At 72.7% G+C, this 112,506-nt stretch carries 114 protein-coding genes, 1 tRNA gene and 1 pseudogene (2 of these 116 cut by a window edge); 81 read left to right on the top strand and 35 right to left on the bottom strand.

From position 1 onward, the window contains the following. Positions 1–1,312, top strand: the 3' portion of a protein-coding gene (locus tag GA0070621_RS22640) for an ATP-binding protein (protein ID WP_167667170.1). It extends 707 nt beyond the left edge of the window; only the last 1,312 of its 2,019 coding nucleotides appear in the window; the start codon falls outside the window, past its left edge; the stop codon is at positions 1,310–1,312. 73 nt (positions 1,313–1,385) lie between these two features. Here GA0070621_RS22640 and GA0070621_RS22645 read toward each other — a convergent pair whose 3' ends face one another. Together GA0070621_RS22645 and GA0070621_RS22650 are read right to left on the bottom strand one after the other, a co-directional pair. Then, on the bottom strand, positions 1,386–2,081 hold the full coding sequence (locus tag GA0070621_RS22645; protein ID WP_091199274.1) for an HAD family hydrolase: 696 nt from the start codon (positions 2,079–2,081) through the stop codon (positions 1,386–1,388). Then, positions 2,078–2,944: a GntR family transcriptional regulator gene (locus tag GA0070621_RS22650; protein WP_091199277.1), complete on the bottom strand. Its 867-nt coding sequence runs from the start codon at positions 2,942–2,944 to the stop codon at positions 2,078–2,080. The genes GA0070621_RS22645 and GA0070621_RS22650 overlap by 4 nt, the downstream gene beginning before the upstream one ends. Before the next feature lie 408 nt (positions 2,945–3,352). On the opposite strand from GA0070621_RS22650, the gene GA0070621_RS22655 reads away from it, so the two are divergent. The 13 genes from GA0070621_RS22655 to GA0070621_RS22705 all read left to right on the top strand — a co-directional run bounded on the left by GA0070621_RS22655 (position 3,353) and on the right by GA0070621_RS22705 (position 12,862). Continuing rightward, complete coding sequence (locus GA0070621_RS22655; RefSeq protein WP_091199279.1) at positions 3,353–3,598, top strand: DUF6284 family protein; 246 nt, start codon at positions 3,353–3,355, stop codon at positions 3,596–3,598. Next, the gene (locus tag GA0070621_RS22660) at positions 3,598–3,972 is read left to right on the top strand and encodes an RRQRL motif-containing zinc-binding protein (protein ID WP_091199281.1); all 375 of its coding nucleotides are present in this window, start codon (positions 3,598–3,600) and stop codon (positions 3,970–3,972) included. Before GA0070621_RS22655 ends, GA0070621_RS22660 begins: the two co-directional genes overlap by 1 nt. Further along, complete coding sequence (locus GA0070621_RS22665; RefSeq protein WP_091199284.1) at positions 3,969–4,769, top strand: ABC transporter permease; 801 nt, start codon at positions 3,969–3,971, stop codon at positions 4,767–4,769. The genes GA0070621_RS22660 and GA0070621_RS22665 overlap by 4 nt, the downstream gene beginning before the upstream one ends. A 16-nt stretch (positions 4,770–4,785) precedes the next feature. Further along, positions 4,786–4,947, top strand: coding sequence for a hypothetical protein (locus GA0070621_RS30135; protein ID WP_167667171.1), 162 nt, complete (start codon positions 4,786–4,788; stop codon positions 4,945–4,947). A gap of 91 nt (positions 4,948–5,038) precedes the next feature. Further along, positions 5,039–7,261 carry a P-loop NTPase family protein gene (locus GA0070621_RS22670; protein ID WP_091199286.1) on the top strand — a complete coding sequence of 741 codons (2,223 nt, stop codon included), beginning with the start codon at positions 5,039–5,041 and terminating at the stop codon, positions 7,259–7,261. Between the two features lie 142 nt (positions 7,262–7,403). Further along, positions 7,404–7,652, top strand: a complete 249-nt coding sequence (locus tag GA0070621_RS22675; protein WP_091199289.1) for a hypothetical protein — start codon at positions 7,404–7,406, stop codon at positions 7,650–7,652. Then, the gene (locus tag GA0070621_RS22680) at positions 7,649–7,942 is read left to right on the top strand and encodes a hypothetical protein (RefSeq protein ID WP_091199318.1); all 294 of its coding nucleotides are present in this window, start codon (positions 7,649–7,651) and stop codon (positions 7,940–7,942) included. Before GA0070621_RS22675 ends, GA0070621_RS22680 begins: the two co-directional genes overlap by 4 nt. Then, positions 7,939–8,238, top strand: coding sequence for a hypothetical protein (locus GA0070621_RS22685; RefSeq protein ID WP_091199477.1), 300 nt, complete (start codon positions 7,939–7,941; stop codon positions 8,236–8,238). The genes GA0070621_RS22680 and GA0070621_RS22685 overlap by 4 nt, the downstream gene beginning before the upstream one ends. 10 nt (positions 8,239–8,248) lie before the next feature. Beyond that, positions 8,249–9,145 (top strand): bifunctional DNA primase/polymerase, encoded by an 897-nt coding sequence (locus GA0070621_RS22690; RefSeq protein WP_091199479.1) that lies wholly within the window; start codon positions 8,249–8,251, stop codon positions 9,143–9,145. After that, positions 9,142–10,740 (top strand): YfjI family protein, encoded by a 1,599-nt coding sequence (locus tag GA0070621_RS22695; RefSeq protein ID WP_091199480.1) that lies wholly within the window; start codon positions 9,142–9,144, stop codon positions 10,738–10,740. The genes GA0070621_RS22690 and GA0070621_RS22695 overlap by 4 nt, the downstream gene beginning before the upstream one ends. Positions 10,741–11,097: 357 nt before the next feature. Further along, complete coding sequence (locus GA0070621_RS30140) at positions 11,098–11,265, top strand: hypothetical protein (RefSeq protein ID WP_167667172.1); 168 nt, start codon at positions 11,098–11,100, stop codon at positions 11,263–11,265. Then, positions 11,262–11,462, top strand: coding sequence for a helix-turn-helix transcriptional regulator (locus tag GA0070621_RS22700; RefSeq protein WP_091199482.1), 201 nt, complete (start codon positions 11,262–11,264; stop codon positions 11,460–11,462). Before GA0070621_RS30140 ends, GA0070621_RS22700 begins: the two co-directional genes overlap by 4 nt. After that, complete coding sequence (locus GA0070621_RS22705; protein WP_091199484.1) at positions 11,459–12,862, top strand: tyrosine-type recombinase/integrase; 1,404 nt, start codon at positions 11,459–11,461, stop codon at positions 12,860–12,862. The genes GA0070621_RS22700 and GA0070621_RS22705 overlap by 4 nt, the downstream gene beginning before the upstream one ends. A gap of 124 nt (positions 12,863–12,986) precedes the next feature. Here GA0070621_RS22705 and GA0070621_RS22710 read toward each other — a convergent pair. After that, a tRNA-Ser gene (locus GA0070621_RS22710) sits at positions 12,987–13,073 on the bottom strand. Positions 13,074–13,168: 95 nt separating this feature from the next. Between GA0070621_RS22710 and GA0070621_RS22715 the strand changes: the two genes are divergently transcribed. Together GA0070621_RS22715 and GA0070621_RS22720 are read left to right on the top strand one after the other, a co-directional pair. After that, entirely contained in the window at positions 13,169–13,708 is a 540-nt protein-coding gene (locus GA0070621_RS22715; RefSeq protein ID WP_091199486.1) for an AAA family ATPase, read from the top strand. Positions 13,709–13,717: 9 nt separating this feature from the next. Further along, positions 13,718–14,692, top strand: coding sequence for an NAD(P)H-quinone oxidoreductase (locus tag GA0070621_RS22720; RefSeq protein WP_091199487.1), 975 nt, complete (start codon positions 13,718–13,720; stop codon positions 14,690–14,692). Positions 14,693–14,696: 4 nt separating this feature from the next. Here GA0070621_RS22720 and soxR read toward each other — a convergent pair whose 3' ends face one another. After that, the gene (gene soxR, locus GA0070621_RS22725; RefSeq protein WP_091199489.1) at positions 14,697–15,158 is read right to left on the bottom strand and encodes a redox-sensitive transcriptional activator SoxR; all 462 of its coding nucleotides are present in this window, start codon (positions 15,156–15,158) and stop codon (positions 14,697–14,699) included. A gap of 63 nt (positions 15,159–15,221) precedes the next feature. Here soxR and GA0070621_RS22730 point away from each other — a divergent pair, with 63 nt between their 5' ends. Together GA0070621_RS22730 and GA0070621_RS22735 are read left to right on the top strand one after the other, a co-directional pair. Continuing rightward, positions 15,222–15,914, top strand: coding sequence for a transketolase (locus GA0070621_RS22730; protein WP_091199491.1), 693 nt, complete (start codon positions 15,222–15,224; stop codon positions 15,912–15,914). A 2-nt stretch (positions 15,915–15,916) separates the two neighbouring features. Continuing rightward, positions 15,917–16,810, top strand: coding sequence for a transketolase family protein (locus GA0070621_RS22735; RefSeq protein WP_091199494.1), 894 nt, complete (start codon positions 15,917–15,919; stop codon positions 16,808–16,810). A 75-nt stretch (positions 16,811–16,885) separates the two neighbouring features. On the opposite strand, the gene GA0070621_RS22740 is transcribed toward GA0070621_RS22735, so the two are convergent. Beyond that, positions 16,886–17,593 (bottom strand): glycosyltransferase family 2 protein, encoded by a 708-nt coding sequence (locus GA0070621_RS22740; RefSeq protein WP_091199497.1) that lies wholly within the window; start codon positions 17,591–17,593, stop codon positions 16,886–16,888. Positions 17,594–17,857: 264 nt separating this feature from the next. On the opposite strand from GA0070621_RS22740, the gene GA0070621_RS22745 reads away from it, so the two are divergent. Further along, positions 17,858–19,456, top strand: coding sequence for a ricin-type beta-trefoil lectin domain protein (locus GA0070621_RS22745; protein WP_091199498.1), 1,599 nt, complete (start codon positions 17,858–17,860; stop codon positions 19,454–19,456). 48 nt (positions 19,457–19,504) lie between these two features. On the opposite strand, the gene GA0070621_RS22750 is transcribed toward GA0070621_RS22745, so the two are convergent. From GA0070621_RS22750 to GA0070621_RS22770, 5 genes are all read right to left on the bottom strand, one after another. Further along, positions 19,505–20,104, bottom strand: coding sequence for a hypothetical protein (locus tag GA0070621_RS22750; RefSeq protein WP_091199500.1), 600 nt, complete (start codon positions 20,102–20,104; stop codon positions 19,505–19,507). A 58-nt stretch (positions 20,105–20,162) separates the two neighbouring features. Next, a complete protein-coding gene (locus GA0070621_RS22755) occupies positions 20,163–21,608 on the bottom strand; it encodes a sensor histidine kinase (RefSeq protein WP_091202744.1) in 1,446 nt (481 codons plus the stop codon). Beyond that, a complete protein-coding gene (locus tag GA0070621_RS22760; protein WP_091199502.1) occupies positions 21,601–22,293 on the bottom strand; it encodes a response regulator transcription factor in 693 nt (230 codons plus the stop codon). Before GA0070621_RS22760 ends, GA0070621_RS22755 begins: the two co-directional genes overlap by 8 nt. Positions 22,294–22,389: 96 nt before the next feature. After that, entirely contained in the window at positions 22,390–22,902 is a 513-nt protein-coding gene (locus GA0070621_RS22765) for a hypothetical protein (protein ID WP_091199504.1), read from the bottom strand. 121 nt (positions 22,903–23,023) lie between these two features. Further along, positions 23,024–24,196, bottom strand: a complete 1,173-nt coding sequence (locus GA0070621_RS22770) for a thiolase family protein (protein WP_091199505.1) — start codon at positions 24,194–24,196, stop codon at positions 23,024–23,026. Positions 24,197–24,311: 115 nt separating this feature from the next. On the opposite strand from GA0070621_RS22770, the gene GA0070621_RS22775 reads away from it, so the two are divergent. Beyond that, entirely contained in the window at positions 24,312–24,746 is a 435-nt protein-coding gene (locus GA0070621_RS22775) for a PH domain-containing protein (protein ID WP_167667174.1), read from the top strand. A gap of 45 nt (positions 24,747–24,791) precedes the next feature. Here the strand turns inward: GA0070621_RS22775 and GA0070621_RS22780 are convergent, their stop codons facing one another. Further along, positions 24,792–25,736: a rhomboid family intramembrane serine protease gene (locus GA0070621_RS22780; RefSeq protein WP_091199509.1), complete on the bottom strand. Its 945-nt coding sequence runs from the start codon at positions 25,734–25,736 to the stop codon at positions 24,792–24,794. Positions 25,737–25,832: 96 nt separating this feature from the next. Beyond that, positions 25,833–26,363: a peptidylprolyl isomerase gene (locus GA0070621_RS22785; RefSeq protein WP_091199511.1), complete on the bottom strand. Its 531-nt coding sequence runs from the start codon at positions 26,361–26,363 to the stop codon at positions 25,833–25,835. Positions 26,364–26,447: 84 nt separating this feature from the next. Between GA0070621_RS22785 and GA0070621_RS22790 the strand changes: the two are divergent. Next, positions 26,448–27,246: pseudogene (locus tag GA0070621_RS22790) on the top strand (hypothetical protein). 86 nt (positions 27,247–27,332) lie between these two features. On the opposite strand, the gene corA reads toward GA0070621_RS22790, so the two are convergent. Together corA and GA0070621_RS22800 are read right to left on the bottom strand one after the other, a co-directional pair. Continuing rightward, positions 27,333–28,481 carry a magnesium/cobalt transporter CorA gene (gene corA, locus GA0070621_RS22795; RefSeq protein WP_091202745.1) on the bottom strand — a complete coding sequence of 383 codons (1,149 nt, stop codon included), beginning with the start codon at positions 28,479–28,481 and terminating at the stop codon, positions 27,333–27,335. Positions 28,482–28,870: 389 nt separating this feature from the next. Then, entirely contained in the window at positions 28,871–29,965 is a 1,095-nt protein-coding gene (locus tag GA0070621_RS22800; protein ID WP_091199514.1) for an aminotransferase-like domain-containing protein, read from the bottom strand. A gap of 220 nt (positions 29,966–30,185) precedes the next feature. On the opposite strand from GA0070621_RS22800, the gene GA0070621_RS22805 reads away from it, so the two are divergent. Further along, on the top strand, positions 30,186–31,064 hold the full coding sequence (locus GA0070621_RS22805) for a 3'(2'),5'-bisphosphate nucleotidase CysQ (protein ID WP_231921094.1): 879 nt from the start codon (positions 30,186–30,188) through the stop codon (positions 31,062–31,064). Between the two features lie 96 nt (positions 31,065–31,160). Continuing rightward, the gene (locus GA0070621_RS22810) at positions 31,161–32,543 is read left to right on the top strand and encodes a hypothetical protein (protein WP_091199517.1); all 1,383 of its coding nucleotides are present in this window, start codon (positions 31,161–31,163) and stop codon (positions 32,541–32,543) included. A gap of 61 nt (positions 32,544–32,604) precedes the next feature. On the opposite strand, the gene GA0070621_RS22815 is transcribed toward GA0070621_RS22810, so the two are convergent. From GA0070621_RS22815 to GA0070621_RS22830, 4 genes are read right to left on the bottom strand one after another with little or no spacing between them, the layout of a single operon-like run. Continuing rightward, on the bottom strand, positions 32,605–33,519 hold the full coding sequence (locus tag GA0070621_RS22815; protein WP_091199518.1) for a glycosyltransferase family 2 protein: 915 nt from the start codon (positions 33,517–33,519) through the stop codon (positions 32,605–32,607). Then, positions 33,516–34,484, bottom strand: a complete 969-nt coding sequence (locus GA0070621_RS22820; protein WP_091199521.1) for a sulfotransferase family protein — start codon at positions 34,482–34,484, stop codon at positions 33,516–33,518. The genes GA0070621_RS22815 and GA0070621_RS22820 overlap by 4 nt, the downstream gene beginning before the upstream one ends. Next, the gene (locus GA0070621_RS22825; protein WP_167667178.1) at positions 34,481–35,065 is read right to left on the bottom strand and encodes a glycosyltransferase; all 585 of its coding nucleotides are present in this window, start codon (positions 35,063–35,065) and stop codon (positions 34,481–34,483) included. Before GA0070621_RS22825 ends, GA0070621_RS22820 begins: the two co-directional genes overlap by 4 nt. 55 nt (positions 35,066–35,120) lie before the next feature. Further along, entirely contained in the window at positions 35,121–35,597 is a 477-nt protein-coding gene (locus GA0070621_RS22830; protein ID WP_091199525.1) for a glycosyltransferase family 28 protein, read from the bottom strand. A gap of 497 nt (positions 35,598–36,094) precedes the next feature. Between GA0070621_RS22830 and GA0070621_RS22835 the strand changes: the two genes are divergently transcribed. From GA0070621_RS22835 to GA0070621_RS22900, 14 genes are all read left to right on the top strand, one after another. After that, positions 36,095–37,891 carry a Wzz/FepE/Etk N-terminal domain-containing protein gene (locus tag GA0070621_RS22835; protein WP_091199527.1) on the top strand — a complete coding sequence of 599 codons (1,797 nt, stop codon included), beginning with the start codon at positions 36,095–36,097 and terminating at the stop codon, positions 37,889–37,891. Beyond that, complete coding sequence (locus GA0070621_RS22840) at positions 37,888–38,886, top strand: DUF3048 domain-containing protein (RefSeq protein WP_091199529.1); 999 nt, start codon at positions 37,888–37,890, stop codon at positions 38,884–38,886. Before GA0070621_RS22835 ends, GA0070621_RS22840 begins: the two co-directional genes overlap by 4 nt. Further along, complete coding sequence (locus GA0070621_RS22845) at positions 38,883–40,373, top strand: O-antigen ligase family protein (RefSeq protein WP_091199531.1); 1,491 nt, start codon at positions 38,883–38,885, stop codon at positions 40,371–40,373. Before GA0070621_RS22840 ends, GA0070621_RS22845 begins: the two co-directional genes overlap by 4 nt. Beyond that, a complete protein-coding gene (locus tag GA0070621_RS22850; RefSeq protein WP_091199533.1) occupies positions 40,373–41,578 on the top strand; it encodes a hypothetical protein in 1,206 nt (401 codons plus the stop codon). Before GA0070621_RS22845 ends, GA0070621_RS22850 begins: the two co-directional genes overlap by 1 nt. A 17-nt stretch (positions 41,579–41,595) precedes the next feature. After that, the gene (locus GA0070621_RS22855; RefSeq protein WP_091199535.1) at positions 41,596–42,459 is read left to right on the top strand and encodes a sulfotransferase family protein; all 864 of its coding nucleotides are present in this window, start codon (positions 41,596–41,598) and stop codon (positions 42,457–42,459) included. Next, positions 42,426–44,036, top strand: a complete 1,611-nt coding sequence (locus GA0070621_RS22860) for an MATE family efflux transporter (RefSeq protein ID WP_091199537.1) — start codon at positions 42,426–42,428, stop codon at positions 44,034–44,036. Before GA0070621_RS22855 ends, GA0070621_RS22860 begins: the two co-directional genes overlap by 34 nt. 28 nt (positions 44,037–44,064) lie before the next feature. After that, on the top strand, positions 44,065–44,997 hold the full coding sequence (locus GA0070621_RS22865; RefSeq protein ID WP_091199539.1) for a sulfotransferase family protein: 933 nt from the start codon (positions 44,065–44,067) through the stop codon (positions 44,995–44,997). A 117-nt stretch (positions 44,998–45,114) separates the two neighbouring features. After that, positions 45,115–46,185, top strand: a complete 1,071-nt coding sequence (locus GA0070621_RS22870; protein WP_167667180.1) for a glycoside hydrolase family 26 protein — start codon at positions 45,115–45,117, stop codon at positions 46,183–46,185. Positions 46,186–46,399: 214 nt separating this feature from the next. Next, positions 46,400–49,459, top strand: a complete 3,060-nt coding sequence (locus tag GA0070621_RS22875) for a malectin domain-containing carbohydrate-binding protein (RefSeq protein ID WP_167667181.1) — start codon at positions 46,400–46,402, stop codon at positions 49,457–49,459. Between the two features lie 132 nt (positions 49,460–49,591). Next, positions 49,592–50,041, top strand: coding sequence for an NUDIX hydrolase (locus GA0070621_RS22880; protein ID WP_091199544.1), 450 nt, complete (start codon positions 49,592–49,594; stop codon positions 50,039–50,041). Next, positions 50,038–50,850: a hypothetical protein gene (locus GA0070621_RS22885; RefSeq protein WP_091199546.1), complete on the top strand. Its 813-nt coding sequence runs from the start codon at positions 50,038–50,040 to the stop codon at positions 50,848–50,850. Before GA0070621_RS22880 ends, GA0070621_RS22885 begins: the two co-directional genes overlap by 4 nt. An 82-nt stretch (positions 50,851–50,932) precedes the next feature. Further along, the gene (locus GA0070621_RS22890; protein ID WP_091199548.1) at positions 50,933–51,664 is read left to right on the top strand and encodes a phosphocholine cytidylyltransferase family protein; all 732 of its coding nucleotides are present in this window, start codon (positions 50,933–50,935) and stop codon (positions 51,662–51,664) included. Next, positions 51,652–52,719, top strand: a complete 1,068-nt coding sequence (locus tag GA0070621_RS22895; protein ID WP_091199550.1) for an iron-containing alcohol dehydrogenase family protein — start codon at positions 51,652–51,654, stop codon at positions 52,717–52,719. The genes GA0070621_RS22890 and GA0070621_RS22895 overlap by 13 nt, the downstream gene beginning before the upstream one ends. Further along, positions 52,694–53,419 (top strand): CDP-alcohol phosphatidyltransferase family protein, encoded by a 726-nt coding sequence (locus GA0070621_RS22900; RefSeq protein WP_091199552.1) that lies wholly within the window; start codon positions 52,694–52,696, stop codon positions 53,417–53,419. Before GA0070621_RS22895 ends, GA0070621_RS22900 begins: the two co-directional genes overlap by 26 nt. Before the next feature lie 32 nt (positions 53,420–53,451). On the opposite strand, the gene GA0070621_RS22905 is transcribed toward GA0070621_RS22900, so the two are convergent. Next, positions 53,452–54,720, bottom strand: a complete 1,269-nt coding sequence (locus tag GA0070621_RS22905) for a glycosyltransferase (protein WP_091199554.1) — start codon at positions 54,718–54,720, stop codon at positions 53,452–53,454. Positions 54,721–54,744: 24 nt separating this feature from the next. Between GA0070621_RS22905 and GA0070621_RS22910 the strand changes: the two genes are divergently transcribed. The 8 genes from GA0070621_RS22910 to GA0070621_RS22945 all read left to right on the top strand — a co-directional run bounded on the left by GA0070621_RS22910 (position 54,745) and on the right by GA0070621_RS22945 (position 64,225). Then, positions 54,745–55,605 (top strand): Fpg/Nei family DNA glycosylase, encoded by an 861-nt coding sequence (locus GA0070621_RS22910; protein WP_091199556.1) that lies wholly within the window; start codon positions 54,745–54,747, stop codon positions 55,603–55,605. Between the two features lie 325 nt (positions 55,606–55,930). Further along, positions 55,931–57,433 carry a sugar transferase gene (locus GA0070621_RS22915; RefSeq protein ID WP_091199558.1) on the top strand — a complete coding sequence of 501 codons (1,503 nt, stop codon included), beginning with the start codon at positions 55,931–55,933 and terminating at the stop codon, positions 57,431–57,433. Between the two features lie 40 nt (positions 57,434–57,473). Continuing rightward, complete coding sequence (locus tag GA0070621_RS22920; protein WP_091199560.1) at positions 57,474–58,691, top strand: sensor histidine kinase; 1,218 nt, start codon at positions 57,474–57,476, stop codon at positions 58,689–58,691. Beyond that, a complete protein-coding gene (locus GA0070621_RS22925) occupies positions 58,688–59,449 on the top strand; it encodes a LytR/AlgR family response regulator transcription factor (protein ID WP_091199562.1) in 762 nt (253 codons plus the stop codon). Before GA0070621_RS22920 ends, GA0070621_RS22925 begins: the two co-directional genes overlap by 4 nt. A gap of 153 nt (positions 59,450–59,602) precedes the next feature. Beyond that, positions 59,603–60,049: a hypothetical protein gene (locus GA0070621_RS22930; RefSeq protein WP_167667182.1), complete on the top strand. Its 447-nt coding sequence runs from the start codon at positions 59,603–59,605 to the stop codon at positions 60,047–60,049. A 1-nt stretch (position 60,050) separates the two neighbouring features. Continuing rightward, on the top strand, positions 60,051–61,691 hold the full coding sequence (locus tag GA0070621_RS22935) for a sodium/solute symporter (protein ID WP_091199564.1): 1,641 nt from the start codon (positions 60,051–60,053) through the stop codon (positions 61,689–61,691). A 93-nt stretch (positions 61,692–61,784) separates the two neighbouring features. After that, complete coding sequence (locus GA0070621_RS22940) at positions 61,785–62,549, top strand: ABC transporter ATP-binding protein (RefSeq protein ID WP_091199566.1); 765 nt, start codon at positions 61,785–61,787, stop codon at positions 62,547–62,549. Beyond that, positions 62,534–64,225 (top strand): ABC transporter permease, encoded by a 1,692-nt coding sequence (locus tag GA0070621_RS22945; protein WP_091199568.1) that lies wholly within the window; start codon positions 62,534–62,536, stop codon positions 64,223–64,225. Before GA0070621_RS22940 ends, GA0070621_RS22945 begins: the two co-directional genes overlap by 16 nt. A gap of 30 nt (positions 64,226–64,255) precedes the next feature. On the opposite strand, the gene GA0070621_RS22950 is transcribed toward GA0070621_RS22945, so the two are convergent. Further along, complete coding sequence (locus tag GA0070621_RS22950; protein WP_091199571.1) at positions 64,256–64,450, bottom strand: DUF397 domain-containing protein; 195 nt, start codon at positions 64,448–64,450, stop codon at positions 64,256–64,258. After that, positions 64,447–65,232, bottom strand: a complete 786-nt coding sequence (locus GA0070621_RS22955) for a helix-turn-helix domain-containing protein (RefSeq protein WP_091199573.1) — start codon at positions 65,230–65,232, stop codon at positions 64,447–64,449. Before GA0070621_RS22955 ends, GA0070621_RS22950 begins: the two co-directional genes overlap by 4 nt. 194 nt (positions 65,233–65,426) lie before the next feature. Here GA0070621_RS22955 and GA0070621_RS22960 point away from each other — a divergent pair, with 194 nt between their 5' ends. The 13 genes from GA0070621_RS22960 (at position 65,427) to GA0070621_RS23020 (ending at position 77,838) form a co-directional block, all read left to right on the top strand. Then, complete coding sequence (locus GA0070621_RS22960) at positions 65,427–65,633, top strand: hypothetical protein (RefSeq protein WP_091199575.1); 207 nt, start codon at positions 65,427–65,429, stop codon at positions 65,631–65,633. Between the two features lie 35 nt (positions 65,634–65,668). Beyond that, entirely contained in the window at positions 65,669–66,406 is a 738-nt protein-coding gene (locus GA0070621_RS22965) for a flavin reductase family protein (RefSeq protein ID WP_091199578.1), read from the top strand. A 244-nt stretch (positions 66,407–66,650) separates the two neighbouring features. Continuing rightward, a complete protein-coding gene (locus GA0070621_RS22970; protein ID WP_091199580.1) occupies positions 66,651–67,019 on the top strand; it encodes a DUF485 domain-containing protein in 369 nt (122 codons plus the stop codon). After that, complete coding sequence (locus tag GA0070621_RS22975) at positions 66,997–68,670, top strand: solute symporter family protein (RefSeq protein WP_091199582.1); 1,674 nt, start codon at positions 66,997–66,999, stop codon at positions 68,668–68,670. The genes GA0070621_RS22970 and GA0070621_RS22975 overlap by 23 nt, the downstream gene beginning before the upstream one ends. Positions 68,671–68,739: 69 nt before the next feature. After that, positions 68,740–69,720: a UDP-glucuronic acid decarboxylase family protein gene (locus GA0070621_RS22980; protein WP_091199584.1), complete on the top strand. Its 981-nt coding sequence runs from the start codon at positions 68,740–68,742 to the stop codon at positions 69,718–69,720. 74 nt (positions 69,721–69,794) lie between these two features. Continuing rightward, positions 69,795–71,051, top strand: a complete 1,257-nt coding sequence (locus tag GA0070621_RS22985) for an LCP family protein (protein ID WP_091199586.1) — start codon at positions 69,795–69,797, stop codon at positions 71,049–71,051. 202 nt (positions 71,052–71,253) lie between these two features. Continuing rightward, on the top strand, positions 71,254–72,471 hold the full coding sequence (locus GA0070621_RS22990; RefSeq protein ID WP_091199588.1) for an LCP family protein: 1,218 nt from the start codon (positions 71,254–71,256) through the stop codon (positions 72,469–72,471). A gap of 243 nt (positions 72,472–72,714) precedes the next feature. Next, the gene (locus GA0070621_RS22995; RefSeq protein WP_091199590.1) at positions 72,715–73,590 is read left to right on the top strand and encodes an LCP family glycopolymer transferase; all 876 of its coding nucleotides are present in this window, start codon (positions 72,715–72,717) and stop codon (positions 73,588–73,590) included. Between the two features lie 28 nt (positions 73,591–73,618). Further along, positions 73,619–73,954, top strand: a complete 336-nt coding sequence (locus tag GA0070621_RS23000) for a rhodanese-like domain-containing protein (protein ID WP_091199591.1) — start codon at positions 73,619–73,621, stop codon at positions 73,952–73,954. A 15-nt stretch (positions 73,955–73,969) separates the two neighbouring features. Continuing rightward, positions 73,970–74,761, top strand: a complete 792-nt coding sequence (locus GA0070621_RS23005; protein WP_091199593.1) for a glycerophosphodiester phosphodiesterase — start codon at positions 73,970–73,972, stop codon at positions 74,759–74,761. Positions 74,762–74,840: 79 nt separating this feature from the next. Next, the gene (locus GA0070621_RS23010; protein WP_091199595.1) at positions 74,841–76,292 is read left to right on the top strand and encodes a PAS domain-containing sensor histidine kinase; all 1,452 of its coding nucleotides are present in this window, start codon (positions 74,841–74,843) and stop codon (positions 76,290–76,292) included. 27 nt (positions 76,293–76,319) lie between these two features. Continuing rightward, entirely contained in the window at positions 76,320–76,772 is a 453-nt protein-coding gene (locus GA0070621_RS23015) for an ATP-binding protein (RefSeq protein WP_167667184.1), read from the top strand. A 178-nt stretch (positions 76,773–76,950) separates the two neighbouring features. Further along, positions 76,951–77,838 carry a DUF5926 family protein gene (locus tag GA0070621_RS23020; RefSeq protein ID WP_091199597.1) on the top strand — a complete coding sequence of 296 codons (888 nt, stop codon included), beginning with the start codon at positions 76,951–76,953 and terminating at the stop codon, positions 77,836–77,838. Positions 77,839–77,885: 47 nt separating this feature from the next. Here the strand turns inward: GA0070621_RS23020 and GA0070621_RS23025 are convergent, their stop codons facing one another. After that, complete coding sequence (locus GA0070621_RS23025) at positions 77,886–79,097, bottom strand: arginine deiminase (RefSeq protein WP_091199599.1); 1,212 nt, start codon at positions 79,095–79,097, stop codon at positions 77,886–77,888. A gap of 163 nt (positions 79,098–79,260) precedes the next feature. Here GA0070621_RS23025 and GA0070621_RS23030 point away from each other — a divergent pair, with 163 nt between their 5' ends. The 5 genes from GA0070621_RS23030 to pheA all read left to right on the top strand — a co-directional run bounded on the left by GA0070621_RS23030 (position 79,261) and on the right by pheA (position 82,750). Then, on the top strand, positions 79,261–79,998 hold the full coding sequence (locus tag GA0070621_RS23030; RefSeq protein WP_091199601.1) for a hypothetical protein: 738 nt from the start codon (positions 79,261–79,263) through the stop codon (positions 79,996–79,998). Between the two features lie 235 nt (positions 79,999–80,233). After that, positions 80,234–80,689 carry a hypothetical protein gene (locus GA0070621_RS23035; RefSeq protein ID WP_091199604.1) on the top strand — a complete coding sequence of 152 codons (456 nt, stop codon included), beginning with the start codon at positions 80,234–80,236 and terminating at the stop codon, positions 80,687–80,689. Positions 80,690–80,764: 75 nt separating this feature from the next. Continuing rightward, complete coding sequence (locus GA0070621_RS23040; RefSeq protein WP_091199606.1) at positions 80,765–81,154, top strand: ACT domain-containing protein; 390 nt, start codon at positions 80,765–80,767, stop codon at positions 81,152–81,154. Between the two features lie 161 nt (positions 81,155–81,315). Further along, a complete protein-coding gene (locus GA0070621_RS23045) occupies positions 81,316–81,783 on the top strand; it encodes a hypothetical protein (RefSeq protein ID WP_091199609.1) in 468 nt (155 codons plus the stop codon). A 10-nt stretch (positions 81,784–81,793) separates the two neighbouring features. Continuing rightward, positions 81,794–82,750 carry a prephenate dehydratase gene (gene pheA / locus GA0070621_RS23050; RefSeq protein WP_091199611.1) on the top strand — a complete coding sequence of 319 codons (957 nt, stop codon included), beginning with the start codon at positions 81,794–81,796 and terminating at the stop codon, positions 82,748–82,750. A gap of 43 nt (positions 82,751–82,793) precedes the next feature. On the opposite strand, the gene GA0070621_RS23055 is transcribed toward pheA, so the two are convergent. The 3 genes from GA0070621_RS23055 to GA0070621_RS23065 form a co-directional block, all read right to left on the bottom strand. After that, entirely contained in the window at positions 82,794–83,516 is a 723-nt protein-coding gene (locus tag GA0070621_RS23055; RefSeq protein ID WP_091199613.1) for an AIM24 family protein, read from the bottom strand. Between the two features lie 95 nt (positions 83,517–83,611). Next, positions 83,612–83,956, bottom strand: coding sequence for a metallopeptidase family protein (locus GA0070621_RS23060; RefSeq protein ID WP_197674101.1), 345 nt, complete (start codon positions 83,954–83,956; stop codon positions 83,612–83,614). Between the two features lie 114 nt (positions 83,957–84,070). Further along, positions 84,071–84,499, bottom strand: coding sequence for an OsmC family protein (locus GA0070621_RS23065; protein WP_091199615.1), 429 nt, complete (start codon positions 84,497–84,499; stop codon positions 84,071–84,073). Positions 84,500–84,640: 141 nt separating this feature from the next. Here GA0070621_RS23065 and GA0070621_RS23070 point away from each other — a divergent pair, with 141 nt between their 5' ends. The 3 genes from GA0070621_RS23070 (at position 84,641) to GA0070621_RS23080 (ending at position 87,180) form a co-directional block, all read left to right on the top strand. Beyond that, positions 84,641–85,378 carry a hypothetical protein gene (locus GA0070621_RS23070; protein ID WP_091199617.1) on the top strand — a complete coding sequence of 246 codons (738 nt, stop codon included), beginning with the start codon at positions 84,641–84,643 and terminating at the stop codon, positions 85,376–85,378. A gap of 168 nt (positions 85,379–85,546) precedes the next feature. Next, positions 85,547–86,368: an HAD family hydrolase gene (locus GA0070621_RS23075; RefSeq protein ID WP_091199619.1), complete on the top strand. Its 822-nt coding sequence runs from the start codon at positions 85,547–85,549 to the stop codon at positions 86,366–86,368. Further along, positions 86,368–87,180, top strand: coding sequence for an HAD family hydrolase (locus GA0070621_RS23080; protein WP_091199621.1), 813 nt, complete (start codon positions 86,368–86,370; stop codon positions 87,178–87,180). Before GA0070621_RS23075 ends, GA0070621_RS23080 begins: the two co-directional genes overlap by 1 nt. Positions 87,181–87,202: 22 nt before the next feature. Here GA0070621_RS23080 and GA0070621_RS23085 read toward each other — a convergent pair whose 3' ends face one another. Further along, positions 87,203–87,793, bottom strand: coding sequence for a bacterial proteasome activator family protein (locus GA0070621_RS23085; RefSeq protein WP_091199623.1), 591 nt, complete (start codon positions 87,791–87,793; stop codon positions 87,203–87,205). Between the two features lie 84 nt (positions 87,794–87,877). On the opposite strand from GA0070621_RS23085, the gene GA0070621_RS23090 reads away from it, so the two are divergent. Next, positions 87,878–88,705 (top strand): alpha/beta hydrolase family protein, encoded by an 828-nt coding sequence (locus GA0070621_RS23090; RefSeq protein ID WP_091199625.1) that lies wholly within the window; start codon positions 87,878–87,880, stop codon positions 88,703–88,705. Between the two features lie 48 nt (positions 88,706–88,753). After that, on the top strand, positions 88,754–89,974 hold the full coding sequence (locus GA0070621_RS23095) for an ABC transporter substrate-binding protein (RefSeq protein WP_091199627.1): 1,221 nt from the start codon (positions 88,754–88,756) through the stop codon (positions 89,972–89,974). A gap of 72 nt (positions 89,975–90,046) precedes the next feature. Here the strand turns inward: GA0070621_RS23095 and ddaH are convergent, their stop codons facing one another. Further along, a complete protein-coding gene (gene ddaH, locus GA0070621_RS23100; protein WP_407940307.1) occupies positions 90,047–90,880 on the bottom strand; it encodes a dimethylargininase in 834 nt (277 codons plus the stop codon). 59 nt (positions 90,881–90,939) lie between these two features. On the opposite strand from ddaH, the gene GA0070621_RS23105 reads away from it, so the two are divergent. The 3 genes from GA0070621_RS23105 (at position 90,940) to GA0070621_RS23115 (ending at position 94,503) form a co-directional block, all read left to right on the top strand. Beyond that, on the top strand, positions 90,940–91,398 hold the full coding sequence (locus tag GA0070621_RS23105) for an Lrp/AsnC family transcriptional regulator (protein ID WP_091126566.1): 459 nt from the start codon (positions 90,940–90,942) through the stop codon (positions 91,396–91,398). Positions 91,399–91,582: 184 nt separating this feature from the next. Then, entirely contained in the window at positions 91,583–93,442 is a 1,860-nt protein-coding gene (locus tag GA0070621_RS23110; protein WP_091199631.1) for a beta-propeller domain-containing protein, read from the top strand. 104 nt (positions 93,443–93,546) lie between these two features. Further along, entirely contained in the window at positions 93,547–94,503 is a 957-nt protein-coding gene (locus GA0070621_RS23115) for a zinc-binding dehydrogenase (RefSeq protein WP_091199633.1), read from the top strand. Between the two features lie 52 nt (positions 94,504–94,555). On the opposite strand, the gene GA0070621_RS23120 is transcribed toward GA0070621_RS23115, so the two are convergent. From GA0070621_RS23120 to GA0070621_RS23135, 4 genes are all read right to left on the bottom strand, one after another. After that, entirely contained in the window at positions 94,556–95,662 is a 1,107-nt protein-coding gene (locus tag GA0070621_RS23120) for a T3SS (YopN, CesT) and YbjN peptide-binding chaperone 1 (RefSeq protein ID WP_091199635.1), read from the bottom strand. 90 nt (positions 95,663–95,752) lie between these two features. Continuing rightward, positions 95,753–96,010, bottom strand: a complete 258-nt coding sequence (locus tag GA0070621_RS23125) for a DUF6457 domain-containing protein (protein WP_091202753.1) — start codon at positions 96,008–96,010, stop codon at positions 95,753–95,755. Further along, positions 96,007–96,627 carry a molybdenum cofactor guanylyltransferase gene (gene mobA / locus GA0070621_RS23130; protein ID WP_091202752.1) on the bottom strand — a complete coding sequence of 207 codons (621 nt, stop codon included), beginning with the start codon at positions 96,625–96,627 and terminating at the stop codon, positions 96,007–96,009. The genes GA0070621_RS23125 and mobA overlap by 4 nt, the downstream gene beginning before the upstream one ends. A 216-nt stretch (positions 96,628–96,843) precedes the next feature. Next, positions 96,844–97,518 carry a maleylpyruvate isomerase family mycothiol-dependent enzyme gene (locus GA0070621_RS23135; protein ID WP_091199637.1) on the bottom strand — a complete coding sequence of 225 codons (675 nt, stop codon included), beginning with the start codon at positions 97,516–97,518 and terminating at the stop codon, positions 96,844–96,846. A gap of 78 nt (positions 97,519–97,596) precedes the next feature. Between GA0070621_RS23135 and fdhD the strand changes: the two genes are divergently transcribed. From fdhD to GA0070621_RS23150, 3 genes are all read left to right on the top strand, one after another. Then, on the top strand, positions 97,597–98,451 hold the full coding sequence (fdhD, locus tag GA0070621_RS23140; protein WP_091199639.1) for a formate dehydrogenase accessory sulfurtransferase FdhD: 855 nt from the start codon (positions 97,597–97,599) through the stop codon (positions 98,449–98,451). A 74-nt stretch (positions 98,452–98,525) separates the two neighbouring features. After that, positions 98,526–99,071 carry an RNA polymerase sigma factor gene (locus GA0070621_RS23145; protein WP_197673924.1) on the top strand — a complete coding sequence of 182 codons (546 nt, stop codon included), beginning with the start codon at positions 98,526–98,528 and terminating at the stop codon, positions 99,069–99,071. After that, positions 99,068–100,252 (top strand): CU044_5270 family protein, encoded by a 1,185-nt coding sequence (locus tag GA0070621_RS23150; RefSeq protein WP_157740032.1) that lies wholly within the window; start codon positions 99,068–99,070, stop codon positions 100,250–100,252. The genes GA0070621_RS23145 and GA0070621_RS23150 overlap by 4 nt, the downstream gene beginning before the upstream one ends. 76 nt (positions 100,253–100,328) lie before the next feature. Here GA0070621_RS23150 and GA0070621_RS23155 read toward each other — a convergent pair whose 3' ends face one another. Further along, the gene (locus GA0070621_RS23155) at positions 100,329–101,369 is read right to left on the bottom strand and encodes a DUF4192 domain-containing protein (RefSeq protein ID WP_091199645.1); all 1,041 of its coding nucleotides are present in this window, start codon (positions 101,367–101,369) and stop codon (positions 100,329–100,331) included. Between the two features lie 163 nt (positions 101,370–101,532). Between GA0070621_RS23155 and GA0070621_RS23160 the strand changes: the two genes are divergently transcribed. From GA0070621_RS23160 to GA0070621_RS23180, 5 genes are all read left to right on the top strand, one after another. Then, a complete protein-coding gene (locus tag GA0070621_RS23160) occupies positions 101,533–102,447 on the top strand; it encodes a fructosamine kinase family protein (protein ID WP_091199647.1) in 915 nt (304 codons plus the stop codon). Further along, positions 102,444–103,460: a GTP 3',8-cyclase MoaA gene (moaA, locus tag GA0070621_RS23165; protein WP_091199650.1), complete on the top strand. Its 1,017-nt coding sequence runs from the start codon at positions 102,444–102,446 to the stop codon at positions 103,458–103,460. The genes GA0070621_RS23160 and moaA overlap by 4 nt, the downstream gene beginning before the upstream one ends. A gap of 3 nt (positions 103,461–103,463) precedes the next feature. Next, the gene (locus tag GA0070621_RS23170; RefSeq protein WP_091199652.1) at positions 103,464–103,709 is read left to right on the top strand and encodes a MoaD/ThiS family protein; all 246 of its coding nucleotides are present in this window, start codon (positions 103,464–103,466) and stop codon (positions 103,707–103,709) included. 21 nt (positions 103,710–103,730) lie between these two features. Further along, positions 103,731–104,990, top strand: a complete 1,260-nt coding sequence (locus tag GA0070621_RS23175) for a metallophosphoesterase (RefSeq protein ID WP_167667196.1) — start codon at positions 103,731–103,733, stop codon at positions 104,988–104,990. A gap of 94 nt (positions 104,991–105,084) precedes the next feature. After that, a complete protein-coding gene (locus tag GA0070621_RS23180; RefSeq protein ID WP_091199656.1) occupies positions 105,085–108,273 on the top strand; it encodes a UvrD-helicase domain-containing protein in 3,189 nt (1,062 codons plus the stop codon). Here the strand turns inward: GA0070621_RS23180 and GA0070621_RS23185 are convergent, their stop codons facing one another. After that, positions 108,274–108,915, bottom strand: coding sequence for a prepilin peptidase (locus GA0070621_RS23185; RefSeq protein WP_091202755.1), 642 nt, complete (start codon positions 108,913–108,915; stop codon positions 108,274–108,276). Positions 108,916–108,926: 11 nt separating this feature from the next. Then, positions 108,927–109,934 carry an EamA family transporter gene (locus tag GA0070621_RS23190; RefSeq protein ID WP_091199658.1) on the bottom strand — a complete coding sequence of 336 codons (1,008 nt, stop codon included), beginning with the start codon at positions 109,932–109,934 and terminating at the stop codon, positions 108,927–108,929. A 335-nt stretch (positions 109,935–110,269) separates the two neighbouring features. On the opposite strand from GA0070621_RS23190, the gene GA0070621_RS23195 reads away from it, so the two are divergent. Both GA0070621_RS23195 and GA0070621_RS23200 read left to right on the top strand, forming a co-directional pair. Beyond that, the gene (locus tag GA0070621_RS23195; protein ID WP_197674102.1) at positions 110,270–110,770 is read left to right on the top strand and encodes an LppU/SCO3897 family protein; all 501 of its coding nucleotides are present in this window, start codon (positions 110,270–110,272) and stop codon (positions 110,768–110,770) included. A 168-nt stretch (positions 110,771–110,938) separates the two neighbouring features. Continuing rightward, entirely contained in the window at positions 110,939–112,174 is a 1,236-nt protein-coding gene (locus GA0070621_RS23200; protein WP_091199662.1) for an ATP-binding protein, read from the top strand. A gap of 58 nt (positions 112,175–112,232) precedes the next feature. Here GA0070621_RS23200 and GA0070621_RS23205 read toward each other — a convergent pair whose 3' ends face one another. Beyond that, on the bottom strand, positions 112,233–112,506 hold the 3' portion of the coding sequence (locus tag GA0070621_RS23205) for a GNAT family N-acetyltransferase (RefSeq protein WP_091199664.1). It continues 272 nt past the right edge of the window; only the last 274 of its 546 coding nucleotides appear in the window; the start codon falls outside the window, past its right edge; its stop codon occupies positions 112,233–112,235.

Here is a 112,506-nt window from a genome sequence, read left to right on the forward strand (position 1 = left end):
GAGAGTTGCTGACCAAAAGCTGCTGATTTGCAACGGCCGAGGCGAGGGCCTTCTTGACTACGGCTCTCCCTATTCGTATTCAATCCTCTCGTTCACGCCATACCTTATTGCTGAGCGATTCAACGAACTCAGTCCAAGGGAAGTCCACATGATCCCAATGGCGGACGCTTCCTTGCTTCATTCGGCCATTCTCGCAGTGCGGCGTCACGTCACCCAGCGGCAGCGCGAGATATCAAGCAACGTGGTTAGCCAGCTGCAAGACGAAGGAATTTATCCGTACGACGGAAAGGATCTTAGCGAGACAGAGGAAGCCGAGAGGCAGACATTCGACCTCGTGGTGACGGTCGCGAGATCCGCTCTAGCAAACAAGCTTGTTCCGCGCAAGTTCCAAGTCGAGCTAATCCGCGCAGCGCTCGAAAACGACCCCTCGGACCTTCACGCGATTCTTGACAACGTACTCGCGCTTTCTGACGAAGAGCGGGCTGACCTCACGCAACTAATTAAGGACACACATCTAGCCCACGTCATCTCCTCGGCCAAGACGGTGGTTGATCGACTCAACTTTATATCAGCTCTGCGTAACGTTCTGGCAGACACCGAGAAGCGTAATGCGCTGAGGGAAATCGATCAACTGCACCCGATGATCGCTAGCAACCTGTGGCTTTTCGGGGAAGAGTGGCACTTCTCTCAGACCGAACAGGGACTGACCTCGGTTCTGGCGCAGCATCTCTCCCGGCTAGGCCAGGACGTAGCGCTTGAGAACCGTCTTCAGAGCGTTAAGCGCGATGACGGCCGCAGCGGGCGGGTAGACATTGTCATGTTCCGGGGCATCGGAGACGAACACCACACGCAGCGTCTAGTGGTCGAACTAAAGCGGCCAAGTTTGCGGGTAGGTTCCGAAGAACTCGAACAGGTCAAATCCTACGCTCGGGCAATTGTGCGAGATCCGCAATATAAGCATGGCAAGGGCAAATGGAAGTTTGTCCTCGTCACATACGACATCGCCCCGGAGATCGAATACGATATTAGGCAGGAAGATCGAGAGCCTGGGCACGCGGACAAGCAGCGGGATTACGACCTATGGGTTCTCACTTGGGGGCAAATATTCGATGACGCCGAACGGAAGCTGCGCTTTTTCCAGAAGCGCCTTAACTATGAAGCGACAGAAGAACGTGCCCACGGCAGCCTAGCCAAGCTGACAGAGGAATACGGCATTGGCCTCTCACGGAAGCGGAATGAACAGGCAGCTAGCGGAAACACGAATGGAGTTGTGCCAGGTCAGGCTCGCAGGATTGGCACAGCGATCGACTGAGCCGTGAGTAGCAGTGCTACTAGGGCGATTTCAGCCTGAACATAACAATGGAGATGCGCACTGATCTAGGCTCTCAGGCCTCCGCACGGTCGATCAGAACGCCGGCTATCTCACCCATGCTGGTGACTACCGCGGTCGCCCCGGCGAGCCGGAACGCGTCGACCTTCGCCGGCCGATTGGCGTAGCCGATCACCGCAACCCCGGCGGCCCGCGCTCCCTCGATGTCCGAGAGCGAGTCGCCGACCAGCACACACCGGCCCGGCGTCACGCCGAGGTCGCGCACGGCTTTCAGGATCGGTGCCGGGTTGGGCTTCATGCGGTCCGGCTCGGCGTACGCCCTGCCGACCACCGGAGAGACGTGTCCGGCCAACCGGTGCGCCACGAGGTAGGCGCTAACCGCACCGGCTGAGTTGTTGCTGACCGCCGCAACCGGCACGCCGGCTTGCCGTGCCGCCACGATTACTTCGCGGCCGTACGGTGTTGGTTCGGCCGTCTCGACGGCCCGCCGCTCGGCCACGCAGAGCGCATCCTCTACGGCTCGCGTGATGCCGTGGTCACCGGCCGCGCCAGTTCGGCGCAGCACTTCGAGCGGGTCTGCCTCGCTGGCGAGATCAGTCGGTACGTCGACACCGTGCCGCCGCAGTACGCCGACCAGTTCCGCCGCGACTTGCGGCGCCGGGTAACCGGCGAAGACGCTGCACACCGGCCCGTCGAAGTCGAGCAGCACCGCGCCGACCTGGCCGAGCAGCTGGCCGAGGTCGGCGTTCATCCGTCGTACCGGTAGGCGATGGTCGACCACATCGAGTCGAACCACTGGCGGGACGCCTCTACGAACTGCGTCCCGTGCGAGGTGTCGTCGTCGGTCACGGCGTAGTGGAAGAGCGGCACGTCCTTGCCCATCAGGTCGTAGATCGCCATGGGCTCACCCTTGATCGAGACCGTGCGCTCCACGACTGGATAGAAGCCGTAGAAGACCTCTTCGTCGTTCAGGATGTAGAGCTTGAACAGCGGGGAGGCTCGGTGCATCCGCACTTCAACGGTGGTTGACCGGATGAGCCCGAGGTCGCCCAGCTCGGTGACCTGATCGATGATGCCGTCTGCTGCCCGCCGGGTGATGCGTTCCGCGCGCTCGCGTACCGCTGGATCATCGGCCTGTGTCTCGGCCCGCGACGGCAGCGCCATCGGGACCGTCATGTCGGAGATCAGGATCCGCACGGCGATCGTCTCCGGCGCGAGCCGGCCGACCCGTACCTTGTCGAGCGCTTCGGCGAGCGCATCGCGCAGCGTCTCCCCGGAAAACCCAGCGAAGTCGATGGTGACGTGGGGTCGCTCGAACGCCGCTTCGATGTGTGGACGCAGCTCAACGGCTCGCTGCGTCTGCGCTCGCACGAACGCGCCGCTGCCCTGCCGGGAGACGATCAGCCGCTCTGCCCGAAGCAGCTCCAACGCTCGCTTGACTGTTTCCCGCGCGACGCCGTAGCGGGCGGCTAGCTCGGGCTGTGAAGGCAGCTTGTCACCCGGGGCGAGCCGGCGCGTGAGGATGGCCGCCCGCAGCTTGTTCGCGATCTGCTGCGAGGCCTGTTTGGGGTCGTCGGGGTCTAGCTGACCGAGGAAGTCGAGGTTCTCGCTCACCCGCCCACGGTAGCGCTGACTAGCCAAGTAAGGAAAGTTCGCCGCAATCTCTTGACCTGGCTAGCCAGGCCGACCTACCTTCAGAGCGTCATACCTGGCTAGCCAGGCATGACAAGCCGAGCGGAAGCCGGGGAAGGCGGCGCATGCGCTGCGCGCTCACGGGCCGATCGTGTGGTCGTTCATTCAGAACTTCACAGCAGAAGCGCCGCGTAGATCCGTCTGCGGCATCCCCGCCTTGAGCCACACGGTGGCCGACCTCGGTGTCTTCCCGGGCGAGCGGGGCGAGCGGGCCGGATCCGGCGCGCGGCATGGACTTCTGCCTCTTCATCTCTGTTCGTCCCGGGGTGCGGCCGGTCTGGTCGCACCCCGGGCTTTCCCGACTTCATCGACTCTCCCCGGAGGTTTCCCGTGAGGAAGCACCTTGCCCCCGTGGCCGCCGAGCCGACCGCCGCCGACCTGGCCGCGATCGACGCGGAGTGGCCGCTGATCGCCGCTGAGCTGGACGTGCTCGACGCCGAGATCACGATGCTCTACGCCGAGGATCACGGCGGACCCTCGCCGCTGGACTGGCGGCGGTTGCGCCGGGCCGAGGCCCGCGTCACCCGCGCCGCCGCCGACCTGACCACCCGCACCGACCCGCGCCGCGCGGCCTGATGTCCCGCATCCGCGCCGCCTTCCACGATCCGGACGGAGCGCGGTACGGCATCCCCACCTACTGGTGGCGGGGTGCCCCGTCCGGCTACGCCACCCGCCGCCAACTGACCGCCGCCGGGCTGCGCCCCGGTGGTCAGCCGATCGCCGCTCAGGTGCTCTGGCACGGCGTCGGCGGCACCCGCGCCGCCTACCTGTACCGGGTCGACCTGGCCCGCCCGAAGCGCACTGCCACCCCCGCCCAACGGCGCGCCATCGCTGCCGCGCTGCTCGCCCGCCGCACCTGCCCGACCTGCCGGCAGGTGCGCGGCTACTACATCCCGCGCTCGCTGGGTGAATGCCTCGCGTGCGCCTACCCGTTGGAGGACGCAGCATGACCGCCCCCACGATCAACGGCACCCGCTACCCGCAGCCCATCGAAGACCTGTTGCCCGCCGCCCGAGGGCTGGACCTGCCCGAGGGGCAGCGGTTCCCGTCCCGGAACCGGCTGATGCGCGAGTTCCGCATCGGCGCGCCGAAGGCCGGGGAACTCCTGGCCCTGCTCAAGGCCGAGCCCACCACCTTGCCGGTCGACAGCACCGCCCCGGACGCCCCGGACCCGGACGACGCACCGACCGTGCCCGAGCCCGCGCCGCCGGTCGAGCCGGACCCGACGCCCGTCCCGGAGATCACGCCGCCGGAGCGGGACGCCGAGGCCACGCCGGTCAGTCGCCCGGACACGCCCACCCCGCCCTCCCCGGCCGCGTCGGGCCGTTCGGCGGTGGTGTGGCCGGTGGTGCTGCTGGCGCTGCCGGCGTTCGTGGCGATCTGGTCCGGGTGGGTCGGACTCGGCGGGCTCACCGGCTTCGGGGTGGTGCACCCGCTGCCGGGGATCTGGGACAGCTTCTCCATCAACTCGGCGATCACCCTGCCGATCGGGGTGGAGACGTACGGCGCGTACGCGCTGTACGTGTGGCTGTCCGGCCGGGTGCCGCAGCGGGCACGCCGCTTCGCGAAGTGGTCCGCCATCGCCTCACTCCTGGTCGGCGCGCTCGGCCAGGTCGCCTACCACCTGTTGGAAGCCGCCGGTGTCACCGCCGCCCCGTGGTGGATCACCACCGCCGTGGCCTGCCTGCCGGTCGCGGTGCTCGGCATGGGCGCCGCACTCGCCCACCTCGTCCGCACCCACGACTGACCCGAAAGGACCACCTGTGCGTATCTGGCATGTCTTCAACGCTCTGACCCTGGCCAACGTGGTGCTGATGTTCGCCGCTGACGACACCACGAGCCGCTTCCTGCACGCGGTCAGCGCCGTCGCGTTCGCCATCACCACGATCGCCACCCGCCCGCCCCGGCCCGGCCGCCGTCCGTGACCTCGCCCGGCGGCACGGCCCCTGGCTACCAACCCGTGCCGTGCCGCCGGTCCCCCTTTGCGATCCGTGAACCGTTGGAGGAACCCCCATCATGACTGCCCCTGATGACGACCGTTTCGACTGGCAGGCCGCCGAAGCGGACCTGACCGACCCGACCACCACCGGCGGCCCGGATGCGGAGGTGGTCGATCTGGACGACGCCCGCGCCCGCCGTGCCCCTCGCCCGCGTCCCCCGGCCGACGACGACGCCCCGGACGACGCCGACGCCGATGACGCGGAGAGCGTGGATGACGGGCCGGACCGCGACGGCGGCCCGGTCGACACCGCCGACGACATCCCGCGTGAGGTGCTGGCCCGGCAGCGGGACCGGCGGCCGATCCTGGCCGACTGGGCGCGTTCCTGGCGCGCCTTCCGTGCCGCGCTGCGCCACCAGGTCAAGGACGCCGGATACGTCACCGCCTACCACGGAGTCAGGTTGCCGAAGTACGCGGCGAAGACCGCCGCCTACGCGCCGCTGGGCCTGTTCCGGGGCGTCGGCCGGGCGCTGCGCTGGGCCAGCGCCGAGGAAGGCAACTGGCACCTACGGCAGGCCGCCGCGTCCCGAGGCGACGCGGACACCTGGATGAAGCTCGACGCCCGCCGCCAACGCCAAACGGTGTGGCGGTGGTGGGTGCTCGCCGCCTCGGCCGGTGCCACTGTGGCCGGCGGTATCGTGCTGGCGCTCGGCCCGGCGTGGTGGCGCTACGCCGCCCTGCTCGCTCTGGTGCCGTTGCTGGCCACGCTCGGCCGCCCGGCGGACAAGCCGCTCACCGACCGGGTGACCGAGGGCACCCGCTACCGCAAGCTCACCGCCGACCTCGTGCGCCGGGCGCTCACGTCGCTGCAAATGAGCGGCATCAACAGCGCCGTCGCCAAAGACCCCAAGGCCATCTCGTTCCCGGTCGACATCCACCGCGACGGCCCCGGCCACCTCGCCGTGGTCGACCTCCCCTATGGGGTGGAGGCGGCCGAGGTGGTCGCCCGGCGCGGCAAGCTCGCCTCGGCCATGCGCCTGCCGCTGGATCAGGTGTGGCCCGAGCCCGCACCGGGGCACACCGGCCGCCTCGCCCTGTGGGTCGGCTACGAACCGGCGTCGCAGATGAAGCAGCCCCCGTGGCCGCTGCTGTCCGCTGGCGCGAAGGTGGACGTGTTCAAGGCGTTCCCGTTCGCCACCACGCCCCGCCTGGACACCGTGGCGGTGGATCTGATGTTCCGGAACTTCCTGTTCGGCGGTCAGCCCGGCAGCGGCAAGACGTTCGCGTTGCGGGACCTGATCCTGGCCGCCGCCCTCGATCCCCGCGCCGAGATCCGAGGCTACGAGTTGAAGGGGGTCGGGGACTTCGCCGTGTTGGAGCCGGTGATGGCGGAGTACGGCAACGGTTTCGATGACGAGACCTTGGCCCGGTGCTTCGGCTTCATCGAGTGGCTGTACGAGGAGTGCCGCCGCCGCTCCAAGCGCATCGAGCACTACGCCCGCCTGGGGAAGGCCCCGGAGAACAAGGTCACGCCCGAGCTGGCGTCGCTCAAGGGGTCCGGCCTGCATCCCCTGGTGGCGTGGTTCGATGAGCTGCAAGAGCTGATGACCAGCAAGTACGGCAAGGACGCCGGGGAACTTCTGGAGAAGGTCATCAAGCTCGGCCGGGCGCTCGGGGTGATCATCATGATCGGCACGCAGATCCCCGACAAGGACAGCCTGCCCACCGGCATCACCCGCAACGTCAACAGCCGCTTCTGCCTGTCCGTGGCTGACCAGACGGCCAACGACATGATCCTGGGCACGTCGGCGTACAAGAACGGCTACCGGGCGACGGTGTTTCAGCCGGTGATCGAGGCCGGGTGGGGCATCCTGCGGGGGTTCGGGCCGAAGGCGTCGGCGGTGCGCTCGTTCTACGTCGACACCACCGCCGCCGCCCGCATCGTCACCCGCGCCGTCGCCCTGCGCCAGGCAGCGGGGACGCTGCCCAAGCCGGATGAGCAGACCCGCGAGGTTGCCCCCGTGGCGGACGTGCTCGGCGACCTGGCCCGCGTGTGGCCGGGCGACGACAAGGCCGCCTGGAACGAGACGCTGTGCGGCCTGCTGGCCGAGCTGCGACCCGACGTGTACGGGGGTTGGGAGGCGGCGCAGCTCACCACCGCGCTCAAGCCCCACCCGGCGGTGAAGGTCGCCGACGTGGGCCGCCGCATCGACGGCAAGCCGGTCACCCGGCGCGGCATCAAGCACGCCGACCTTCTGGCCGCGATTGCGGAGCGTGACCGGAAGCGGTCCGCTGGCTGACCGTCTCTGAGGGTGCTAGCGCTAGCGGCCCGTGCTGCTAGCGCTAGCACCCCCGCTAGCACCCGATCCGAATCATGAGCTGCCCGCTAGTAGCTAGCAGCTCACGGCCGCTCACACCCGAAAACCGGCCTGGGAGGCACTTGTGGACCCCCTGCTCACCCTCGCTAGCGTCATCATCACCGCCGCCGCACTGGTCACGCTCGGTTACGCCGGGCTGTGCTGGGTCATCCCCTTCAAAACCTGCCAGCGGTGCGCCGGCACCGGCCGCACCACCACCCGCATCCTGCACCGGCCGCGCGCCTGCCGCCGCTGCGACCGAGGCATGCGGCTCCGCCTCGGACGGCGCATCTTCAACGTCTTGCACCGGCTGCGCGCCGAGGCGCACCGATGAACCGCCGCAACCCTCACACCAACTGGTGCGGGCGGGACCACCGCTGCGGCCTCGGTGAGCACCGCTCCGACGAAATCGTGGTCGACGTTCCCGGTCACGCTCGCGCCGTGCTGGTGCGGGTGCGGACCGCTGCCGGGCGGGAGCACGCCGAGGTGCGCGTCCGCGTGGCGCTCGCCCCGGGCGAGCTGGCCGCCCGCCGCCAGTTGGTGGGGCTGCTCGGCGACGTGCGCCAGGCCGTCACCCGTGCCGCGATCGCCGCGCGGCCTCGGCCGAGGCGGGCCGCGCGGTGACCGGCGGCCCGCGCCGCGACGGCGCGTCACCGCGCGATCCGCGCCTGTCCGGTGCGGAGGTGTGGCTCACCGGCACCCCGGCCGAGCTGGACGCCCTCACCGCCGCCCTGACCGCCGCCGGGCACCTCACCCAGCGCAGCACCCGCCGGGCGCTGACCGGCACGGACACGGGCCGCTGCCGCCTGTATCTGCGGCTGACCGTCACCGCCGCCGCCAAGCCGCCGGCACGCGGCCCGGAGCAGGGCGGCGCGCTGATCGACCTTGACGCCGCCCGCGCTCACCGCCGACCCGCCTAGGAGACGCCCTATGTCTGACCTGCTCACCGCCGCCCTCGGCCACGCCGCACGCGGGTGGCACGTCTTCCCGCTGCGCCCCGACGACAAGCGACCCGCGTTCCCCGACCACCCCGCCGACGACTGCACCGGACGAGATCCGCGCTGCCGCGCCGGTCACGTCGGGTGGGAGGCCCGCGCGACCACCGACCCCGACCGCATCCGCCGCGCGTGGTCGGCCCGCCCGTATGGCATCGGCGTCGCGTGCGGGCCGTCCGCGCTGGTGGTGGTCGATCTGGACACCCCGAAGACCGGCGGGGCGGGGCGTGACGGCCTGGCCGTGCTCGCCGAGCTGGCCGCCGCGCACGCCGCCACGATCGACCCGACCTACACCGTGACCACCGGGCGGGGCGGCACGCACCTGTACTACCGGCACCCCGACACCGGTCCGGCGCTGCGTAACACCGCCGGGACGCTCGGCCCGATGGTCGACACCCGCGCCCACGGCGGCTACGTCGTCGCTGCTGGCTCCACCGTGGCCGGTCGCCCGTACGTGGTCGATCTGGACACCGACCCCGCGCCGCTGCCCGGGTGGCTGGCCGCGCTGCTGGCACCCGTGCCGCTGCCGCCGCAACGTCCGGTGGTGGTCGACCTGCCCGCCGACCGCACAGGGGCGTACGTGCGGGCCGCGATCGACCGGGAGACGGCACGGGTCACCGCCGCTCCGGCGGGGGAGCGCAACCGGTCGCTGTACATCGCCGCTGTGGCTCTCGGCCAGCTCACCGCCGGGGGCGCGCTCACCGCCGACGACGCCGAAAGCGTGCTGGAACAGGCCGCAGCATCCGCCGGGCTCGGCCGCGTCGAGACCGCACGCACCATCCGATCCGGGCTAGCCGCTGGCTCCCGCCGACCCCGAAAGGTGGCCGCATGAGCACCGCCCGCCTCCACCTCGTCACCGACCACCCAGACGCCACCGAGCCGGAAGCCGCGGGCGCCGCGTTGTGGGATGTTCCAGTGCCCCTGACCGGCGCGAACACCGCGCCGCCGCCGTTCCCGGTCGACGTGTTCCCCCGCTGGCTCGGCGACATGGTGACCGGCGTTGCCCGGTTCACTCAGACCGATCCGGCCATGGCCGGCACACTCGCCATGGCGGTGCTGTCCGCGTGCGCGGGTGGCCGCCTGGAGGTGGAGCCGGTGGCCGGGTGGCGCGAGCCGGTCAACATCTTCGCCGCCGTCATCGCCGGTCCCGGCGAGCGCAAGTCACCCGTTCACCGGGCGATGACCGCGCCGCTGTTCGCCGCACAGTCCACCCTGGCCGACGCCATGCGCCCGCGCATCGCCGAGGCCGCCGCGCTGCGCGACATCGCCGACCGGCAAGCCGAACAGGCCAAAGCCGCCGCCGCGAAGGCCACCGACCCGCACAAGCGCGACGACGCCGCCGCCGAAGCGGTAGCCGCCGCGATCGCCGCCGAAGCCATCACCGTTCCCGGCCTCCCGAGGCTGATCGTGGACGACGCCACCCCCGAGGCGCTCATCGGGCTGATGGCCGCCAACGGCGGACGCATGGCCATCATCTCGGATGAGGGCGGCATCTTCGACACCCTCGCCGGTCGCTACTCCGGTGCCCCCAACCTCGACCCCTACCTCAAGGGGCACGCGGGGCAGCCGATGAGCAACGAACGGCAGACCCGCGAGGGTGCCTCCGTCGACAAACCCGCGCTGACCGTGTGCGTGATGGCGCAACCGACCGTGCTGCGCAAGTTCGGCGGCAACGCCGACCTCGCCGGACGCGGCCTACCGGCCCGGTTCCTGTTCGCGCTCCCGCGCTCCCTGGCCGGGTACCGGGCGGTCGACAGTGACCCCGTGCCCGAACAGGTCACCACCGGCTACGCCCGCCGGGTGCACGACCTGGCCGCCACCCTCGCCGAGTGGGAAGACCCCGCCGTCGTCGCCCTCACCGAGGAAGCCGGCCAGGTCCGCCGAGCTGCCGCCGAACAGGTCGAAACGGAGCTACGGCCCGGCGGCAGCCTCTACGACATGCGGGAGTGGGGCAACAAGCTCTCCGGCGCGACACTCCGGTTGGCCGGGCTGCTGCACGTCGCCCACCACCCCGCCGACGCCTGGCGGCAACCCATCGACGCCGACCGCATGGCCGACGCCGTACGCCTCGCCGAGTTCTTCGCCGCGCACTACCGGGCCGCGCTCACCACCATCGGCACCGACAGCGCGGTAGAGAACGCCCGCTACGTGCTCGGCGTGCTCACCACCAAGGGCATGACCACCTTCACCCGCCGGGAACTGCACCGCCGCGTCTCCCGGCGACTGCCCAAGTCCGATGAGGTGTCGGCGGTGCTCGGCGAACTGGCCGCCCTCGGATGGGTCCGCCACGGACCGGACGGCCGCTACGAACTGCACCCCCGCGCCGTGGCGGAGAACCCCGGAAGCGCTGACACGCTGACACCTGCCCCGGATGGCGACGTTTCCGCAGATCAAAGCAACCGCGAGGCTGTCAACGGGCCGCGTTGACAGCCGTTGACAGGCGTTGACAATCCGTCCGCCGGTCTGCCGGTGTCAACGGGCGTCAACGCCTGTCAACGGGCCTCGTTGACACCCGCACACCCGCCTCTACCTGCGGAAACGCCCGCGTGTCAGCGGATTGTCAACGTGTCAACGCTTCCCGGCCCCTTCCCGCCCGCTGACCCGTCCGTCGGTGGGTCGAAACGGCCCGCTGAGAGCGCCGGAGACGTTCCGGCCTTACTCCTAACACCCGGACGCCTTGGATCTTGCGTCTACGGCGCTCTCAGCGGACCGCCCTGCGCCGTTCTGCGGCGATGTCTCCCTGTTCCTCTACAAGTGACCCGATCCGACCGAAAGGCGCTCTGCGTGCGAATCAGGCTGCACGGCACACCCGCTGAAACAGCCGCAGCACTGGCCGCCATCGCCGAAGTGCTGCACATCCGCCACGTCTCCCGGCCCTACCCCGACCACCGATCCCCGATGTTCCAGCGCATCTACCTCGACGCCACCCCGAGGGAGGACACCCGCCGATGACTGCCCGCAGCACCCCCGCCGGCAACCTGCTCACCCTCGCCGAAGTCCTGGACGAACTCCGCGTACCCCGCTCCACCTTCTTTCGCTGGAAGGCCACCGGCCGCGCACCCCGAACCATCAAGTACCCCAACGGAAGCCTCTACGTCCGCCGTCGCGACCTGGACAACTGGCTCAACGATCACGAGGAGGCCGCTTGAGCAGCTACGACGTGCGCATTCACGCGATCCTGACCAACGAACTATCGGGACGGAAAAAGTCGTACACAGTCCGATGGAAGGTCGCTGGCAAGCCGTTCCGGCACACCTACGCCACTCGGGCGCTCGCCGAAAGCTTTCGGTCGAAGCTGGTGGTTGCTCAGCGCGAGGGAACCGCTTTCGATGAGAAGTCCGGGCTACCGGAACCGATGGCACGGAAACTGAACAGCCGGAATTGGTACGACCTCGCCGTTGCGTTCGTGGATATGAAGTGGCCGCGTGCCGCCGCAACCCAGCGCAAGAGCATCGCCGATGCGCTCACCACGGTCACGCTCGCCCTGCTTGCCACGTCACGTGGCACACCGGACGACGCCGAGATTCGGCACGCTCTCTACACGTGGACCTTCAACAAGTTGCAGCGCGACCGCGACAAGGGCCAACCACCGGAAAAGCTTTCGCCGGCCGTCTGCTGGCTCATGGCGAACACGCTGCCGCTGTCGGAAGTGGCGAACCCGGCCACCATCCGAAAGGCGCTCGACGCGCTCACGGTCCGGATCGACGGCGGCCCGGCCGCAGCAAACACGGTTGCGAGGAAACGGGCCGTCTTCTACAGCGCCTTGAAGTACGCCGTTGAGCTTCGCTACCTCGACGCACACCCCATGGATTTCATTCAGTGGCGAGCGCCGAAGAACACCGATCAGGTCGACCGGAAGGTGGTGGTAAATCCCGAGCAAGCCCGTTCCCTACTCTCGGCAGTACGGAAACGCGATCCGCACTTGGAAGGCTTCTTCGCCTGCATGTACTTCGCCGCGCTCCGGCCCTCCGAGGTAATCCACCTACGCGCCGACGAATGCGAGCTACCCGAAAGCGGGTGGGGCTGGCTTCATCTCAGCGGCTCAACGCAACAGGTGGGCGAGGATTGGAGCGATAGCGGCCGGTCGCTGGAAGATCGGGAGTTGAAGCACCGGGCGAAGAAGGCGACCCGCGACGTTCCGGCCTGCCCGGAGCTGGTCCGCATCCTGCGGCATCACGTACGGGAGCACTGCCGGGACGCCAACGGCCGGATGTTCAACGCCGCTGGTGCGCGACCGGCCCCGGTGTCCAAGAGCACCTATCTGCGTGCCTGGCGACAGGCACGCGAGGCAGCGTTGACGCCGGCTCAGCAGCGCTCACCACTGGCGCACCGGCCGTACGACCTGCGGCACGCTGCCGTCTCGCTCTGGCTCAACGCCGGAGTGCCGGCTACCCAGGTCGCGCAATGGGCCGGACACAGCGTGCACGTGCTGTTGAAGGTCTACGCCTCGTGCATCGACGGCCAGGACGAAGCCGCCCGGAAGCGGATCGAGGGAGCGCTAGGCACCGACGACCAGGCCGGGAATGCGCCGGGTGACGCCGACACGTAAACGACACGACCAGTGAGACGCGGCGGCACCGGGCGAGACAAAGTGAGACTGGTTCACCATCTATAAGTGCGCCCCCTGATCAGCGTTCGCGCTGGTCAGGGGGCGTTTTTGCTGTCCAGGTGAGCGGAGGGTGTGGGATTCGAACCCACGAAGACATCGCTGCCTTACCGGTTTTCAAGACCAGCGCCATCGGCCACTAGGCGAACCCTCCCGGACGCGTCCCAACGGGTACGCGACCGTGCCTAGTCTGCCACGGACCGCATAACGGACGAGCCCCCGTCCCACCCTCGCTGACAGGATGTCGGCATGTGGAACACCCCGGCGGTGGTGCTGATCACCGGAATCATGGCGGCCGGCAAGTCCACTGTGGCCGAGCTGCTGGCCCGGCGGCTGCCCCGGTCGGTGCACGTACGTGGGGACGTGTTCCGGCGGATGATCGTCGGCGGGCGGGCCGCGATGACGGCGCAGCTCTCGGACGAGGCCCGGCGGCAGCTCCGGCTCCGCTACGACCTCGCCGCGTCGACCGCGGACCGGTACGCCGCCGAGGGCTTCACCGTCGTCCTCCAGGACATCGTAATCGGCCCGGAGCTGCCGGCGATGGTGGAAAGGCTCCGGCACCGGCCGCTCGCGGTGGTGGTGCTCGCGCCCCGCGCCGAGGTGGTCGCCGCCCGTGAGCGGCTCCGGCCCAAGCAGGGGTACGGGGACTGGCCGGTCGCCGACCTGGACGCCGGGTTCCGGGCCGACACGCCCCGGATCGGGCTCTGGCTGGACACCTCGGCACAGACACCCGAGGAGACGGTGGACGAGATCGTGAGCCGGGCGTGGACGGCGGGGCGGATCGGGTAAGACTGGGCCATGCGCGCGATCACGATCCCGGAACCCGGCGGACCGGAGGCCCTCGTCTGGGCGGAGGTGCCCGACCCCGAGCCCGGCCCGGACGAGGTGCTGATCGACGTGCGGGCGAGCGCGGTCAACCGGGCGGACCTGCTGCAACGGCAGGGACACTACCCGCCGCCGCCGGGTGCGCCGGCGTACCCGGGGTTGGAGTGCTCCGGGGTGATCGCCGCGGTCGGCGCCGAGGTGACCGCCTGGGGGGTCGGGCAGGAGGTCTGCGCGCTGCTGGCCGGCGGCGGGTACGCCGAACGGGTGGCCGTGCCGGCCGGGCAGGTGCTGCCGGTGCCGGCCGGGATGGCCGTGGTCGACGCCGCGGCGCTGCCGGAGGTGGCCTGCACGGTCTGGTCGAACGTGGTCCGGCTCGCCGGGCTGACGAAGGGCGAGACGCTGCTGGTGCACGGCGGGGGCAGCGGGATCGGCACGTTCGCCGTCCAGCTCGGCGCGGCCCTCGGCGCGACCGTCGTGGTGACCGCCCGGGCGGCGAAGCACGCGCGGCTGCGCGAGCTGGGTGCCGCGCACACCATCGACTACCGGGAGCAGGACTTCGTCGAGGAGGTCCGTCGGGTCACCGCCGGCCGGGGTGCCGATGTCGTCCTGGACATCATGGGTGCCGCTTACCTGTCCCGGAACGTGGCGGCGCTGGCCACCGGCGGCCGGCTCGTGGTCATCGGCATGCAGGGCGGCCGGAATGGCGAGCTGGACCTGGGCCTGCTGCTCGCGAAGCGGGCTTCCGTGCACGCCACGGCGCTGCGCTCCCGCCCGCCCGAGGAGAAGGCGGAGATCGTCCGGGGCGTACGCGAGCAGGTGTGGCCGCTGGTCGAGGCGGGGATGATCCAGCCGGTCGTGGACCGCCGGGTGCCGATGACCGACGCGGCGGAGGCTCATCGCGTGGTGGAGGCGAACCAGCACGTGGGCAAGGTGCTGCTGATCCGGTGACCCGTCAGGCCGGCGCCGGGGCGCCGTCGGCGCGAGGCAGCACCAGCCGGGCGCCGGGGCCCTCGGCGGAGAGCGAGTCGTCCGGGTTGTAGAGGGTGCAGCGCTGCAACGACAGGCAGCCGCAGCCGATGCAGCCGTCCAGGTCGTCGCGGAGCTTGCCGAGCAGCCGGATCTTCTCGTCCAGCCGGTCCCGCCAGGCGCGGGAGAGCGCGGCCCAGTCCTCCGGGGTGGGGTTACGCGCGGACGGCAGCGAGTCCAGCGCTTCCCGGATCTCCTCCAGGGAGACGCCGACCTGCTGGGAGATCCGGACGAACGCCACCCGGCGCAGCTCGGTGCGGGCGTACCGACGCTGGTTGCCGCCGGTCCGATGGGACCGGATCAGCCCGAGCCGCTCGTAGTAGCGCAGCGCGGAGGGAGCCACCCCGCTGCGGGCGGAGAGCTGTCCGATGGTGAGTGCTTCGTGCATCACAGAGCTTCCTACATCACACGCGCTTGAGTTGAAGTGCGCTTCAACTCCGAGGCTAGCGGTATGACGACGACGACCGCCACCGAGCCCGCCGCGCTGCGGGCGCTGCTCGACCGGGTACGGGCGGGGCGCGAGTTCAGCGCGAACGTGTACTCGACGCTGGACGTGCTCCAGGTGCTCTACGACCGGGTGCTCCGGATCACCCCGGCGACCGTGGACGACCCCGACCGGGACCGCTTCCTGCTCTCCAAGGGGCACGCGGTCGCCGGCTACTACGCCCTGCTCGCCGCCAAGGGCTTCGTGCCGGTGGAGTGGCTGGACGACCAGGGCGGTCCGGACAGCCGCCTCGGCGACCACCCGGACCGCCTGCTGGTGCCCGGGGTGGAGATCGGCTCCGGGTCGCTCGGCCACGGGCTGGGTCTGGGCGTGGGCACCGCGCTCGGGCTGCGGGCCCAGGGCCGGTTCGACCCCCGGGTGTACGTGCTGCTCGGCGACGCCGAGCTGGACGAGGGCTCCAACCACGAGGCGATCGCGTACGCCGGGGCGACCGGGCTGGCCAAGCTGACCGCGATCGTGCTGGACAACCGATCGGCCAGCCACGGCTGGCCGGGCGGGGTGGCCAGCCGGTTCACCGTCAACGGATGGAGCGCCGCGACCGTGGCCGGCCGGGACCACGAGGCCCTGCACACCGCCCTCACCGGGCACGACAACCACCGGCCGCACGTCGTCGTCGCGGTCGTCACCGACGGAGAGTGACCATGCGCGAGAACTTCGTGGCCACGGCCACCGCCCTGCTCGACGACCCCCGGACCACCATCGTCCTGGCCGACATCTCCGCCGCGGCGTTCGCCCCGGCCGCCGAGCGCCACCCGGAGCGGGTCATCAACGTCGGCATCCGGGAGCAGCTCATGGTGGGGGTGGCGGGTGGGCTCGCGCTCACCGGGCAGCGCCCGATCGTGCACAGCTACGCGCCGTTCCTCGTCGAGCGGGCGTACGAGCAGATCAAGCTGGATCTCGACCACCAGGGGGTCGGGGCGGTGCTGGTCAGCGTCGGCGCGTCGTACGACCGGGCGGCGGCGGGCCGCACCCATCTCGGCCCGGCGGACGTGGCGCTGATCGACACGTTGCACGACTGGACGGTGCACGTGCCCGGCCACCGGGACGAGGTGCCCGGGGTGCTGCGGCACGTGGTGTGCGGCCAGGATTCGGCGTACGTGCGGTTGTCGGCGCGGAGCAACGCGCGGGCGTACCCGGACGCGGGTGACCTGCGGGTGGTCCGGGACGCCGGGCCGGGCGCGCCGCTGCTGGTGGCGGTCGGCCCGGTGCTGGACCAGGCGCTCGCGGCGGTCGCCGACCGGCCGGTCACCGTGGCGTACACCCATCGACCCCGGCCGTTCGACGCCGCCGGCCTGCGGGCCCTGGCGGACACTGAGGTGATCGTGGTCGAGCCGTACCTGGCAGGCACCTCGGCCCGGGTGGTCGGCGCGGCGCTGGCCGACCGGCCACACCGGCTGCTCACCCTCGGGGTGGGCCGGCAGGAGCTGCGCCGCTACGGCACGCCCGAGGACCACGACCGCTGGCACGGCCTGGACGCGGCCGGTCTGCGCCGCTCGATCGACGCGTTCCTCGCCCCGACCCCGGTCAGTGCCTGAGCCACCCCGGAATACGCAGACGGCGGCATCCCACCCGGGATGCCGCCGTCCTGTCGATCGGGGGCCGGTACGGCGTCAGTTCACGGCGACGCTGGTCGGGCGACGCCGGGCGCGCTCACGGGCGAGGATCCAGATGGCCTCGACGCCGTCCTTCCAGGTGATCTTCTTGCCCTCCTCGCGGCCCCGCGCCCGATAGCTGATCGGCACCTCGTAGGGGCGGATGCGCTGGCGGAGCAGCTTGCCGGTGACCTCGGCCTCCATGCCGAAGCCACGGGACCGGACCTGGAGCGAGCGGTACAGCTCCAGCGGCATCAGCTTGAAGCAGGTCTCCAGGTCGCCGATGTACGAGTTGAACAGCACGTTGGCCGCCATCGTGACGCCCTTGTTGCCCATCACGTACCAGAAGCTGTAGGCACTGTGGCTGCCGAAGGTCCGGTTGCCGTAGACCACCGTCGCCCGGCCGTCGAGCACCGGTTCGAGCAGCCGGGGGATGTCCTGCGGGTCGTACTCGAGGTCGGCGTCGAGGATGACCATGTATTCACCCTCGGCGCTGTCCACGGCGGTCTTGATCGCCGCGCCCTTGCCGGCATTGCGCTGATGGGTGATCACCCGTAGCCGCGCGTCGTCCATCCGGCCGAGCACCTCGCCGGTGCCGTCCCGGCTGCCGTCGTCCACCACGACGAGCTCGATCTCGCACGGGTAGTCCACCGCCAATGCCTGCTTGAGGGCATCCGCGATGCGTTCTTCCTCGTTGTAGACCGGCATGAGGATCGAGAGCTTCACGGGTTCTCCACGGTGGCTACGGTAAGTCGGCCCTAGCGTAACCCGGTTGGTCGTCGAGGTCACCAGAGCATGGCCCAGAGTCGGTGGGGTGTCTCCACCGCTCGCCCCGGAAGTTTCGCGCACCCGGCCCGCCCGATGTGTCGGAATAGTTCCCTTCCGCAGTCGGCCGCAAGGCTTCCGAGACGTATTCACATATCGCCTCCCCCCGGTTACCTTCGGGTAACTCAATCGACGTCCCACGATTGAGTGGAAAGGAGTGCGTCGATGCTTGGCACCCCCACCAGGCGCGGACGGACGACCCGGCGGCGGGCCATTGCCGTCCTGTCCGCCGCCGCCCTCGCCCTACCGATGCTGGTCGGACCGGCCGCCCCCGCAGCCGCCGCCGACCGGCCCGCCGTCCAGCCGCTACCCGCGGCCCTCGAAGCCGTCCGCGCCGCCGAGGCCACCGCCCTCTACGGTTCCCCCGCCATCCGGCCGCTGGAACAGCGACGGACCGCCCTGATCACCATGGGCGACAGCGAGATCTCCGGCGAGGGAGTCGGCAACTACGTGCCCGGCACCCACCAGGACGGCAACTGGTGCGACCGCTCGTACGACCAGGCGGTCTTCCGTACCGGCATCCCGGCTGACGAGAAGTACAACCTGGCCTGCTCGGGCGCCACCCCGTGGAACCTGATCGCCGGCGGCCCGACCCAGCACAACGAGCTCAACCAGGGCGACTACCTGGCGATCAAGGCGCGCAACACGAACGTCAAGCTGATCTGGGTGGTCGTCGGCGCGAACGGCGACGGCACCATCCAGTTCGGACCGGTCGCCACCGACTGCGCGATCCGCCGGGTCTTCTTCCAGGGCGCGTGCTGGCCGACGTACACCGACCAGTGGACGATCCGCACCGACGGCAGCCGGGCGGCGGTCGAGGCGGCGCTCAACTCCATCCGGCAGACCATGACCTCCGCCGGCTACCTGCGCTCCGACTACGAGCTGGTGCTGATGTCGTACCCGAGCCCGGGCAGCCCGGACGTGGAGGACAACCCGAACTTCCCCGGCTGGTACTCCGGCGGCTGCCTGCTCTACCTGGCCGACGCGGCGTTCGCCCGGAACAAGGCCGTGCCGCTCTTCGAGTCCGCGCTGCGCACGGCGGCGGCCAACACCGGCACCCGATACCTGGACGCCAGCCGGCTCTTCCACGGCCACGAGGTCTGCACCGACAACACCTCGGTCCGCGGTCTCTACATCGAGATCGGCATCTGGGACGAGAACGCCGCCCGGCAGTCGTTCCACCCCAACTACCGGGGGCACGGCATGTTCGCCCAGTGCGTCACACAGTTCTGGAACTCGGGCCAGGAGCGGGCGACCTGCGTCGACCCGGCCAGCACCGGGCAGGGCGTGCTGGTCAACGGGCTGCTGGAGTTCAAGCAGCTCCGCAACGTCGCCACCGGCACCTGTGTGGACGGCAAGGGGTACGACTCACGCAACAACACGGTCCAGCAGTCGTACGGCTGCCACGGCGGACGTAACCAGGGCTTCTGGTACGACCCGACGCGGCAGTCGCTGCACTCCGAGCTGTCCCACGACCGCTGCCTGGACGTGACGGGCGGCTCGCTGACCGCCAACACCACGGTCAACAGCTACGACTGCAACGGCGGGCCCAACCAGAAGTTCGTCTTCGCCGGCAACCAGCTCAAGCCGGCCGGCACGACCAACCTCTGCGTCGCCTTCGACAGCCCGTTGCTGGGCACCCCACGGCTGCGGCTGGCCACCTGCTCCACGAGCACCCGCCAGCAGTGGTCCTTCGAGTCCCGCTCGTACGCCAACCCGGTCGGCTACGGCCACTCCGACTTCATCGGCTCCCGGGTCTACTGAACGGATCGCCGGGGCCGGCCGCCATCGCGTCGGCCCCGGCGACCCGCCTCACCCCTGCTTGAACGGCACCACGATCAGCCGGGCCACGCCGTTGTCGCCATCCTTGGCCCCGGCGACGCCGACCGTCGTACCGGCCCTGATGTCGCTGGACCGGACGGTCCTCCGGCGCTCGACGACCCGCAGCTTGTCGTCGAAGGTCCAGGTCATCGTGAAGCCGTCGGTGGACTTCACGGTCATCTCCCGGTCGTCGACGGCGGTCACCTGGCCGCGCTGCACCACGACGGTCTTCGTACCGCCGTCCCGGGTCTGCACCACGACCTCGCCGTGCAGGGTGTTCTGGCGCAGCAGCACCCGGGCCCGGTGCCGCTTCCGCCAATCCTGCGCGCGGTCGCCCTGCTGGTCCGGGCCGGTCTGGGCGTCGGCCGAGGCCGAGGGTGCCGGGGCGGCGACCGGTTCGACGTCCAGGTCGGCGGCGTCGAGGCCGAGCGCGGCGAGCGCCTGGCCGTCCGCCCCCATGGCGGCGGCCACCTCGACCGCGGACTCCTTCGCCGTGTCCTCCGCGCGTGGGGCGGGGCCGCAGCCGGCCAGGCCGAGCGCGGTCGCCGCGAGCAGCGCGGTGACGCCGGTGACGATTCCCTGACGTGCCATCGGTTGTCCTCTCTCGTCCGTGGTGCCGTCAGCGTGCCCCGGTCAGGCGAGCGGATGGTCAGCCCGATGTTCGGGTCAGGTAAGGATCACCGGGCAGCCGGACGGTGAAGGCCGCGCCGCCCTCCGGCGCGTGCCCGGCCGCGATGTCGCCGCCGAGCCGGCGGACCAGGCCGGCGGCGAGGGCCAGCCCCAGGCCGCTGCCCACCTTGCGCACCCCCCGGTACCGCTGGTGCAGCGCCCCGCGCTCGAACGCCACCGCCAGGTCGTCGTCGGTGAAGCCGGGTCCGCCGTCGCGGACCTCGACGACGCCGCCCGCGCCCGGGTCCGCGCCGGCCGGCCGGACCGCGAGCACGATCGGCGCCCCCGGGGGTACGACCCGCAGCGCGTTCTCCAGCAGCCCATCCACCACCTGCCGGATCCGTCCGGGATCGGTGTACGCGGGCACCGGCCCGCCCGGCGTCTCCACCCGGAACGGCACCCCGACCGCCGCGCACCGGTCGGACCAGGTCCGTTCGGCGTCAACGGCCAGCCGGGTCAGGTCGACCGGACCCGGTTCCAGCGGGAAGTCGGCGGCCTCCAGCCGGGCCAGCGCGAGCAGGTCGCTGACCAGCCGGTCCAGGTGCTCGGCCTCGGCGAGCATGGTCCGTCCCGTCCCCGGCACCGCGTCCGCCTCGATCACCCCGTCGGCGAGCGCCTCGGCGTATCCCCGGATCGCGGTGAGCGGGGTACGCAGCTCGTGCGAGACCGAGAGCAGGAACTCCCGCTGCCGCCCTTCACTGGTGGCCAGCGCGGCGGCCAGCCCGTTCAGCGCGTACGCCAGGTCGGCCACCTCGTCCGGCGGCTCGATCGGCACCCGGACCGCCCGGTCACCGGCGCGCAGCCGGGCGGCGGCGGTGGCCGCGGTACGGATCGGCCGGGCCAGCCGGCGGGCCAGCAGCAGACCGGCGGCCACCCCGGCGGCGAGCCCGGCGAGCAGCGGCAACCAGAGGCCGCGCAGCACCTGCCGCCAGGGCCCGCTGGTGGCCCGGGTCAGCACCACCCCGTCGCCGCCGGACAGCGCCCGGCCTTCGACCAGGGTCCGTTCGCCGTCCACCAGCCGCCGGCCCGAGACGTTGCGGCCGGCCGCCACCCGGGTCACCACCGGCCGGGGCAGGCCGGGGCGGTCCGGTTGGCCGGCGCGGATCAGGTAGACCTCGATGTTCTGCTGGCCGAGCTGGCGGATCAGCCGCTCCCCGACGCCGTCCCGCCGGCTCACCGCGCGGACGCGGAGCACGTCGGCAGCGAGCCGGGCCTGGGCGGCCAGCGCCTCCTGGTCGCGCCGTTCGGCACCGCGGACCGCCAGCGGGACCGCGACGAGCGCGGTGACCACCACCGACACCAGCGCCACCGCGCAGGTGACCAGCACCGCGCGGGCGGTCAGAGTACGGCCGAACCGGCCCCGCTGCCGGGCGGGCGACGGGTGGGCCGTCCCGACCGGCGGTGACGGTACGGGCGGCTCAGGCATCGGCCGCGTACCCGACACCGCGGTGGGTCCGGATCACGCTGGCCGGGCCGAGCTTGGCCCGGACCTGCGCCACGTGCACGTCCACGGTCCGGGTACCGGCGTGCGCGGCGTACCCCCAGACGCCGGCCAGCAGTTCCTCCCGGGTGAACACCCGGCCGGGCCGGGCCATCAGGTGCGCGAGCAGGTCGAACTCGGTGGAGGTGAGCTGGACCGCCGTGCCGGCGGCGGTGACCGTCCGGCGGGCCGGGTCGAGGGTGACCGCGCCGACCACCCGGGGCCGCTCGGCCCCGGCGGGCGCACCGGCCGCGCGGCGCAGCACCGCCCGGACCCGGGCGACCAGTTCGCGCGGGCTGAACGGCTTGGTCACGTAGTCGTCCGCGCCCAGTTCCAGGCCGACGATCCGGTCGACCTCGTCGTCCCGGGCGGTGAGGAAGATGACCGGCGTCCAGTCGCCGGCCTCGCGCAGCCGCCGGCAGACCTCGGTACCGGCCAGGCCGGGCAGCGCGATGTCCAGCACGCAGGCCACCGGGCGCAGCCGACGCGCGGCGGCCAGCCCGGCCACGCCGTCCCGTTCCAGGTGTACGCCGAACCCGTCGCGGGTCAGATAGAGCCGGACCAGGTCGGCGATGGCCGGCTCGTCCTCCACCACGAGAACGAGCCCGCGCTGCGCGGCGTCGGCGGTCACCGGCCCATGATTACCGAACGGTGGCCGCCGGCAGCGTCAGGGGAGTGTTCGGATTCGGTAAGGAGCCGGTGGGCGACCCCTTCGGGGCCGGTCGGCCTAGCGCACCCGCGCGGGGCGGAACGCGGCCGGCCGGGCGCCGACCGGCAGTTCGCCGATGGTGGCGACCAGCCGCTCCGCGGGCGTCCGGAGTCGGGTCCGGAAGGCGTGGTTGAGCAGGGTGTCGACCTGCCACACCTGCTTCGGGTGGTGGGTACGGATGAGGAACCGCTCGCGTACCCCGTCGATCGCGGTGGCCGCCAGCTCGACGCTCTGCGACCGGGGGTCGGGGCTCCAGGTGACGTTGCTCAGCTCACGCAGTTCGGTGTTGAGGTGCAGGCGCAGCCGGTGCAGCACCCGGGTCTGCTGGGTGACCACCAGGCGGCGGTGGGTGAGGAGCATCAGGTAGTCGCCGCCGATCGGGTGCTCGGGGCGGCTGCAGCGGGTGACCAGGATCGGGGCGTCGCCGTTGCCGACGCACCGACGGAAGATCGGCATGTGCCGACTGACGGTCTGGGTCGCCAGGCCGGTCTCGGCGGCGGCCGGAAGGAACGTTCGCGAGAACACGTCCATGCAAGATGCAACGAGCATGTGAGCGGGGGTGATATGGGTCACTCCCGATTTCTGGAACTTCCACCCGTGCAAATCGCACCCACGGTCCGACATTCCGGGGCGGGCGAGAGGATCCGGCGGCTCAGAGCAGCTCGACGATGGTGGCGTTGGCCATGCCGCCGCCCTCGCACATGGTCTGCAGGCCGTAGCGGATCCCGTTGTCCCGCATGTGCTGGAGCATGGTGGTCATGATCCGGGCGCCGGACCCGCCGAGCGGATGGCCCAGGGCGATCGCCCCGCCGCGCGGATTGAGCCGCTCCGGGTCCGCCTCGGTCTCCGCCAGCCAGGCCAGCGGCACCGGGGCGAACGCCTCGTTCACCTCGTACACGCCGATCTCCTCGATGCCCAGCCCCGCGCGGCGCAGCGCCTTCGCGGTGGCGGGGATGGGGGCGGTGAGCATGGTGACCGGGTCGTCCGCGGCGACCACGGCGGTGTGTACGCGGGCCAGCGGGCGCAGGCCGTGCCGGCTGGCCCACTCGCTGGTGGTGACGGCGAGCGCCGCCGCCCCGTCGGAGATCTGCGACGCGGACCCGGCGGTGACCACGCCGTCGGCCTTGAACGGGGTGGCCAGCTCGCCGAGCTTGGCCAGCGTGGTGTCCCGCCGGATGCCCTCGTCGGCGATGAACTTGCCGCCGTCGGCCAGCGGCACCGGGGCCAACTCGGGGTCGAACGCGCCCGCGTCCTGCGCGGCGGCGGCCTTCTCGTGGCTGGCCAGCGCGTACTCGTCGAGCTGGGCCCGGGAGAAATGCCACCGCTGGGCGATCAGCTCGGCGCCGACGCCCTGGTTGAACGGGAGCGGACTGCCCTCGGCGACACCCTCGACGCCCCGGTAGCGCTCCAGAATCGCCCCGCTGAACGGCATCCCGCCGGCCACGCTGGAGCCCATCGGCACCCGGGTCATCGACTCCACCCCACCGGCGACCACCAGATCGGCCTGGCCGGATACGACGGTGGCGGCGGCGAAGTGCAGCGCCTGCTGGCTCGACCCGCACTGCCGGTCGAGGGTGGTGCCGGGGACCGACTCGGGCCAGCCGGAGGCGAGGACGGCGTTGCGCGCGACGTTCCAGGACTGCTCACCGACCTGGGACACGCAGCCCCAGACCACGTCGTCGACCTGGCCGGGGTCGATCCCGGTCCGCTCGGCGAGGGCACGCAGCACGTGTGCCGAGAGGTCGACCGGATGCACGCCGGCGAGACTGCCCTTGCGCCGCCCGACCGGGGTGCGTACCGCACCGACGATGACCGCGTCACTCATGTCTACTCCCCGGTAACCTCGGCTTGCCTCGATCCTACGTGCTGACCCGGCCGGCCGTCCTCCCCCGTTCCCCGGCCGTCGCGCCCGGCGTACGGGCGGCTGGCATGCTGGGGCGGTGATTCCACAGTCGCCCCCGGCCCGGCAGTGGCGGGTGCCGCCCGTCCTACTGGTGGCCAAGCTGCTCGGAGCGGTCGTCCTGGTCGCCCTGGGCCTGCTCTTCGCCGAAGGTGACCGGGTCCGGGTCGCGCTCGCCGGGCTGGCTGCCGCCGGGCTCGCCGGCTGGGCCCTGCGTGACCTGGTCGCGCCGGTCCGGCTGGCCGTCGACGCCGAGGGGATCACCGTACGCCAGGGCTTCGCCGGCTGGCGGCGGCTGCCCTGGCCCGCCGTGGAGGCGATCCGGGTGGAACGGCGTACCCGGCGCGGGCTCACCGCCGAGACGCTGGAGATCGACGCGGGCGAGTCGCTGCACCTGTTCGGCCGGTACGACCTGGACGCGCCGCTGGACGAGGTCGCCGAGGCGCTGCACGCCGCCCGCGCCGCCACCGGCTGACGGTCGCGACGCCGGGAGTGGCGCGACCGGTCCGCGCCGGCCGGCTCAGCCGACCAGCATCCCGGTCCGGACCAGGACCAGCCCGAGCAGCGCCACCAGCAGGATCGCCCCGCCCGCCGCCTGGAACATGGTCCGCCGCATCCGTGGGGCGTACGCCAGGACCAGGGCCATCAGCGCGCCGGTGAACAGGCCGCCCAGGTGGCCGGCGACGGAGATGTTCGGCACGGTGAAGGTGAAGATCAGGTTGATCACCAGGATCGGCACGATCGCCGAGGTGTCCCGGCCCAGCCGGCGCATGATCACGAAGATCGCGGCGAAGAGGCCGAAGATGGCGGTCGACGCGCCCGCCGTGGTTTGGTTGACCGGGCTGAACAGGTAGGCCGCGACGTTGCCGCCCAGCCCGGCGATCAGATAGAGCGCCAGGAAGCGCAGCGGACCGAGCACCGCCTCCAGGGTCCGGCCGAGCACCCAGAGCCCCCACATGTTGAGCAGCAGGTGCGGCAGGCCGAAGTGCAGGAACATCGCGGTGAACAGGCGGTACCACTCCCCGTCGGCGACCCCGCCGACGGTGCCGTCCGAGAAGCGGGCCAGGCCGAGCACGGCACCCCAGTCGGTCAGCGGCGTGGCGCCGCCGAACAGGCCGCCGAAGCCGGAGCCGCCGGCGGCCGCGGCCCCGTTCCGGGCCGAGGCGATGGAGATGACCATGACCAGCACGTTCAGCGCGATCAGGGTCTTCGTGACGTAGCCCTCGCGGCCGGCGGCACCGCCACCGAAGGCGGTACGCGCCGGCCGCACGCTACGGCGCCCCTCGCTGACGCACTCCGGGCACTGGTGCCCGACCGAGGCGCTTCGCATGCACTCAGGGCAGATCGGCCGGTCGCACCGGGTGCACCGGACGTACGTCTCCCGGTCGGGGTGCCGGTAGCAGACCGGAGTGGTCGGCACCGGCCCGCCGGTGGCGTCACCTGCCTGCCCGGAGCGCTCAGTCATGCGAGCAAAGGTACCTGCCGCTCGCTCACGCCGCCGCCACGCACCGCGCCACGGCGGCGCGAGGCACCACGCTGCTGAGCCGAACGGTGGTCTCGCTCACGCCGGGGTGCGCTCGATCTCGACGCGCTCGATGACCACGTCCTGGAGCGGCCGGTCGCTCGGGCCGGTGGGGGTGTTCGCGATCGAGTCGACCACCTTCGCGGACTGCTCGTCGGCCACGTGGCCGAAGATGGTGTGCCGGTTGTTCAGGTGCGGGGTCGGCGAGACCGTGATGAAGAACTGCGAGCCGTTGGTGCCCGGCCCGGCGTTCGCCATGGCCAGCAGGTACGGCCGGTCGAAGCGCAGCTCAGGGTGGAACTCGTCGGCGAACTTGTAGCCCGGGCCACCGCGACCGGTGCCGGTCGGGTCACCCATCTGGACCATGAAACCGCTGATCACGCGGTGCGAGATGGTGCCGTCGTAGTACGGCCCGCTGCCCGGCTGGCCGGTGCGCGGGTCGATGTACTCCCGGTTGCCCTCGGCCAGCTCGACGAAGTTGCGGACGGTCTTGGGCGCGTGGTTCGGGAAGAGCTCCAGCCGGATCGGGCCGGCGTTGGTGTGCAAGGTGGCGTAGACAGCCTCGGCCACGGGTACTCCTCACTTGTCGGTCAGTTCCATGCGGATCCTCCCATGTGCCCGATCTGGCCATGCGAAGGCATCCGAAGGTGGAGGATGACGAAGGAACAACTCGCCAGGAGGTGGGACCGTGTTTGGAATCGGGCGGCGTAGAACCCAGGGGCAGCTCGCGATGACCGAGCTGAACCAGGGCATCGGTCACCTGAGGCAGGCCGCGGCGTACGCGGCGAAGGGTGCCGGCACCAGGGTCGGCCCACGGGTCCAGGCAGCCCGGGGTGCCGTCGTACCCGCCGCGGTCATGGTCCGGGACCGGGCGTCGAGCGGCCTCGCCTCGACGGTCGCGGCGCTCACGCCGCTGGTCCTGGCCATGCGCGAGGCCGGGGCCGAGGCCGCGGGCAGGTCGGCGGCCGGCCGGAAGGCCGCCGCGAAACAGGCCGCGGTGAGCCGGAAGGCGAAGGCCAAGAACCTCAGGGCCGCCAGAAAGAAGCAGAAGAGGCACTCGGCGGGCCGGATGGCCGGCCTGCTGGCCGCCGGCACCGTCGCCGGACTGGCCGGTGCGATGGCCATGCGCCGCCGCCGCGAGCAGCAGGAGTGGGCCGAGTACGACATGGCCGGCCGGCTGGCGCCGATGCACGAGGACGTCGACACCATCGTGGTGGAGACGCCCGACCCGAGCGCGAAGGTGACCCAGGCCACCGGTGCCGGCAGCTCGGCGGTGGCCGGGGGCGGCAGCGCCGCCACCGCCACGTCCGGCAGCCAGCCGGTGATCAAGCCGACCGACCAGGTGCCCTCGGTCGCCGAGGGTGCCCGGGACACCTCCGGCCGTCCGGCGGCCGACGTCAGCAAGGCGCTGAACAACGGGAAGAACACCGCCAAGACCACCGGTCGCCGCTGACGCCACCGGGTCCGGAAAGCGCCGGCACGTGGGTACTCCCGCGGCCGGCGCTCCCGTTCACGGGTACGGAGCGGGGGCGGTGGCGGCTACAGCCAGCCGTTGCGGCGGAACCACCGGTAGAGGGCCAGCGAGATGGCGAGCATGACCGCCAGCACGACCGGATAGCCGTAGGTCATCCGCAGCTCGGGCATGTTGTCGAAGTTCATGCCGTAGATGCCGGCGATCGCGGTCCACACCGCGCCGATCGCGGCCCACGCGGCGATCTTGCGCATGTCGTTGTTCTGGTCGACGGTGACCTGGGCCAGCCGCGCCTGCAGGATCGAGTTGAGCAGATCGTCGTACGAGTTGACCTGCTCGACGGTCCGGCTCAGGTGGTCCTGCACGTCCCGGAAGTAGCGCCGGACCTCCTGCGGCACCTCCCGGTTGACCTGCGAGGTGAGGGTGAGCAGCGGGCGCTGAAGGGGCGTCACCGCCCGCTTGAACTCGACCAGCTCCCGCTTCATCTGGTAGATCCGCGGGATCCGCCCGCTGCCCTGTCGGTCGAAGACGTCGGCCTCCAGCACGTCCAGGTCGTCCTCCAGCCGGTCGGCGACCTCCAGGTAGAGGTCCACCACCCGGTCCGTGATCGCGTACGCGACCGCCCACGGGCCGTGCTCCAGCAGCTCCCGCTTCGCCTCCAGGTCGGCCCGGACCGGCGCGAGCCGGCAGGCGTCCCCGTGCCGGACGCTGATCAGGAAGTTCGGCCCGATGAAGAGCATCACCTGACCGGTCTCGACCACCTCGGAGTTCTCGGTCAGCTCGGTGTGCTCGCAGTAGCGGGCGGTCCGGAGCACCAGGAAGGCCACGTCCCCGAAGCGCTCCAGCTTGGGCCGCTGCTCGGCCTTGACCGCGTCCTCCACGGCCAGCTCGTGCAGGCCGAAGGTGGCCGCGATCTCGGTCATCTCGTCCAGCCCCGGCTCGTGCAGACCGAGCCAGACGAAGGCGTTCCGCTGCCGGCCGGCCGCCGTCAGGGCGTCGGCGTAGTGCCACTCGCCGGGCTGGCGCTCACCGTCGACGTACAGGCCGCAGTCGACGACGCCGCTGCGACCGGGGCGGGTCGGCTCGGGCGCACCCGGGGAGCCGTCGGCGTTGAGGATGCGGGACATGGCGCGTACCGGTGCCGCCCAGGCCCGTGGCCTGAGCACCCGGCCGCCGTTCTGTCCGGCAGTGCGATCGCGTGCCACCCGGTCCGTCATCTCGCCCCCCTCCCCACGATGCTGCGGCTTGCAGGTTACGCCGATCGGGGCGAATCGCAGCGCGAGCGAGCGGCGGAGCGGCGGCACGACTGCGACGGCCACCACACGCACGGACGGTGGCGGCGCGACGGTCGTCACCCGCCCGGGTGGTGCCGGGCGGGCCGGCCGCGTCAGGGGGGTGAGGGGCGACACGGCCCACCCGGCACCGTTGGGGGCGGGAGTTGTGCTGCGCGCGCCGGCGGCCCCGGCGGGGGCGGCGGAGGCTCCCCGGACGGCGGACCCGTCGCCAGGAAGGCGAACGGCGCTCGCAGCATTGTGAGCCGTCGGCCGGCCCAGCGGGAGGGCTGAACCGGCCGACATCGCATTATTGTCGGAAACCCGACAGAAAATCAGGCGCGAACGGCCGCCATCGCCTCGGCCAGCCGCCGGACCCCCTCGTCGATCCGGTCCGCGGTCACCGCGGAGAACGCCAACCGCAGCGCGTGCCGGCCGCCGTCCAACAGGAAGTCGCTGCCCTTGACCACCGCGACGCCACGCTCAGCGGCGGCCGGGGCGAGCCGGTCCACCTCGACGTCCTCCGGCAGTTCCACCCAGAGGAAGTAGCCGCCGTCCGGCTCGACGAAGCGGGCCTCGGGGATGTGCCGGCGCAGCGACTCGGCGAGCACCGCGGCCCGCTCGCCGAGGGCGGAGCGCACGGTGTGGATGGACCGCTGGATGTCCCCGGATACGCAGAACTGGTGCACGATCGCCTCGGAGACCATGCCGGGCGAGATGTAGAGGCTGGTCGCCTTCTTGGCGATCGCGGCGATCAACTCGGCCGGGCCGACCAGGTAGCCGACCCGGACACCCGGGCAGACCGTCTTGGTGAAGCTGGAGGCGTGCACCACCACGCCCCGGGTGTCCATCGACAGCATCGACGGCAGCGGCTCGCCCCGGAACCGGATGTCCGCGTACGGGTCGTCCTCGAAGATGGTGAAGTCGTACTCGGCGGCCAGGTCAAGCAGCTCTCGGCGCTTCTCCAGGGACAGGGTCACGCCGGCCGGGTTCTGGTAGTTCGGGATGACGTGGGCCAGCCGCGGCCGGACCCCCGACTCCAGCAGCTTGCGCAGCTCGGCGGTGTCCAGACCGTCGGGCTGGATCGTCACGCCGTGGATCTCGCTGCCCATCTGCTGGAGGTTGAGCAGGGTCCGGTCGTACGTCGGGCGCTCGACCACCACCGCGTCGCCCCGGCGGACCAGGTGGTCGAAGAGGAATGCGTCGGCCTGGAGGGAGCCGTTGGTGATCAGCACCTGGTCGGCCTCGACACCGTGCTTCTCCGCGATCCACCGACGCAGGGGCGGGTAACCGACGGAGGTGCCGTACGCCGTGATCCCGGCGGGATCGGCATCGAAGGCACGGACGGCGGCGGCCTTGAGCCCCTCGACATCGACGATGTCCAGCGAGGGAGCGCCACGGGCGAAGGAGATCAGTTGCTCGGCGGTCATGCGCACGAGCCTAGGGCCTGGTACGGCCGGTCCGACCGGCATACACGCGAAGTTCAACATGCGGGCGGTCGATCCGTCCGACCGGGCCCACGAAGATCCGAAAGGGGCTCACGAGCGGTCCACCCTTCCGCCCGCGAGCTGTCCGCCTTCCGACGGATGGTGGCGCCGCGACCACCGGCCGTCGAAGGATTACGGATCCGGTGGACCCAGGAGACAGGTGGTGAGGCACGTGGCCCAGGACGGGACCGATCGACTCGACGACCAGGCCTTCGCGGAGTGGCTGGCCGGACGGGCGGGCGCGGCGCTGACCGCGCTGCGGGACCAGCAGGGCTTCGCCGACCCGGCCGCGCTCAAGGACGCCGGCGACCGTCGGTCGCACGAGCTGCTGACGACCGCCCTGGGCCGCTGGCGGCCGGCGGACGCGGTTCTCTCCGAGGAGCAGGCCGACGCGCGGCGGGCCTGGTCGGCCGGGGAACGCGCGGACCGGCTCGACGCGGAACGGGTCTGGATCATCGACCCGCTCGACGGCACTCGGGAGTTCTCCGAGGCCGGCCGGACGGACTGGGCGGTGCACGTGGCGCTCTGGCGGCGTTCGGCCGGGCCGGACGGTGGGCTGGTCGCGGGCGCGGTCGGCATGCCGGCTCGCACCACGCTGGACGGTGGTCAGCTCGTCCTCGGCACCGGCTGCCCGACCCCGCCGCCGGCGGACGGGCCGATCCGGATCGCGGTGAGCCGCAGCCGCCCACCGGCCTTCGTCGACGAGCTGGTCCAGTTGCTCGACGCCCAGGCGGTGCCGATGGGTTCCGCCGGGGTGAAGGTGTGCGCGGTGGTGACCGGCGAGGTCGACGCGTACGTCCACGCGGGCGGCCAGTACGAGTGGGACAGTGCCGCTCCGGTAGCGGTGGCCCTGGGCGCCGGGATGCACGCCTCCCGGATCGACGGCTCGCCGCTGCGCTACAACCGGGCCGACCCGCGCCTGCCCGACCTGCTGGTCTGCCGCCCGGACCTGGCCGACCCGCTGCTCGACGCGATCGCCCGGACCGGGGTCGAGATGCCCGCTTCGGCCGTCACCGGCAGCCCCGGCCAGGCGTTCGGCTGAGTGTCGCGGTAAGCACAGCCCGGGGTGAGCGGGGAATAGTGTCGGGCGAAGCACCGCCGACCTGCGCCCACGACGGGCCACCAGCCAGGGAGGGTCATGCCGGCCGAACGAGACCAGCAGCACGCCTTCGGGCAGCCGACCGGCCTCTGGCCGGGCCAGGACATCCCACGCCAGCAGGGCGAGTCCGCCCTGCCGTGGCCGGAGGCCGCGCCGCCGGTGCCGCCGGTCGAGGCCCGCTCCCGGTTGCCCTGGCCCGAGGCCGGGCCCGTCGCCACCGACCTCGACCAGCCGTCGGCCGCCGGCCCGGCCGGGGCGGCGCGGGAACCCGACGAGGCCGGGGCGGTTCCGCCCGCCGCCGGCAGCCCCGACCAGCCGCCGCCGCCCTCGGCCGCGCCGGTTCCCACCCCCTCCGGCGGTCGTCGCCCGCGCTGGCGGCTGGTCGTCGCCGCGGCGGTCACGCTGGCGGTGGCGAGCGGCGGGGTCGCCGTGGCGACGCTACGCCCGGATTCCACCGACCGGCCGGGCGGCGCGTCGCCGCAGGCCGAGCGGCCGTCGCCGACCAGCGCCCCGACCGGCGCGCCCGCTCCCGGCACCGCCACTCCGGGCGCCGACGCGGGGCTCGGCGGCCGGCCGTCCGGCTCGCCGTCGGCCTCCGCCGGCTCGACTCCGGGTTTCACGGGTACGCGGCTGACGCTGCCCGGCGCGTCCATCGGCGTGCAGACCGGGGAGAACTTCGGCCAGGCGCTGGCCCGCTCCGACCGCACCTTCGGTCGGCTGCGGATGGCCCGGATCTTCTTCCCCGGACTCCCGCCGGCCTGGAAGGGCAGCCGGGCCGACGTCGTCGACCGGACCGTGGTGGTGTCGTTCAAGGCCTCCCCGGAGGAGATCAACTCCGGCCGGCACGACTCCCGGCTGGCCTCCTGGTTCGCCTCGATCCCACGGGAGAACAACGTCTACTGGTCGTACTTCCACGAGCCGGAGGACGACGTCGAGCGCGGCGCGTTCACGCCGGAGGCGTACAAGACGGCCTGGCGCCGGATCGCCGGCCTGGCCGACCGGGCGGACAACCCCAAGCTGATCAACACGCTCATCCTGATGTGCTGGACGCTCGACCCGAAGTCCGGGCGGAGCTTCGACTCCTTCTACCCGGGTGACGACGTGATCGAGACGCTCGGCTGGGACTGCTACAACTGGGGCGCCAAGTGGAAGCGGTACGCGCCCCCGCAGGAGATCTACGGCCGCATGATCAGCAAGTCCCGGGAGCTGGGCAAGCCGTGGGGCGTGGCGGAGACCGGCAGCGACCTGGTGCCCGGCGATTCCGGCGCCGGGCGGGCGCAGTGGATCCGCTCGATGACCGGCTACCTCAACCAGCAGCGGCCGGAGTTCGTGGCCTACTACAACCAGGTGGTCAGCCAGGGCGACTTCCGTCTGCTGGACCAGCCGAGCATCCAGGCGTGGAAGTCCTTCTGCACGGCCTGAGCGCGAAACGCACGGTGGGGGCGGGCGACCCGGCTGGTCGCCCGCCCCCACCGGGTACGCCTCAGATGCCCCGGCCGCGCTTGTGCAGGGTGCGCAGCACCCGGTCGGCGTGCACGGCCCGGCTCGCCACCGCCAGGGCCAGGTAGGCACGCGGCTCGCGGGGGTTACGGGCCAGCGTGCGCCGGGCCCAGCGGAGGGCGTCCCGCCGGTTGCCCATGGCGGCCTGCGCGAAGGCGATCTGGCCGGCCACCCGGGCCTCGCCGTGCGGCACGGTGGCGAACTCCGGGTACCGCCGCAGCAGCCACTGCAACGCGGTCGAGATGGTCTCCCACCGCTGCGCGAAGTACGACCGCTTGTGCCAGCGGACCAGCACGTACGGGCTGTCCACGTTGACCAGCGGGGCGTACCGGGCGGCCCGGAGCAGAAACTCGTAGTCCTCCGCGTAGCTGCCCGGGATCTGCTCGTCGACCAGCCCGATCGCGTCGACCAGCGCGGCCCGGCGGATCAGGAACGTGGACGGATGCAGCTCGGTGAGCCGGTCGCGGAGCAGCGCCTCCAGCGACACCCGGGACCGGGCCAGCGAGCGGTCCACCGTCCGGTCGTCGTAGCTGACCCGGATGCCGCAGCTCACCAGCGCGCCGTCCGGGTGCACGTCGAGCGCGCCGAGCTGCGCCGCGAGCTTGCCGGGCAGCCACTCGTCGTCGTCGTCGCAGAACGCGACCAGGTCACCGGTGGCCGCCTCGATGCCGGTGTTGCGCGCCCCGGCCAGCCCCGGCGAACGGGTGTTGGTGACGACCCGGACCCGCCGGTCGCCGCGGTCCAGTTCGAGGGACCGGTCCGGCTCGGACTGGTCGTACACCACGATGGCCTCGATCAGCCCCGGATGGGCCTGGCCGATGATCGCGTCGAGCGCCGCGCGCAGCAGCTCCGGACGGTCCCGCGTCGGCACGACGACGGAGATGCTCGGACCACTCAAGACGCCTCCACGGAATCGGATCCCCGCTGGCCCAGGTAGCCGTAGCGGACTCGGAAGGGCAGCGTGGCCAGGCTGACCACGGCACGGCTGCCCCGAGGCAGCCGGGTACGCCACGCCTCGTCCCGCCGGACGGTCAGCGGACCCTTGCTGAACCGCAGCGGGTTGCCGGCGATGCTGTGCGCCCGGGCCGCCGACGGTGTCGGCGAGGGGTCGGTGAGGATGCGCAGCGCCTCCGGATCGTCCGGCAGCCCGGCGAACTCGCGGAGCCGGCGTACGGTCCGCACCGGGTCGGCGGTGAAGTCCTCGTAGCGCAGGCGGAGCACCTGCGCACGGGAGGCGAGCAGGTGGAACGCGGCGTTCTGCGCGGTCCACAGCTTGCTCACCTCCAACGGGGAGAAGGTGGGCATGAAGTCCTCGCCGTCGACCACCTCGGGCCGGCGTACCTGCTTGCCCCAGGAGTACGCCACCGCCCGGCTGTCCCGGACCAGGTGCAGCACCCGCAGGTCCAGCCCCTCGGCCCAGCGCAGCGCGAAGGCGAGCGAGGCGTGCTTGCTGGAGTCGACCACCACCCGGGCCCCGGTGACCGCCAGGGCCGCCCGGTAGATCCGGGTGTAGCGGGAGGCGTACTCCCGGACGTCGGCGAGTTGCTCCGGCGACAGGGAACTCTTCGCCAGCCGGGGGATGTGCCGGGTGCGGTCGACCCGGTCCTTGAGCGCCAGCACCTCGTCCCGGTCGACGCTGGACCAGCCACCGAACGCGACCTCGCCCACCTGCCGCCAGAACGGGCAGCCGGTGAAGCGCTCGCCGCAGCCGCACCGCTCGTCGGCGCCGAGCGCCCGCTCCCAGAGGTGGACCACCTCGCCGACGGCGCACACGTCCGCGTTCTGGGCCAGGAGCAGCTCCAACAGGGTGGAGCCGCTGCGGCCGAGGCCGCCGACGAAGAGGACCCGCGGGTTGTCCGTCACCGCCGCCGCCCTCCGGCACGCTGGCGTACCCGGCGGGCCACCAGGTCGTCGATCACCCGACCCACCCGGGCCACCGCCTCGGCCCGCGGGTCGGGCCGGTCCCGGTCCGCGGCCAGGGTGAAGCGGTACGGGTCGGCCAGCCCCTCGTCGAGGGCGGCCACCAACTCGGCCTCGGACTCACAGAGTCGGACCATGCCGGCCGCCCCGAGCCGCCGGGAGAAAAGCTGCTGGTGGTTGTCGACGTGCTCGTCGTGGGCCGGGTCCCGGGGCACCACGATCGGCAGGTGACTGGTGCGGCGGGCCTCGGTGATGGTGGCCGGCCCGCCGTGGCTCACCACGAGCGTGGCCTCGGCCATCGCCCGCTGCAACTCCTCGTGGCCGAGAAACGGCCTGGCCTCGGGCAGGCGCGGGGTGCGGCTGTGGCCGTACTGGAGGACGACGCGGACCGTGGGCCGGCCGGCGTGCCAGCGCTCCAGCCAGTCCACCAGCCGGTCGAACCGGTGCACGTCGGTGCCGACCACGGCCAGCACGTACGGCGTCGCGTCGCGGCCCTCCCGCTGCCCAGGAACGAGCACACTCACTGTGCCCCCTTCGTTCGCGACTGCGGGGCTCGCAGAACCGGCTCACTCCTCGCGCTCACAGGAGATTCCCCACGACGGTCGCCTCCGGGTACATGCGGCGCTGCTCCTCCCACTGCACGAGCATCGCGGACAGGAAGGGACGACAGAGCCGGGCGGTCAGCGTCGCACTGTCGATGCGGTCGTACACCTCGATGTAGACGGTCGGGATCCGGCGCAGGCGGGCCGCGACCACGAACGGCAGGGCCACCCCGGCCCCCGTGGTGACCACCGCGTCCACCCGGCGGCGGCGCATCACCTGGAACGCGAGGAAGGCGTTACGGACCAGGTTCTTCACGTTGCGGGTCGTGGGGTGGTACGCCCACACGACGTCCTCGCCGTCGAGAAGCGAGCGGGCGTCGGGAGTGTCGAATGTGACCCAGGCCCGGTGCCGGTTCCGGTACCAGGGTTCCAGGGCCAGCAGTTGGGCGAGGTGCCCGCCGCTGGAACCGACCAGCAGGACCTGCCCCGCGCCCTCGGTTGACCCGCTCACCAAACGTCCTCCCGATACGCCGCGACCGCGTCCGAATATTCGTGAACGGCCCTCGGACGCGTCATGACAACCTATCGGCGCGACGGTGGACAAATGAAGGGGCCGATGGACGGATCCCGCCCCGCCGGTCGGACCAGCCCGCGAGCTCCGCCGCCGGCGCCCGTGCCAAGCAGACAACCAGGTCAGCCAGGGCGCAACAGCGACAGGGGCCGGGCCACCCGGGACAGTCGGGCGGGTGTCAGGATTCCGTCACTTCTCCGGGCGACGAGTCGACGGCGACGCCGACCCGCAGCGGCAGGTCGGGGCCCCAAAACCGGAAACCCGCCCGAATGGTCAATAGAGACCGGCCATATCTACCCGTGCCGTCTACACCCGGGCAGGGTCACCGGAACTTGAGCGGACTTTTCCCCATCGTTTGGATCGGGGACAATCAAGGTCACGGTCAGGTCCAGCTGCGCCGTGGACTGCCCGGCTCGGTCGAAAGGGAGCGACAGAATCTGATGCCCTCACCCCACCTGGCCGAGAGCGACGCCGACGGACTTGCCCTGATGGCCTATCTGGGCTGGCTACGCCGCCGCTGGTGGATCCTGCTCCTCGCCGCGGTCCTCGGCACGGCCGGGGGGCTGGCGGTGAGTCAGCTTCAGCACGCCCGCTACACGTCGAGCACCTCGCTGCTGGTACGCCCGCTCAGCGCCGGCCCGGACAGCAACCCCAATGCGAAGGTCAACCTCGACACGGAGGCGCAGGTGGTCCGTTCGCTCGTGGTGGCGGAGCGGGCCAAGGGCCTGATGAAGAGCGGCACCGAGGCCGAGGTGCTGGTCCAGTCGGTGGCCGTCACCGTGCCGCCGAACAGCCAGGTCCTCCAGGTGGCCTACGAGGCGGACAGCCCGGCCCAGGCGCAGGCCGGTTCGCACGCCTTCGCGCAGGCGTACCTGGACCTGCGCAAGGCCACCGCGCAGAAGGCGCTGGAGAACGAGACCACCGCCCTGAAGCAGCAGATCGCGGACCTCAACAAGCAGTTGAGCGCGGTCGCCGGGCGGATCGCGGCGGCGCCGAGCAACTCGGTCGAGCGGCAACGGGCCGAGGCCGACCGGAGCGTGCTGACCAACCAGCTCTCCTCGCTGAACAACCGGCTCAGCCCGCTGATCTCCGCCGACACCGACCCCGGCGAGATCATCTCGGACGCCCGGCTGCCGCAGCGCCCCAGCTCCCCGAACCGCACCCTCAACCTGGCCAGCGGCCTGGGGGCCGGCCTGCTCCTGGGCATCGTGCTGGCGATGGTGCTGGACCGGCTCGACACCCGGGTACGCCGCGGTCGGGACATCACCGACCGGGTCGGCCTGCCGTTGCTGCTGGAGCTGCCGGCGCGCACCTCCTCGCTGGCGATGCTGCCGGCCTCCCACAAGATCTCCCGAGAGCTGGGTCGGCTGCGCAACGTGCTGCTCTCCGCAGTGCCCGAGCCGCGTGAGGCCGGTCGGGGACGCCAACTCCTGCTCTGTGACGGCTCGGCCGGCACGGCCGCCGGGTTCGTCGCCGCCAACCTGGCCGCCGCGTACGCCCGTACCGGCCAGCAGGTGGCGCTGGTGACCACCAAGCCGGACTCGACGGTGAGCGCCATCACCGGGGTCGCCGAGGGCCGGTACAGCCTGGCCTCGGTGCTCCGCCGGGACGTGCCGGCGCTCAAGGCGCTGGCCCCGGTGCCCGGCCTCGGCCAGCTCCGGGTGCTGGTCCCCGGCGACCTGGACGCCGAGGTCGAGCTGCCGGTCGGCGGCCTGCTGGAGATCCTCCGCGAGCTGACCGCACGCTTCGACCACGTGCTGATCGAGACCGCCCAGCCAACCGTCGCGGTGGAGGCCCAGGCCCTGGGCCGGCACGTCGACGCGGTGATCGTGGTGGCCGAGACCGGGCAGACCCGCAGCGGCGAGATCAGCGCCGCACTCCAGCAGTTCGAGCAGGTCAACGCCCCGGTGATCGGTGCGGTGCTGGCGCCGCGCCTGCCCGCCCCGGCCGGGACGAGCCGTCCGGCCGCCCCGGTCAACCGGCCCAAGCCCCGGCCGAGCCCCGGCCCGTCCGCCGAGTCGACCATGGTGCTGCCCCGGATGAATCCGTCCGGCTCGGGCCCCGCCGGTTCGGCGAAGCCGGTGCCGCCGATCCCGCCGCCTGTCCAGCCGACGATCCCGGGCAAGCCGCTGCCGGTGAACGGCAGCGGCGGCACGTACCGGTCCCGCAGCGACATCCCGGGCACCGACGGCCCGGGGCGCGGCTATGCGCTCGACTCGGGCGAGGACCGGGGGTGAACCGCCGGCAGATGCTCCGCGCCGCCCTCGCTCCGGCCCTCGTGGTCGGCTTCGGCGCGGCGTGCGGCGAGCCGCCACCCCCCGCCAGCAAGGTCAACGTGGTCGACCCCGGCACACCCGCGTCGGCCACCCCGAGCCCCACCCCGAGCCTGCCCGCCGCGCCGCTGACCGGGCTGCCGGTGAGCGCCGCCGCGGTGGCCGAGCGGCAGGCGGTGGCCGTACCGCTGCGGGTCAGCCCGTCGACCACCCCGTACGGACTGGACGCCGCCGACCTGGTCTACGCCGAGTTCGCCGAGTCCGACACGCTCCACCTCACGGCGGTGTTCCAGTCCCGGGACGCCGCCAAGGTCGGGCCGGTCACCGAGATCCGTCCGGTCGACATCCGGTCCGTCGCCGTGCTGCGTCCCTTCGTCGGATACGCCGGCGGACCCACCGGTTTCCTCACCCAGTTCGAGAAGTCCGGCCTGGCCGGAGTCACCCCCGCCGACGGCAAGGTCTTCGCCTCCGGCCACACCTCCACCGCCGCGCTGTGGAAGGCCGCGCCGAAGGGCGGCCAGCCGCCCACACCCGCGCTCGACCATGCGACCGACGGTGCCGCGCTGGCCGCCCGGGACCTCGTCCCGGCCCGCGAGCTGACCGTCAGCGTCGCCGGCGGCCCGCCCATGATCTGGCGGTACGACCAGCAGAAGTCGCACTGGGTCGGCAAGGTGGGCACCGCCACGGTGACCGCCGCCTCGGTGATCGTGCTGACCATGGAATACCGGACGCTGGACGTCCGGCACCCGTCGCCGCGGTCGCTCCCGGCGGCGAACGTCTTCGGCGAGGGCGCTGTCGTCGCGGTCTCCGGGCCGTCCGGCGCGAAGGGCCGGTGGCGCAAGCCCGGCCTCCAGTTGGTCTGCACCATCGCCGACAACGGCGGCGACATGCTGCACCCGCAGCCCGGCAACGCCTGGGTGATCTACGCGCCGACCAGCGCCAAGGTCACCGTGAAATGAGCACGGTCACCCCGCACCGCCCCGCCCACGGGACGGCCCCGGTCGGCGGCGACGCCCCCGGGCCCGGGCCGACGCGACTCGCGCCGGCCCCGGTACGACCGAAGGGCGGGTCGCTGCGGCTGCCCGTGGCGTGGCCGCTGATCGCGCTCTTCGTGCTCTATCCGCTGTGGTGGGCGCTCGGGGTGTCCAGCTTCGTCTTCGTCATCTTCGCGGTGCCGATGCTGGTGCAGCTGCGCAGCCGGGGCCCGATCCGGGTGCCGCCCGGCTTCGGCATCTGGCTGGTGCTGCTGCTCTGGGTGCTGCTGTCGGCCCTGATGCTCGGCCTCACCGCGCCGAACACGCTCCCGCCCGACGGCGGCGGCGGTCGGTACGTCGGCTGGGCCATCCGGCTGGCGAACTACGTCGCCATGACCGTGGTCATGCTCTACGTGCTCAACCTGAGCGAGCGGGAGCTGTCCCGGCGGCGGGTGGTCCGGCTCTTCGGGTTCATGGGTGTCGTCGTGGTGATCGGCGGTTGGCTCGGCTCGCTCTTCCCCAACTTCAGCTTCGTCGCGCCGCTGCGCTCCGTCCTGCCGCACTCGATCGCCAGCAACTCGTACGTCTCCTCGCTGATGAACGTCAAGTTCGCTCAGGTCCAGCAGGTGATCGCCGGTGAGGCCAGCTCGCCGCGCCCGTCCGCGCCGTTCGCGTACACGAATTCCTGGGGTGAGAACACCGCGATCCTGCTGATCTGGTTGATCGTCGGCTGGGTGGTGCTGGGCCGGCCGCTGCGCCGGGTGCTCGGCGTCGCGATCGTCCTGGCCGCGATCTTCCCGATCATCTACTCGCTCAACCGGGGCCTCTGGATCGGCCTCGGCATCGCCGCGGTGTACGTGGCCATCCGGCTCGCCCTGCGCGGCCGGATGGTGGTGCTCGGCGGGCTCGCGCTGGCGGTCGGCCTGATCGGCGTACTGATCATCGCCACCCCGCTCGGGCGCACCTTCGACGAGCGGCTGCAGAACGGGCACAGCGACGACATCCGGACCACCCTCTCCCAGGGCGCGATCACCGCCGCCAACCACTCGCCGGTGCTCGGGTACGGCGGCAACCGGGCGCTGATCGGCAGCAACCGGTCGATCGCCATCGGCAAGTCCGAGGACTGCAAGCAGTGCGGCAACCGGGAGCTGGGCAGCAACGGCCAGCTCTGGGCGCTGCTGGTCGGCCAGGGCTACGTGGGCGCGCTCTGCTACAACGGCTTCTTCCTCTACTGCCTCTGGCGCTACCGGCGCGACCACAGCCCGATCGGGGTCGCGGGCAGTCTGGTCCTGATCCTCATGCTCTTCTTCCAGTTCACCTACGGGGCGCTGGAAGCCACCCTCGCCTACGGCCTGATCTCGGTCGCCCTGCTCGCCCGCAACGACCGGCTGCGCCGGGCCGTCGCGCCGGCGCCGCACAGGGGCACCGTGGCCGGGCTGCGGGCCCGACTGGAAGCTGCCGGTGACCGCTGATGGTGTTCCGCGTACCTGCCGACGGCGACGGCCGCGCCGCGTACCTGGGTGAGCTGGCCGGGCTGATCTGGCCCGAGCCGGCCGAGCCCGCCCTGCGCAGGGGAGGTCCCGGCTGGGTGGTGGTGCCGTCGGCGGCCCGGCCACGGCTGCTGGTGCCGACCGGCTCGGGCCGGGCCGCGGCCGGTGCCGTGCGGCACTCCACCGAGGCGGTCGGCCGCAAGGCGCGGCTGGTCCGGCAGGGGCTGGCCACCGCGTTCCGGCTCGGGCTGGGCCCGCTGGTGTTCCGCGACCGGCTGGTGGTGACCGGTGCCGGGCTCGACGCGTACCTGACCGAGGTGCTGGGCACCCCGGCGCTGGTCAGCATGCACATCGGTCCGGCGCGGGCGAACCGCAAACCGGTGCTGCAACTGCTCGCCCCGGACGGCCGGGCCCTCGGGTACGCCAAGCTCGGCGTCGACCCGTTGACCCGGGCCCTGGTCGACGCGGAGGCCGCCGCGCTGCGCCGGCTGGCCGACCTGCCGCTCGGCGCGGTCACCGTGGCCGGGGTACGCCACCACGGCGACTGGCACGGGCACGCGCTGCTGGTGCAGGAGGCGCTGCCGGTGCGGCTGCCCCGGGCCACCCCGGCCGCCGCCGAGGCGGCCGAGCGGACGGCCATGGTGACGGTCGCCGGCTGCCTGGGCGTACGCCGGGGGTCGTGGGCCGGGAGCGGCCACGCGGCCCGGCTCGCCGACGCGGTGGACGCGCTCGGCGCGCGGCCGGAGGCCGAGCGGCTGCGCACCGTGCTGAAGTCCGTCGCGGACGCCGACCCGACGGTGGCCTTCGGCGCCTGGCACGGCGACTGGAACGGCGGGAACAGCGCGGTGCTGGCCGACGGCCGGGTGCTGGTCTGGGACTGGGAGCGGTTCGAGCCGGACGTGCCGGCCGGGTACGACGCGCTGCACCGGGCGGTGCAGACCGCGATCGGCCACGTCGGGGTGGCCCCGACGGAGGCCGCGCGGGCGCTGATCGCCGGCGCGGACCGGACGCTGGCGCCGTTCGACCAGGACGGCCGGGGCGCCGACCTGGTCGCCGTGCTCTACCTGGTGGAGCTGGCGGCGCGCTATCTGCGGGACCGGCAGGCGGAGGCGGGCGCGCGGCTGGGGCACGTCGACGCCTGGCTGCTGCCCGCCGTCGAGGAGCACCTGGCCCGCCGGGCCCGGTGAGAGTGAGGAGTGGGGACGTGACGCTGGCCAGGGAGCAGGCGCTCCGTGCGGTGAAGTCGATGAGCCGGACGGTCGGTCGGTTGACCGCCGGTTCGCGGATGGTGCCCGGATTCCTGATCGTGGGGGCGCAGCGCTGCGGCACCACCTCGCTGTTCAAGACGCTCGCCCAGCATCCCGGGGTGCTGCCGCCGGCGTACCACAAGGGCGTGCACTACTTCGACATGGACTACCACCGGGGGATGGGCTGGTATCTCGGCCACTTCCCCAGCACCTCGAAGGCGGAGGCGGTCCGGCAGCAGCTCGGCGTACGCGGGATCACCGGCGAGTCCAGCCCGTACTACATGTTCCACCCGCTCGCCGCGCGGCGGATCGCCAAGGACCTGCCCTCGGTGAAGCTGCTGGTGCTGCTGCGCGACCCGGTGGAGCGGGCCTATTCGGCGCACTCGCACGAGCTGGCCCGGGGCTACGAGAGCGAGTCGTCGTTCGAGCGGGCGCTGGCCCTGGAAGAGGAGCGGACCGCCGGCGAGCGGGAGCGGATGACCGCCGACCCGAGGTACGCCAGCCACCATCTCCAGCACAACGCGTACCTGGCCCGGGGGCGGTACGTCGAGCAGCTGGAGCGGCTGGAGGCGCTGGTCGGCCGGGAGCGGCTGCACGTCATCGACAGCGATGACTTTTTCGCCGACCCGCGCCCGTCCTTCGACGCGGTCTGCGACTTCCTCCGCCTGCCGCGCTGGGCGGACATCTCCTTCGGCAAGCACAACTCGCGTTCCCGCTCGCCGATGTCGACCGAGTTGCGGGCCCGGCTGGAGGCGCACTTCGCCCCGTACGACGAGCGGCTGACCAAGTGGTGGGGACGCGTGCCGTCGTGGCGGCGGTGACCCGGGCGGACGCCGGGGCCACCGCGACGCAGGCCACCGCCCCGGTCGGCGGTGCCGGCCTCGGCGGCGCGGCCCGGCAGGGCTTCGCGAACCTGGTCGGCGTCGGCCTCGCCGCGGTCGCCGGCTTCGGGCTGAACGTCGTCATCACCCGTGGCTGGTCGGTCCACGACGCCGGCGTGTTCTTCGCGGCCACCAGCGCGTTCATGATCGCCGCGTCGGCGGCCCGGCTCGGCACCGACGTCGGAACCGTCTACTTCGTCAGCCGGCAGCGCGCCCTCGACCAGCGGGAGCGGATCCGGGGCACGATCCTGGCCGGGTTGGTGCCGGTGCTGGCCGTCGGGGCGCTGCTCGGCCTCGCCGGCTGGCTGGCCGCCCCGGCGCTCGCCGAGGCGACCATGCCCGAGGCCGGCCCGGGCGGGGTGACCGCGCTGCGCGTCCTGCTGGCCTTCGTGCCGCTGGCCGCGCTCAACGACTACGCCCTCGCCGCCTGTCGGGGCTTCGGCCAGATGCGGCCGCTGCTCACCGTGGAACGGCTCGGCCGCACGCTGGTGCAGTTCGTCGCGGTGGCGGTGGCCGCCTGGCTGGGTCTCTCCGCCACCACCGCGCTGCCGCTGGCCTGGGCGGTGCCGTACCTGCTCGCCGCGGCGGTCGCCGTGGCCTGGCTGGCCCGGCTGGTCCGTCGCGCCGGACGGCACGTCGCCCGGCCGGTGCCGGCCGGCGAACTGCTCGGGCCGTTCTGGCGGTTCACCGGGCCGCGCGCGGTGAGCGGCGTGGCCGCGATCGTCGTACAGCGGTTGGACATCGTGCTGCTCAGCGCCCTGCGTGGGCCGGCCGACGCGGCCATCTACACGGCGGCGACCCGCTTCCTGGCGCTCGGCCAGCTCGCCAGCGTCGCGCTGTCCAGCTCGGTCCAGCACCGGCTGGCCGCCGCCTTCGCCCGCAACGACCGGGCCGAGGCGCAGCAGCTCTACCAGGCGGCCACCGGCTGGCTGGTGCTGCTCTCCTGGCCCGCGTACCTGGTCTTCGCGGCGTTCGCCGAGCCGATGATGGCGCTCTTCGGCTCCGGCTACAGCACCGGTCGCCGGGTGGTGCTGCTGCTCGCGCTGACCATGCTGCTGGCGACCGGCTGCGGCATGGTGGACATGGTGCTCAACATGGCCGGGCGTACCGCGTGGACCTTCTACAACGCGATGACCGGCACGGTGCTCAACGTGGTCGCCAACATCGCGCTCATCCCGGGGTACGGCATCGTCGGCGCCGCCCTGGCCTGGACGACGTCCATCCTGGTCACCAACCTGGTGCCGCTGACCCAGCTCTGGTGGTCGATGCGCCTGCACCCGTTCGGGCGGGGCACCCGGGCCGCGATGGCCCTGGCCGTCGCCTGCTTCGGCCTGCCGCTCGGGGCGGCCGGCCTGCTCGACGCCCCGGTGCCGGTGCTCACCCTGCTGGCGGTGGCCGGCACGGCGGCGTACCTGGCCGGCGCCTGGCGCTGGCGGGCCACCCTGCACCTCGACGCGCTCCGCGCGCTGCGCCGGGGCCGGAACCGCGCCGGCGCGACCCCGACCGCCCAGCCCTGACCTGCCCCTGCGTACCGATGGGACACCGATGACCAGCAGCACGCCGTTCACCCCGCACACCGGCCTGTCCGCCGTGAAGGCCGCGAAGCTCGCCGCCGTCGGCCTGCTCGCGGACCGGAAGGAGCGCCGGGAGCTGGAACGGCCGGTGGAGGCCGCCAACCGCAGGCTCAGCCTGCGGGTGGAGCGGCCGATCTTCATCCTGGGCGCGCCCCGTTCCGGCACGACGTTCCTGGGCAGCTGCGTGGGGGCGCTGCCGGAGGTCTCGTACCACTTCGAGCCCCGGCTGACCAAGGCGGTGGCCCGCTGCGTGTACGAGGGCAGTTGGACCCCGCAGCGGGCGGCCCGCTACTTCCGCGGCTACTACGGCGCGCTGCTCGCCGCGTCCGGGCACGGCGGGCTGCGGTTCGCCGAGAAGGACCCGGAGAACTGCTTCATCGTGCCGTTCCTCACCGAGGTCTTCCCGGACGCGGTCTTCCTGCACGTCTACCGTGACGGCCGGGACGTGGCGGTGTCGCACGCCGAGCAGCCGTGGCTGAACGCGTCCTCGACGGGGACCGGCAAGAGCGGTCGGGGCGGTACGCCGTGGGGGGCCGCGCCCCGGTTCTGGGTGGAGCCGGAGCGGCACGACGAGTTCACCAGGGTCTCCGACCTGGGCCGCTCGGCCTGGATGTGGCGCCGCTTCACCGGCAGCGCGATGGCCCAGCTCGCCGAGCTGCCCGCCGAGCGGGTACGCCACCTGCGCTACGAGGACATCGTCACCCGCCCGGCGGAGGCGGCCGAGTTGGTCGCCGACTTCCTCGACGTCGGTGATCCGGCCGGCCGGCAGGCGCTGCACGCCCGCTTCGCCAAGGCCCGCCCCGACTCGGTGGGCCGGTGGCGGAAGCGACTGGCCGAACAGGACCTCGTCGACGTACTGGCCCAGGCTGAGCCGCTGCTCAGCGAACTCGGCTACAGCGGGTGAGCGTCACCGCACGGTAGAGTGCCAGGGTCGCCCGCCCGCCCCGGCGCGCCGTCCCACTGACGCGCGCTCTCGGAGCCGTGACCGTGGGGCCGGTGACCATCCTGGGGAGAGGTTGCGGTGGTACGACGGTTACGACGTACGGTGGCGGCGGCGTTCGCCCTGGCGTGCCTGATGCCGGCGGTGGCGGCATGCGACTCCGGCCCCGCCGACCGGCCGGCCCGCCAGGCGACCGCGACGGTGCCGCCGCCCTCCGTGGAGCCCCGGACCGACCCGGTCCGCACCACCGGGCGCGGGCCGAAGCCGCCGAAGACGGGCGCCTGGCTGGGCGCGTGGGTCAAACCGCAGTTCCACAACGCCACCGGGCGGGCGGCGGCGCTCGACGAGTTCGACCAGGCGGCCGGCGGCAAGCTGACCATCGCCCACATGTTCCACCAGTGGAACGACGCGTTCCCGGGTGCCACCGAGCGGGCGTTCCAGGCCCAGGGCCGGCTACAGATGATCTCCTGGCAGGGCACGGACACCCGGTCCACGGTCAGCGGCACCTACGACCCGCTGATCCGCCAGCGCGCCGAGGACGTCAAGGCGTTCGGGGTGCCGGTGCTGCTCCGCTACCGGTGGGAGATGGACCGGCCGAACCTGGCCGCCAGCATGCACTCGCCGGAGGACTACGTCGCCGCGTGGAAGCACGTACGGGCCATCTTCACCGAGGTCGGTGCCACCAACGCGGCCTGGGTGTGGTGCCCGCACGCGGACGGCTTCGCCGACCCGGCCCGGCAGGCCGCCGCCTACTACCCGGGTGACGACCAGGTGGACTGGCTCTGCGCCGACGTGTACCCCAGCCCGGAGTGGAACAGCTTCGCCGACCGGATGGACCACTTCATGGCCTTCGCGCAGCAGCATCCCCGGCCGGTGGTGATCGGCGAGTTCGGCCTCACCCAGGAGGGCCGGCCGGGCCAGCGGGCCGACTGGCTGCGCGAGGTCCAGCCGTACCTCAAGAAGCACCCGCAGATCAAGGCGGCGCTCTACTTCGCGGCCAAGCAGACCACGAAACCGCTCTACGACAGCACGTTCGGCAACGACCCGGAAAGCGCGGCGGTGTTCCGCGAAATGGTCACTGACCCGTACTTCAGTCCGCCGCCGCCGGATCTCACCGTCCCGTCCGGACCACCGCGGAAGCCGGGCCGATAATCTCCGTCGTCTTTTCGTGCCGGCCGGGCGATTGATCGGCCCGAATCGCCGGTCCCGGGTGGACGAGCGGCAGCCGAATGCGAGAAGGTATTCCTCTCACGTCTGCGGTCGGCCGGCGTACGCCCACCTCGCGTCGACAACGGCCAGCGCCGCAGCGCCTCCGACCTTAAACCCGGAGTTGCCTGTGGTTTCCACAATCCTGAGACACCGCTCGGTGTCCGCATTCGGCGCCGCCGCTCTCGGCATCGCCGTCCTGTTCACCCCCACGGCCGGGCTCACCGCCCCCGCGCTCGCCGCCCCCGCGCCGGGCCACACCACGATGGTCGGCGAGGTGCCGTCCGACAAGACGCCGAACATCAACGACGGCGACGTGGTGGCCATCTACGACGCGGGCACCAAGGTCATCGTGGGTGGCTCGTTCACCAGGGCGCAGGACCGCGGCTCACAGACAACCGAGGTCACCCGGAACTACCTGTTGGCCTTCGACAAGGCCACCGGGAAGATCGACAACTCCTTCGTCCCGGTGCTGGACCGCGAGGTGACCGCGCTGATCGCCGGGCCGACTCCGGGCACGGTCTACGTCGCCGGCCAGTTCAACACGGTGAACGGTCAGAGCGGTTTCCGGAAGCTGGCGCTGCTCAACATCTCCGACGGTTCCCCGGTGGCCGGGTTCAAGGCCCCCGCGTTCAACGGCACGATCAAGGACATCGCACTGGTCGGCGGCCGGCTGCTGCTCGGCGGCATCTTCAGCACCGCCGGCACCGCCACCCGCAACGGGCTGGCCTCGCTGAACGCCACCACCGGTGCGCTGGACGACTACCTCACCGTGTCGCTCACCGAGCACCACAACTGGACCCCCACCAACGGCGGCGCCTCGGCCGGGGTCGGCGCCCAGAAGCTGGCGGTGTCGCCGGACGGCCGGCACCTGGTCGTCATCGGCAACTTCAAGAAGGCCAACAACGTCGTCCACGACCAGATCGTGCGGATCAACCTGGCCGACGCCTCGGCGACGATCGCCGACTGGAACACCGACCGCTACACGGCGGCCTGCAAGTACACCGCCTTCGACTCGTACATGCGGGACGTGGCGTTCGCCCCGAACGGCAAGTACTTCGTGGTGGTCACCACCGGCGCGCCGTACGCGGGGACGCTCTGTGACACGGCGGTCCGCTGGGAGACCTCGGCCGGCGGCGCCGGGCAGGAGCCCACCTGGGTCAACTACAGCGGCGGCGACACCTTCCTCTCGGTCGGCGTCAGCGAGCAGGCCATCTACGTCGGCGGCCACATCCGCTGGGTCAACAACCCGATGGGCCGTGACCGGGCGGCGGCGGGCGCCGTCCCCCGGGCCAGCATCGCGGCCCTCGACCCGGTGAGCGGCCTGCCGCTGTCCTGGAACCCGGGCCGCCACCCGCGCGGCTACGGCGTCACCGAGATGCTGGTGACCCCGCAGGGGCTCTGGCTGGGCAGCGACCAGGAGTGGATCGGCAACCGCGAATACAAGCGGGCACGGCTCGCGTTCTTCCCGCTCACCGGCGGCAACGCCCCGCGCTCGACCGCCACCAAGGGCCTGCCGGGCAACGTCTACCAGGCCGGCCGTGCGGCGCAGACCGAGGTCCTCTACCGGGTCAACGCCGGCGGTCCGAAGATCAGCGCGATCGACGGCGGCCCGGACTGGGCCGGTGACACGGCCGCCGCGCCGAGCCCGCTGCACAACAGCGGCAGCAGCGTCTCCACGTACACCACGAACGCGAAGGTCGACTCGACCGTGCCGGCGACCACCCCGGCGACGCTGTTCAACAGCGAGCGCTGGGACCTTGCGGCCGACCCGGACATGCAGTGGGACTTCCCCGTCGCGGCCGGCACCCGGGTCGACGTGCGGATCTACCTGGCCAACCGGTACGCCGGCACCGCCACCGCCGGCAAGCGGAAGTTCAACGTCAGCATCGACGGCGTGCTCAAGCTGAACAGCTTCGACCCGGTCGCCGCCATCGGCGCCACCGATCGCGGCACCATGCGGTCCTTCTCGGTGGTCAGCGACGGCGTGGTCGACGTCGACTTCGGCCGGGTGCTGGAGAACCCGCTGGTCCAGGGCATCGAGATCGTCAAGACCGCGCCGACGCCCAGCGCCTCCGACGTGCTCTACCGGGTCAACGCCGGCGGCGGGTCGCTGACCGCGGCCAGCGGGCCGAACTGGGCCGCCGACAGCGCCGCGTCGCCGAGCCAGTACCACAACACCGGCAGCAGCGTCTCCACGTACACCACCAACGCGACGCTCGACGCGACCGTGCCGGCCGGCACGCCGGTGGCGCTGTTCAACAGCGAGCGCTGGGACCTGGCGACCGACCCGGACATGAAGTGGGAGTTCCCGGTTCCGGCCGGCACCCCGATCCAGGTCCGGATCTACCTGGCCAACCGGTACGCCGGCACCGCCACCGCCGGCAAGCGGAAGTTCAACGTCAGCATCGACGGCGTACTCAAGCTGAACAAGTTCGACCCGGTGGCCTCGATCGGTGCCACCAACCGGGGCACGATGCGGGCCTTCGCCATCACCAGCGACGGCAAGGTCAACATCGACTTCGGCCGGGTGCTGGAGAACCCGCTGGTCCAGGGCATCGAGATCGTCGAGCTCCCGCCGGTGCCGTCGGTGACCACGGTGGACGACGTGTCCAGGCGGTCGTACGACGGAGCGAGCAAGGTGGGCGCGGTGGCCACCGTCGCGAACAGCGACAAGACCCCGTGGTCGAAGGCCACCGGCGCGTTCTGGGTCGGCGGCGACCTGTTCTACGGCCTGAACGGCGAGTTCTACCGCCGTTCGTTCGACGGCACCGCCTTCGGCACCCCGGTCAAGGTGGACCCGTACCACGACCCCAAGTGGGACAAGATCGTGACGGGCTCCGCCCCCGAGGGCTCGACGTACGCCGGCATGAACTCGAACTTCTACGACGAGTTGCCGAACGTGACCGGCATGTTCTACAGCGCTGGCCGCCTCTACTACACGCTCTCCGGCCAGAGCACGCTGTTCTGGCGCTGGTTCACGCCGGACACCGGCACGGTCGGGGCGGAGCGGACCACCGTCACCGGCACGAAGGCGTTCGCCGACGCGGGTGGCATGTTCCTGAACGGCGACACGCTCTACGTCGTGTCCCGGAGCACCGGCACCCTCTCCTCGATGGCGTGGTCGAACGGTGTGCCGACCGGCTCCATCACCGTGCGCAGCGGCCCGGGCGTCGACAAGGTGGACTGGCGGGGTACCGCCACCTTCGTCGGCCCGTGACCTGAGGCACCGTACGACGATGGCCCGGCCGGTCACGGCCGGGCCATCGCCCTTTCCGGGCCGGGGTCAGGCGTCCTCCGGTGACACGACCGGGCATCGCCACCGGCGGCTCCGGCTCGCTACTGTCGTGGCGTGCCCACCGAGCCCCTCCGCTGCGCCGGCGCGCTGATCGTGGACGACGACGGCCGCCTCTTCTTCCAGCGCCGGTCCCCCGAGCGGCGCCTCTTCCCAAACTGCTGGGACATCGTCGGCGGCCACCTCGAACCGGGCGAGGGGGTGGAGGACGCGCTGCGCCGTGAGGTCACCGAGGAGACCGGCTGGACCGTCTCGCACGTGCTCGGGCAGGTCGGCGAATACCGGTACACCGGCGACGACGGGCTGGCCCGGGTGGAGACCGACTTCCTGGTGCGGGTGGACGGCGATCTCGCCCGCCCCCGGCTCGAAGCGGGCAAGCACACCGAGTTCCGCTGGCTCGGCGAGGAGGACGTGGTGCTGCTGGACGAGCACCGCGACGTCAACGACGGGCTGATCCGGCGGATCGCCGAGGAGGCCTTCGCCGCCCTGCGTTCGATCGGTCGGTGAGCGACCCGGCCGTTCCGGGTCGCGACCCGGCTTCCGACGCGCCGAGCCGGAACGTCGAGCGGGTCGAGCTGCCGCCGCACCGGTTCGCCGGGCTGGTCGCCCCGGCGGTCGACCGGGCCTTCACCGCCGCCATGTGCGCCGGCCGGGACGGCGTCGTCGAGCTGAGTTCACGGTACGGCGGCCCGGCGGCCAGCGGTTTCCTGGTGGAGTTCCGCACCCGCCTCGCCACGCCGGGCGGGACGGTGAGTTGCCCCGGCTTCGCCGCGTTGACCCGCTACCAGGATCCGGCCGCCTGTCGACGCGCGCTGGACAAGCAGGTCGCGTACGGGATGCTCCAGCGCATGCCCGACGGCGGCTGCTGCGCCACCGATCGGGGGCTCGCCTTCCTCGGCGAGCTGTGGCAGGTGCACGCCAGGGCGACCGGGGAGCTGTGGGCCGGGCACGACGATCGGCTGACCCGGCTGGTGACGGCGCTCGGCCGGGTGCTCACGTACGCCCTGGTGCTGGCCGAGTCGGACGAGCCCGGCGCGTTCGCCGCGCTGGCCCCGCCGCACGAGCCGGAGGACAGCCCACCGGGGGTGCTGCTGCTCAACCGGCTGGGCACGTTGCGCCACCACCGGGCGGACGCGCACGCGGCGGCGTGGACCGCCGCGGGGCACACCGCGACCAGTGTCGCCGCGCTGCCGCCCGGGCCGGAACGGCTGGCCATCGAGCAGGAGACCGACCGGCGGGCCGCCGGCCCGTACGCGGTGCTCAGCGCCGAGGAGCGGCTGGCGATGCTGGGGGACCTCGCCGCCCTGCCGGGCTGACCGAAGGTTGACGGCAGTCGGTCGGTCGTGCGGCGCTATCCTCCACCGGGTGAACTCCAGTCGAACGAAGGATGATGCCGGCATGATCGGTATGGTGCTCGCCGCCGGCGCGGGACGGCGGCTGCGCCCGTACACCGACACGCTGCCGAAGGCCCTGATACCGGTCGACGGGGAAATCACCATCCTCGACATCGCGCTGCGCAACCTCGCCGAGGTCGGGCTGACCGAGGTCGTCATCGTGGTCGGCTACGCCGCGGACGCGGTCCGGCAGCGCCAGGCGGCGCTGGAGCAGAAGTACGGCGTCACGATCACGCTGGTGCACAACGACCGGGCCGAGGAGTGGAACAACGCGTACTCGCTCTGGCTGGCCCGGGAGCACTTCTCCCGGGGCGTGCTGCTGGTCAACGGCGACACCGTGCACCCGGTGAGCGTGGAGAAGACCCTGCTGGCCGAGCGCGGCCCGGGCATCCTGCTGGCCATCGACAACATCAAGCCGCTGGCCGAGGAGGAGATGAAGGCCACCTTCGACGCCGGCGGCCAGCTCACCCGGATCACCAAGCTGATGGACCCGGGCGAGGCGTACGGGGAGTACATCGGCGCGACGCTGATCGAGCCGCAGGTGGCCGACGCGCTCGCCGACGCCCTGGAGGCGACCTGGCGGCGGGACCCGAACCTCTACTACGAGGACGGCTACCAGGAGTTCGCCGACCGGGGCGGCGAGGTGCGGGCGGCACCGATCGGCGACGTCTCCTGGGTGGAGGTCGACAACCACGCCGACCTGGCCCGGGCTCGGGAGATCGCGTGCCGCTACTAGCCCGGACGATCCTCACCCCGCTGCACATCGACGTACGGCGGGGCGCGGTGGCCGACCTCGCCACGATCCTCGTCGACGGGCGGATCTCCGCCGGGGGTGACGTGGCGGTGGTGGTCGGGCCGGGTCAGGGTGCCCAGATCGCCGAGCTGATCCGCCCGTCGCTGCGTTCGGCGGACGTGTTCACCGTGGTCGGTGGCACCCTGGACGCCGCCGACGATCTCGGCGCCAAGCTGCGCACCCGCTCGTACGACGCGGTGGTCGGCATCGGCGGCGGCAAGACCATCGACGTGGCGAAGTACGCCGCCACCCGGCGCGGCCTGCCCATGGTCACCGTGGCCACCGCCCTGGCCAACGACGGCATCGCCTCCCCGGTGGCCAGCCTGGTCAACGAGGGGCTGAAGGGCTCGTACGGGGTGCACATCCCGATCGCGGTGATCGTCGACCTGGACTTCGTGGAGGCCGGCCCGGAGCGGCACAACCGCGCCGGCGTCGGGGACGTGGTGAGCAACATCAGCGCGCTGGCCGACTGGGAGCTGGCCCGGCAGGTCCGCGGCGAGCCGGTCGACGGGCTGGCCGCCTCACTGGCCCGGATGGGCGCCGAGGCGGTGCTCGCCCACCCGGGCGACATGGGCGACGACGCGTTCGTCACGGTGCTGGCCGAGGCGCTGATCTCCACCGGCCTGGCGATGGCGGTCTGTGGCACCAGCCGCCCGGCCAGCGGCGGCTGCCACGAGATCATGCACGCGATCGACGCGCTCTACCCGGACACCGCCTCGCACGGCGAACTGGCCGGGTTGGGCGCGCTCTTCTGCACCTTCCTCCGCGGCGACCGGCGGCGGTTCGTCGAGATGTCGGCCTGCCTGGCGCGGCACGGTCTGCCCCGGCTCCCGGCCGACGTGGGGCTGACCGACGAACAGTTCGTCGAGGCGGTGCGGTTCGCGCCCGCCACCCGCCCGGACCGCTACACCATCCTCGAACACCTCGCGATGTCGACCGACGAGACGCGTCGGCGGCTGGGAGATTACGCCGATGAACTTTGCGATCACCGTGGCTGACGCGACCCGCCCCACGGTCGCCGACTTCCACGCCAGGAACCGCGGCGGCGGGCTCTTCAGCGAGTCGGTGAGCCAGTGGGTGGGTGCGGCGATCGCGGTCGCCGCGCACCGGCTGGGCCTGCGGCCGACCACGCTGACCCTGTCGAACCTCGTGCTGGGCCTGGCCACGTCGGCGACCGTGGTGCTGCTCGCCGGCCCGGTCGCCGACGGCACCGTCCCGGCCTGGGTCGTCGGGCTGCTCGCCCTGTTCGGCTGGCAGATCGCGTACGCGCTGGACTGCGCGGACGGGCAGCTCGCCCGGGTCACCGGTCAGGGCAGCTCGGCCGGTGCCCGGGTCGACGTGCTGTGCGACGTGGCCGCCCAGATCGCGCTGGTCACCGCCCTCGGGGCGACCACGCTGGCGCAGCGGCCGTCGACGCCGATCTGGCTGGTGGCGGTCTTCGCGGGCACCTGGATGGTCAACCTGGTCACCTCGGTGATGCAGGCCGGCCCGAACGCGGCCAGCATGGTCGCCTCGACCTCGCTCCCCGTACGCCTGGTGAAGCTGGTCCGCGACTACGGTGCGGTGATCTTCCTGGCCGGGCTGGTGCTGGCCATCGCCCCGGCGCTGACGATCTGGGTGATCGTCGCCTTCACGATCATCAACGGCGGTTTCCTGCTCGCCAGCATCGCCTTCTCCGCCCGCGCGTCCCTCCACTGACCCGCCCCTTGATCCACACATTCATGTGCGGATCATGGCGCGGGCGCGGTGGCCGCGACGTCGGCGTAGATGTCGATGAGGCGCTTGGTGACCACGTCGGGGTGGAAGATGCGCTCATAGCGGGCCCGGGCCGCCGGGGCGAGCGCCGCCGCCCCGGCCCGGGCCACCGGCAGCGCGGCGGCCAGCGCGGCCGGCTCCGGGGCCACCACCCAGCCGGCCTCGCCCCGCTCGATGCCGGCGGGCATCGCCGGCCCCACGGACCCGGCGGGCGCCGACGCCACCTCGGCCGGGCCGGTGCCGGCGGGCTCCCGGGGGGTGTCCGCGCCGACCAGGTACGGGATGCCACCGAGCGCCGTGCCGAGCACCGGCCGGCCGCTGGCCAGCGCCTCGATGATCACGGTCGGCAGCACGTCGTGCCAGGTGGAGGTCGCCAGCACCACCGCGCTCTCCGTGAGCGTGGCGCGTACCCCGGCCCGGTCGAGCGGGCCGAGGAAGGTGAGGTCGGCGCGCTCGGCGGCGGCCGACTCGACCAGCGGGCGCAGCTCCCCGTCGCCGGCGATCCGCAGCGGGCCGAGCGCGCCGTCCGGGTGCCGCCGCCACGCCTCCAGCAGCAGGTCCAGCCCCTTCTCGGGAGAGAGCCGGCCGAGGAAGAGGAAACCGTCGCCGGACGGCGCCGGGGTGCCCGGATCGGGGACGGCGTTGGGCTTGACCACGATCCGCTCGTCCGGGATGCCGTAGTCGCGGAGGTGGTCGGCGACCGCGGTGGTGAGCGCGATGAACCGGTCCACCGACCGCCAGGTCGGCCGGTGCACGGCGAGCGTGGTCGCCATCAGCGCGCTCTGCGCCCGGGAGCCCCGGTAGCAGCGGTGCACGATCGCCGGCACGCCCAGCGCCCGGCCCCGGCAGTCCTGGCAGATCACGCCGTCGCGGAAGTAGAGACCGGACGAGCAGACCTGCCGGTAGTTGTGCACCGTCTGCACCACCGGCACGCCGCGCCGGTGCGCGGTCCGGACCACCCAGGGCGACAGCAGGGGGTACGGGTTGTGCAGGTGCAGCACGTCGGGACGGTGCTCGACGAGCAGACGGTCCAGGTCGTGCTGGGCCTTCGGCGCCCAGATCGGCGAGATCGGCAGCAGCGCCTTGGCGGGCCGGGACATCGAGGGGATCTCGTCGGAGCTGCGGATGAACGGCAGCACCTCCACCCCGGCCGCGGTGAGCTGGGCGATCTCCGCGTCGACGATGGTGTTCTCGCCGGAGGGCTGAGCTTCCCGGTACCGGTTGTGCGCCACCACGATTCTCACGGGAAAGAAGGCTACCGTTGTGAGGTGCCCGAACTACCGGAGGTGGAAGCGCTCGCCGGCTACCTGCGCGAGCGGGCGGTGGGCCGATGCGTCGAGCGCGTCGAGGTCGCCGCGATCAGCGCCCTGAAGACGTACGACCCGCCGCCGAGTGCGGTGTCGGGCCGGGCGGTGGTCGGTGCCGGCCGGCACGGAAAGTTCCTGGACGTCCGGTTCGACGGCGGGCTGCACCTGGTGGTCCACCTGGCCCGGGCGGGCTGGCTGCACTACCGGGAGGCGTTCCCGTCGACCGCCCCGCTGCGCCCCGGCAAGGGCCCGGTCGCGCTGCGGGTACGCCTCGACGACGGCTCCGGGTTCGACCTGACCGAGGCCGGCACCCAGAAGAAGCTGGCCGCGTACCTGGTGACCGACCCGGCGCAGGTGCCCGGGGTGGCGAAGCTGGGCCCGGACGCGCTCGACGCCGACCTGGCCACCTTCGCCGAGCGGATGCGCAGCCGGCGGGGGCAGATCAAGGGGGTGCTGACCGATCAGGCGGTGCTGTCCGGGGTCGGCAACGCGTACTCGGACGAGATCCTGCACGCGGCGAGGCTGTCGCCGTTCGCGATCACCGACCGGCTCACCGACGACCAGCTCGCCGCGCTGCACGGGGCGACCCGGGCGGTGCTCGGCGACGCGGTCCGCCGGTCGATGGGGCAGCGGGCCGCCGAGCTGAAGGGCGAGAAGCGCTCCGGGCTCAAGGTGCACGCCCGGGCCGGACTGCCCTGTCCGGTCTGTGGCGACACCGTCCGGGAGGTCTCGTTCGCCGACTCCAGCCTCCAGTACTGCCCCACCTGCCAGACGGGCGGCCGGCCGCTGGCTGACCGACGGTTGTCCCGCCTCGTACGGTGAGTAATCACACCCGAGGCGATTACGGAGAGGAATCGACTCGGATCGCCGAAGGTCCCACTCGCAGCTCTTCCCGGGCCACAATCCATCGGTATAGTGGCTCGGTCCCCGGCTTCACAACCGATACGGAGCCGGCCAGATCCCCGCGATACCAACGGACGCGCTTCCTTCCCGGCGGCCCGTCCCGGCCGGGCTCGCGTGGGAGACTGGGACGGTGGGCGACCCGGGTCCTCACGGCGAGTGAGGGTGCGGGTCATGCGGGAGGACATGGGTTGAGGTGACGACAAGCCTCCAGCGCCCGGTAACCAACACAGGCCGGAGCAAGAGCGTGCGGCACGTCGACAGCTTCGAGATCCAGCCGCCGACTTCGCCGTCTCACAACGGCGTACCCCGGTCGGCGTGGGCCCGCGCCCGCCGCCGGGTTTCCCGCTGGCACCGCCCCTACATCGCGATCCTGCTGCTGATCGACTTCGGCGCGGCGGCCCTGGCCAGCTTCCTGGCCATCCAGATCTTCGAGCAGGCCGCCTCGGGTTTCCGGGCCCAGTCGTGGTTCTACACGGTCGCGTTCGTGCTGCTGCCGCTCGGCTGGTTGATCATTCTGTGGGGCAACCGGGCGTACGACCGCCGCTATCTCGGTCTCGGACCCGACGAGTTCAAGCGGGTGATCCGGGCCGGCGTGGCGGTCACCGCCACCGTCTCCTTCATCGCCTTCGCGACGAAGACCTACTCGCTCTCCCGGTGGACGGTCGGCTTCGCCCTGCTCGGGGCGATGCTGTTGATCCTGCTCGGCCGGATGGTGGCCCGGCTCGCGCTGCACGCGATCCGGCGCCGGGCCGGGCACGCCGGTCACCGGATGGTGCTGGTCGGCACCCTGCCGGAGTGCCTGGAGGTCTACATCGCGGTCACCCGCAACCCCGGCGCCGGCCTGGTGCCGGTCGCCATCCACCTGACTGACGGGTACGCCGCCGCGCGCGGCATCGAGACCCCGGTGCCGGTCTACGCCGGCCGGGACGTGCTCGCCCTGGTCCGCGAGGTGGGCGGCGACACCATCGCGGTGTGCGGCTCGGCCAGCGCCGAGCCGGGCGAGCTGCGCCGGATGGCCTGGCAACTGGAGGGCTCCGGCGTCGACCTGGTCGTCGCGCCCCAGCTCACCGACATCGCCGGTCCCCGGGTGCACATCCGCCCGATCGAGGGCCTACCGCTGCTGCACGTCGAGGAGCCGACCCTGTCGGGCCCGGCGCTGCTGGTCAAGAACCTGATGGACCGGGTGGCCGCCGGGCTGGGCCTGGTGCTGCTGATCCCGCTCTTCGTCGCGATCGCGGTCGCCATCCGGATCTCCGACCCCGGGCCGGTCTTCTTCCGGCAGCCCCGGGTCGGCCACGAGGGGCGGACCTTCCGGGTCTGGAAGTTCCGCACCATGTACGTCGACGCCGAGGAGCGGCTGGCCGGCCTGGTCGACCAGAACGAGACCGACGGCATGCTGTTCAAGATCAAGCAGGATCCCCGGGTGTTCCCGGTGGGCCGTTTCCTGCGCGCCTCCTCGCTGGACGAGCTGCCCCAGCTGATCAACGTGCTCTGGGGCGAGATGTCGCTGGTCGGGCCGCGCCCGCTGCCCGCCGACGACGGTGACTTCCTCGGCGACGTACGCCGCCGGCTGCTGGTCCGGCCGGGCATCACCGGGCTCTGGCAGGTCTCCGGCCGCTCCGACCTCTCCTGGGACGAGGCGGTCCGGCTCGACCTCTACTACGTCGACAACTGGTCCCTCGCCTACGACCTGAGCATCCTGTGGCGGACCGTCGGGGTGGTGCTGGTCCGCAAGGGCGCGTACTGACCCCTTGGCGGGTGGTCCGCCAGCCGCGAGGATCAGGACCGTGGGTGGCAACCTGTCCGCTTTCTTCGGCGTCGTCTCGCTGGTCACCGCGCTCGCCGCGGCCCTCTGGGCGGTGCTGCGGCTGCGCGCCCGGCGGGGCATCGCCACGGCCACCCAGCGGGCCACGTACGAGGTGCTGCACACCGCCGGGCTGGCCGCCGAGCCGCTGCGGGCCGGACTGGACGCGGCGGGCGCGGCGAAGGCCGTACGCCATCTGCGGGCGCTGGTCGGCGCGGCCGGCCTGGCCCTGACCGACCGGGAGGTCCTGCTCGCCCTCGACGGGCGCGGCGCGCACCACGGCGACCAGCTCCTCGCGGCGGCCCGGCGGGCGGTCAGCAGCGGCCGGTCGACGGTGCTGCGCGACTCGGAACTGCGCTGCGACCTGGTGGACTGCCCGGTCCGGGGCGCGGTGGTGGCACCGCTGAGCGCGGACGGCCGGCTGGTCGGGGCGCTGGTGGCGGTCGCCGACGGGCAGCCCGCGCCGGGTCTGGTGCAGGCGACCCTGGAGACCGCGCACTGGGCCGGCGACCAGCTCGCCCTCGCCGAGCTGGACTCGTCCAGGGAGCGCCTGGCCCGGGCCGAGGTACGCGCCCTGCGCGCCCAGATCAGCCCGCACTTCATCTACAACGCGCTGACCGCGATCGGCTCGTTCGTCCGGACCGACCCGGAGCGGGCCCGGGAGCTGATCCTGGAGTTCGCCGAGTTCACCCGCTACTCGTTCCGGGCGCACGGCGAGTTCACCACGCTCGCCGAGGAACTGCGTTCGATCGACCGGTACCTGACCATCGAGCGGGCCCGGTTCGGTGAGCGACTCCAGGTACGCCTCCAGATCGCCCCGGAGGTGCTGCCGGTGACCCTGCCGTTCCTCTGCCTCCAGCCGCTGGTGGAGAACGCGGTCCGGCACGGGTTGTCCCGCAAGCCGGGCACCGGCATGGTGAGCATCGAGGCCCGGGACGCGGGCGCGGAGTGCCACATCACGGTGGAGGACGACGGAGTGGGGATGGATCCGACGACGCTGGCCGCCGGCATCGCCGAGCTGGCCGGCATCGACCCGACCGACGACCCGGGCCAGCACGTCGGCCTCTCGAACGTCGACGAACGGCTCCGGTCGGTCTTCGGGGACAAGTTCGGCCTGGTCGTCGAGACCGGCCTGGGCTCCGGTACGAAGGTGAGCATGCGGGTGCCGAAGTTCCACCCCGGCGTACGGGTCCACTCGTGAACGCTTCCGGTTTCCTCCGGGTGCTGGCGGTGGACGACGAGCCGCCGGCGCTGGACGAGCTGGCGTACCACCTGCGGGCCGACCCCCGGGTGGCCCGGCTGCACACGGCGGGCGACGCGACCGAGGCGCTGCGGGTGCTCCGCGACGGCGACGTGGACGTGGTCTTCCTGGACATCCGGATGCCCGGCCTGGACGGCATGGAGCTGGCCCGGGTGCTGCGGCGGTTCGCCCGGCCACCGGCGATCGTCTTCGTCACCGCGTACGACGACGGCGCGGTGGACGCCTTCGACCTGGGCGCGACCGACTACGTGCGCAAGCCGGTACGCGCCGAGCGGCTGGCCGAGTCGCTGCGCCGGGTGATCGGCTCCCGGGTGCTGCCCTCGCACCCGGCGGCGCTGGCCCGGGCGGAGGAGGATCCGACGATCCCGATCGAGCTGGCCGGCACGACCCGGATGCTGCCCCGCTCGGCGGTGCGCTGGGTGGAGGCGCAGGGCGACTACGCCCGGCTGCACACCGCCGACGCGTCGCACCTGGTCCGGGTCTCGCTGGCCACCCTCGCCGAGCGCTGGGGGGATGCGGGGTTCGTACGGATCCACCGGTCTTACCTGGTGCAGTTGCGGCTGATCGCCGAGCTGCGGCTGGTCAACTCCGGCTACGTGGTGGTGGTCGACGGTACGGAGCTGCCGGTGAGCCGCCGGCACACCCGGGAGCTGAAGGACAAGCTGGTCCGGGCGGCGAAACAGGACTGGAACCGCTGAAACTCGCTCGGCCGTCCACAACGAAGCCCCACTCATCCACCGGGTTATCCACAGGAGTGAGGCGTTCTCCACAGGTTGTCCACAGGGCGAGGTGCTGGCGGTCGCGGACGGACGCCCCTTGACATTTACGTTGATCAGGCGAGACTGCCGGGGATGACCGGAGCGGACGAGCGGGGCGTTCCGGGGCGGCCGGCCGAGGTCGCTCCGGTGCCGGCCCCACGCGCGGCGCAGCCGCGCCGGCGTACCCGGATCGTGCTGGCCGAGGTGTCCCGACCGGGCAGCCGGGCGGACCGCACCCGGTCGGAGCTGACCCAGCAGACCCGGGTCGGCGAGACGCTGGTCCGGGGACTGGTCCGGGCCCAGCTCGCGCTGGCGCTGCGGATGAGTCTGCTGGTGCTGGTCGGGCTGGGCGGCCTGCCCTGGCTCTTCGCCATCGCGCCCTCCGTCGGGCGGGTCACCGTGCTCGGGATCAACCTGCCGTGGCTGCTGCTCGGGGTCGCCGCCTTCCCGTTCCTGATCGCGGTCGGCTGGGCGTACGTGCGGCTGGCGGAACGGAACGAGCAGGACTTCACCGACCTGATCCAGCGGCCGGAGCGCTGAGGTGGACAACGAGTACGTCGTCCCGGCGATCGTGGCGGTCACCCTGGTCACGGTCGGGATCGGCTTCTACGGGCTGCGGCTGGCGCGGACCACCTCCGACTTCCTGGTCGCCTCCCGGGCGGTCAGCCCCACCTGGAACGCCGCCGCGATCGGCGGGGAGTACCTGTCGGCGGCGAGCTTCCTGGGCGTGGCCGGCCTGATCCTCAAGTACGGCGTGGACGTGCTCTGGTACCCGGTCGGCTTCGCCGCGGGCTACCTGGCGCTGCTGCTCTTCGTGGCCGCCCCGCTACGCCGGTCCGGGGCGTTCACCCTGCCGGACTTCTGCGAGGTGCGGCTCGGCTCGCGGCGGCTGCGCAAACTGGCCACCGTCTTCGTGATCTTCATCGGCTGGCTCTACCTGGTGCCGCAGCTCCAGGGGGCGGGGCTGACCCTGGCCACGGTGACCGGCTCGGCGTACCCGGTGGGGGCGTTGCTGGTCGCCGTGGTGGTGACCGCGAACGTGGCGCTCGGCGGGATGCGGGCCATCACCTTCGTCCAGGCGTTCCAGTACTGGTTGAAGCTGACCGCGCTGGCCGTACCCGCGATCTTCCTGGCGTTGCACTGGCAGGCCGACGCCCGCCCGGCGGTGACCCCGCCCGACGGGCCGGCGTTCCGGGCCGCGACCACCGTCGTGGTCGAGCACCGCGCCACCCTCACCTTCCCCGACGGCGACATCCGGGAGGTACGCCCCGGCGACCGGCTCGACTTCGCCGCCGGCGACCCGGTGCCGGAGGTCTCCGGATCGGCCATCGACGCGACGGACTGGCTGCTGCCGGACACCGCCGAGGACGACGACCGGGGGCTGTTCAAGACGTACTCGCTGATCCTGGCCACCTTCCTCGGCACCATGGGCCTGCCGCACGTGCTGGTCCGCTTCTACACCAACCCGGACGGCGCCGCCGCCCGCCGTACCACGCTGGTGGTGCTGGCCCTGGTCGGCCTCTTCTATCTGATGCCCACCATCTACGGCGTGCTGGGCCGGATCTACACCCCGCAACTGCTGGTCACCGGGCAGACCGACGCGGTGGTGGTGCTGCTGCCCGGGGCGGTGCTCGGCGACGGCACGGCCGCGCGACTGCTCGCCGCGCTGGTCGCCGCCGGGGCGTTCGCCGCGTTCCTCTCCACCTCCTCCGGGCTGCTGACCAGCGTGGCCGGGGTGATCTCCACGGACGTACTGGGCCGCGGCTCGGTACCCGGCTTCCGGCTGGCCACCGTGATCGCCGGCGGGGTGCCGGCGGTGCTCGCGCTGAACGTCTCCGGGCTGGACGTCTCCGAGGTGGTCGGGCTGGCCTTCGCGGTGGCCGCGTCGAGCTTCTGCCCGCTGCTGGTGCTGGGCATCTGGTGGCGCGGGCTGACCGACCTGGGCGCCGCCGCCGGGGTGTTGGTCGGCGGTGGCGCCGCGATCGGCGCGGTGCTGCTCACGGTGCTGGGCCCGCCGCTGACCGGCTGGCCGGCCACGTTGACCACCCAGCCGGCCGCGTGGACGGTGCCGCTGGCGTTCACCGTGATGGTGGCGGTCTCGATGGCCACCCGACGCCGGCTGCCCCGCGACGTCGGCACCACGATGCTCCGCCTGCACGCCCCGGAGGCGCTGCGCCTGTAGGTACGGGGGTCGTAGCGCGTACGGCTGGGGGATGACGCGGGATCATCCCTGGGCGTGAGCGTCGGCTGGCGTCCGCGAGATACGGTCGGGCGCATGACCCATGAGCACCCCGCGCTGTCCCTCCGTGGCCTGGCCAAGCGGTTCGACACCAAGATCGCGGTCGCCGGGGTCGACCTGGACGTGCCGACCGGGTCGTTCTACGGGCTGCTCGGCCCGAACGGGGCCGGCAAGACCACCACCCTCTCCATGGCCGTCGGCCTGCTGCGGCCCGACGCCGGCCAGGCCCGGGTGCTCGGGTACGACGTCTGGGCCGACCCGGTGCACGCCAAGAGCCTGCTCGGCGTGATGCCGGACGGCGTCCGGCTCTTCGACCGGCTCAGCGGGGCGGAGTTGCTGGCGTACCACGGTCTGCTGCGCGGCATGGACCCGGCGGTGGTCGACCAGCGCGCGGCGGAGCTGCTGGACGTGCTGGCGCTCAGCGACGCCGGCCGCACCCTCGTGGTCGACTACTCGGCCGGCATGAAGAAGAAGATCGGCCTGGCCTGCGCGCTGCTGCACGGCCCCCGGCTGCTGGTGCTCGACGAGCCGTTCGAGGCGGTCGACCCGGTCTCGGCGGCGCTGATCCGCGACATCCTGCACCGGTACGTCGTCGGTGGCGGCACGGTCGTCTTCTCCAGTCATGTCATGGAGGTGGTCGAGCGCCTCTGCTCGCACGTGGCGATCCTCGCCGACGGGCGGATCAAGCGGGTCGGCACCCTCGACGAGGTACGCGGCGCCCGGTCCCTGGAGGAGGTCTTCGTCGAGGTGGTCGGCGGCCGGACCGCAACCGGTGAGGAGCTGTCGTGGCTGTCCCGGTGACCGCGCCCGACCGGCCGGCCCGCCGGGTCTCCGCCCGGCACTTCGTCCGGCTCAAGCTGCGCGTGCTGGGCAACAACTTCCGCGGCCAGGGATGGCGGATCGCGCTCTTCGTGGTGGGCGTCGTGATCGGGCTCTGGGTCGCCACCGGCGGTTTCTTCGCCCTGGCCGCGCCCGGCCTGGCCGGCGAGCCCCGGTACGCGCTCATGGTCGCCGCCTTCGGCGGGGGCCTGCTGGTGCTGGGCTGGCTGCTGATGCCGCTGGTCTTCTTCGGCGTGGACGAGACCCTGGACCCGGCCCGGTTCGCGCTGCTCCCGCTCTCCCGCCGCACCCTGGTCACCGGCCTGTACGCCGCCGCCCTGGTCAGCGTCCCGGTGCTGGCGACGCTGCTCGCGCTCACCGGGCTGGTGGTCACCGCCGGCGCGCTGGGCGGCTGGCCGGCCGCGCTGGTCGCCGCCGTCGGGGTGGTCGCCGGGCTGCTGCTCTGCGTGGCCGCCGCCCGCGCGGTGACCAGCGCCTTCGCCACCATGCTCCGCTCCCGCCGGGTACGCGACCTGGCCGCCGTCCTGCTCGCGGTGCTCGCCGCGCTGCTCGGGCCGTTGCAGATCGTGGTGATCGCCGCCGTCCAGCGGGCCGACTGGGACCGGCTGACCGGCGTGGCCCGCGTGGTCGGCTGGACCCCGTTCGGGGCGCCGTGGACCGCCGGCATCGACGTGGCCGAGGGCCGGGCCTGGGCCGCCGTGCCCAAGCTGCTGATCACCGCGCTGGCCATCGGTGCACTGCTCTACTGGTGGTCCCGCTCGCTGGAATCGGCGATGGTGGGTGCGGCCAGCGCCGGCCCGACCCGGGACCGGCGCGGCACGGTCGGCGGGGCGGTCGCCCAGCTCTTCCCCCGGGTGGTCGGCTGGGCGCGGCGGGACCGGTTCGGCGCGATGGTCGCCCGGGAGTGCCGCTACTGGTGGCGGGACGCCCGCCGGCGGGCCAACCTGATCACCATCGCGGTGGTCGGGATCTTCGTGCCGGTGATGGTCAACCTCGGTGGCTCCGGTTTCGCCGCCAGCGCCGAGGGCGGCTTCTCCTTCACCGGTCAGTCCTCGCCGGTGCTGGTCAGCCTCTCGATGATCTTCGTCGGGGTGCTCGCCTCGGTCACCCTGGCCAACCAGTTCGGCTTCGACGGCAGCGCGTACGCGGCCAACGTGGTGGCCGGCGTGCCGGGACGGCTGGAGCTGCGGGCCCGGATGACCGCGTTCGCGATCTACGTGGTGCCGATGCTCGTCGTGGTCGCGATCGTCGTGGCCAGCGTGCTGCGGCACCCCGGCTGGCTGGGTGCGATGGCCGGAGCGCTGTTCGCCGCGTACGGCACCGGGCTGGCGATCAACGGATTCGTCTCGGTGCTCGGCGCGTACGCGCTGCCCGAGACGAGCAACCCGTTCGCGATGAACACCGGTGCCGGGGTGGCGAAGAGCCTGCTCACCCTGCTGTCCATGGTCGCCTCGGCGGTCGCGGCGGTGCCGATGGTGGCCGCCGCGGCACTGCTCGGGGAACTCTGGCTCTGGCTGGCCCTGCCGGTCGGCCTGGCGTACGGGCTGGGTGCCGCACTGCTCGGCGCGTACCTGGCCGGCGACGTGCTGAACCGCCGCCAACCGGAACTGCTCACCGCCGTCACCCCCCGCCGCTGAGCCTTTCCCCCTGCTGCAAGATCGCGCACGTCAGTCCCCGTGGCCGGCCCGTAGGGCGGTGATCAGGGACCGCCAGGCGTCGGGGGTGAAGGAGAGCGCGGGGCCGGCGGGGTCCTTGCTGTCCCGGACCAGCACCACCCCGGCCAGATTGTCCGCCACCTCGACGCAGTTGCCGTCATTGTCCGACCGCGTCGACTTGCGCCAGCGGGGCGAGGCACTGGTCATGGCGTCACCTTCAGCTTGTTGATCAGGTCGATGGAGGCACTCTCGCTGAGCGCTTCGCCGAGCAGATGTTCCCACTTCCGCTGCACCAAGCCTATCCACTCCGGATGGTCGGCGATCTGCCCGCGTGCCGCGTTGTCGAGGCAGAGCAGGCGATCGTCTCCGGGAAGCTGCGCGAGCACGAAGCCACCGCCCATCGAGACGTGCGCGCCGACGGTGAGCGGCAGTACGTGCAGGCGCACCGGTGGCAGCTCGGCGGCTTCGAGTAGCCAGCCGAGCTGCCGATCCATGGCGTCCGGCCCACCGACGGGTCGGCGCAGCGCGCTCTCGTCGATGACGAACACGCATTCCGGCGGGTCCTCCCGGTGGAGCAGGCGCTGCCGGCTCATTCGGAGGTTGACCAGATCCTCCACCCGATCACTCCGGTACAACCCGCCGGCCGAGAAGACCGTGCGCGCATACTCCTCGGTCTGTAGGAGACCAGGAACCAGGCACGGCTCGAAGTAGCACAGCCGGGCGGCGCACTCCTCGTGGCCGGGCCACGACTCGAACCAGGACGGCCCGCTCAACCCGTCGTCGTCCTTGAGCAGGCCGGCGAGGAGGCCGCCGGTGCCGAGGGCCTGGTCGGCGGCGACGGCGAACTCCATGGTCGGGCGGCGGCGGCCGGTCTCGATCGCGGCGACCGTGGACGGGCTCCACTTGATCAGGGTGGCCAGCCCTTCCTGGGACACGTCCGCGCCGGCCCGGGCCGCCTTGAGGGCCCGGATCCACATCTCGATGTTCACCCTTACGTCTCCGGTAAGTACGTGACCGCGCTGCGTAGTAAGCCCTGGCATCCTCCCCTGTCCGCGCCGTCGAGTCCAGAGTGGAGACACGCGGCCCGGCTGGTGGAGGCGACGCCCGGCGGTCGGGTCCTGCGACGGGTCGCCCCGGTCATTCCCCCGGCCGGGGCGACCCCCGAGCCCCTGGGAGGTAGGCGATGTTCGGGTTCATCCGCCGCCGGAACGCGGCGCTGTGGCCGTACCGGAGGAAGAAGCCGGCGGTGCCGACCACCGCGACCGGTCCGGCGCGACCGAACCAGTCCCCGGCGTGGGCGACCGAGCCCACGGTGGCCTTCCCGCGACCGGGCCGCGCTGGCTGGCTCACCCCGGCCCAGACCTGGCGGGCGAACGGTGGCCGCTGGTGATCGTTCCCCCGGCGGGTCGGAGGGCCCATCTGCCGATGCACCCCACGTGGCGGTGCCGGGCGTGCGGGGCGCACTGGCCTTGCCAACCGGCGCGACTCGGCCTGCTGGTCGAGTACCGGCACGACCGGACGGCGCTGCTGGTGTACCTGGGTGGGCTGATGGCCGAGGCCGGCGAGCAACTCGGGCACGCCACCGGGTTGCACGAACGCTTTCTCGGCTGGGCGCGGGTCCGGGGCGGCACAATGTTTCACGTGAATCATGAGCCGGGCGCCGAGATCCACCACACCGACCCGTTCGCCGCGCCGACCGGGCAGCGGTCCCCGGTACGCCGGCTGCGCGGGCGGCTGGCCGCCCCGGTGACCCTGTGGACGGCTCCCGGGCCGGCCGGGCTGACGGTCTCGTCCACCCTGGTCGCCGAGGGGGAGCCGGATCGGCTGCTCGGGTTGGTCGATCCGGAGTCGGACCTGTGGGCGGTCGTCGAGGAGGCGGGGCGGTTCGCGGTGGCACCGCTGGGCCCGCCGCACCGGCAGCTCGCCGACCGCTTCGCCGGGCTCTTTCCGTCGCCGGGTGGCCTGTTCGCCATCGGCGCGTGGGCCGACACCCCGTACGGGCCGGTGCCGGCGGACGCGGGCGGGTGGGCCGGCTGCCGGCTCGACGCCGCCCGGGAGTACGGCTGGGGCCTGCTGGTCGAGGCCACCATCGAGGCGGTCGACCTGGCCGAGGAGACCGCCCCGCTCCTCCACTACCGGGGCCGCTACCGCGAGCTGGGCTGACTGTGAGCCAGATCGGCGATGAGGCGGTGTCCGAGCGCCCGGATGCCGCCACGTCGGCGAGGTGGAGTCGATCTAGATGTACCGGGCGACAACCGGTGAGCGGAGTGACCTGGGTCACTCGGCGCAGCCGGAGTGCCGTTCGGCGCAACCACTGACCGTCGCCGATCCGAACCTTTCCGGGCAGGGAACGCGCTCTCTACCGTGCGCGAAACTCCCCACGCCTTGCGAAGGTGGTGATCCACAGATGTCCACGGACACACCCGCGTCCGCGCCGGCCGAATCCGCGGCGGAGCGGTACCTGGCCGTACAGCGGTCGGACGAGTTCGCCGGGTTGCGGCGCGCGTTGCGCGGCTTCGTCTTCCCGATGACCGTCGCGTTCTTCCTGTGGTACGCGCTCTACGTCATCCTCTCCGCGTACGCGCGGGGCTTCATGGGCACGAAGCTCTTCGGCAACATCAACGTCGCCCTGGTCTTCGGCCTGCTCCAGTTCGTCTCCACGTTCGTCATCGCCTGGCTCTACTCGCGGTACGCCGACCGGCGGATCGATCCGGTCGCCGACCGGATCCGCGCCGAGATCGAGGAGGTGACCCATGAGGATGGTCCTCGCGGCTGAGGCGGGCAGCACCACCGCCCGCAACCTCACCATCACGCTCTTCCTGATCTTCGTGGCGATCACGCTGGCCATCACCGTCTGGGCCAGCCGGCAGACCAAGACCGCCACCGACTTCTACGCCGGCGGCCGCTCCTTCTCCGGCTTCCAGAACGGCATGGCGATCGGCGGCGACTACATGTCGGCCGCGTCCTTCCTCGGCATCGCCGGCATCATCGCCCTGTACGGCTACGACGGCTTCCTCTACTCCATCGGATTCCTGGTCGCCTGGCTGGTCGCGCTGTTGCTCGTCGCCGAACTGCTGCGCAACTCCGGCCGGTACACGATGGCCGACGTGCTGGCGTTCCGGATGCGGCAGCGGCCGGTCCGGACGGCGGCGGCGGTCTCCACGATCACCGTGTCGATCTTCTACCTGCTGGCCCAGATGGTCGGCGCGGGCGCGCTCGTCGCCCTGCTGCTCGGCATCAAGCCGGGCACCACCTTCCTCGGCATGGACGCCGACACCGCGAAGGTCGCGACCATCATCCTGGTCGGCGCCCTGATGATCATCTACGTCACCGTGGGCGGCATGAAGGGCACCACGTACGTGCAGATCGTCAAGGCGTTCCTGCTGATGAGCGGCGCCATCCTGATGACCCTGCTGGTGCTGGCGAAGTACAAGTTCAACCTCTCGTCGCTGCTCGGCGACGCGGCGCACGCCTCCGGCAAGGGAGCCGCGTTCCTCGAACCCGGGCTCCGCTACGGCGTGGAGACACCCGGCGACGCGTTGAAGACCTTCTACAGCAAGATGGACCTGCTCTCGCTCGGCATCGCCCTGGTGCTCGGCACGGCCGGGCTGCCGCACATCCTGATCCGCTTCTACACCGTGCCGACCGCGAAGACGGCCCGCAAGAGCGTGCTCTGGGCGATCGGCATCATCGGGCTGTTCTACCTGCTCACCCTCGCCCTGGGCTTCGGCGCGGCGGCGCTGGTCGGCGGGAAGGCCATCACCGAGCAGGACAAGGCCGGCAACATCGCCGCGCCGCTGCTCGCCGAGGCGCTCGGCAAGGACTTCCTCGGCGGCAGCCTGGGCGGCGCGACACTGCTGGCGATCATCGCGGCGGTCGCCTTCGCCACCATCCTGGCGGTGGTCGCCGGGTTGACCCTGGCCTCGTCGTCCAGCCTGGCGCACGACTTCTACAACAACGTGGTCAAGAACGGACAGGCGTCGGAGCGGCAGGAGGTGAGCGTCGCCCGGATCTCCGCCCTGGTGATCGGCGCGGTCGCCATCGTACTGTCGATCTTCGCGCAGAGCCTGAACGTGGCGTTCCTGGTGGCGTTGGCGTTCGCGGTGGCCGCCTCGGGCAACCTGCCGGCGATCCTCTACAGCCTGTTCTGGAAGCGGTTCAACACCTCCGGCGCGGTGTGGGCGATCTACGGCGGCCTGATCGCCGCCGTGGTGCTGGTCTTCTTCTCCCCGGTCGTCTCCGGGGCGCCGACGGCCATGTTCCCGGAACACGACTGGCACTGGTTCCCGCTGTCGAACCCGGGCATCATCTCGATCCCGATCGGCTTCCTCTGCGGCTGGGTCGGCACCCTGCTCTCCAAGGAGCAGGACGACGAGAAGTACGCCGAGTTGGAGGTGCGGGCGCTCACCGGCGCGGGCGCGCACTGACGACACGGCGGCACGGTGGGCCGGAGCCAACGAGGGCTCCGGCCCACCCGGCTGAGTAGGCTGGCCGGCATGAAGGTTGCTCCCCGTTTCGGATCCGGCCACCGTGTCCTCGTCACCGGCGGCGCCGGCTTCGTGCCGTCGCACCTGGTCGACCGGCTCATCGAGCGTGGTTGCACGGTCGTGGTGCTCGACAACTTCGTCACCGGTTCCAAGGACAACATCTCCCATCTGCTGGAGAAGCCGACCTTCACGCTGATCGAGGCGGACATCTCCGAGGGGCTGCCGACCGATCACCCGGCCATGACCGAGCGGTTCGACGCGATCCTGCACATGGCCTCCCCGGCCAGCCCCACCGACTTCGAGAAGCTGCCGGTGGAGATCCTGCGGGTCGGCTCGGTCGCCACCCTGCACCTGCTGGAGCGGGCCACCGCCGACGGCGCCCGGTTCCTGATGGCCTCCACCTCCGAGGCGTACGGGGACCCGAAGGAGCACCCGCAGCGCGAGTCGTACTGGGGCAACGTCAACCCGGTCGGCGTCCGGAGCGTCTACGACGAGGCGAAGCGCTTCGCGGAGGCGGCCACCATGGCGTATCACCGCAGCCGGGGCACCGACACCGCGATCGTCCGGATCTTCAACACGTACGGTCCGCGGATGCGGCCGGACGACGGCCGGGCCATCCCCACCTTCATCTCCCAGGCGCTGCGCGGCGATCCGATCACGGTGCACGGCACCGGCGACCAGACCCGTTCGATCTGCTACGTGGACGACCTGGTGCACGGCATCCTGCTGCTGCTCGACTCGACCGAGACCGGCCCGATCAACTGCGGCACCGAGCACGAGATGTCGATGCGGGAACTGGCCGAGACGATCGTGTCGCTCACCGGAAGCACCTCTGAAGTGAGCTACATCACTCGGGCCGCCGACGACCCGGAGATGCGGCGCCCCGACCTCACGCTCGCCCGTGAGCTGCTGGGCTACGAGCCCACCGTCGCGCCCGAAGACGGCTTGCGACGCACGATCGAGTACTTCCGCGGCCGGCTAGGGTACTGATCCCGACTGGAAGGTCGCTGACACCCGGTTCCACCTGAGGGTGGGACTGGTCCGCTCGACCTACCCTCGGTTACATGTCAGCGACCACGTCTGCCGGCTTTCCGCTCCCCCCTCTCAGTCGGAGCGCGGGCCGCGCCCAGGTCCCCGGCCCCGGCCAGGGCACCGCCGGACGCGCCCGCGTCACCGATGCCCGGCGGCTCCCGTCGTACGACGAGGGGCCGCGCTTCGGCGGCCCGGCCGGCCCTGGCGGACCCGGTGGACCCGGTGGACCCGGTGGACCCGGTGGACCCGGTGGACCGGGCAGCCCCGGGCGACGCGGCCCCCGCCCGCGCTGGGGGCGGATCGCCCTGGTGGCCGGCGTGGCGGTGCTGGTGCTCGCGCTGCTCGCCGGCACGGGGGCGTGGCTCTACGCCCGCAACCTCGACGACGACCTGGCCCGGACCGACCCCTTCTCGTCCATCACCGGGGGGCGGCCGGCCAAGAAGGTCGACGGCGCGCTCAACATCCTGCTGGCCGGCACCGACTCCCGGGACCCGGACGCCCCGATGGACAAGGCCGGCGAGTGGCGCGCCGACACCTTGATCCTCATGCACATCCCGGCCGACCACAAAACGGCCTACCTGGTCTCCATCCCGCGTGACCTGTACGTGCCGATCCCCGAGAACGCCGGCGCGTCCTGCGACTCCGGCTCGCGCAACAAGATCAACGCGGCCTTCGCGTTCGGCGGCCTGCCGCTCGCGGTGAAGACCGTGGAGTGCTTCACCGACGTCCGGATCGACCACGTCATGGCGATCGACTTCGGCGGGTTCAAGGAGGTCACAGACGCGCTCGGCGGCGTCGACCTCAAGGTCGACCGGACCATCACCTCGATCCACAAGCCGTACCGGAAGTTCACCAAGGGCGTGAACCACATGAACGGCGCCGAGGCCCTGGACTGGGTGCGGCAGCGCAAGCAGTTCCCCGACGGCGACTTCGCCCGGATGCGTCACCAGCAGGAGTTCCTCAAGGCGCTGATGGACAAGGCGGCCAGCACCGGCACATTGACCAACCCCAAGAAGCTGAACAGTTTTCTCAAGGCGGTCACCAGCGCGGTCACGGTCGACCAGGGATTCTCCCTGACCGACATGGCGGTGCAGTTCCGGAGCCTGCGCGGCGAGAACCTGACCTTCATCACCAGCCCCAATCTCGGCGGACGGGACATCGACGGTCAGTCGGTGGTGGTCTCCGACCGCGAGAAGGCGCTGGCGATGTACCAGGCCATCAGCGCGGACACGATGGCCGACTGGGTGAAGGCCAACCAGCAGGGCAACGGCACGGGCAACGGCGGCTGACACCCCCGAGGCCACCCGGCCGGCCGGCGGTCAACTTCGTCACACGGCAAACCAACCGCCGATCGGCCGCTTTCAATTAGCCGTTCGGGCAATTCATCAGCACGAGTGCCAGGATATGCGGAAATAGTCACCGGACGAGGTCGCGGGGACGGGAACGGGTACGTAAAGTAATCCCGCCCCCGATCATCGAGCTGGAGCACGCATGCCGGTTCACACCAGCCGTCGCCCGCCCGCACCGGAGCCCGGAGCACCCGGGCGGGTGCCCCCGATCCTTCCGCATCGGGCCGGCCCCGGGGGTCGTGGCCCCGGCGGGGCGAAGCGGCGGGCCGGGCGCAGGGACCCGTTGTGGGCACGGCTCACCCTGATCTTCGGCGCGGTGCTGATGATGACCAGCGGCGTCGCCATCGTCGGTGTCAAGGCGATCATCGGTCAGGCCACCAGCAGCATCGACCAGGGCAACCTGCTCGGCGACGCGGGCAAGACCAGGGCCGAGGGCGGCAAGAACCTCGCAGGCCCGATCGACATGCTGCTGCTCGGCGTGGACGCCCGCAAGACCTGGGCCGCCGACGACGTCCGCTCGGACACGATCATCATCCTGCACATCCCGGCCACCCACGACCAGGCGTACCTGATCTCGATCCCCCGGGACACCGAGGCGCACATTCCGCCCTTCGAGAAGAGCGGCTACCGGGGCGGCGTCGACAAGATCAACGCAGCCTTCCAGGCGGGCGCCCGCAACGGTGGCGGCTGGGAGGGCGGCGCCCAGCTGATGGCCAAGACCATCAAGGGGATGACCGGGATCGGCTTCGACGGTGCCGCGATCATCAACTTCGGCGGCTTCAAGAAGATCATTGACGCCCTCGGCACCGTCCGGATCTGCGTCAGCCACGAGGTCAAGTCGAAGCACATGTCGTACGTCGACGGCAAGCCGATGTGGAACGCCGACGCCGAGAAGCTCGGCAAGCCGATGACCCAGGTGGTGCACAAGAAGGGCTGCCGGGAGATGAAGGGCTGGGAGGCCCTCGACTTCGCCCGCCAGCGCTACGGCCTGCCGAACAGCGACTACGACCGCCAGCAGAACCAGCAGCAGCTGATCAAGGCGATGGCGAAGAAGGCCACCGAGAAGGGCATGCTGACCAACCCGATCAAGCTGAACCAGCTGATCAAGGCGGCCGGCGAGTCGCTCATCCTCGACACCCACGGCGTGTCGATCGGGGACTTCATCTTCACCCTCAAGGGTGTCACCGGCAACGACGTGGTCGCCCTACGCACCAACGGCGGCACGTACGCCACCAACGCCAACAACCGGGAGTCGCTCAACAACCTGAGCATGCGGATGTTCGACGCGGTCAAGGAGGACACGCTCGCCGATTTCGTGGTGGCGAATCCGGCGGTCCTCTCCACCCGGAAGTCAGCGTGACCCGGCGGTAACCCCGGCGAATCCGACCACCGTCGGGTGACCGGACCGTAGCCTGATGTGAGCAGGTCTCACGTCAGAGCTGCGGGGAGGGGTGTCACGGCCAGGCCAGCACGGACCAGACGCGGGCGGGGACGATCCGCCCGCTGGACCCGATTCCTCCTCGGTGGCGGCCTCGCCCTGGTCCTGCTCGCCGCACTCGGGCTGGCGGGGCTGCACTGGCTCACCCACCGCTACGACCGCACGGTGACCAAGCAGGAACTGCTCGACCCGGCCGCCCGGCAGCCGCGTACCGACCTGTCCCGCGCGCTCAACTACCTGCTGATCGGCTCGGACCACCGGCCCGGGGCCAATCCCGAGGACCAGCGCTCCGACAGCATTCTGATCGTGCACGTGCCGGCCGGGATGCGGCAGGCGTACCTGATCTCGATTCCGCGCGACCTGCTGGTCACCATTCCGCCGGCGCCCGGCTACGGCGGCGGCCAGGACAAGATCAACGCGGCGATCGAGCACGGCGGCGGCGGCGAGGCCGGTGCCCGGCTGCTCTCCACCACCCTGAGCCGGCTCACCGGGATCCGCTTCGACGGCGCCGCGCTGCTCGACTTCTCCGGCTTCAAGGAGGTCATCGACCTGCTCGGCGGCATCCGGATGTGCGTCGACACCGAGGTCCGGTCGGTCCACACGAAGACGCTGTTCACCCCCGGCTGCCAGCAGATGGACGGCGCCCGGGCCCTGGACTACGTCCGGCAGCGCTACGACCTGCCCAACGGCGACTACGACCGGCAACGCCACCAGCAGCAGATGCTCCGCGCGGTGCTCGACAAGGCCGGCCAGACGCACCTGCGCGACGACCCGGTGAAGCTCGACCGGGTGCTCCGGGCGGCCGGCGGCGCGCTGACCGTGGACACCAACGGTGTGTCGCTGGACGACCTGCTCTTCGCGTTCCGCGGGCTGCCGCCGGACGCGCTGCACGGCGTGCAGGTCCCGTCGTATCCGCAGATCATCGACGAGGTCTCGTACGTGGTGCTGGACAACGGCGGCGGCGGGCTCTTCGACGCGCTGCGGGCCACCCGGGTGCCGGAGTGGGCCGTGGCCAACCCCCGCTGGGTCAACCGGCTGTGACCCGGCCGGCGGTCTAGGCTTGGTAGCCGTGTTCGGACCCCAGGTTCCCAGCGTGCCCGCGTCGGCCGTGCCCGACGACACCTACCTGCTCGACGTCCGTGAGGACGACGAGTGGGCCGTCGGCCACGCGCCGGCCGCCCACCACCTGCCGATGACCGAGCTGCCCGCCCGGCTGGCCGAGGTGCCCGACGATCGCGAGGTGGCCGTGATCTGCCGCTCCGGCGGGCGATCCGCGCAGGTCGTCGCGTATCTCCTGCGCAACGGCTGGGAACAGGTGCGCAACGTCGAGGGCGGGATGGGCGACTGGGCCGCCGCGGGCCGTCCGGTGGTCACCGACGACGGGCAGCCGGGCCGGGTCGCCTGAGGCGCGCCGAGCGACATGACCACGCCCCTGGTCTTCGCGCACCGCGGCTCCTCGTACGACCTGCCCGAGCACACCCTGGCCGCGTACCTGCGGGCGCTCGACGAGGGAGCCGACGGGCTGGAGTGTGACGTCCGCCTCACCCGCGACGGGCACCTGGTGTGCGTACACGACCGCCGGCTGGACCGGACCAGCAACGGTCACGGGCTGGTCAGCGCGCGTACCCTCGACGAGTTGGAAGCGCTGGACTTCGGCTCGTGGCACCCCGGCGGGGTGGCGGTCGAGGGGGACGAACCGCTCGACGAGTCGCACACCCGGCTGCTCACCCTGGAACGGCTGCTCGACGCCGTACTGGCCGCCGGCCGGCCGGTCCGGCTCCTGGTCGAGACAAAGCACCCCTCCCGGTACGGCGGGGAGGTGGAACGCCGCCTGGTCACCCTGCTGCGCCGGTACGGCCTCGCCGAACCCGGTCCGGACGATCCGGTCCGGGTCACCGTGATGTCCTTCTCCCCGCTCGCCGTACGCCGGATCCGCGACCTCGCGCCCGGCCTGCCCACGGTACTGCTGCTGGAGGTGCTCCCGCGCTGGCTGCGGCTGGGCCGGCTGCCGTTCGGCACCCGGATCGCCGGGCCGGGGATCGGCCTGGTCCGGGCCCGGCCGCAGCTCGTACCCGCGCTGCGGTCGGCCGGTAACCAGGTCTACGTCTGGACGGTGAACGAGCCGCAGGACCTGGAGCTGGTGCTGGCCGCCGGGGTGGACGGGGTGATCACCGACCGGCCCGCCCGGGCACTGGCCCGGCTCGGCCGTTGAACCCGGTCGATCCACCTGGCGGCCGGTCCCGCGCCGACCGGGGGTGTCCCCGGACCGGCCGGCGCGGCACACTCGGGGCATGCCGGAGCGCACCGACTACCCCGCCCTCATCGCCGGACACACCGGTGTGATCACGCTGATCAACTCTGGGGCCTCCGGACTGCCCATGCTCACCCGCCTGCTCCGGGTGGTCCAGCCCGCGGTGTGCGCGGCCGGCCTGGCGTTCGTCGAGTTCACCCCCGCCGGGGGGCGGGTGATCGCGGCGACCGGCGGCGCCGAGTTCGTCGTCGGCCGGCCGCTGCCGGCGACCGACCCGGCCACCGTCTGCCTCCTCGCCGGCCCAGTCGTCCGCCAGGTGCGGCTGGACGCCGTCCCGGGGGCGCTCGCCGACGAGGTGGCCGGGCGGGGGCTGTGCCGGATGATCGTGGCCCGCGCCGAGATCGGCGGCCTCACCGTGGGCAGCCTGCACGCGCTCTATCCCGACGGGGAGCCGCTCGACGACTCCCAGCGCGCCGTCATCGGGTACGTCGCCGCCTGCATCGCCCACATGTACGGCGACCAGAGCGGCCTGCCGGTGCACGGCGACGGCCCGGTGGTCGCCGCGCTCGCGGACGGCCTCGCGGTGGTGGACCGCGCGGACCACGTACGGCTGTGGAACCCGGCCGCCGCGCAGGTGACCGGGTGCCCGGGTGTCGATGCGCTGAACCGTCCGTTCCCGTTCCCGCTGCCCCCGTCCGGGCAGGTGCTGGACCACCGGATGCCGGACGGCCGCTGGCTGCGGATCACCTCCGGGGAGCTGCCCGGTCCGGGCGCGCTCCGGGTGGTCACCTTCCGGGACATCACCGACCAGCGGCGCCGCGACCACGACCGGGACCTCTTCGTCGCGGTGACCAGCCACGAGCTGCGTACCCCGGTCACCGTCATCAAGGGGTACGCGGACACCCTCACCGACCACTGGGAGTCGCTCGACGACGACGACCGGCGGCACGCCGCCCGGATCATCGGGCAGCGGGCCAACGAGTTGGCCCGGCTGGTCGACCGGCTGCTCACCGCCGCGACGGAAAACCGGCGTGGGGAGCCGGCCGCCCCCTTCGACCTCACCGACGCGCTGCGGACCGCGGTCACCGACCTGCCGGCGGACGTCCGGCACCGGGTCGTCCTCGACCTGCCGGCCGACCTGCCGAAGGCGCTCGGCGACCGGCACAGCCTGTCCACCGTGCTCACCGAGCTGAGCACCAACGCCGGAAAGTACTCCCTGCCCGACACCCCCATCGAGGTCACCGCCGAGGCGACCGAGCGGACCGTGTCCTTCCAGGTCGCCGACCGGGGCATCGGCATCCGGCCCGAGCACGTGGAGCGGGCGTTCGACCGGTTCTGGCAGGGGGAGTCCGGCGACCGCCGGCGCTACCCGGGGGCCGGACTGGGCCTCTATCTCGTCCGCCAGATTGTTGAACAGCAGAATGGTTGGGTATCCCTCCGACCGAGGGCCGGTGGGGGTACGGTCGCAGAGGTGTGGCTGCCCCGGGGATGACCAGGGCCGTTGCGGGGTGGAAGGGCGATGGTGTCGACGCGTTCGGCCGAGCGATCGTGGTGCGTGGTGGTGCCCCATCACGCGACCGGCGCACGCCTGGCCCGGCACCGGCTCGCCGACGAGTTGGCGGGCGTCGTGCCTCCGGCCCTGCTGGCGGATCTGGTCGCGGTCCTCGCCGAGCTGGTGGGCAACGCCGTACGCCACGCCGACCCACTGCCCGGCGGAGTGGTCCGGGTGGCCTGGCGGCTGCGCCCGGCGGCCGACGGGCAGCGCGTCCAGCTCCGGGTCACCGACGGCGGCGCCGCCTCGGGTCCGTTGCTGCGGCCGTCGGCTCCGGAAGCGGTCGACGGGCGCGGGCTGCACATCGTCGCCGGCCTCGCCAGCCGCTGGGGAGTCGAGCGGGACGGCCTCGGCCAGAGCGTCTGGGCCGAGTTCGATCCGGCCGGCTCGATCCGGCCGGACCTGGTCGTCGCCGGCTGAGCATGCTGGGAGGCGGGTCCTGCCCACGGCGGCCCGGCCCGACATCTAGGCTGTGTCGCCATGAGCGAGCGCAGCGAGCGTGGTGCCGAGGTGGCTGCATGAGCAAGCGTCAGCGAGCGAATCATCAACGCAGTGCGATGCCGCCTCATGGCGGCACGCAGCGAAGCGGAGTGCCGGCATGAGCAAGCGTCGGAAGAGTCAGCGGGCCGCCGCCGAGGTGGCCCCGAAGCGGGAGAAGGTGCGCGACGTCTTCGTGCCCCGACCGTTCGAGGGACTGGTTGACGAGCCGGAGTGGATCGCGCTGCGCGAGCTGGTCCCGGCCGCCACCGCGCCGCTGCGGCTGACCCCCGAACTGGTCGAGGAGTACGGCGAGCGGCCGGTCACGCTGGCCACCGTGCTGCCGATGGCCGCCCCCGCGATGACCAAGCCGGACGGGCGGGTCTTCATCGGCCTGCAGCGACACCAGCAGTCCGGCGACGTGTCCCGGGACCTGGCGGACGCGCTGCTCTGCGCCCTGCGTACCGAGCCGGGCGGCCAGGTGGCGGTGCCGCCGCTGCCCGGCCCCGGGCCCCGCCTCCAGGACATCCTGGTGGACGGCCCGTTGGAGATCAGCATGCACGACGGGTTCGAGTTCTGGCTCGACCCCGGGGCGACTGACGACCCGAACGTGCAGGCGTCGCTGGAGCGGGCCAACGCGGCGGTCTACCCGACCGTGAAGCTGGCGGCGGCCCGGGCCGCGTACTGGTGCCAGGTGCCGGAGAAGGCGCACGTGCGCTGGGTGCTGCCGGACGACGAGGACACGGCGCTCAACGCGCTGTCCCGGCTGAGCCTGGCCGGCACGCTGACCCTCGGCGACACCACCCGCTTCGCCGGCATGTTCCGGGCACACGGCCGCCTGGTGCCGGTCTGGGACCTGCCCGAGGACGTCCCGGCCGCCGACTGGGAGGAGCGGGTGGCCGAGTTCGCCAAGCGGTACGCCGAGGCGCTGGAGGAGCGGGAGCCGCTGGACGCCGCCGGACGCCGCGCCCGTCAGGGTCTCCTCGGCCGCCAGCTCACCCTGCGCTGACCCGACCGTCGCCGACGGGCCCCGGTTCCGGCCGGGGCCCGTCGCCGTCAGCGGCGTAGGGGTTCGCGGACCAGCGGGCAGGACATGCAGCGCGGCCCACCCCGCCCGGAGCCCAGCTCCGAGCCGGCGACGGCGATCACCTCGATGCCGGCCCGTTCCAGCTGGGCGTTGGTCTCCACGTTCCGCTCGTAGCCCACGCAGAGCCGGGGCGCGAGGGCGAGGGTGTTGTTGCCGTCGTCCCACTGCTCCCGTTCGGCGGTGACCGGGTCTAGGCCGGTGTCGATCACCCGAAGCTGGTCGAGGTCCATCGCGTCGGCGGCGGCGCGCAGGAACGGCGCCGGGCCGTCGACGCGCGGCTCGTCGCCGTCCGCCCCGGCGATGACCGTGTACGCCGACAGTTCGCTGGCGATGTTGGGATACATCAGCACGGCGTCCACGTCGACCATCGTGCAGACCGTGTCCAGGTGCATGGTGGCCCGCTCCTGGGCGATCGGCACCACCAGGATGGTGTGCGCCAGGCCGGCGGCGAAGACCTGCCGGGCGAGGCGCTCCGCTCCGGCCGGCGTGGTCCGCTCGCCCACCCCGACGGCGAGCACCCCGGGCGTGAGCAGCAGCACGTCGCCGCCCTCCAGGTGCTCCAGCCCCGGGTGGTAGACGAACTCCGTACCCGCGAAGCGCGGGTGGTGGCGGTAGATGGTGTCGGTCAGCGTGGTCTCCCGCCGTCGGGCCGGCATGGCCAGGCTGGTCACCCCGACCCGGTCGCCGATCCAGACCGAGGAATCCCGGGTGAACAGCAGGTTGGGCAGGGGATCGACGACGAAGTCGTGCCGGTCCATCAGGGTCCAGACCAGGCCGCCGGGCCGGTCGGGACCGACCCGCAGCTCCTCGTGGGCGAGCCCGGCGATGAACACGTCGGCCAGGGCGGCCGGGTCGAGGTACCCGAGGTGGTCGGCGACCCGCCGACGCAACGTGTCGCCCAGCCGGGGCGACCGCAGCACGGCTTCGGTCAGCTCGGCCCGGGCGTCCGGGACGGCGAGCGTCTCGGCCAGCAGGGCGGCCAGATAGAGCACCTCCACCCCGCGGGAGCGCAGGGCGGCGGCGAAGGCGTCATGCTCCTCCTGCGCCCGGCCCACCCATGGGATAGCGTCAAAGAGCAACGCGTCGTTGTTGCGTGGGGTGAGGCGGGCCAGTTCCGGGCCGGGGCGGTGCAGCAGCACCGTGCCGAGCCGGGCGACCTCGCTGTCCACATAGTGGGTCACCCTCGCAGCGTAGGACAGGCGTCGGCACCATCCGGGAAAAGAAGTGTGAATGAATATGGCATTCATCCACACTCATTCCGGCGGTCCAACTTGCCGACCACCGGGGTGCGCAACGTAGGGTAGTGGAGACATAACTTCGAGAGACCTTTTGCCGGAGGTCGCGATGACTGTCTTTCCCGCTCGTCGAGCCGTGTCGACCCGAGCCCTGCCACCGGTCGCGGCGCCACCGCCCCGCGCCGATTCCGCCTCGGTGCTCGACCCGACCCGCCCGACCCCACTGGAGTGGGCACGCCGCCGCCGGGCCGAGCGGGGTGCCCGCCGGCTGGAGGCGGCCGGAGCCCGGGCGCTCGGCCAACTCGACCACCTCGGTCCCGCCTGGCACGTCGTGGAGTGGCCCCGGACGGATGTCTCGGACGTTCTCCTCGACCGGGGCCAGGACGACCGGGCCGGGTTCCTCGCCATCGGGCCGAGCGGGCTCTTTGCGGTCACCGTCGCCGACCACGGCCGCGCCCGGGTGCTCGTCGCCGGCGACGTGGTGCAGATCAACGGCAAGCGTCCGCCCTATGTGGCCGAGGCACGCCGGGACGCCAAGCGGGCCAGCAAGGCCCTCTCCGAGGCGGTTGGCCTGCCGATTCCGGTCACCCCGGTGCTGACCTTCGTCGGCTCCGGGGTCATCAGCGTCTACGGCCTGCCCAAGGACTGCCTGATGGCCACCCACCGGGAGCTGGACCGGCTGCTCGTGGCGGGTGGCAACCGGATCAGCCCGGCCACCGCCGAGAAGCTCTCCCAGGTCGCCCAGCACCCGTCCACCTGGTTCAACGGCACGTACCGTCCAGCGGCCGACTACCGGTGGTACGGGGAGGGCCGAACGGCCGCTGACAAGCGCGCCGCCCACCGGTAACGTCTGCGGGGACGCCACGCCGGCCCGCGGCTCCGCCTCCGGTGGTTCCGTCGGCCCGCGCCGTCGTCGACCGTCCGACCCCGGGCACCCGTCGCTCCGACACCTGCCCCTGCGGCCCGTCAACGCTCTGGGGGCACCCGGAGCGGTACGGGCGGCCGGTGGGCCCGGCGCGGTCGCGCGGTCGCCGTGCCGACCGGCTAGCGTGGACGGACCGTCGGTGTACATAGGAGGCGCGGTGGCCCACGTCGAACTCTCGCTCTCGGAAGTCTTCGTGCCCGCGCCGGGGACACCGACCGAGCAGGGGTCCGACAACGTCGGGCAGTGGTCCGGCGCGGTCTACCGGGCGGCCGAGCCGTGCCTGCTGATCGACGCCGACACCACCGTGGTGGCGATCTCCTCGTCGGGCTGCGAGCTGCTCTGCCTCGGCGCACCTGAGGACGTGATCGGGCGACCGTTGCTGGAGGGCGGCCTGCGCCTGGTCGACTTCACCGCCAAGCCGAGCGAGCTGACCGAGCAGGACACCGACAAGATCCCGCCGCTGCTCGCCCTGCACTCCAAGCGGCTGGCCCGCGGACTGCTCCGGGTCCAGGGGTCCGGGACCGAGGCCGGCAGCACGGTCGACGCCATCTCCACCCCGGTGCTCGCCAACGGCGAGGTGGCCGGTTCCCTCACCTTCTTCTCAAAGCTCTGACCTGCGAAAACAGGTGACCCGCGCCGCACCCGGCGATGCTGGGGCCGGCCCTCGTCGAGGCCGTATGGTGCCCTCATGCTCGATGTCGCTCTGCTGCCGGGCGAGTACGCCGTGTGCCGCCTGCCGGCCGGCTCCACCCTGCCGTCGCGCACCTGGAGCGAGTTGGGCGACGGGGACGTCGTGACGGTGAGCTGGACCGCCGACGGAATCTCCCTGATCTGCCCGACCGGCCGGGCGCCGGAGCAGGCGGTCGTCGAGACCCGGTGGCGCTGCCTGCGAATCGTCGGTCCGCTGGACGGGCCGCTCACCGGCACCCTCGCCGCGCTGGTCGACCCGCTGGAACGGGCCCGGGTGAACGTGGTGGCCTGCTCCACGTACGACACCGATCACGTGCTGGTTCCGGCGGTGCGGCTCATCGAGGCGACGAGCGCGCTGGAGCGGGCCGGGCACCGGGTGCACCGATGACCTTCACCTGATCAGGTGATCCTCCTACGATGGGCTCGGCCGACCGGCCGCAATGACGCCCCTCGATACCCGAGGATCGAACCGTGGCACCCACCCCACCCTGCCCCACCGCCCGTCGGAAGCCGAGCCGTTCGGCGGCGCCGCGCGCCGTCGCGGCGGCCATGGTCACGCTGCTCTCCCTCGCCGCCTGCGACGCCCCGCCCGAGCTGCGTGAGCAGGCCGCCCCGACCGGCACCGCCACCCCCACGTCCACGCCGACGCCGAGCGCGACGCCGACCGCCTCGGACACGCCGGACACCGCGCCCCGTTCGCCCACCCCCGACCCGAGCGCCACGCCCTGCGCGTCCGGCCCGACCGGCGACCGGGTGACCGCGCTGCTGCGCGGCCACGCGCGGGTGCTGCCCCGGGACGTCCGGGTCACGGTCCGGAAGGGCCCGCTCTGCGCCGAGGACTGGCAGTACACCGTGCTGGCGGTGACCGGGCACGAGGAACTCCAGGCGGTCACCCGGGGAAAACCGGCCGCGCTGGAGCTGGTCACCGCCGGGACCGACGTCTGCTCGGCCGAGGTACGCGCCGCCGGACCACCCGGCATCCGGGCCTTGGCCTGCGACGGCGTACCGGGTGCGTAGGCTGGTCGACATGCCGGGAACACCGCCGACCCGCTTCGTCTACCTGGGCCCCGAGGGCACCTTCGCCGAGCAGGCGCTGCGTACCGTCCCCGCCGCCGAGCGGGGCAGCCGGGAGCCGGCCCGCAGCGTCGGCGAGGCGTTGGACGTCGTACGCGCCGGGGAGGCGGACGCGGCCCTGGTGCCGCTGGAGAACTCGATCGGCGGCGCGGTCGGGGTGACCCTCGACGAGCTGGCCGAGGGGGACCCGCTGGTGATCACCCGGGAGGTGATCCTGCCGGTCGAGTTCGTGCTCGCGGCCCGCCCGGGCGGTTCCCCGGCCGAGGTGCGGAGCGTGGCCGCGCACCCGCAGGCGTCCACCCAGTGCCGGGGCTGGCTGCGCGACCACCTGCCCGAGGCGACCGTGGTCGACGTCCTGTCCAACGGTGCCGCCGCGGCGGGTGCCGCGATGGGCGAGTACGACGCCGCCATCTGCGCCCCGATCGGGGCGACCCGGCACCGGCTGGCCGTGCTCGCCGACAAGATCGCCGATCATCCGGACGCGGTGACCCGGTTCGCGCTGATGTCCCGCCCCGGCCCGCCCCCGCCGCCCACCGGCGACGACGTCACGTCACTGGCGGTCTACATCGCCCACGACCGGGTGGGCGCGCTGCTCTCGGTGCTCATGGAGCTGGCCGTACGCGGGGTGAACCTGACCCGGATCGAGTCCCGCCCGACCGGCGAGGCGCTCGGCCGGTACGTCTTCTTCCTGGACTGCACCGGGCACGTCGCCGACGTGCGGCTCGGTGAGGCGTTGCAGGGGCTGCACCGGGTCTGCGCCGGCGTACGCTTCCTCGGGTCGTACCCCCGGCACCGCTGGAGTCCGGCGGCGAGCGACCGGCCGGTCCCCGCTCCGGCCGGCCTCTCCGACGTCGACTACGCGGACGCGGCGGCCTGGCTGACCCGGCTGCGCGCCGGCCGGCTGAGCTGACGCGGCGCCGGACGCCCGGACGGACGCCCCGCGCCCCGGACGGTCACTGCAACAGGCCGCCCAGCAGGCCGCCCTGCTCCTGCTGCTGGTTGCCGCCGTGGCGACCCGGCCGCTCCTCGGACGGCTGGACCACGACGAAGCCCTGGCCGGCGAAGCTCATCGTGAACGCCTCACCGGTGGTCCGGCCGATCAGCGTGCCGAGGCCGAGCTGGTCGGCCCGGTGGTAGCCGGTCTGGAGGCTGGCCGACCAGCAGACCGCCGCCTGCGGGTCGACGTACGTCGGGGCGTCCACGTTGAGCACCACCGGGGCCCCGTCGGTGGTGATGGCGATCCGGCCGTGGCCGGTGAAGACGCAGTTGAACAGCCCGGACGAGGCGAAGCCCATGCCGCTGACCATCTTGATCTCGTAGGTCAGCGTGGAGTCGAAGGCGAGGACGCTCGATCCGTTGATCGACAGCGCGTCACCGGGCTCCAGGTCGATGATGTGCACGTCCTTGGCGAAGTCGGCGAGGAAGACGTCACCGTGACCGCTGACCTTCATCAGCGGGACGCCCTCGCCGGTGAGCCGCTGCTTGAGGTACTTGCCGATGCCGCCGGAGCCGAGCGCCTGGAACTGCACCTGCCCCTGGTACGCGACCATGGACCCGACCCGGGCCATCGCCTCACCGTTCAGCTCGATCTTGAGCATCTTGGAGTTCTGCAGCCGCATGCCCGGCTGCTGGGACTCCTTTTCCAGGTTCTCCGCGGAGAACAGCGCGCTGCGCATGGGTTTCCTCCTGCATCGGGGTGCGCCTGACCAGGAGGCTAGAGGACCGCCGCAATGCCCCGGATCGGCCGAGCGGAGCGACGGACGGGCACCCCTCAACCCCAGCCGAGGGCGTGCAGCCGCTCGTCGTCGATGCCGAAGTGGTGGGCGATCTCGTGCACCACGGTCACCGCGACCTCGTCGACGACGTCGTCCTCCGTGTCGCAGATCCGCAGGATCGGGCGGCGGTAGATGAGGATCCGGTCCGGCAGGACGCCGGAGTAGTCCCAGCCCCGCTCGGTGAGGGCGTGCCCCTCGTAGAGCCCGAGCAGGTCCTCGCCCGGGGGCGGGTCGTCCTCGACCAGGATGACCACATTGCTCATCAGCCCGAGCAGTGCCTCGGGCACCTCGTCGAGGGCCTCGCCGACGAGTTCCTCGAACCGTTCCCGGCTCATTTCCACGGCCACGCCGCCCATCCTGCCCCGACCCGCCGCCACCCGACCACCTCGTCCGGATCGGGGGCGGCGTCCGCCAGGCGTACGTGGCCGCGTGGCGCGGGTCGGGGCCGGAACGGATCAGCCGAGGCGGGCGGTCAGCGTGATCTGCGCGCCCGGGGAGAGCAGCCGCGAGATGGGGCAGTTCTCCTTGGCCGCCTCGGCCAGCTTGGTGAACCGGGCCTCGTCCATGCCGGGGGCCTGGCCGACGGTCTCCAGGTCGATCCGGGTCACGGTCATGCCCGCGTCGGTCTTGTCGAAGTGCACCTTGGCGGTGGTCTCCACCGACGTGTCGGTCGCGCCCGCGTCGGCGAGCTGCTTGGAGAGGGCCATCGAGAAGCAGCTGGCGTGCGCGGCGCCGATCAGCTCCTCGGGGTTGGTCCCCTCGCCCTCCTCGAAGCGCGACTTGAACGAGTAGTTGCCGGTCAGGCCGCCCTTACCGGTGCGGACCGTGCCGGCGCCCCCGGCGAGATCGCCCTGCCAAAGTGCGGAAGCGGTACGAATAGGCATGACACCGACGCTAACCGAAACCGGACCGCCCCGCACCGGCCAGTGACGAGCCGGGCACGGAGGGAGGCTCGCCGTCCCTGTCGCCGAGTGCCGGCTGTGCCATGATTCGACGCAGGCCCGCGCGGAGCGGAAGGGTGGCCGATGTCCCAGGATCTCCCCATCCCCAGGCAGGACAACCGGTCCGACGGCATGACCGTCGTGGAGTGGGGTGACGCCGAACCCGCGCCGCCCGGCCGGGTCGGCCGCTCGCTGGCCGGGCTGGGGCGGGACCGCCGGCTGCCGCCGCTGCTCGCCGGACTCGGCGCGGTCGCCGCGGTCGCCTCGTTGGTCGGCGAGTGGCTGGTGATCACGGTCCCGAACGGTGGCCCCGAGGGGACCACCACGGTCCGGGTGCCGGACGGGGTGACGGACGTGGGCGGCTTCGGGGTCGCCTACCTGGTGGGGCTGCTCGGCCTGGCCTGCGCGGTCGCGCTCGCCCTGCGCGGTGCCGGCCCGGTACGACAGAACGCCCGGGTGGCCGGCCTCGGCCTCACGGCCGCGATGCTGGCCGTGCTGACCGCCACGGCGTTCTCCCTGGACGACACGGGCCAACGCACCCTCTTCTTCTCGCCCGAGGACGGGTTCCAGGTCGACCACGGGCGCGGCCTGGTCATCGCCTTCGTGGCCGTCGTGCTGCTCGCGGGCGCCCTCTACCTGTCCGGCCGGGAGGGCGGCGAGCTGCCCGATCCGGACGGCGAGGCCGAAAAGCCGCCGCCGGAGCGTGGCCGGTCGGGCTGGGGCTGGGGCCGGCACCGGGCGGTTGACGACGAACTGCCCGCCCCGGCCGACCTGACGGTCGAGCCCAGCCTGCCGTTCGCCCGGCCCGAACCACCACGCTGAGCGGGGGCGCGGCCGGACACCGGACCGCCGCCACGGGTTGGTGTCCGATTCGCCGAAAAGCCATGGTTGCGACCTGTTCCGCGAGATACGGTTGCGGCCCGCCGGTCGTGGGCCGAGGCACCGACGACCTGGACGGCTGGCGCGACGGCGGCGGGCGAAGGAGGAACCATGACCCGCCCGGGGCTGCCCAAGCTGATCGCCACCGACCTCGACGGCACGCTCGTCCGCAGCGACGACACCGTCTCGGCGTACACCCACGAGGTGCTCGACCGGGTACGGGCCGCGGGGATCCCGGTGGTCGGCGCGACCGGCCGCGGACCGCGCCTGACCGAACTGACCCGCAACGACATCCGCGCCGCCGACTTCCTGGTGATGGCCGGCGGGGGCCGGGTGGTCGACCAGAGCGACCCGACGGGTCCGCTGCTGCTGCGCGACGAGCGACTCTCCGGGGCGGTGCTCGCCCGGCTGCTCGTCGACCTGGAGGCCGCGGTCGGCCCGCTGACCGTGATGGTGGAGGCGTCCGACGAGCACGACGCGCCGCTCTGGGGCGACTACCACCCGAGCTGGCCGTACCCGGACCGGTTCGAGGCGCGCAGCCGCGAGGAGTGCCTCTCCTGCGATGTGATCAAGGCGTTCGCCCGGACCGCCGACCACCACGTCGACGAGCTGCTGGCGGCGGCCCGGCGGATCGTCCCGCCGGAACTGGCCACGCTCACCCAGGCCGGGCTCGGCTTCATCGAGATCTGCCCGCCGGGGGTGGACAAGTCCACCGGGCTCAGCGTGGTGGCCGAACGGCTCGGCGTCGACCCGGCGGAGGTGCTGGTCTTCGGGGACCAGCCGAACGACCTGCCGATGTTCGGCTGGGCCGGCTGGGCGCGGGTGGCGGTGGCCAACGCCCATCCGGAGGTCCGCGCGGCGGCCGACGAGATCACCCTGCGCAACGACGACGACGGAGTGGCGATCTACCTGGACCGACTACTCTCCCGGTGATGGGAGAGAGACCTCGGCTGATCGCGACCGACATCGACGGCACGCTGCTCCGGGACGACCGGACGCTGAGCCCGCGCACCGTCGGGGTGCTGGCCCGGATCTCGGCGGCGGGCACGCCGGTCGTGCTGGTCACCGGCCGTCCGATCCGCTGGCTCCAACTCGTGTACGACCAGCTCGCCGAGCCGCTGCCGGCGATCTGCGCCAACGGGGCGGTGGTGTACGACCCGGTTGCCGACGAGGTGCTCCGGGCCGACCCGCTCGCCCCCGAACTGCTCGCCGAGGTGGCCCGGCGGCTGCGGGCCCAGGTGCCCGGGGTGAGCTTCGCGGTGGAGATCGTGGACAGCCGGCAGATGCGGCACGAGGTGCACTACCCGCTGCGCTGGGACGCCGACACCGACGCGATCCGGGCCATCGAGTCGCCGGAGGAGTTGCTGGCCGTACCGGCGGTGAAGCTGCTGGCGCGGGCCGGCGAGCAGGACCCGGACGGGTTCGTACGGGTGGTCGCCGGGGCGCTGGCGGGGCTGGCCGAGGCGACCCACTCCTCGTACAGCGGGCTGGTGGAGATCTCCGCCGCGGGCGTGACCAAGGCGGCGGGCCTGGCCTGGTACGCGGCCCGGTCCGGGATCGACGAGCGGGAGGTGCTGGCGTTCGGGGACATGCCGAACGACGTACCGATGCTCACCTGGGCCGGGCGGGCGGTGGCGGTCGCCAACGCACACCCGGCCGTACTGGAGATCGCCGACGAGGTGACCGGGTCGAACGCCGAGGACGGCGTGGCGGCGTACCTGGAGCAGATCTTCGGGGTGGGCTGAGGGCCGGGGCGGACCCGGGCCGTCAGAGGTACTGGCCCGGGGCGTGCCCCTCGTTGGTCGGCGGCATGCCCGGCATGCCGGGGGCCATCCCGCCGGGGCCACTGGGCAGCGCGGCCCGCCCGGAACGCATCTGCTCCAGCTGGACCCGGGCGGCCATCTGCTGGGCGACCAGGGCGGCCTGGATGCCGTGGAACAACCCCTCCAGCCAACCGACCAGCTGGGCGTGGGCGATCCGCAGCTCGCTCTCGCTGGGCGCCTTGTCCTCGGTGAACGGCAGCGAGATGCGCTCCAGTTCCTCACGCAGCTCGGGGGCCAGCCCTTCCTTCAGCTCGACGATCGACCGCTCGTGGATCTCCCGCATCCGGTGCCGGCTGGCGTCGTCGAGGGGGGCCGCCTTGACCTCCTCCAGCAGCTGCTTGATCATGCTGCCGATCCGCATCACCTTGGCCGGCTGCTCCACCAGCCGGGTCGGGTCCTCGCCCTGGCCCTCCTCGGTCAGCACCGTGCCGACCGGTCGGCCGTCCGGCCCGACCACCACCACGGTGCCGGGGATGCCGTCGTTGTCCTGTTCGTCGTGCTGTCCGGCAGAACGCGCTTCGGTCATGGCACCCATCTTTACGCAGCCGCCGCCACTCGCACGAGCCGGGACCGGCTCTGGGCGCGAACCACCCGGCCGGGGCGCGCTACCGTCGCCGTCATGTCCGCAGACCCGCGCGCCGTACTGACCCGGCCGGCCCCGCCGCCGGACGTGACGGTCGCCTACGGCGACCACCCGGAGCAGCTTGCCGACCTGCGCCGGCCGGCCGTCGGCGGGCCGGCCCGCCGGCTGGTGGTCGTGGTGCACGGCGGCTTCTGGCGAGCCGAGTACGACCGCGGCCACACCGGCCCGATGGCCGCCGCGCTGGCGGCGCTCGGACACCCGGTCGCCCAGGTCGAGTACCGGCGCACCGGCCAGCCCGACGGGGGCTGGCCGAACACCCTCACCGACGTGCTGGCCGGGGTGGCCGCGCTACCCGGGCTGGCCGCCGCCGCGCTGCCCGGCCTGGTGGCGCCCGCTCCGCCGATCCTGGTCGGGCACTCGGCGGGCGGGCACCTGGCCCTCTACGTGGCCGCGCACGCCCCGGCCACCGTCGGGGGCGTGCTCGCGCTGGCGCCGGTCGCGGACCTGGCGGAGGCGTACCGGCTGGACCTGGACGGGGGCGCGGTGGCGGCGCTGCTGGGCGGCGGCCCGACCGAGTTCCCCGACCGGTACGCGGCCACCGACCCATCGGCATTCGTGGCGATCCAAGCACGGACAGTAGTCATGCATGGCACCCTCGACCGCCAGGTTCCGGTCGCCATGAGTCGTTCCTGGGTAGCTGCCGCCCAGGGTGCCGGCACCCCCGCCACCCTCATTGAGCTGCCCGAATGCGAGCACTTTGGACTCATTGCCCCCGACTCGGCGGCATGGCCGCAGGTGGTCGGTGCGTTGCGGTCCCTGCACGATGATCTTCCGACCATTGACGCAGCGTCGCCAAGCAGGTAGAACGCCGGTGGGGCGTACGCCCTGGCAGCCCTTTCGGGAAGGAAATCGGTGTCGCAGATGAACCGCAGGCGGGCACTTCAGCTGCTGGCCGCTCTGGGTACCACCGGCCTGGCAGCGGGCTGCGCCTCCGGCTCCCAGGGCACCGACCGCCCGGGCAGCCCGATCAAGATCGGCCTCATCGTGCCGGGAAGCGGCCCGAACAAGACCGTCGGCGACGACATCGCCAACGGGTTCCGGCTCTTCCTCAGCCTCAACGACCAGCAGCTCGGCGGTCACCCGGTCACCCTGTTGACGGCCGAGGAGGGCGACAGCGCCAAGACCGGCCTGGTCGCCGTCGACCGGCTGGTCAAGGAAGGCGTGCTGGCGCTCACCGGCGTGGCCAGTTCCGCCGTCCTGTTCGGCATCCGAGACGCGGTCGAGCAGGCCCGGGTGCCGCTGATCGCCTCCAACGCCTCCACGATCAGCCTGCAGAGCGTCGTCTACATCTGGCGGACGGCGTACGTGCTCAACGAGCCGGGCCAGGCGCTCGGCCAGTACCTGCGGGAGAAGCTGGACGCGAAGAGCAAGATCGCCGTGTTCGCGCCGCAGGACACGAGCAGCCAGGACGTCATCAAGGGTCTTCGGCGCGGCTACGAGCAGGACGGTCGCCGGATCAAGGATCAAGATCTGATCTACACCCCCAACCTGCCCAACCCGAGCAAGGGCGTGTACGCCGCGTCGATTCACAAGGCGCTGCTCCGGAAACCGGACGCCGTCTTCTGCCACTACGCCGGCACCGCCGCGGTGACCTTCATCAAGCAGCTCTACAGCGAGGGCTACCGGGGACCGATCTACGCGCCCGGGTTCCTCACCGAGGGCACCGTGCTGAGCCAGCTCGACGACGACGAGGGGGGCGAGCTGCGGACGCTGATCGGGCGGTACGGCATCGAGACCGTGCTGAACTACTCGGCCGACCTCAACAACAGCGCCAACCGGGTGTTCGCCTCGGCGTACCGCAAGACGCACAACGCCACCCCGACCACCTACGCGATGGCCTCGTACGACGCCGCGCAGGTGCTGGACAAGGCGATCCGGCTGGCCGGCGGGGAACCGAATGCGCAGCAGGTCAACCTGGCGCTCGGCAAGGTCGGGCAGATGGACAGCCCGCGCGGCGCCTGGCAGTTCAACCAACCGCGTACCCCGCAGCAGAAGTGGTACCTGCGCCGGGTCCAGCGCGACGGCCGGATGCTGTCGAACGTCGTGATCAGCGAGCTGGCCACGCTCGGCTGACCCCCTGCGTACGCGAACGGGCGACCTCCCCGCGAGGAGGCCGCCCGTTTCCGCGCTCGGCGGGGGCGTGCGTCAGTGGCGCAGCTCGGCGATGCAGCACTTCACGCTGCCGCCGCCCTTCTTCAGCTCGGCCAGCTCGACCGGGACGGGGGTGTACCCGGCCGCCTTGAGCTTGCCGGCGAGCCGGGTCGCCTCGCTGTTCAGCACGACGTTGAGCCCGTCGCTGACCAGGTTCAGGCCGAAGGCCAGGGCGTCCTCGTCGTCCGCGAGCACCGCGTCGGGGAAGAGCTGGGCGAGGACCTTCTGGCTGGCCGTCGAGAAGGCGCCCGGGTAGTAGACGACGTTCTCGTCGTCGATCGAGGCGAGCGCCACGTCCAGGTGGTAGAAGCGCGGGTCGACCAGGCGCAGCGAGACCACCGGTCGGCCGAGCGCCTCCTGCGCCTCGGCGTGCGCCGCCAACTCGGTACGGAAGCCGTGCCCGGCGAGGATCAGGCCGCCGTGCGCGTCCGGCAGGTACGCGAAGTCGCCCTCACCCTCGTTGGTCTCGCTCGGCGCGATGAACCGCCAGCCGTTCTCCTCGTAGAACGCCCGGTGCGCGGCGGCCTCGGCGGCCCGCTGCTCGTGCTTGAACTGGGCGCCGTAGACCGTGCCGTCCACCACGAAGGCGCCGTTGGCCGCGAAGACCATGTCCGGCAGGCCCCGCTCGGGCGCGAGCAGGTGCACCTCGTGACCGAGGCTGACGAGGGTCTCCCGGAGGCGGTCCCACTGCTTGACCGCCAGCTCCGCGTCGACCGGCGCGGTCACATCCATCCACGGGTTGATCGCGTACTCGACCGCGAAGTGCTCGGGCGAGCACATGAGATATGTCCGCTTTCGCGGGACTCGCTGCTGGTTCACGGTCACCAAGAGTAGGTACGGTAGAACTTTGGTAACAGCCACAACCATTGCTTCCCAGAGGCGGAACGTTGCAGATAGACGCGGTCGACCAGCGAATCATTGCGTTGCTCGTGGCAGATGCCCGCGCCTCGTACGCGGACATCGGCGCGCGAGTGTCACTCTCCGCCCCCGCGGTCAAGCGACGCGTAGACCGACTCCGATCCGCGGGAGTCATCCGGGGCTTCACCGCGGTCGTCGACCCGGCCGCCGTCGGCTGGACCACGGAGGCGTTCGTCGAGCTGTTCTGCGCCGGCCGGACCACCCCGGCGCAGATCGGCGCCGCCGCCCGCCGGCACCCCGAGGTGGTCGGCGCGTACACCGTCTCCGGGGAGGCGGACGCGCTGGTGCACCTGCGGGCCGCCGACATCGCCCACCTGGAGGAGGCGCTGGAGCGGCTGCGGGCGGAGTCCTTCGTCACCTCGTCGCGCAGCACCATCGTCCTCTCCCGGCTGGTCGAGTCGCCCGGCGTCGGCCCGTCCGGCTCCTGATCCCGGCCGCGGTGGGCCGCGCGCCCGGCCATCGGCGGTGGGATCGGGCCCGGCCGTCAGCGGCGGGGATCGGGCCCGGCGATGGGGGCGGGCACGGCCGCCGGCCCGGTGGGCGCACCACCGGTGACCCCGCCGCTGCGGCTCGGGGCGGAACCGGGTGGGGCGGGGCGGCGTCGAAACGGACATGAGACCGGTAACCGCCGTCGCCGGTACGGTCGGCCTGCTCGCGCTGCCCCTGCTGGCCGGCAGCGCCGTCGCCACCGTCCCGACGGTTTCAACTCCGGGTCCGCCGCCACCCGCCGCGCTCCGGCTGGTCGCGTACGACTCGTGCGCCGAGGCGCTGGCCGGGCTGCGGGCGGCCGCCACCGCCACCGTCGGCCCGTGGGGCTTCGGCCCGGGCTGGCGGCGTGCCGGGGGCATCGTGCCGGCGCAGGGCGACAACGTCATGGGGCGGGAGGGCGGCACCGCTCCCGCGCCGGCGTACTCCACCACGAACAACCACGAGCCGGGTGCCGACGAGCCGGACCTGGTGAAGACCGACGGACGACGGATCGTCACGGTCGCCGGCGGGGTGCTGCGGGTGGTGGATCCGGCGACCCGGCGGGAGACCGGCCGACTCGACCTCGCCGGAGCGGACCGGGGCCGGTGGTGGCCCGACAACGATCTGCTGCTGCACGGCGACCGGGCGCTGGTGCTGGTTCGGTCACCCGGGCCCGAGGTAGGCCCGTGGCCGGCTCGGGACGAAGCCGACGTCCGGCCCCGGCTGCTTCTGGTCGACCTGGCCGGGCCGCCGAAGGTCGTCGGGACGTACCGGATCGAGGGCAGCCTGCTCGACGCCCGGATGACCGGATCGACCGTCCGGGTGGTGGTCCGCTCGGAGCCACGGCTCGCCTTCCCGTACGCCGAGCGGAGCACCGACGCCGAGCGGACCGCGGCCAACCGCGCGGTGATCGCGAAGGCCGGCCTGGACGCCTGGCTGCCCGGGTACGAGTGGACCGCCGACGGCGTTCGGCACACCGGCCGGGTCGGCTGCGACCGGCTGAGCCGGCCGGCGGACGCCACCGGCACCTCCCTGCTCACGGTGCTCAGCTTCGATCTCGCCGCCGGCGGGCTCGGCGACGGCGATCCGGTCAGCGTCGCCTCCGACGCCGACACCGTGTACGGCACGCCGGGCAGCCTCTACCTGGCCGGCGTCGCGGAGCCCGGGCCGCGCCGTTGGGACCGGCCATGGCGGCCGGAGTCCGTCCGGACGACGATCTACCAGTTCGACACCGGCGCTCCCGGGCGCCCCCGGTACGTCGCCGCTGGCAGCGTCCCCGGCTCACCCGTCAACCAGTACGCCCTCTCCGAGTGGCAGGGTCACCTGCGGGTGGCCACCACCCGCGAGAACCGCCGGGGTACGACCAGCGCGTCGGCCGTCCACGTGCTGACCCGCCGGGGCGACCGGCTGGCCCAGACGGGCGTGGTCGGCGGCCTGGGCCGGGGCGAGCGGATCTACTCGGTCCGCTACCTCGGCGGCACCGGCTACGTCGTCACCTTCCGGCAGACCGACCCGCTGTACGCGCTCGATCTGACCGACCCGGCCGCGCCCCGGGTCACCGGAGAGCTGAAGATCACCGGCTGGTCGTCCTATCTGCACCCGGTGCCGGGAGACCGGCTGCTCGGAGTCGGGCAGGAGGCTGACGCCCGAGGCCGGCCGCAGGGCCTCCAGGTCTCCCTCTTCGACGTCCACGACCCGGCCCGTCCCACCCGCCTGGCCCGCTACCACGTGCCCGTGGACATGTCGACGGCCGAGTACGAACCGCACGCCTTCCTGTTCGAGCCGACCACCGGGCTGCTGGCGTTGCCGCTGGTCACCGGCTCGATCCGGCTGCTCACGGTCACGGACCGGGACATCGCCGAGGTCGGCACGGTCGACCACGGAACCGGCCAGGCCCGCCGGTCCCTGCTGGTCGGCGGGGAACTCTGGACCGTCTCGGAGGCGGGGCTGCGGGTCACCGACCCGAGGACCGCCCGCAGCCTCGGGTGGCTGCCCCTGACCTGACTTCTCCCTCCCGGCCCCACCCCGCTGCCAACCGCCCGGCGGCGGTTGACCTCAACCCCGGTTGAGGTTGTTGGCTGGAAGCCGGCTGTCGGAAGGGGTGCGGCGTGCGGGCGGTGTGGCTACGGGAGTTCGGTGGTCCGGAGGTGCTGGTGCCGGGGCCGGCGCCCGATCCGGTGCCCGGGCCGGGGCAGGTGCTGATCGAGGTCGCACACGCCAACCTCACCTTCGTGGAGACAATGTTCCGGTCGACCGGGTTCGGGCCGTTCACCGGCTCGCCGCCGTTGATCCCGGGCAACGGGGTCGGCGGGGTGATCACCGAGGTCGGTCCCGACGTCGATCCGGCGCTGGTGGGGCGGCGGGTGGTGAGCAGCACCGGCGGCTCCGGCGGGTACGCGGAGCGCGTGGCGGTGGACCGGGACGCGCCGTACGAGGTGCCGGACGGGCTGCCGCTGGACCAGGCGGTGGCACTGCTCGCCGACGGTCGTACCGCCGTCATGCTGGTGCACGCGGCCCGGCTGCGCCCCGGCGAGCGGGTGCTGGTCGAGGCGGCGGCGGGCGGCGTGGGCAGCCTGCTGACGCAGCTCGCCACGGCCGCCGGGGCGCGGGTGGTGGCCGCCGCCGGAGGCGACCGGAAGGTGGCACTGCTCCGCGAACGCGGCCTCGACGCGGTGGTGGACTACCGGCAGCCCGACTGGACCGACCGGGTACGCGCGGCCAGCGGCGGGGTGGACGTGGTCTTCGACGGGGTGGGCGGCGAACTCGCCCGCGACGCGTTCGACCTGCTCGCCCCGGGCGGGCGGATGCTCAGCTTCGGCTTGGCCAGCGGCGCGTGGGCCGACCTGCCCGCCGACCTCGCGGCGGCACGCGGGGTGGCCCTGCTCCGGCCGTCCGCCGCGCCCGCCGAGCTGCGGGCGTTCACTGAACGGGCGCTCGCCGAGGCGGCGGCCGGGCGGCTGCGCCCGCTGATCGGGCAGCGTTTTCCGCTGGACCGGGCCGCCGACGCGCACGCCGCCATCGAGTCCCGCGCCACGGTCGGCAAAACCCTCCTCGACCTGCCCTGACCCCACCGCCGCGCCCCGGGGTTCGCGGCGCGGCGGCGCGGCGGCGCGGCGGTCAGAGGTACATGCCGGTGCGGTGTTCCGGGTGCTCGCGGGCGGGCTTGTCGCCCTCGCCGAAGAAGCGCTTGCCGCCGAACTCGCCGTGCAGCCGGTCGTCCAGCTCGTCGGCCAGCCCGGTCATCACCTGCACGGCGAGCATCAGATGGGTCGGCTGGAAGTTGCGGCCGAAGACCGGGATCGAGGCCCAGACCGTGTCGTCCGCGCAGTAGAGGCGGCCGATCGGCATCCGGTTGGTCAGCTCGGAGAGCTTGACGTAGAGGCGCTCGGTCGGCTCGACCTCGGTGAGCACCGGAGAGAAGACGTCGACCAGGGGCGGGTTGTCGCGTACCCGGACGAAGACCATCGCCGAGCCGGCGCGGATGTTGATGTCCCCGTCCGAGTCGACCTGCAACTGGTCGGACTTGGACCGCAGCATGGTGGAGACGACCGTACGCACCCGCTCCTCCAGCGCGAGCACGTCACTGTCGCTGGACTGCGCGGTCGCGGCGGCGGCCGCCAGCGCCTCGTCGAGGTCGGCCTCCACGTCCCGGTCCGGGCCGAACTCACTGCGGGCGGTGCCGAGCGGCTCCACCGGCAGCGGCTCCCCCTCGGTGTCGTGCACCAGATAGACCAGGAAGGCGGGGTGCGGGGCACCGTAGACGTCCCGGAGGGTCCGGGACAGCACCGTCGCCAGCCGGGTCGCCTCCGCGGCGGCGCAGTCCAGGCCGAACTGGTCGCCGGACCCTTCCACCACGCCGGGCGGGGACCAGCCGAGCGCGATCATGTCGGCCACGGCGGCCCGGTCCATCCGGTATCCCGGTGGCAGCGTGGCGTTGCCGACGGCCCGCGCCGACAGCCGGCCCTCCCCGCCGACGTCCACACTGATCGAGTAGACAGCGTCCCCGGTGCCGGACGCGGTGGGGTCGAGGGTCAGCTCCAGGTGCGTGCCGTCGGGCAGGGCCCGGAGCTGGTCGGCCAGCGCGCGGGCGAACTCCCGCCAGGCCTCGGTCACCTTGGCCCGGAGGTCGGCCGTGGTCGGCTCGTCCAGCAGGACCGACTCATACTGCTCCGACGCTGGGCCGGCGGGCTCGTCCGCCGGCGCCGAGGGGTGGTCTGCCGTCATGATCGCCTCCGTCCGTCACCGCCACCCTACCCAGGGCCGGTGGAGGCCGAATCACGCCGGACCGGGATCGGACACCCGCCCGCGGTGGGGCTACTCGGTCGGTGCGGTCCCGCCCAGCTCGACCGGCCAGGAGCCGGCCAGCTCGCTGAGCCGGGCGGCCGTCGCGGCCGCGTCGGCCCCCCGCCCCACGGCCACCCCCAACAGGTACGCGGTGACCGGCGCGCCCGGACGTAGCACCTGGTGGGCGACGTCCCTGGCCAGGTCGAGCACCACCGGCACCGGCACCTCGCCCGGGTCGATCCCCAGCTCGGCGCAGGCCGCCGTGACCCAGTCGTCCATCACCGTCATCGCGTCCACTCCTCGGCCCGGCGTACGTCCTCGTCAGTGTCGCAGTCGAACCAGGGCGGCGGCCCCGAGCCGGACCAGGACACCTCCCGTACGTCCGCGCCGGCCAGCAGCCCGCGTACCGGGGCCCCGTCGACCGTGCCGCCCCGCTCGGCGGCCAGCCGGTCGACGGCGGCCCGCAGGGCAGCCACCCGCCACACGCCACAGAGCTGCTGCCGGCGACCGTCCCCGTCGACGTAGCAGGCGACGTCGACGGCGAGTCGCGCGGCACCGTCGACCGGCCGGTGCCGACCGCTCGCCGGGCCGCCGTGAGCAAGGCCCTGGCCCGACCCGTCGAGCGCGCGCCGGAGTTCAGCCACCGCCGCCGTGGTGAGCAGCGGCAGGTCGGCGGCGAGCAGCGCGACGACGGTCGTGCCCGGGTCGAGCAGGGCGAGCCCGGCCACGGTGGCGGCGACCGGACCACCGCCGGGCGGATCCTCGCGGGTCACTCGTACACCGTCGGGGACCGGGCCGGACGGGCCGACCACGATCGGCGGCGCCGCGTCGGCGACCGCGGCCAGCACCCGGTGCAGCATCGGCCGGCCACCGACCGCGCGCCCGGGCTTGTCCACCCCGCCCATCCGCCGGGCCGCACCGCCCGAGAGCACGATCGCCGCGTACGTCACCGGCCCACGCTAACCGCGTACGCCGGGTTCCGCCCGGCCCCGGCTGTTCGGGCCGCCGGGGCCGTTCGGGCCGCCGCAATATGCGGCAAGTTGGTGTATCGCGCGCTGGATGCCACGACATGCCGCAACTTGAGTGGATCCTTGGGAAGTTGATCAGCCTCGTCGGACCGATCAGGCGACGAGTGGCCCGCGCAGCACCTCTCGAGCCGCATCGTGGTCGCCGGTCACCTGGCTCCAGGGCATGGGGAATCGACCCCACAGCGCCAGGAGCAACTCCTGCGCGGTGCCGCTCAGCGTGGCGACCGGCTCCCCCGGTCCGAGCACCCAGGACGTGTCGAGGTCGTTGGCCGTGAGGCGGACCGCCGCCGGGGGCGGGGTAGCCCGGCCCCGCTGGATCTGGCGCGGCACGTGCACCTCGATGATCTCCGCGACCCCGTCGCCGCACAACAGCGGGTCGAGCCGGCTCGACCTGCCGAGCGCCTGTTCGGCGTCCCAGCGGTGCACGAGCGTCTCCAGGCAGCGACGCCGCCGCCAGAAGCCGACGGTGTGTGGCGGGTAGAAGGTCCAGGCGTCGCTGGCAGGGTCGACGGCGAGCGCGTCGGTGAGAATCCGGACGGTGTCCACGAACCAGGGAAGAATGTCGACCGGTGCCGCCGGCTGCTGGTAGTCGCCGCGCCGTTCAGTGACGGCGGTGGCCGCCCGCAGATTTCCTTGGCCGAGGTGCTCGGCGAGATCACGTAGTGTCCAGTCGCCGCAGTGCTCGACCGGTGCGGAAAGGTCAGCGGTCAGGCAGCCTTTGAACGCGGAAAGCTCGTCGCGCAGAAGCGCGAGATGATCTAGGCCCATCCGCCGGAATCTACTGGGTCGACTCTCTCTGGCGCAGGACCATGTTCGGTGGGTGGCCTCGCGGGGCAGGATGGCGGGATGGGACGGGCGACTGACCGGCGCGGCGTGCTCCGCATCGACCTCGACGCGGCGGCCGGCGGGCGCACCCGGGTACGGCGGCAGGACACCCTCGCGGTGGAGGAGCCGCTGGAGATCCGGGTCGGTCCGGCGGGCCCGGGTCGACGAAAGCCGCTGGCGGTGACCATGCGTACCCCGGGTGACGACCTGGACCTGGCGATAGGTTTCCTGCTCACCGAGGGGCTGATCCGGTCGGCCGAGGATGTGCACACCGCGCAGCTCTGCGCCGGCGCCGAGACGCCGAACACCTACAACGTGGTCGACGTGGTGCTGACCCCGGGCGTACCGGAGCCCGCCACCGATCCGGCCCGCAACTTCTACACGACCAGCTCGTGCGGGGTGTGCGGCAAGGCGAGCATCGACGCCGTCCGCACCCGGTCGCGGTTCGCCGTACGGGACGACGTGCTCACCGTGACCGCGGCGCTGCTGGCCGCGCTGCCGGACCGGCTGCGCGCGGCCCAACGTGCCTTCGACCGGACCGGCGGCCTGCACGCGGCCGGTCTCTTCACCGCCGACGGCGAGCTGGTGGTGCTGCGCGAGGACGTCGGCCGGCACAACGCGGTGGACAAGGTGATCGGCTGGGCGGTGCGGGAACGCCGGCTGCCGCTCGCCGGGCACGTCCTGCTGGTCTCCGGCCGGGCCAGCTTCGAGCTGACCCAGAAGGCGTGGATGGCGGGAGTGCCGCTGCTGGCGGCGGTCTCCGCGCCCAGCAGTCTCGCCGTCGAGTTGGCCGAGGAGGCCGGGATGACCCTGGTCGGCTTTCTGCGCGGCCAGACGATGAACGTCTACGCGGGCGCGCGGCGGATCAGCGATTAGGCGGTAAGAAACCGACCCCTGCGCGCACTTCCTGGTGACGGCGTACCTTCCCGCGTACCAAGGAGCAGGGGTCAGTGACAGAAGCCGACGCGAGCAGACGGTTCACCGCGATGTACGACGCACACCATGCGCAGGTGTACGCGTACGCGGTGAGCCGAGCCGGACGTCAACTCGCCGACGACGTGGTCAGCGACACCTTCCTCGTGGCGTGGCGCAAGCTGCCCACGGTGCCGGCGTCGCCGTTGCCGTGGCTGCTCGGCGTGGCCCGCAACGTGCTGCGGGAGCGCTACCGCGACGAGGTGCGGCAGGCCAGCCTGGCGGCCGAGTTGCGTGCCTGGGTCGACGAGGCGGCGGCGGACGTGGCGGACGGGGTGGCCGAGCGGGCGGCCGTGCTCGCCGCGCTCGCCCGACTCACCGACGACGACCGGGAGCTGCTGACCCTGGTGGCCTGGCACAACCTGTCGGCCCGGGCAGCCGCTCGGGTCGTCGGCTGCTCGACGGCCACCTTCTTCGTACGGCTGCACCGGGCCAGGAAGCGGCTGCAAGCCGCCCTGGCCGGGGCGGATCAGGTCGCCCGTCGTTCCCCGATCGCCCTTCCTGTCGAGGAGTACAGCAAATGAGTCCCCGTAGAGACATGATGAAGGTGCTGGCCGACGCCCGCCCCGCCCGACTCGACCCTGACCTGGGCAGCCGCCACGCCCCGTACGCGATCATGGCGCACCCGCAGCCGACCAGCGCATCGGTCGTGCGACGACCGGCCCGCCGGCTGGTCCTGGCGGGTGTGGTGCCCACCATGGCCCTGGCGGCGGCCGGGGCGGTCTTCCTGACGATCGGCGGGGGCGGAGCCGGACCGGCGGGCGCGCCCGGCGCGGGCAGCCGGGCGGCCAACGCCCCGACCACTACCGCCTCGGCCCCGCACACCGCCCGGGACGTGCTCCTGGTCGCGGCCGAGCGGAGCGCGGCCGATCCCACCAGTGGTGGCCGGTACTGGGTCACCGACCAGGAACACGGCAACGTGCGCGAGGTCGGCCCGGCGAACCGGCGGTACCAGGTCGTGGAGCGGCAGGGCCTGCGGGCGTGGGACGCGCTGTCCCCGAGTGCCCGGGGTGTGGGCTTCTTCCGTGACCTCGGTGCCGTGCCGTTCACCGCCGCGGACCGGGCCGCGTGGCAGGCCGACGGCGCACCGACGCAGTGGGTGGAACCCGCACCCAAGGACATCCCCGGCGCCGAGCCGATCATCATCCGCGGCACGCCAGGACCGGAGACCGCCGAGTGGGGTGCCGCCAGGCCGATGCCGCCAGATGCGAAGGACGGCAACGCGCCCTACTTCCTCGCTGGCGGCCCCATCTCGCGGGCGGAACTGGCTGCGGTGCCAACCGAGCCGGCCGCGTTGAAGGCGTGGCTGCTCAAGCGGCTGAAGGCCAGCGAGGTACAGGAGGCCACCCACTACTCCCTCTTCTGGAGTGCCCGGACGATCCTCTTCGACCTGCCGGTGTCGCCCCAGGTACGGGCGGCCGCGTACCGGATGCTCGCCGACCTGCCCGGGGTGACCTCGCTCGGTGAGGTCACCGACCAGCGGGGACGCGCGGGTATGGCGGTCGGGTTCGCCCGCAAGGGCGACGGCGGCCACTGGAGCCAGACCCGGCTGATCATCGACCCGCGGACCGGCCAGGCACTCGCCAGCGAGTCCTGGGACCTGGGCTCCGGCCGTGCCCCGAAGGCCACCGGGACGTTGCAGAGCTACGTCCTCGTGGTGAGCGCGGGCTTCACCAACGACAGCCCACCCGCCCCGCAGAAGTAACTGCTCCCTCCCCGGTGTGCGGTGCGGACGCCTCGGTGTCCGCACCGCACATCCGTCTCGACACCCCGGCGGCGGATCAACGGGCGCCACGACGCCGCCTGCGGCGGACGACCCCGGGGGAGCCGACCGCCGGCCAGCCGTCCAGCTCGGACGGGGGCAGCCCACGCCGGAGCATGTCGTCCAGGAGCAGCGCGAGTGAGTAGTCGGGGTGGGCGGCGAGCACCCGTTCCAGGGCCACCGCCGCCAGGGCACCGTAGCCCGCACGCCAGGCCGCGAAGGCGAGCAGGCTGCCCGGAGCGGCGATCAACTCCGGCTCGGCCCGGCGCAGCACGTCCGTCCAGAGGTTGATGTCGGTGTCCCGCCCATCCGTCCGCTCCCAGGCGTGGTCGCGTACCGGGAGGTGGGTGAGGAGCACGGTCAGCCAGGCCACCTCGTCGTCGCCCAGCCGCTCACCGCGCCGCTGTCGGCGGAAAGCGCCGCGCAGGGCCGCCACTCCGGCCGAGCGGACGGATCGGCCGCCGACCAGCGCGGTCTCCGCCGCGTCCTCGGTCAGCTCGGCCAGCCGGCGGCGGGCCCGGGTGGTGGCCCGGCGCATGGCTACCCGGACCGGCCCGTCGAGCGGGGACACCTGCGCGGTCAGCGCGGCCCGGTCGGGCAGGGCGACCTGACCGGCGAAGACGGCCGCCGCGCTGACCTCGCTGGCCGCCGGGTCGTACGGGGTGCCGTCGGGCGGGCAGCACTCCGGATCGGCGCAGAGGTAGGACCACCAGCGTCCGTCGGTCACTCGCAGCGCGTCGAGAACGAGCAGCCCGGACGCGTCCAGCGCCTCGCCGACCGCGTCGACCGCGCCGGTCACCCGGGCGGCCGGACCGTAGCCGATGACGGTGGCGGACTCGGTGCCCTGCCGGGCGACGACCTGCGCGAGATGCCGGGCGGCGGGTCCCGGATCGGCACCCGGCTCGGGCAGGTCGCCCCGGGCGGCGAAGACGACCCGGCGGCCGCGCAGCGCCACCACGACCACGCTCTCGGCGGGGTGGAAGCCGAGCAGGTACGGCACGGCGGCGATGAGGTCGGCGGGGGAACGGACGGCGAGCCGGGGGTGGTCGGTCGGAGTCATGCGGGCAGCGTGCGGCGGCGGGCCGGGGGCTCGACAGACCCTGTGGACGACACGCTGCTTATCCACAGATGCGGAGAGTATTGGTGCAGGTGGGCGCCGTACGGCGGGGCTTCCGGACGACGCACGACCCACGAAGGTCGGTCGGACCGGCTACCTTGCGCTCATGGACCTGGCGTACCTGCGGGCGCACCCGGAGCACCTGCCGACCTTCCTGACCCATCAGCGGATCCGGGAGACGCCGGTCTCCGGCGGGGACAGCTGCGGCGCGTCCCGGCTCACCCTCGACGACGGGCACTCGGTCTTCGCCAAGACCTGGCCGGAGCGCGCGGGGCGCCCGGTGCCCGAGGGCTTCTTCGCGGCCGAGGCGGCCGGGCTGCGCTGGCTGCGCGAGGCGGGCACCGTGCCCGTACCGGAGGTGGTGGTGGCGCTGCCGGAGCTGCTGGCGCTCGACTGGGTCGAGCCCGGCGAGCCGACGCCGGGCGCGGCCGAACGGTTCGGTCGCGAGCTGGCCGGGATGCACCGGGCCGGCGCACCCGCCCTCGGCGCCGAGTGGCCCGGGTTCATCGGCGCGCTGCCACAGGACAACACGCCGAGCCCGGACCCGTGGCCGGAGTGGTTCGTCCGCCGGCGGCTGCTGCCGTACCTGAGAATGTCGGTCGACACCGGCGCGCTCACCGGCGTCCGGGCCGCACTGGCGGAGCAGGTGGTCGACCGGATCGGGGAGCTCGGCGGCGACGAGCCGCCCGCCCGGGTCCACGGCGACCTCTGGCCCGGCAACCTGCTCTGGGGTGCGGACGAGCGGGTCTGGCTGGTCGACCCGGCCGCGCACGGCGGCCACCGCGAGACGGATCTCGCCCAGCTCGCGCTCTTCGGCGGCCCGCCGCACCTGGACCGGATTCTCGCCGCCTATCAGGAGGTGTGGCCGCTGGCCGACGGCTGGCAGGCCCGGGTGCCGCTGCACCAACTCCACCTGCTGCTGGTGCACACAGCCCTCTTCGGCGCGGCGTACGCCGACGCGGTGGGCACCGCCGCCCGGGCCGCGCTCCGGGGCACCCGACGCGCTACGGTCGACGGGTGACCGCCGCCCCGACGACGACCGACGGGGTCCTCGTCGACCGGTACGGCCGCGTCGCCCGGGACCTGCGGGTCTCGCTGACCGACCGCTGCAACCTGCGCTGCACCTACTGCATGCCGGCCGAGGGACTGCCCTGGCTGGCCGAGTCACGGCTGCTCACGGACGACGAGATCGTCCGGCTGGTCCGGGTCGCGGTGCACCGGCTCGGCATCACCGAGGTCCGCTTCACCGGCGGGGAGCCGCTGATCCGGCCCGGCCTGGTCGACATCGTGTCGGCGGTGGCCGAGCTGGCGCCCCGGCCCCGGATCTCGCTGACCACCAACGGTCTCGGGCTGGCCCGGATCGCGCCCGCCCTGCGGGCCGCCGGCCTGGACCGGGTGAACGTGTCGCTGGACACCCTGGACCGGGCCCGGTTCACCGAGCTGACCCGGCGGGACCGGCTGCCCGACGTGCTCGCCGGGCTCGCCGGCGCCGCGGAGGCCGGGCTGACCCCGGTCAAAATCAACGCGGTGCTGATGCGCGGGGTCAACGACGACGAGGCTCCCGCGCTGCTCCGGTTCGCCCTGGCCCACGGTTACGAGCTGCGCTTCATCGAGCAGATGCCGCTGGACGCCCAGCACGGCTGGGACCGCGCGACGATGGTCACCGCCGAGGAGATCCTCGCCGCCCTGCGCGCCGAGTTCGACCTGCGCGAGGACCCGGCCGAACGGGGTGCGGCCCCGGCCGAGACCTGGCTGGTGGACGGCGGCCCGGCCCGGGTCGGTGTGATCGGCAGCGTGACCCGCCCGTTCTGCGGCGACTGCGACCGGACCCGGCTCACCGCCGACGGCCAGGTCCGCGCCTGCCTCTTCGCCACCGAGGAGTCCGACCTGCGCGGCGCGCTGCGCGGCGGGGCGGACGACGCCGAGCTGGCCCGGCGGTGGCGTACCGCGATGTGGGGCAAGCGGGCGGGGCACGGCATCGACGACCCGACGTTCCTGCAACCCGCCCGCCCGATGTCGGCGATCGGGGGCTGACCGGTGCAGCTCACGGTCCGCTACTTCGCGGGCGCGCGCGCCGCCGCCGGCCGCGCCGAGGAGACCGCGTCCGCCGGTCGTCCGCTCGACGAGCTGCTCGACGAGCTGACCGCGCGGCACGGCGAACGACTGGCCGTCGTGCTGAAGGCGGCCAGCTTCCTGGTCGACGGGGTGGCCTGCCACGATCGTCGGGCGCCACTGCCGGCCGGGGTGACGGTTGACGTGCTGCCGCCGTTCGCGGGCGGCTGAGGGAGGCTCCCTTTGTTGGCGATGGCGACGTTCGTGGGCTTCGTCGTGCTGGTTACCGGCTTGATCCACGTTTACCTGTGGAAGCGGCTGGTCCGGGACACCACCGGCCCGGGGCGCTGGCGGCGGATCGGCGGGTTCGCCGTGCTGCTGCTGGCGCTGCTCGTGCCGATCACCTTGGCGGGCACTCACGCCGGGATGTTCTGGCTGGCCTGGCCGGGCTATCTCTGGCTGGCGCTGATGTTCTACCTGCTGGTCCTGCTGCTGGTGCTGGAAGTACCGATGGCGGTCGCCAGGCTGGTGTCGCGCCGGCAGGCCCGGCTCGCCGAGCCCGACACCGCGGCGCCGGAACCGGCCCTGGTCGGAGCGGGCGACTCCGCCGGCACCACCGAGCCGCCGGTCGAGCACCTCGCCGAGACGCCGACCGCCGCGCCGGCGGACCACGACCCGTCCCGCCGGCTGCTGCTCGCCCGGGGCGCGGCGATCTTCGCCGGGCTCACCGCCGCCGGCATCACCGGGTACGGCGTCCGCACCGCGATGGGTCCGCCGCAGCTCGACCGGGTGCGGATCCCGTTGGCCAAGCTCCCCCGTGGCATGGACGGGCTGCGGATCGCGACCGTCTCCGACATCCACCTCGGGCCGCTGCGCGGTCGCTCGCACACCGAGCGGATCGTGGCGATGATCAACCGGCTCGACGCCGACCTGGTGGCGGTGGTCGGCGACCTGGTCGACGGCTCGGTGGCCGAGCTGGGCGAGGCGGCGGAGCCGTTGCGCGGCCTGCGCTCCCGGTACGGCAGCTTCTTCGTCACCGGCAACCACGAGTACTACTCCGGGGTCGAGGAGTGGGTCCGCGAGGTGGACCGGCTCGGCCTGCGGGTGCTCCAGAACGAGCGCCAGGAGATCCACGCCCGAGGTGGCGTCCTGGACCTGGCCGGGGTGAACGACGTGTCCGCCACCGGCACCGGGCTGGCCGCCCCCGCCGACTACGCCGCCGCCCTCGGCGACCGCGACCCGAGCCGCCCGGTGGTGTTGCTGGCCCACCAGCCGGTGGCCGTGCACGAGGCGGCGAAGTTCGGCGTGGACCTGCAGCTCTCCGGGCACACCCACGGTGGCCAGATGGCGCCGTTCAACCTGCTGGTCGGGCTCCAGCAGCCGGTGGTCTCCGGCCTCGGCGAGGTGGACGGCACCAAGGTCTACGTGACCAACGGCGCCGGTTTCTGGGGCCCGCCGGTCCGGGTCGGCGCGCCACCTCAGGTGACCCTGGTCGAGCTGCGCGCCCCATAGCGCGACCGGGCCGCCCGGTCCAGCACCGGATTGCTCAGGTCACGAGTACGCGTGGCGGAGGGCGGGCACCGCGTCGGGCGTGACAGGATGCGGCGTGCCTCCGTTCAGCGCCGCACCCCCCGGTGGCCTTTCGCCGTTCGTCGCGGATCTGCACATCCACTCGAAGTACTCGCGCGCGTGCAGCCGCGATCTGACTCTGCCCAACCTGGCCCGCTGGGCCCGGCGCAAGGGCATCGGCGTACTCGGCACCGGCGACTTCACCCATCCCGCCTGGTACGACCACCTGCGCGAGACGCTGCACCCGGCCGAGCCCGGCCTGTTCCGGCTCAGCCCGGAGGCGGAGCGGGACATCGCCCGCCAGCTCCCGCCCCGGCTGGCCAGCGAGGCGGAGGCGGACCCGGCCCGGTTCATGCTCAGCGTGGAGATCTCCACGATCTACAAGCGGGACGACCGGACCCGGAAGGTGCACCACCTGGTCTACCTGCCGGACCTGGACGCGGTGGCGCGGTTCAACGCCGCGCTCGGGCGGATCGGCAACCTCGGCTCGGACGGGCGGCCGATCCTCGGTCTGGACTCGCGGGATCTGCTGGAGATCACCCTGGAGGCCAGCCCGGACGGCTATCTGGTGCCGGCGCACATCTGGACCCCCTGGTTCTCCGCGCTGGGCTCGAAGTCCGGTTTCGACGCCATCGCCGACTGCTACGCCGACCTGGCCGAGCATGTCTTCGCGGTGGAGACCGGCCTCTCCTCCGACCCGGAGATGAACTGGCGGGTCGGCAGCCTGGACCGCTACCGGTTGGTGTCGAACTCCGACGCGCACTCCCTGCCGGCGCTGGGCCGCGAGGCCACCGTGTTCGCCTCGGCCCGCGACTACTTCGCCATGCGGGAGGCGCTGCGTACGGGGGACGGGCTGGCCGGCACCATCGAGTTCTTCCCCGAGGAGGGCAAGTACCACGCCGACGGGCACCGGCTCTGCGGCGTCAACTGGTCGCCGGAGCGGACCCGGGCGGCCGGTGGACGGTGCCCGGAGTGCGGCAAGCCACTGACGGTGGGCGTACTGAGCCGGGTGGAGGAGCTGGCCGACCGGCCCGAGGGGCACCGGCCGGCGCACGCCCGCGAGGTGACCCATCTGGTGCCGCTGGCCGAGATCCTCGGTGAGATCAACAAGGTGGGCGCCCGCTCGAAGAGGGTCGAGGGGAAGCTGACCGAGCTGATCGCGGCGCTCGGCCCGGAGCTGGAGATCCTGACCAGCACCCCGCTGGACGAGGTCGGCCGGGTCGGCGGCGAGCTGCTCGCCGAGGGCGTCGGCCGGCTGCGCCGGGGCGACGTGCGCCGGGTCCCCGGCTACGACGGCGAGTACGGCGTGATCACCCTCTTCGACCCGGCCGAGCTGGGCAGCGGCGGGCACGCCGGGCAGGAGACGCTCTTCGACGTACCCGTGCCCGCGCAGCGGAAGCCCGCGGAGCCGGCGCCGAAACCGAAGGCCACCCGCCCGGCGGCGGCCAAGGCGGAGCCGAAGCGGAAGCCGGCCCCGCCGCCTCCGCCACCGATCGCGCCGGTGCCCTCCCCGCACGAGCCGTTCGAGCCGATGCTCGCCGGCATGGAGGAGGTCGGCACCGGCCTGCTGGACCGGCTGGACGCGATGCAGCGGGTGGCTGCCTCCGCACCGGGCGGCCCGCTGCTCATCGTGGCCGGTCCGGGCACCGGCAAGACCCGTACGCTGACCCACCGGATCGCGTACCTCTGCGCGGAGTTGAACGTCTTCCCGGACCAGTGCCTGGCGATCACCTTCACCCGGCGGGCGGCCGAGGAGCTGCGGCACCGCCTGGACGGGCTGCTCGGCCCGGTCGCCGAGGACGTCACGGTCGGCACGTTCCACTCGTTGGGCCTGACCATTCTGCGGGAGAACGCCGAGGCGGCCGGGCTGCCGGCGGACTTCCGGATCGCCGACGACGCCGACCGGGCCGCCGCTCGCGCCGAGGCCGGTGACGACGACGACCGGTACGCCGCGCTGCTGCGCAAGCGGGACCTGGTCGACCTGGACGAGCTGCTCACCCTGCCGGTGGCGCTGCTGAGCGGGGACAGGAAGCTGGTCCGCGAGTACCGGGAACGCTGGAAGTGGATCTTCGTCGACGAGTACCAGGACGTCGACGCCGTCCAGTACGAGCTGCTGCGGCTGCTCAGCCCCGCCGACGGCAACCTCTGCGCGATCGGCGACCCCGACCAGGCGATCTACTCGTTCCGGGGGGCCGATGTCGGCTACTTCCTGCGCTTCTCCCAGGACTTCACCGACGCCCGGCTGGTCCGGTTGAACCGCAACTACCGCTCCTCGGCGCCGATCCTGGCCGCCGCGGTGCAGGCCATCGCGCCGTCGTCGCTGGTCCGGGGCCGCCGGCTCGACCCGGCCCGGCTCGATCCGGAGGCCCCGCTGGTCGGTCGGTACGCCGCGGCCTCCGTCGCCGACGAGGCCGACTTCGTGGTACGCACCATCGACGAACTGGTCGGCGGTCTGTCCCACCGTTCGCTCGACTCGGGCCGGATCGACGGCCGGTCCACCTCGTTGTCGTTCTCCGACATCGCGGTGCTCTACCGCACCGACGCGCAGGCCGCTCCGGTGCTGGACGCCCTGGCCCGGGCCAACATCCCGGTGCAGAAGCGCTCGCACGACCGGCTCCGGGACCGACCCGGGGTGCTGGCCATCGCCCGCGAGCTGCGGCACGCCGGGCTGGACGGTTCGCTGGCCGCCCGCGTCCGGCTGGCCGGGCAGGTGCTGGCGGAGCGCTTCGCCGTGCCGACGCTCGACGGCTCCGGCTCGGTCCGCCCGGAGGACGTGCGTACCGCGGTGGACCTGCTCACGCCGCTGGCCCGGCGCTGCGGCGACGATCTCGGGCTCTTCCTCTCCCAACTCGCCACCGGGGCGGAGGTGGACGCCCTGGACCCGCGCGCCGAGGCGGTCACCCTGCTCACCCTGCACGCGGCCAAGGGGCTGGAGTTCCCGGTGGTCTTCCTGATCGGCGCGGAGGACGGCCTGCTGCCGCTGCGCTGGCCGGGGTCGGAGCCGGACGACGACGCGGTCGCCGAGGAGCGGCGGCTGTTCTTCGTCGGCCTGACCCGGGCTCAGGACCGGCTGTACGTCAGCCACGCCGCCCGGCGTACCCGGCACGGCGCGGAACGCGAGTGCCGCCCGTCGCCGTTCCTCGACGTGATCGACCCAGGGCTCTTCGAACGCTTCGGCGAAACCGAGCCCCGCCGCCCGAAGGACCGCCAACTCCGCCTGATCTGATCAGGCGAACAGGACCGCCAGCCAGGCGCCGGCCAGGATCGCGGGGCCGAACGGCAGCGCGGTGTCCCGGCGCACCTTGCGGGCAGCCAGCAGGGCGAGCACCACGACACCGTTGAGCAGATGCGGCAGGAGCAGGCCGAGCGCCAGGGCCGGCCAGCCCAGCCAGCCGAGCGGCAGGCCCAGCGCGGCGGCGAGCTTGACGTCGCCGAAGCCGAGCCGGGAACCGGGCAGGAGCGCGAGCAGCACGTACCCGGCGAAGGCGGCGGCGGCACCGGCCAGAGCGGGGAGCAGACGCCCCACGCCGGTGGCCGGTGCGGCACCGGCGAGGCCGAGCCCGCCCGCGGCCGCGGCGAGGGCCACCAGCCGGTCAGGCAGCCGGAGGCAGGCCAGATCCACCAGGGCGAGCACCAACCCGACCGCGCCCACCAGCAGCAGCGCCGGCAGTTCCGGCGCGGCGCCCCGCGCGGCGGCCAGCCCACCGAACACCACCGCACCCGCCAGGCTCACTCCGAGCCGCTCGACGGGTCGGCCTCCGACACCCCGACCAGACGCCGGCACGGTGAACCGGTGGGCGAGCGGGACGGCGGCCCAGCCGGCCAGCGCGCCGAGGAGTGCGGAAACCGTCAGCAACCCGGCGGACACGGGCCGCAATGTTACCGGCGGGCCAGCTCCGGGGTTGCCCCGTCGACCGGGTCCGGCGCCGGCTTGCGGGGACGCTCGGTGCTCACCACCACCGCCACCCCGGCGACGATCACCGCCCCGCCGAGCAGCACCTGGTGGGTGACCGGCTCGGCCGCGAGCAACGCGCCGAGCGCCACCGCGACCGCCGGGTTCACGTACGCGTAGGTGGCGACCAGGGAGATCGGGGCGTGGTGCAGCAGCCAGACGTAGGCGGTGAAGGCGACCAGGGAGCCGGCCACCATCAGGTACGCCAACGCCGCCCAGGAACGGGCGGTCACCTCGGCGGGGGAGAAGCCGGCCAGCTCGCCCCGGGCGGTGGCGACCACGAGGAGCGCCAGCGCACCGGCGGCCATCTCGTACACGGTGGCCACGAACGGGTCGGCCGGCATCCGGATCCGCCCCGAGAGGAAGGAGCCGACCGACCAGCAGGTGGCCCCGGCGACCACGGTGAGCGCGCCGGCCACCGGCACGGTGCCCGGCCCGTTGGTGGGGAGCACGAGCAGCACGAGGCCGACGAAGCCGAGGGCCACCCCGGCGAAGGTCCACAGCCGGGGGCGGTCGCCGCCCAGCGTACGCAGCAGCACGACCAGGAGCGGGACGGTGGCCACCAGCAGCGCCGCGATGCCGGAGGGCACCGCCACCCCGGTCGGGCCGGACTCGGCGAGCACCACCAGGCCGTTGCCGCCGGCGAGCAGCAGCAGGCCGACCAGGGCGGCGGACCCGAGCTGTCGACGGTCCACCCGCAGCGCACCCGGTCCCCGGCGGAACCGCAGCACCAGGGCCAGCACCCCCGCCGCCACGGCGAACCGCGCCGCCGCGGAGGTGAGCGGCGGCAGCGACTCGACCGCGACCCGGATACCCAGGTAGGTCGAGCCCCAGAGCACGTAGACGAGGGCCAACGCGGTCCAGACCAGGGCAGGACGGGCGGCGGTGGGGGCGTTGGCGACGGCCGGCGTCGCACTCGGGGGGCGTGAGCTCATCGGTCCACCACGCTACGGTGACCACGGCGTCGGCGTCCCCCATTGGTGGCCGGCCTCTCAGCAACGGCGTATCCAGGAGGACGTTCATGGCGAACTTCGGACCACCGGGTGGCGGCTCCCCCGAGCCGTGGGGCGGACGGCGACCGCAGGACGGGTACGCCGCAGACCCGCGCTACGACTCCGGGTACGCCGACCAGCCCGGCGGCTGGGGCGAGCCACCCGCCCAGCGGTACGAGCCCGACGGCTGGCACGAGCAGCCGACCCAACGGTACGAGCCGCCCGTCTCCTGGGGCGGCGGGCAGCCGACCGACCCAACGGGTTACCAGGGGTACCCGGTGGATCCCGGCTACGACGGGCAGCCGTACGCCGAACCGGAGCCGCCGAAGCGCGGCAGGGGTCCGTTGGTCGCGCTGCTGGCCGTGCTGGTGGTGCTCGGGCTCGGCGGCGCCGGGGCGTACTGGTTCCTGGGCCGGGACGACTCGGCCCCGGCGAACGGGACGGCCGCCCCCGCCGCACCGACCGTCGACCCGGTTGCGGACCCGACCGAGCCGGCCGATCCGGCGACCACCGCCCCGGCCCCGGCGTCCTCGACCGATCCCCGGTTCGTGAAGGCCGGCCAGTGCGTACGCAACGAGGGGGCGGCCGACCAGCCGAAGCTGGTGATCAGCGAGTGCGGCGCGAAGACGTACCAGGTGCTGCGGCGGATCGACGGCCCGACCAGCGGCAAGAAGGACGCCCAGGCGAAGTGCGCCAAGGTCGAGGACTACACCGACTGGTACTTCTTCGACAGCGAACTCGACACGCTCGACTTCGTGCTCTGCCTCAAGCGGCGCTGACCAGCGCCGCCACCGGACCAGCACCGCCACCGAGCCGATAAGCAAAACTAGGGCTGTCTAGCGTGGATGCTAGACAGCCCTAGTTTTGTCTCGACGATCCCGACACGCCGATACCCGCATCTACGGATGTCTAGCCTCGCAGCTAGACCGCCCGATACTGTGCGATTCGTGGATCCGGTCCGCAACCCGTACGCGCCCGGCGCCGGCCAGCGTCCGCCCGAACTCGCCGGGCGGGGCCGCGAGCTGGACGTCTTCGACGTGGTGCTGGAGCGGATCGCCCGGGGCCGCCCCGAACGCAGCCTGATGCTCACCGGCCTGCGCGGGGTCGGCAAGACCGTCCTGCTCAACACCCTCCGCTCGCAGGCGATCAACCACCTCTGGGGCACCGGCAAGATCGAGGCCCGGCCGGACCAGTCGCTGCGCCGGCCGATCGCCGCCGCGCTGCACATGGCGGTCCGCGAGCTGGCCCCCCGGCACCGCGCCCCGGACCGGATCGACGGCTTCCTCGGCGTACTCAAGGCGTTCGCCCAGCGCAGCGCGCCCACCGGCCGTGGCGGGGCGGCGCCGAAGCTGCGCGACCGCTGGCAGCCCGGCATCGACGTGCCGGCGGCCAGCGGCCGGGCCGACTCCGGGGACATCGAGATCGACCTGGTCGAGCTGCTCACCGACGCCGCAGCGGTGGCCACCGACGTGGGCACCGGCGTCGCCGTCTTCATCGACGAGATGCAGGACCTCGGCGCGGAGGACGTCTCCGCGCTCTGCGCCGCCTGCCACGAGCTGTCCCAGCTCGGCGCGCCGCTGATCGTCGTCGGCGCCGGGCTGCCGCACCTGCCGGCCGTGCTGAGCGCGGCGAAGTCGTACTCCGAGCGGCTCTTCCGCTACCAGCGCATCGACCGGCTGGACCGGATCGCCGCCGACCAGGCGCTCTGCGCGCCGGCCGAGCGGGAGGAGGTCGAGTACGAGCAGAAGGCCCTCGACCTGCTCTACGAGAAGTCCGGCGGCTACCCCTACTTCGTCCAGGCGTACGGCAAAGCCACCTGGGACCATGCGCCGCGCTCGCCGATCACCGCCGCCGACGTCCGGGTCGCCGCGCCCGAGGCGGAGGCCGAACTGGCCGTCGGTTTCTTCGGCTCCCGCTTCGAACGGGCCACCCCGGCCGAACGCGAGTACATGCGGGCCATGGCGTCCCTCTCGCTGGTCGAGGGAGAGGAGAACGGGCGGGACGACATGGACGCGGCCGTGCCCACCGCCGAGATCGCCCGTGCGCTGGGGCGCAAGCCGGCCAGCCTCTCGCCGGCCCGGGACGCGCTGATCAAAAAGGGGCTGATCTACTCCGGCGAGCGGGGCACGGTCGCCTTCACCGTCCCGCACTTCGGCCGCTACCTGCGTACCCAGCCGGCCTGAGCGGCGCAGGCCGGGCGCGGAGGCCGGCCGGCGGAGCAGCGGCGACCGCCGCCTGGCGTCAGACCTTCGACCAGGGCGACGGGAAGACGACCTCGCCCTGCGGCGGCAGTGCCTCGTCGTCGACGGACGGCGGCAGCACCAGCGCCCGCCACGGCTCCCCCAGCCCGGACCACGGGCTGGTCAACCCCATCCGGTCCGCCCGGGTGAACCCGAAGCGGCGGTAGAACATCGGGTCGCCGAGCACCACCACCAGCCGCTCGCCCAGCTCGGTGGCGGCGTCCAGGGCGGCCTGCACCACCGCCGTGCCGTGCCCGATCCGCTGCCGGTGCGGC

Origin of the sequence: Micromonospora narathiwatensis (assembly GCF_900089605.1) — a bacterium.
GTDB classification, from domain to species: Bacteria; Actinomycetota; Actinomycetes; order Mycobacteriales; family Micromonosporaceae; genus Micromonospora; species Micromonospora narathiwatensis.

Bases quoted from the DNA above. Each gene is read 5' to 3' on its own strand.
- GA0070621_RS22645 (WP_091199274.1), bottom strand. From the start codon at position 2,081: ATGAACGCCGACCTCGGCCAGCTGCTCGGCCAGGTCGGCGCGGTGCTG.
- GA0070621_RS22660 (WP_091199281.1), top strand. From the start codon at position 3,598: ATGTCCCGCATCCGCGCCGCCTTCCACGATCCGGACGGAGCGCGGTAC.
- GA0070621_RS22665 (WP_091199284.1), top strand. From the start codon at position 3,969: ATGACCGCCCCCACGATCAACGGCACCCGCTACCCGCAGCCCATCGAA.
- GA0070621_RS22670 (WP_091199286.1), top strand. From the start codon at position 5,039: ATGACTGCCCCTGATGACGACCGTTTCGACTGGCAGGCCGCCGAAGCG.
- GA0070621_RS22680 (WP_091199318.1), top strand. From the start codon at position 7,649: ATGAACCGCCGCAACCCTCACACCAACTGGTGCGGGCGGGACCACCGC.
- GA0070621_RS22690 (WP_091199479.1), top strand. From the start codon at position 8,249: ATGTCTGACCTGCTCACCGCCGCCCTCGGCCACGCCGCACGCGGGTGG.
- GA0070621_RS22695 (WP_091199480.1), top strand. From the start codon at position 9,142: ATGAGCACCGCCCGCCTCCACCTCGTCACCGACCACCCAGACGCCACC.
- GA0070621_RS22700 (WP_091199482.1), top strand. From the start codon at position 11,262: ATGACTGCCCGCAGCACCCCCGCCGGCAACCTGCTCACCCTCGCCGAA.
- GA0070621_RS22715 (WP_091199486.1), top strand. From the start codon at position 13,169: ATGTGGAACACCCCGGCGGTGGTGCTGATCACCGGAATCATGGCGGCC.
- GA0070621_RS22720 (WP_091199487.1), top strand. From the start codon at position 13,718: ATGCGCGCGATCACGATCCCGGAACCCGGCGGACCGGAGGCCCTCGTC.
- soxR (WP_091199489.1), bottom strand. From the start codon at position 15,158: ATGCACGAAGCACTCACCATCGGACAGCTCTCCGCCCGCAGCGGGGTG.
- GA0070621_RS22730 (WP_091199491.1), top strand. From the start codon at position 15,222: ATGACGACGACGACCGCCACCGAGCCCGCCGCGCTGCGGGCGCTGCTC.
- GA0070621_RS22735 (WP_091199494.1), top strand. From the start codon at position 15,917: ATGCGCGAGAACTTCGTGGCCACGGCCACCGCCCTGCTCGACGACCCC.
- GA0070621_RS22745 (WP_091199498.1), top strand. From the start codon at position 17,858: ATGCTTGGCACCCCCACCAGGCGCGGACGGACGACCCGGCGGCGGGCC.
- GA0070621_RS22750 (WP_091199500.1), bottom strand. From the start codon at position 20,104: ATGGCACGTCAGGGAATCGTCACCGGCGTCACCGCGCTGCTCGCGGCG.
- GA0070621_RS22755 (WP_091202744.1), bottom strand. From the start codon at position 21,608: ATGCCTGAGCCGCCCGTACCGTCACCGCCGGTCGGGACGGCCCACCCG.
- GA0070621_RS22765 (WP_091199504.1), bottom strand. From the start codon at position 22,902: ATGGACGTGTTCTCGCGAACGTTCCTTCCGGCCGCCGCCGAGACCGGC.
- GA0070621_RS22770 (WP_091199505.1), bottom strand. From the start codon at position 24,196: ATGAGTGACGCGGTCATCGTCGGTGCGGTACGCACCCCGGTCGGGCGG.
- GA0070621_RS22780 (WP_091199509.1), bottom strand. From the start codon at position 25,736: ATGACTGAGCGCTCCGGGCAGGCAGGTGACGCCACCGGCGGGCCGGTG.
- corA (WP_091202745.1), bottom strand. From the start codon at position 28,481: ATGACGGACCGGGTGGCACGCGATCGCACTGCCGGACAGAACGGCGGC.
- GA0070621_RS22800 (WP_091199514.1), bottom strand. From the start codon at position 29,965: ATGACCGCCGAGCAACTGATCTCCTTCGCCCGTGGCGCTCCCTCGCTG.
- GA0070621_RS22810 (WP_091199517.1), top strand. From the start codon at position 31,161: ATGCCGGCCGAACGAGACCAGCAGCACGCCTTCGGGCAGCCGACCGGC.
- GA0070621_RS22835 (WP_091199527.1), top strand. From the start codon at position 36,095: ATGCCCTCACCCCACCTGGCCGAGAGCGACGCCGACGGACTTGCCCTG.
- GA0070621_RS22845 (WP_091199531.1), top strand. From the start codon at position 38,883: ATGAGCACGGTCACCCCGCACCGCCCCGCCCACGGGACGGCCCCGGTC.
- GA0070621_RS22850 (WP_091199533.1), top strand. From the start codon at position 40,373: ATGGTGTTCCGCGTACCTGCCGACGGCGACGGCCGCGCCGCGTACCTG.
- GA0070621_RS22865 (WP_091199539.1), top strand. From the start codon at position 44,065: ATGACCAGCAGCACGCCGTTCACCCCGCACACCGGCCTGTCCGCCGTG.
- GA0070621_RS22890 (WP_091199548.1), top strand. From the start codon at position 50,933: ATGATCGGTATGGTGCTCGCCGCCGGCGCGGGACGGCGGCTGCGCCCG.
- GA0070621_RS22900 (WP_091199552.1), top strand. From the start codon at position 52,694: ATGAACTTTGCGATCACCGTGGCTGACGCGACCCGCCCCACGGTCGCC.
- GA0070621_RS22930 (WP_167667182.1), top strand. From the start codon at position 59,603: ATGACCGGAGCGGACGAGCGGGGCGTTCCGGGGCGGCCGGCCGAGGTC.
- GA0070621_RS22940 (WP_091199566.1), top strand. From the start codon at position 61,785: ATGACCCATGAGCACCCCGCGCTGTCCCTCCGTGGCCTGGCCAAGCGG.
- GA0070621_RS22950 (WP_091199571.1), bottom strand. From the start codon at position 64,450: ATGACCAGTGCCTCGCCCCGCTGGCGCAAGTCGACGCGGTCGGACAAT.
- GA0070621_RS22960 (WP_091199575.1), top strand. From the start codon at position 65,427: ATGTTCGGGTTCATCCGCCGCCGGAACGCGGCGCTGTGGCCGTACCGG.
- GA0070621_RS22965 (WP_091199578.1), top strand. From the start codon at position 65,669: ATGCACCCCACGTGGCGGTGCCGGGCGTGCGGGGCGCACTGGCCTTGC.
- GA0070621_RS22970 (WP_091199580.1), top strand. From the start codon at position 66,651: ATGTCCACGGACACACCCGCGTCCGCGCCGGCCGAATCCGCGGCGGAG.
- GA0070621_RS22975 (WP_091199582.1), top strand. From the start codon at position 66,997: ATGAGGATGGTCCTCGCGGCTGAGGCGGGCAGCACCACCGCCCGCAAC.
- GA0070621_RS22980 (WP_091199584.1), top strand. From the start codon at position 68,740: ATGAAGGTTGCTCCCCGTTTCGGATCCGGCCACCGTGTCCTCGTCACC.
- GA0070621_RS22985 (WP_091199586.1), top strand. From the start codon at position 69,795: ATGTCAGCGACCACGTCTGCCGGCTTTCCGCTCCCCCCTCTCAGTCGG.
- GA0070621_RS22990 (WP_091199588.1), top strand. From the start codon at position 71,254: ATGCCGGTTCACACCAGCCGTCGCCCGCCCGCACCGGAGCCCGGAGCA.
- GA0070621_RS23005 (WP_091199593.1), top strand. From the start codon at position 73,970: ATGACCACGCCCCTGGTCTTCGCGCACCGCGGCTCCTCGTACGACCTG.
- GA0070621_RS23010 (WP_091199595.1), top strand. From the start codon at position 74,841: ATGCCGGAGCGCACCGACTACCCCGCCCTCATCGCCGGACACACCGGT.
- GA0070621_RS23015 (WP_167667184.1), top strand. From the start codon at position 76,320: ATGGTGTCGACGCGTTCGGCCGAGCGATCGTGGTGCGTGGTGGTGCCC.
- GA0070621_RS23020 (WP_091199597.1), top strand. From the start codon at position 76,951: ATGAGCAAGCGTCGGAAGAGTCAGCGGGCCGCCGCCGAGGTGGCCCCG.
- GA0070621_RS23030 (WP_091199601.1), top strand. From the start codon at position 79,261: ATGACTGTCTTTCCCGCTCGTCGAGCCGTGTCGACCCGAGCCCTGCCA.
- GA0070621_RS23040 (WP_091199606.1), top strand. From the start codon at position 80,765: ATGCTCGATGTCGCTCTGCTGCCGGGCGAGTACGCCGTGTGCCGCCTG.
- GA0070621_RS23045 (WP_091199609.1), top strand. From the start codon at position 81,316: ATGGTCACGCTGCTCTCCCTCGCCGCCTGCGACGCCCCGCCCGAGCTG.
- pheA (WP_091199611.1), top strand. From the start codon at position 81,794: ATGCCGGGAACACCGCCGACCCGCTTCGTCTACCTGGGCCCCGAGGGC.
- GA0070621_RS23055 (WP_091199613.1), bottom strand. From the start codon at position 83,516: ATGCGCAGCGCGCTGTTCTCCGCGGAGAACCTGGAAAAGGAGTCCCAG.
- GA0070621_RS23065 (WP_091199615.1), bottom strand. From the start codon at position 84,499: ATGCCTATTCGTACCGCTTCCGCACTTTGGCAGGGCGATCTCGCCGGG.
- GA0070621_RS23070 (WP_091199617.1), top strand. From the start codon at position 84,641: ATGTCCCAGGATCTCCCCATCCCCAGGCAGGACAACCGGTCCGACGGC.
- GA0070621_RS23075 (WP_091199619.1), top strand. From the start codon at position 85,547: ATGACCCGCCCGGGGCTGCCCAAGCTGATCGCCACCGACCTCGACGGC.
- GA0070621_RS23080 (WP_091199621.1), top strand. From the start codon at position 86,368: ATGGGAGAGAGACCTCGGCTGATCGCGACCGACATCGACGGCACGCTG.
- GA0070621_RS23085 (WP_091199623.1), bottom strand. From the start codon at position 87,793: ATGGGTGCCATGACCGAAGCGCGTTCTGCCGGACAGCACGACGAACAG.
- GA0070621_RS23090 (WP_091199625.1), top strand. From the start codon at position 87,878: ATGTCCGCAGACCCGCGCGCCGTACTGACCCGGCCGGCCCCGCCGCCG.
- GA0070621_RS23110 (WP_091199631.1), top strand. From the start codon at position 91,583: ATGAGACCGGTAACCGCCGTCGCCGGTACGGTCGGCCTGCTCGCGCTG.
- GA0070621_RS23120 (WP_091199635.1), bottom strand. From the start codon at position 95,662: ATGACGGCAGACCACCCCTCGGCGCCGGCGGACGAGCCCGCCGGCCCA.
- GA0070621_RS23125 (WP_091202753.1), bottom strand. From the start codon at position 96,010: ATGACGGTGATGGACGACTGGGTCACGGCGGCCTGCGCCGAGCTGGGG.
- mobA (WP_091202752.1), bottom strand. From the start codon at position 96,627: ATGGGCGGGGTGGACAAGCCCGGGCGCGCGGTCGGTGGCCGGCCGATG.
- GA0070621_RS23135 (WP_091199637.1), bottom strand. From the start codon at position 97,518: ATGGGCCTAGATCATCTCGCGCTTCTGCGCGACGAGCTTTCCGCGTTC.
- fdhD (WP_091199639.1), top strand. From the start codon at position 97,597: ATGGGACGGGCGACTGACCGGCGCGGCGTGCTCCGCATCGACCTCGAC.
- GA0070621_RS23150 (WP_157740032.1), top strand. From the start codon at position 99,068: ATGAGTCCCCGTAGAGACATGATGAAGGTGCTGGCCGACGCCCGCCCC.
- GA0070621_RS23155 (WP_091199645.1), bottom strand. From the start codon at position 101,369: ATGACTCCGACCGACCACCCCCGGCTCGCCGTCCGTTCCCCCGCCGAC.
- GA0070621_RS23160 (WP_091199647.1), top strand. From the start codon at position 101,533: ATGGACCTGGCGTACCTGCGGGCGCACCCGGAGCACCTGCCGACCTTC.
- GA0070621_RS23175 (WP_167667196.1), top strand. From the start codon at position 103,731: ATGGCGACGTTCGTGGGCTTCGTCGTGCTGGTTACCGGCTTGATCCAC.
- GA0070621_RS23190 (WP_091199658.1), bottom strand. From the start codon at position 109,934: ATGAGCTCACGCCCCCCGAGTGCGACGCCGGCCGTCGCCAACGCCCCC.